Annotated in this window: 126 protein-coding genes (2 of these 126 cut by a window edge); 24 read left to right on the top strand and 102 right to left on the bottom strand. The window is 54.1% G+C overall.

Going from position 1 to position 110,793, the window contains the following annotated elements; all coding sequences use genetic code 11:
* Nucleotides 1-138 carry the 3' end of a site-specific integrase gene (locus tag KNP75_RS05890; protein WP_214711301.1) on the top strand. 873 nt of this gene lie to the left of the window's left edge, so only the last 138 of its 1,011 coding nucleotides appear in the window; its start codon lies off the left edge, out of view; it ends in the stop codon at nt 136-138.
* Nucleotides 139-157: 19 nt separating this feature from the next.
* On the opposite strand, the gene KNP75_RS05885 is transcribed toward KNP75_RS05890, so the two are convergent.
* The gene (locus tag KNP75_RS05885) at nt 158-706 is read right to left on the bottom strand and encodes a GNAT family N-acetyltransferase (protein ID WP_034777805.1); all 549 of its coding nucleotides are present in this window, start codon (nt 704-706) and stop codon (nt 158-160) included.
* Nucleotides 707-851: 145 nt separating this feature from the next.
* On the opposite strand from KNP75_RS05885, the gene KNP75_RS05880 reads away from it, so the two are divergent.
* Together KNP75_RS05880 and KNP75_RS05875 are read left to right on the top strand one after the other, a co-directional pair.
* Entirely contained in the window at nt 852-2,009 is a 1,158-nt protein-coding gene (locus tag KNP75_RS05880) for an MFS transporter (RefSeq protein WP_215190021.1), read from the top strand.
* Between the two features lie 104 nt (nt 2,010-2,113).
* Nucleotides 2,114-2,662: a DUF4256 domain-containing protein gene (locus KNP75_RS05875; RefSeq protein WP_215190020.1), complete on the top strand. Its 549-nt coding sequence runs from the start codon at nt 2,114-2,116 to the stop codon at nt 2,660-2,662.
* 388 nt (nt 2,663-3,050) lie between these two features.
* On the opposite strand, the gene KNP75_RS05870 is transcribed toward KNP75_RS05875, so the two are convergent.
* The 22 genes from KNP75_RS05870 to KNP75_RS05765 form a co-directional block, all read right to left on the bottom strand.
* Nucleotides 3,051-4,232 (bottom strand): glycine C-acetyltransferase, encoded by a 1,182-nt coding sequence (locus KNP75_RS05870; RefSeq protein WP_214707601.1) that lies wholly within the window; start codon nt 4,230-4,232, stop codon nt 3,051-3,053.
* A gap of 15 nt (nt 4,233-4,247) precedes the next feature.
* On the bottom strand, nt 4,248-5,324 hold the full coding sequence (tdh, locus tag KNP75_RS05865) for an L-threonine 3-dehydrogenase (RefSeq protein ID WP_138859327.1): 1,077 nt from the start codon (nt 5,322-5,324) through the stop codon (nt 4,248-4,250).
* 169 nt (nt 5,325-5,493) lie between these two features.
* Nucleotides 5,494-5,754 (bottom strand): stage V sporulation protein S, encoded by a 261-nt coding sequence (locus KNP75_RS05860; protein ID WP_012726477.1) that lies wholly within the window; start codon nt 5,752-5,754, stop codon nt 5,494-5,496.
* Nucleotides 5,755-5,780: 26 nt separating this feature from the next.
* Nucleotides 5,781-6,575 (bottom strand): TIGR00282 family metallophosphoesterase, encoded by a 795-nt coding sequence (locus KNP75_RS05855; RefSeq protein ID WP_034777819.1) that lies wholly within the window; start codon nt 6,573-6,575, stop codon nt 5,781-5,783.
* A 48-nt stretch (nt 6,576-6,623) separates the two neighbouring features.
* Complete coding sequence (gene rny, locus KNP75_RS05850; RefSeq protein ID WP_029595337.1) at nt 6,624-8,186, bottom strand: ribonuclease Y; 1,563 nt, start codon at nt 8,184-8,186, stop codon at nt 6,624-6,626.
* 187 nt (nt 8,187-8,373) lie between these two features.
* On the bottom strand, nt 8,374-9,423 hold the full coding sequence (recA, locus tag KNP75_RS05845) for a recombinase RecA (RefSeq protein ID WP_021067612.1): 1,050 nt from the start codon (nt 9,421-9,423) through the stop codon (nt 8,374-8,376).
* A 76-nt stretch (nt 9,424-9,499) separates the two neighbouring features.
* Nucleotides 9,500-10,726, bottom strand: a complete 1,227-nt coding sequence (locus KNP75_RS05840) for a competence/damage-inducible protein A (RefSeq protein ID WP_215190019.1) — start codon at nt 10,724-10,726, stop codon at nt 9,500-9,502.
* A 70-nt stretch (nt 10,727-10,796) separates the two neighbouring features.
* Entirely contained in the window at nt 10,797-11,375 is a 579-nt protein-coding gene (pgsA, locus tag KNP75_RS05835; RefSeq protein ID WP_021067614.1) for a CDP-diacylglycerol--glycerol-3-phosphate 3-phosphatidyltransferase, read from the bottom strand.
* Nucleotides 11,376-11,406: 31 nt separating this feature from the next.
* On the bottom strand, nt 11,407-12,279 hold the full coding sequence (locus tag KNP75_RS05830; RefSeq protein WP_034777825.1) for a helix-turn-helix domain-containing protein: 873 nt from the start codon (nt 12,277-12,279) through the stop codon (nt 11,407-11,409).
* A 27-nt stretch (nt 12,280-12,306) separates the two neighbouring features.
* Nucleotides 12,307-13,083, bottom strand: a complete 777-nt coding sequence (locus KNP75_RS05825; protein ID WP_034777827.1) for a YmfK family protein — start codon at nt 13,081-13,083, stop codon at nt 12,307-12,309.
* 97 nt (nt 13,084-13,180) lie between these two features.
* Entirely contained in the window at nt 13,181-13,876 is a 696-nt protein-coding gene (gene ymfI, locus KNP75_RS05820; protein ID WP_214791946.1) for an elongation factor P 5-aminopentanone reductase, read from the bottom strand.
* Nucleotides 13,873-15,132, bottom strand: coding sequence for an EF-P 5-aminopentanol modification-associated protein YfmH (gene yfmH / locus KNP75_RS05815; RefSeq protein WP_215190018.1), 1,260 nt, complete (start codon nt 15,130-15,132; stop codon nt 13,873-13,875). The genes ymfI and yfmH overlap by 4 nt, the downstream gene beginning before the upstream one ends.
* Nucleotides 15,129-16,367, bottom strand: a complete 1,239-nt coding sequence (gene yfmF, locus KNP75_RS05810) for an EF-P 5-aminopentanol modification-associated protein YfmF (protein ID WP_138859321.1) — start codon at nt 16,365-16,367, stop codon at nt 15,129-15,131. The genes yfmH and yfmF overlap by 4 nt, the downstream gene beginning before the upstream one ends.
* Before the next feature lie 8 nt (nt 16,368-16,375).
* Entirely contained in the window at nt 16,376-16,927 is a 552-nt protein-coding gene (locus tag KNP75_RS05805; RefSeq protein ID WP_215190017.1) for a cob(I)yrinic acid a,c-diamide adenosyltransferase, read from the bottom strand.
* 53 nt (nt 16,928-16,980) lie between these two features.
* Nucleotides 16,981-18,684 carry a sensor histidine kinase gene (locus tag KNP75_RS05800; RefSeq protein WP_215190016.1) on the bottom strand — a complete coding sequence of 568 codons (1,704 nt, stop codon included), beginning with the start codon at nt 18,682-18,684 and terminating at the stop codon, nt 16,981-16,983.
* Nucleotides 18,684-19,400 carry a response regulator transcription factor gene (locus KNP75_RS05795; RefSeq protein ID WP_034777838.1) on the bottom strand — a complete coding sequence of 239 codons (717 nt, stop codon included), beginning with the start codon at nt 19,398-19,400 and terminating at the stop codon, nt 18,684-18,686. The genes KNP75_RS05800 and KNP75_RS05795 overlap by 1 nt, the downstream gene beginning before the upstream one ends.
* A gap of 158 nt (nt 19,401-19,558) precedes the next feature.
* On the bottom strand, nt 19,559-20,743 hold the full coding sequence (ccsB, locus tag KNP75_RS05790) for a c-type cytochrome biogenesis protein CcsB (RefSeq protein ID WP_215190015.1): 1,185 nt from the start codon (nt 20,741-20,743) through the stop codon (nt 19,559-19,561).
* Nucleotides 20,743-22,290 (bottom strand): cytochrome c biogenesis protein ResB, encoded by a 1,548-nt coding sequence (gene resB, locus KNP75_RS05785; protein WP_233004336.1) that lies wholly within the window; start codon nt 22,288-22,290, stop codon nt 20,743-20,745. The genes ccsB and resB overlap by 1 nt, the downstream gene beginning before the upstream one ends.
* Nucleotides 22,291-22,309: 19 nt before the next feature.
* Nucleotides 22,310-22,891 (bottom strand): redoxin domain-containing protein, encoded by a 582-nt coding sequence (locus tag KNP75_RS05780; RefSeq protein WP_034777847.1) that lies wholly within the window; start codon nt 22,889-22,891, stop codon nt 22,310-22,312.
* 136 nt (nt 22,892-23,027) lie between these two features.
* A complete protein-coding gene (locus KNP75_RS05775) occupies nt 23,028-23,786 on the bottom strand; it encodes a pseudouridine synthase (protein ID WP_029595326.1) in 759 nt (252 codons plus the stop codon).
* Nucleotides 23,787-24,380, bottom strand: a complete 594-nt coding sequence (gene scpB / locus KNP75_RS05770; RefSeq protein WP_215190014.1) for an SMC-Scp complex subunit ScpB — start codon at nt 24,378-24,380, stop codon at nt 23,787-23,789.
* Complete coding sequence (locus KNP75_RS05765) at nt 24,358-25,125, bottom strand: segregation and condensation protein A (RefSeq protein WP_029595324.1); 768 nt, start codon at nt 25,123-25,125, stop codon at nt 24,358-24,360. The genes scpB and KNP75_RS05765 overlap by 23 nt, the downstream gene beginning before the upstream one ends.
* Before the next feature lie 78 nt (nt 25,126-25,203).
* Between KNP75_RS05765 and KNP75_RS05760 the strand changes: the two genes are divergently transcribed.
* Nucleotides 25,204-25,674 carry a DUF309 domain-containing protein gene (locus KNP75_RS05760; protein ID WP_214753186.1) on the top strand — a complete coding sequence of 157 codons (471 nt, stop codon included), beginning with the start codon at nt 25,204-25,206 and terminating at the stop codon, nt 25,672-25,674.
* A gap of 12 nt (nt 25,675-25,686) precedes the next feature.
* On the opposite strand, the gene KNP75_RS05755 is transcribed toward KNP75_RS05760, so the two are convergent.
* The 6 genes from KNP75_RS05755 to xerD all read right to left on the bottom strand — a co-directional run bounded on the left by KNP75_RS05755 (nt 25,687) and on the right by xerD (nt 30,915).
* Entirely contained in the window at nt 25,687-26,043 is a 357-nt protein-coding gene (locus KNP75_RS05755; protein WP_034777852.1) for a GNAT family N-acetyltransferase, read from the bottom strand.
* Between the two features lie 89 nt (nt 26,044-26,132).
* A complete protein-coding gene (locus KNP75_RS05750; protein WP_029334855.1) occupies nt 26,133-26,573 on the bottom strand; it encodes a peptidylprolyl isomerase in 441 nt (146 codons plus the stop codon).
* 114 nt (nt 26,574-26,687) lie between these two features.
* Complete coding sequence (locus KNP75_RS05745) at nt 26,688-27,989, bottom strand: pyrimidine-nucleoside phosphorylase (RefSeq protein WP_034777853.1); 1,302 nt, start codon at nt 27,987-27,989, stop codon at nt 26,688-26,690.
* Nucleotides 27,990-28,017: 28 nt separating this feature from the next.
* Nucleotides 28,018-28,827 (bottom strand): purine-nucleoside phosphorylase, encoded by an 810-nt coding sequence (locus KNP75_RS05740; protein WP_034777854.1) that lies wholly within the window; start codon nt 28,825-28,827, stop codon nt 28,018-28,020.
* 13 nt (nt 28,828-28,840) lie between these two features.
* Nucleotides 28,841-30,007: a phosphopentomutase gene (gene deoB, locus KNP75_RS05735; protein ID WP_215190013.1), complete on the bottom strand. Its 1,167-nt coding sequence runs from the start codon at nt 30,005-30,007 to the stop codon at nt 28,841-28,843.
* Nucleotides 30,008-30,030: 23 nt separating this feature from the next.
* A complete protein-coding gene (gene xerD / locus KNP75_RS05730; protein ID WP_034777856.1) occupies nt 30,031-30,915 on the bottom strand; it encodes a site-specific tyrosine recombinase XerD in 885 nt (294 codons plus the stop codon).
* 225 nt (nt 30,916-31,140) lie between these two features.
* On the opposite strand from xerD, the gene KNP75_RS05725 reads away from it, so the two are divergent.
* Genes KNP75_RS05725 through KNP75_RS05710 form a run of 4 tightly spaced genes read left to right on the top strand, consistent with a single transcriptional unit; the run spans nt 31,141 to nt 34,552 of the window.
* Nucleotides 31,141-32,133 (top strand): ROK family transcriptional regulator, encoded by a 993-nt coding sequence (locus KNP75_RS05725; RefSeq protein ID WP_215190012.1) that lies wholly within the window; start codon nt 31,141-31,143, stop codon nt 32,131-32,133.
* Nucleotides 32,134-32,144: 11 nt separating this feature from the next.
* A complete protein-coding gene (locus tag KNP75_RS05720; RefSeq protein ID WP_215190011.1) occupies nt 32,145-33,326 on the top strand; it encodes an MFS transporter in 1,182 nt (393 codons plus the stop codon).
* Nucleotides 33,323-33,703, top strand: coding sequence for a VOC family protein (locus KNP75_RS05715; RefSeq protein ID WP_214797221.1), 381 nt, complete (start codon nt 33,323-33,325; stop codon nt 33,701-33,703). Before KNP75_RS05720 ends, KNP75_RS05715 begins: the two co-directional genes overlap by 4 nt.
* A 12-nt stretch (nt 33,704-33,715) precedes the next feature.
* Entirely contained in the window at nt 33,716-34,552 is an 837-nt protein-coding gene (locus KNP75_RS05710) for a Cof-type HAD-IIB family hydrolase (protein WP_215190010.1), read from the top strand.
* A 46-nt stretch (nt 34,553-34,598) separates the two neighbouring features.
* Here the strand turns inward: KNP75_RS05710 and fur are convergent, their stop codons facing one another.
* On the bottom strand, nt 34,599-35,078 hold the full coding sequence (fur, locus tag KNP75_RS05705) for a ferric iron uptake transcriptional regulator (RefSeq protein ID WP_016509373.1): 480 nt from the start codon (nt 35,076-35,078) through the stop codon (nt 34,599-34,601).
* Nucleotides 35,079-35,190: 112 nt separating this feature from the next.
* Nucleotides 35,191-35,721 carry an NUDIX domain-containing protein gene (locus KNP75_RS05700; protein ID WP_214712625.1) on the bottom strand — a complete coding sequence of 177 codons (531 nt, stop codon included), beginning with the start codon at nt 35,719-35,721 and terminating at the stop codon, nt 35,191-35,193.
* Between the two features lie 76 nt (nt 35,722-35,797).
* Here KNP75_RS05700 and KNP75_RS05695 point away from each other — a divergent pair, with 76 nt between their 5' ends.
* Nucleotides 35,798-36,628 (top strand): aldo/keto reductase, encoded by an 831-nt coding sequence (locus KNP75_RS05695; RefSeq protein ID WP_251128198.1) that lies wholly within the window; start codon nt 35,798-35,800, stop codon nt 36,626-36,628.
* Between the two features lie 3 nt (nt 36,629-36,631).
* On the opposite strand, the gene KNP75_RS05690 is transcribed toward KNP75_RS05695, so the two are convergent.
* Nucleotides 36,632-37,171 carry a PadR family transcriptional regulator gene (locus tag KNP75_RS05690; RefSeq protein WP_034777872.1) on the bottom strand — a complete coding sequence of 180 codons (540 nt, stop codon included), beginning with the start codon at nt 37,169-37,171 and terminating at the stop codon, nt 36,632-36,634.
* Nucleotides 37,172-37,297: 126 nt separating this feature from the next.
* Here KNP75_RS05690 and KNP75_RS05685 point away from each other — a divergent pair, with 126 nt between their 5' ends.
* Nucleotides 37,298-37,612, top strand: coding sequence for a thioredoxin family protein (locus KNP75_RS05685; RefSeq protein ID WP_214707562.1), 315 nt, complete (start codon nt 37,298-37,300; stop codon nt 37,610-37,612).
* Nucleotides 37,613-37,647: 35 nt separating this feature from the next.
* On the opposite strand, the gene KNP75_RS05680 is transcribed toward KNP75_RS05685, so the two are convergent.
* From KNP75_RS05680 to KNP75_RS05640, 9 genes are all read right to left on the bottom strand, one after another.
* Nucleotides 37,648-38,580: an NAD(P)/FAD-dependent oxidoreductase gene (locus KNP75_RS05680; protein ID WP_215190008.1), complete on the bottom strand. Its 933-nt coding sequence runs from the start codon at nt 38,578-38,580 to the stop codon at nt 37,648-37,650.
* Nucleotides 38,577-39,158: a CDP-alcohol phosphatidyltransferase family protein gene (locus tag KNP75_RS05675; protein ID WP_034777878.1), complete on the bottom strand. Its 582-nt coding sequence runs from the start codon at nt 39,156-39,158 to the stop codon at nt 38,577-38,579. The genes KNP75_RS05680 and KNP75_RS05675 overlap by 4 nt, the downstream gene beginning before the upstream one ends.
* Entirely contained in the window at nt 39,158-40,045 is an 888-nt protein-coding gene (locus KNP75_RS05670) for an ABC transporter ATP-binding protein (protein WP_034777881.1), read from the bottom strand. Before KNP75_RS05670 ends, KNP75_RS05675 begins: the two co-directional genes overlap by 1 nt.
* Entirely contained in the window at nt 40,042-40,743 is a 702-nt protein-coding gene (locus tag KNP75_RS05665) for an ABC transporter permease (protein ID WP_215190007.1), read from the bottom strand. The genes KNP75_RS05670 and KNP75_RS05665 overlap by 4 nt, the downstream gene beginning before the upstream one ends.
* The gene (locus KNP75_RS05660; protein ID WP_215190006.1) at nt 40,740-41,513 is read right to left on the bottom strand and encodes an ABC transporter permease family protein; all 774 of its coding nucleotides are present in this window, start codon (nt 41,511-41,513) and stop codon (nt 40,740-40,742) included. The genes KNP75_RS05665 and KNP75_RS05660 overlap by 4 nt, the downstream gene beginning before the upstream one ends.
* Nucleotides 41,500-42,669, bottom strand: coding sequence for an ABC transporter substrate-binding protein (locus KNP75_RS05655; RefSeq protein WP_215190005.1), 1,170 nt, complete (start codon nt 42,667-42,669; stop codon nt 41,500-41,502). The genes KNP75_RS05660 and KNP75_RS05655 overlap by 14 nt, the downstream gene beginning before the upstream one ends.
* 34 nt (nt 42,670-42,703) lie before the next feature.
* Nucleotides 42,704-43,450, bottom strand: coding sequence for an SDR family NAD(P)-dependent oxidoreductase (locus tag KNP75_RS05650; RefSeq protein WP_215190004.1), 747 nt, complete (start codon nt 43,448-43,450; stop codon nt 42,704-42,706).
* The gene (locus tag KNP75_RS05645; RefSeq protein ID WP_215190003.1) at nt 43,447-44,424 is read right to left on the bottom strand and encodes an MBL fold metallo-hydrolase; all 978 of its coding nucleotides are present in this window, start codon (nt 44,422-44,424) and stop codon (nt 43,447-43,449) included. The genes KNP75_RS05650 and KNP75_RS05645 overlap by 4 nt, the downstream gene beginning before the upstream one ends.
* Before the next feature lie 101 nt (nt 44,425-44,525).
* Nucleotides 44,526-45,962, bottom strand: coding sequence for an NADP-dependent glyceraldehyde-3-phosphate dehydrogenase (locus KNP75_RS05640; protein ID WP_138860294.1), 1,437 nt, complete (start codon nt 45,960-45,962; stop codon nt 44,526-44,528).
* Between the two features lie 227 nt (nt 45,963-46,189).
* On the opposite strand from KNP75_RS05640, the gene KNP75_RS05635 reads away from it, so the two are divergent.
* Complete coding sequence (locus KNP75_RS05635) at nt 46,190-47,065, top strand: chemotaxis protein CheV (RefSeq protein ID WP_215190399.1); 876 nt, start codon at nt 46,190-46,192, stop codon at nt 47,063-47,065.
* A 43-nt stretch (nt 47,066-47,108) separates the two neighbouring features.
* On the opposite strand, the gene KNP75_RS05630 is transcribed toward KNP75_RS05635, so the two are convergent.
* On the bottom strand, nt 47,109-47,486 hold the full coding sequence (locus tag KNP75_RS05630; RefSeq protein ID WP_214753164.1) for an Hpt domain-containing protein: 378 nt from the start codon (nt 47,484-47,486) through the stop codon (nt 47,109-47,111).
* Nucleotides 47,487-47,627: 141 nt separating this feature from the next.
* Here KNP75_RS05630 and KNP75_RS05625 point away from each other — a divergent pair, with 141 nt between their 5' ends.
* Nucleotides 47,628-48,563, top strand: a complete 936-nt coding sequence (locus KNP75_RS05625; RefSeq protein WP_034777898.1) for a magnesium transporter CorA family protein — start codon at nt 47,628-47,630, stop codon at nt 48,561-48,563.
* A gap of 41 nt (nt 48,564-48,604) precedes the next feature.
* Here the strand turns inward: KNP75_RS05625 and KNP75_RS05620 are convergent, their stop codons facing one another.
* Nucleotides 48,605-49,717 carry a PP2C family protein-serine/threonine phosphatase gene (locus KNP75_RS05620; protein WP_034777900.1) on the bottom strand — a complete coding sequence of 371 codons (1,113 nt, stop codon included), beginning with the start codon at nt 49,715-49,717 and terminating at the stop codon, nt 48,605-48,607.
* A gap of 161 nt (nt 49,718-49,878) precedes the next feature.
* Here KNP75_RS05620 and ytzI point away from each other — a divergent pair, with 161 nt between their 5' ends.
* Nucleotides 49,879-50,046, top strand: a complete 168-nt coding sequence (gene ytzI / locus KNP75_RS05615; RefSeq protein WP_131436521.1) for a YtzI protein — start codon at nt 49,879-49,881, stop codon at nt 50,044-50,046.
* Nucleotides 50,047-50,076: 30 nt separating this feature from the next.
* Here the strand turns inward: ytzI and KNP75_RS05610 are convergent, their stop codons facing one another.
* Complete coding sequence (locus KNP75_RS05610; protein ID WP_215190002.1) at nt 50,077-52,203, bottom strand: DNA topoisomerase III; 2,127 nt, start codon at nt 52,201-52,203, stop codon at nt 50,077-50,079.
* A gap of 126 nt (nt 52,204-52,329) precedes the next feature.
* Between KNP75_RS05610 and KNP75_RS05605 the strand changes: the two genes are divergently transcribed.
* Nucleotides 52,330-53,199, top strand: a complete 870-nt coding sequence (locus KNP75_RS05605) for a DMT family transporter (RefSeq protein ID WP_214712636.1) — start codon at nt 52,330-52,332, stop codon at nt 53,197-53,199.
* Here KNP75_RS05605 and KNP75_RS05600 read toward each other — a convergent pair.
* From KNP75_RS05600 to KNP75_RS05590, 3 genes are all read right to left on the bottom strand, one after another.
* Nucleotides 53,194-54,579: an MATE family efflux transporter gene (locus tag KNP75_RS05600; protein WP_034777906.1), complete on the bottom strand. Its 1,386-nt coding sequence runs from the start codon at nt 54,577-54,579 to the stop codon at nt 53,194-53,196. The two genes, KNP75_RS05605 and KNP75_RS05600, sit on opposite strands and share 6 nt — an antisense overlap.
* An 81-nt stretch (nt 54,580-54,660) precedes the next feature.
* Nucleotides 54,661-55,914 carry a peptidase U32 family protein gene (locus KNP75_RS05595; RefSeq protein WP_034777908.1) on the bottom strand — a complete coding sequence of 418 codons (1,254 nt, stop codon included), beginning with the start codon at nt 55,912-55,914 and terminating at the stop codon, nt 54,661-54,663.
* Nucleotides 55,915-55,924: 10 nt separating this feature from the next.
* Entirely contained in the window at nt 55,925-56,827 is a 903-nt protein-coding gene (locus tag KNP75_RS05590) for a peptidase U32 family protein (RefSeq protein WP_084592826.1), read from the bottom strand.
* Between the two features lie 150 nt (nt 56,828-56,977).
* Between KNP75_RS05590 and KNP75_RS05585 the strand changes: the two genes are divergently transcribed.
* Nucleotides 56,978-57,772, top strand: coding sequence for an SDR family NAD(P)-dependent oxidoreductase (locus KNP75_RS05585; RefSeq protein ID WP_235420203.1), 795 nt, complete (start codon nt 56,978-56,980; stop codon nt 57,770-57,772).
* A 68-nt stretch (nt 57,773-57,840) separates the two neighbouring features.
* Here the strand turns inward: KNP75_RS05585 and KNP75_RS05580 are convergent, their stop codons facing one another.
* Genes KNP75_RS05580 through rnz form a run of 7 tightly spaced genes read right to left on the bottom strand, consistent with a single transcriptional unit; the run spans nt 57,841 to nt 62,496 of the window.
* A complete protein-coding gene (locus KNP75_RS05580) occupies nt 57,841-58,161 on the bottom strand; it encodes a hypothetical protein (RefSeq protein ID WP_034777912.1) in 321 nt (106 codons plus the stop codon).
* Between the two features lie 35 nt (nt 58,162-58,196).
* Complete coding sequence (locus KNP75_RS05575) at nt 58,197-58,742, bottom strand: hypothetical protein (RefSeq protein ID WP_034777914.1); 546 nt, start codon at nt 58,740-58,742, stop codon at nt 58,197-58,199.
* Nucleotides 58,715-59,677, bottom strand: coding sequence for an ATP-binding cassette domain-containing protein (locus KNP75_RS05570; RefSeq protein WP_215190001.1), 963 nt, complete (start codon nt 59,675-59,677; stop codon nt 58,715-58,717). Before KNP75_RS05570 ends, KNP75_RS05575 begins: the two co-directional genes overlap by 28 nt.
* Nucleotides 59,646-60,314, bottom strand: coding sequence for a hypothetical protein (locus KNP75_RS05565; protein ID WP_215190000.1), 669 nt, complete (start codon nt 60,312-60,314; stop codon nt 59,646-59,648). Before KNP75_RS05565 ends, KNP75_RS05570 begins: the two co-directional genes overlap by 32 nt.
* Entirely contained in the window at nt 60,292-60,702 is a 411-nt protein-coding gene (locus tag KNP75_RS05560; protein ID WP_138859296.1) for a DUF4430 domain-containing protein, read from the bottom strand. The genes KNP75_RS05565 and KNP75_RS05560 overlap by 23 nt, the downstream gene beginning before the upstream one ends.
* A complete protein-coding gene (locus KNP75_RS05555) occupies nt 60,699-61,589 on the bottom strand; it encodes a hypothetical protein (RefSeq protein WP_138859295.1) in 891 nt (296 codons plus the stop codon). Before KNP75_RS05555 ends, KNP75_RS05560 begins: the two co-directional genes overlap by 4 nt.
* A 1-nt stretch (nt 61,590) precedes the next feature.
* Complete coding sequence (rnz, locus tag KNP75_RS05550) at nt 61,591-62,496, bottom strand: ribonuclease Z (RefSeq protein WP_215189999.1); 906 nt, start codon at nt 62,494-62,496, stop codon at nt 61,591-61,593.
* Nucleotides 62,497-62,571: 75 nt separating this feature from the next.
* On the opposite strand from rnz, the gene KNP75_RS05545 reads away from it, so the two are divergent.
* Complete coding sequence (locus KNP75_RS05545; protein WP_167491781.1) at nt 62,572-62,745, top strand: hypothetical protein; 174 nt, start codon at nt 62,572-62,574, stop codon at nt 62,743-62,745.
* A 44-nt stretch (nt 62,746-62,789) separates the two neighbouring features.
* Here KNP75_RS05545 and KNP75_RS05540 read toward each other — a convergent pair whose 3' ends face one another.
* Together KNP75_RS05540 and KNP75_RS05535 are read right to left on the bottom strand one after the other, a co-directional pair.
* Entirely contained in the window at nt 62,790-63,920 is a 1,131-nt protein-coding gene (locus KNP75_RS05540) for a M20/M25/M40 family metallo-hydrolase (RefSeq protein ID WP_214753147.1), read from the bottom strand.
* A gap of 179 nt (nt 63,921-64,099) precedes the next feature.
* Nucleotides 64,100-65,089, bottom strand: coding sequence for an aromatic acid exporter family protein (locus KNP75_RS05535; RefSeq protein WP_034777929.1), 990 nt, complete (start codon nt 65,087-65,089; stop codon nt 64,100-64,102).
* Nucleotides 65,090-65,156: 67 nt separating this feature from the next.
* Between KNP75_RS05535 and KNP75_RS05530 the strand changes: the two genes are divergently transcribed.
* On the top strand, nt 65,157-66,236 hold the full coding sequence (locus tag KNP75_RS05530; protein WP_353049032.1) for an N-acetylglucosaminidase: 1,080 nt from the start codon (nt 65,157-65,159) through the stop codon (nt 66,234-66,236).
* A gap of 93 nt (nt 66,237-66,329) precedes the next feature.
* Entirely contained in the window at nt 66,330-67,094 is a 765-nt protein-coding gene (gene fadH, locus KNP75_RS05525) for a 2,4-dienoyl-CoA reductase (RefSeq protein WP_034777934.1), read from the top strand.
* Nucleotides 67,095-67,126: 32 nt separating this feature from the next.
* Here the strand turns inward: fadH and KNP75_RS05520 are convergent, their stop codons facing one another.
* The 8 genes from KNP75_RS05520 to KNP75_RS05485 all read right to left on the bottom strand — a co-directional run bounded on the left by KNP75_RS05520 (nt 67,127) and on the right by KNP75_RS05485 (nt 72,881).
* Nucleotides 67,127-67,714: an HD domain-containing protein gene (locus KNP75_RS05520; protein ID WP_214797242.1), complete on the bottom strand. Its 588-nt coding sequence runs from the start codon at nt 67,712-67,714 to the stop codon at nt 67,127-67,129.
* The gene (locus KNP75_RS05515; RefSeq protein WP_215189997.1) at nt 67,714-68,388 is read right to left on the bottom strand and encodes a metal-dependent hydrolase; all 675 of its coding nucleotides are present in this window, start codon (nt 68,386-68,388) and stop codon (nt 67,714-67,716) included. Before KNP75_RS05515 ends, KNP75_RS05520 begins: the two co-directional genes overlap by 1 nt.
* Nucleotides 68,389-68,427: 39 nt before the next feature.
* Entirely contained in the window at nt 68,428-69,150 is a 723-nt protein-coding gene (locus KNP75_RS05510) for an amino acid ABC transporter ATP-binding protein (RefSeq protein WP_214797244.1), read from the bottom strand.
* On the bottom strand, nt 69,147-69,806 hold the full coding sequence (locus KNP75_RS05505; protein ID WP_138859287.1) for an amino acid ABC transporter permease: 660 nt from the start codon (nt 69,804-69,806) through the stop codon (nt 69,147-69,149). The genes KNP75_RS05510 and KNP75_RS05505 overlap by 4 nt, the downstream gene beginning before the upstream one ends.
* A gap of 57 nt (nt 69,807-69,863) precedes the next feature.
* The gene (locus tag KNP75_RS05500; RefSeq protein WP_215189996.1) at nt 69,864-70,652 is read right to left on the bottom strand and encodes a transporter substrate-binding domain-containing protein; all 789 of its coding nucleotides are present in this window, start codon (nt 70,650-70,652) and stop codon (nt 69,864-69,866) included.
* Nucleotides 70,653-70,836: 184 nt separating this feature from the next.
* Nucleotides 70,837-71,178 carry a DUF952 domain-containing protein gene (locus tag KNP75_RS05495; RefSeq protein WP_021067681.1) on the bottom strand — a complete coding sequence of 114 codons (342 nt, stop codon included), beginning with the start codon at nt 71,176-71,178 and terminating at the stop codon, nt 70,837-70,839.
* A gap of 55 nt (nt 71,179-71,233) precedes the next feature.
* Entirely contained in the window at nt 71,234-71,662 is a 429-nt protein-coding gene (locus tag KNP75_RS05490; protein WP_034777946.1) for a BrxA/BrxB family bacilliredoxin, read from the bottom strand.
* A gap of 34 nt (nt 71,663-71,696) precedes the next feature.
* Entirely contained in the window at nt 71,697-72,881 is a 1,185-nt protein-coding gene (locus KNP75_RS05485) for a class I SAM-dependent methyltransferase (RefSeq protein ID WP_034777948.1), read from the bottom strand.
* 99 nt (nt 72,882-72,980) lie between these two features.
* Here KNP75_RS05485 and KNP75_RS05480 point away from each other — a divergent pair, with 99 nt between their 5' ends.
* A complete protein-coding gene (locus tag KNP75_RS05480; protein WP_034777950.1) occupies nt 72,981-73,757 on the top strand; it encodes a sporulation protein in 777 nt (258 codons plus the stop codon).
* A gap of 83 nt (nt 73,758-73,840) precedes the next feature.
* Here the strand turns inward: KNP75_RS05480 and KNP75_RS05475 are convergent, their stop codons facing one another.
* The 8 genes from KNP75_RS05475 to KNP75_RS05440 all read right to left on the bottom strand — a co-directional run bounded on the left by KNP75_RS05475 (nt 73,841) and on the right by KNP75_RS05440 (nt 83,460).
* Complete coding sequence (locus tag KNP75_RS05475; protein ID WP_215189995.1) at nt 73,841-75,163, bottom strand: dihydrolipoamide acetyltransferase family protein; 1,323 nt, start codon at nt 75,161-75,163, stop codon at nt 73,841-73,843.
* Between the two features lie 11 nt (nt 75,164-75,174).
* The gene (locus KNP75_RS05470) at nt 75,175-76,152 is read right to left on the bottom strand and encodes an alpha-ketoacid dehydrogenase subunit beta (RefSeq protein WP_215189994.1); all 978 of its coding nucleotides are present in this window, start codon (nt 76,150-76,152) and stop codon (nt 75,175-75,177) included.
* Nucleotides 76,152-77,150 (bottom strand): thiamine pyrophosphate-dependent dehydrogenase E1 component subunit alpha, encoded by a 999-nt coding sequence (locus tag KNP75_RS05465; protein WP_215190398.1) that lies wholly within the window; start codon nt 77,148-77,150, stop codon nt 76,152-76,154. Before KNP75_RS05465 ends, KNP75_RS05470 begins: the two co-directional genes overlap by 1 nt.
* Nucleotides 77,151-77,171: 21 nt before the next feature.
* Nucleotides 77,172-78,581, bottom strand: a complete 1,410-nt coding sequence (lpdA, locus tag KNP75_RS05460; RefSeq protein ID WP_215189993.1) for a dihydrolipoyl dehydrogenase — start codon at nt 78,579-78,581, stop codon at nt 77,172-77,174.
* On the bottom strand, nt 78,565-79,656 hold the full coding sequence (gene buk, locus KNP75_RS05455; RefSeq protein ID WP_215189992.1) for a butyrate kinase: 1,092 nt from the start codon (nt 79,654-79,656) through the stop codon (nt 78,565-78,567). Before buk ends, lpdA begins: the two co-directional genes overlap by 17 nt.
* A gap of 1 nt (nt 79,657) precedes the next feature.
* A complete protein-coding gene (locus KNP75_RS05450; protein ID WP_214753129.1) occupies nt 79,658-80,779 on the bottom strand; it encodes a Glu/Leu/Phe/Val family dehydrogenase in 1,122 nt (373 codons plus the stop codon).
* 24 nt (nt 80,780-80,803) lie between these two features.
* The gene (yqiS, locus tag KNP75_RS05445; RefSeq protein WP_215189991.1) at nt 80,804-81,700 is read right to left on the bottom strand and encodes a phosphate butyryltransferase; all 897 of its coding nucleotides are present in this window, start codon (nt 81,698-81,700) and stop codon (nt 80,804-80,806) included.
* A gap of 122 nt (nt 81,701-81,822) precedes the next feature.
* On the bottom strand, nt 81,823-83,460 hold the full coding sequence (locus KNP75_RS05440) for a sigma 54-interacting transcriptional regulator (RefSeq protein WP_215189990.1): 1,638 nt from the start codon (nt 83,458-83,460) through the stop codon (nt 81,823-81,825).
* A gap of 130 nt (nt 83,461-83,590) precedes the next feature.
* On the opposite strand from KNP75_RS05440, the gene KNP75_RS05435 reads away from it, so the two are divergent.
* Nucleotides 83,591-83,839: a DUF2627 family protein gene (locus tag KNP75_RS05435; protein ID WP_034777970.1), complete on the top strand. Its 249-nt coding sequence runs from the start codon at nt 83,591-83,593 to the stop codon at nt 83,837-83,839.
* A gap of 613 nt (nt 83,840-84,452) precedes the next feature.
* Here the strand turns inward: KNP75_RS05435 and spo0A are convergent.
* The 15 genes from spo0A to aroQ form a co-directional block, all read right to left on the bottom strand.
* A complete protein-coding gene (spo0A, locus tag KNP75_RS05430) occupies nt 84,453-85,184 on the bottom strand; it encodes a sporulation transcription factor Spo0A (RefSeq protein ID WP_034777972.1) in 732 nt (243 codons plus the stop codon).
* Complete coding sequence (gene recN, locus KNP75_RS05425) at nt 85,185-86,882, bottom strand: DNA repair protein RecN (protein ID WP_214797248.1); 1,698 nt, start codon at nt 86,880-86,882, stop codon at nt 85,185-85,187.
* Between the two features lie 13 nt (nt 86,883-86,895).
* A complete protein-coding gene (gene ahrC / locus KNP75_RS05420; protein ID WP_021067696.1) occupies nt 86,896-87,345 on the bottom strand; it encodes a transcriptional regulator AhrC/ArgR in 450 nt (149 codons plus the stop codon).
* Nucleotides 87,346-87,484: 139 nt separating this feature from the next.
* Nucleotides 87,485-88,306, bottom strand: a complete 822-nt coding sequence (locus KNP75_RS05415) for a TlyA family RNA methyltransferase (protein WP_034777976.1) — start codon at nt 88,304-88,306, stop codon at nt 87,485-87,487.
* A gap of 6 nt (nt 88,307-88,312) precedes the next feature.
* The gene (gene dxs / locus KNP75_RS05410) at nt 88,313-90,205 is read right to left on the bottom strand and encodes a 1-deoxy-D-xylulose-5-phosphate synthase (protein WP_214720373.1); all 1,893 of its coding nucleotides are present in this window, start codon (nt 90,203-90,205) and stop codon (nt 88,313-88,315) included.
* Between the two features lie 123 nt (nt 90,206-90,328).
* A complete protein-coding gene (locus tag KNP75_RS05405) occupies nt 90,329-91,207 on the bottom strand; it encodes a polyprenyl synthetase family protein (protein ID WP_215189989.1) in 879 nt (292 codons plus the stop codon).
* Nucleotides 91,204-91,434 carry an exodeoxyribonuclease VII small subunit gene (xseB, locus tag KNP75_RS05400; protein ID WP_034777980.1) on the bottom strand — a complete coding sequence of 77 codons (231 nt, stop codon included), beginning with the start codon at nt 91,432-91,434 and terminating at the stop codon, nt 91,204-91,206. The genes KNP75_RS05405 and xseB overlap by 4 nt, the downstream gene beginning before the upstream one ends.
* Entirely contained in the window at nt 91,403-92,752 is a 1,350-nt protein-coding gene (gene xseA, locus KNP75_RS05395) for an exodeoxyribonuclease VII large subunit (protein ID WP_214763215.1), read from the bottom strand. Before xseA ends, xseB begins: the two co-directional genes overlap by 32 nt.
* Entirely contained in the window at nt 92,745-93,581 is an 837-nt protein-coding gene (locus KNP75_RS05390; protein ID WP_034777984.1) for a bifunctional 5,10-methylenetetrahydrofolate dehydrogenase/5,10-methenyltetrahydrofolate cyclohydrolase, read from the bottom strand. The genes xseA and KNP75_RS05390 overlap by 8 nt, the downstream gene beginning before the upstream one ends.
* A gap of 84 nt (nt 93,582-93,665) precedes the next feature.
* Nucleotides 93,666-94,049 carry a transcription antitermination factor NusB gene (gene nusB / locus KNP75_RS05385; RefSeq protein ID WP_034777985.1) on the bottom strand — a complete coding sequence of 128 codons (384 nt, stop codon included), beginning with the start codon at nt 94,047-94,049 and terminating at the stop codon, nt 93,666-93,668.
* Between the two features lie 112 nt (nt 94,050-94,161).
* Nucleotides 94,162-95,505, bottom strand: coding sequence for an acetyl-CoA carboxylase biotin carboxylase subunit (gene accC, locus KNP75_RS05380; protein ID WP_034777987.1), 1,344 nt, complete (start codon nt 95,503-95,505; stop codon nt 94,162-94,164).
* Nucleotides 95,506-95,512: 7 nt separating this feature from the next.
* Nucleotides 95,513-95,968 carry an acetyl-CoA carboxylase biotin carboxyl carrier protein gene (gene accB / locus KNP75_RS05375; protein WP_214706139.1) on the bottom strand — a complete coding sequence of 152 codons (456 nt, stop codon included), beginning with the start codon at nt 95,966-95,968 and terminating at the stop codon, nt 95,513-95,515.
* A 113-nt stretch (nt 95,969-96,081) separates the two neighbouring features.
* The gene (gene efp, locus KNP75_RS05370; RefSeq protein WP_021067706.1) at nt 96,082-96,648 is read right to left on the bottom strand and encodes an elongation factor P; all 567 of its coding nucleotides are present in this window, start codon (nt 96,646-96,648) and stop codon (nt 96,082-96,084) included.
* A 29-nt stretch (nt 96,649-96,677) separates the two neighbouring features.
* The gene (locus tag KNP75_RS05365; RefSeq protein WP_138860291.1) at nt 96,678-97,745 is read right to left on the bottom strand and encodes a M24 family metallopeptidase; all 1,068 of its coding nucleotides are present in this window, start codon (nt 97,743-97,745) and stop codon (nt 96,678-96,680) included.
* Nucleotides 97,741-98,178 (bottom strand): type II 3-dehydroquinate dehydratase, encoded by a 438-nt coding sequence (gene aroQ / locus KNP75_RS05360; protein ID WP_214753120.1) that lies wholly within the window; start codon nt 98,176-98,178, stop codon nt 97,741-97,743. The genes KNP75_RS05365 and aroQ overlap by 5 nt, the downstream gene beginning before the upstream one ends.
* A gap of 142 nt (nt 98,179-98,320) precedes the next feature.
* On the opposite strand from aroQ, the gene KNP75_RS05355 reads away from it, so the two are divergent.
* Entirely contained in the window at nt 98,321-99,265 is a 945-nt protein-coding gene (locus tag KNP75_RS05355; protein WP_214711441.1) for a DUF1385 domain-containing protein, read from the top strand.
* A gap of 16 nt (nt 99,266-99,281) precedes the next feature.
* Nucleotides 99,282-99,695, top strand: a complete 414-nt coding sequence (locus tag KNP75_RS05350; RefSeq protein ID WP_034777995.1) for an SA1362 family protein — start codon at nt 99,282-99,284, stop codon at nt 99,693-99,695.
* Nucleotides 99,696-99,750: 55 nt separating this feature from the next.
* Here KNP75_RS05350 and hpt read toward each other — a convergent pair whose 3' ends face one another.
* Together hpt and mntR are read right to left on the bottom strand one after the other, a co-directional pair.
* Entirely contained in the window at nt 99,751-100,278 is a 528-nt protein-coding gene (gene hpt / locus KNP75_RS05345; protein WP_034777998.1) for a hypoxanthine phosphoribosyltransferase, read from the bottom strand.
* 179 nt (nt 100,279-100,457) lie between these two features.
* A complete protein-coding gene (gene mntR / locus KNP75_RS05340) occupies nt 100,458-100,886 on the bottom strand; it encodes a transcriptional regulator MntR (RefSeq protein WP_034778001.1) in 429 nt (142 codons plus the stop codon).
* Between the two features lie 164 nt (nt 100,887-101,050).
* Here mntR and KNP75_RS05335 point away from each other — a divergent pair, with 164 nt between their 5' ends.
* Nucleotides 101,051-101,431, top strand: coding sequence for a rhodanese-like domain-containing protein (locus KNP75_RS05335; RefSeq protein WP_034778003.1), 381 nt, complete (start codon nt 101,051-101,053; stop codon nt 101,429-101,431).
* A gap of 90 nt (nt 101,432-101,521) precedes the next feature.
* Here KNP75_RS05335 and gcvPB read toward each other — a convergent pair whose 3' ends face one another.
* From gcvPB to KNP75_RS05270, 13 genes are all read right to left on the bottom strand, one after another.
* On the bottom strand, nt 101,522-102,997 hold the full coding sequence (gene gcvPB, locus KNP75_RS05330; protein ID WP_214753118.1) for an aminomethyl-transferring glycine dehydrogenase subunit GcvPB: 1,476 nt from the start codon (nt 102,995-102,997) through the stop codon (nt 101,522-101,524).
* Nucleotides 102,997-104,334 (bottom strand): aminomethyl-transferring glycine dehydrogenase subunit GcvPA, encoded by a 1,338-nt coding sequence (gene gcvPA / locus KNP75_RS05325; protein ID WP_215190397.1) that lies wholly within the window; start codon nt 104,332-104,334, stop codon nt 102,997-102,999. Before gcvPA ends, gcvPB begins: the two co-directional genes overlap by 1 nt.
* Before the next feature lie 25 nt (nt 104,335-104,359).
* Nucleotides 104,360-105,433 carry a glycine cleavage system aminomethyltransferase GcvT gene (gene gcvT, locus KNP75_RS05320; RefSeq protein WP_215189988.1) on the bottom strand — a complete coding sequence of 358 codons (1,074 nt, stop codon included), beginning with the start codon at nt 105,431-105,433 and terminating at the stop codon, nt 104,360-104,362.
* A 147-nt stretch (nt 105,434-105,580) separates the two neighbouring features.
* Nucleotides 105,581-105,919 (bottom strand): hypothetical protein, encoded by a 339-nt coding sequence (locus KNP75_RS05315; RefSeq protein WP_034778008.1) that lies wholly within the window; start codon nt 105,917-105,919, stop codon nt 105,581-105,583.
* A complete protein-coding gene (locus KNP75_RS05310) occupies nt 105,916-106,401 on the bottom strand; it encodes a shikimate kinase (RefSeq protein ID WP_034778010.1) in 486 nt (161 codons plus the stop codon). Before KNP75_RS05310 ends, KNP75_RS05315 begins: the two co-directional genes overlap by 4 nt.
* Nucleotides 106,394-106,672 carry a hypothetical protein gene (locus KNP75_RS05305; RefSeq protein ID WP_215189987.1) on the bottom strand — a complete coding sequence of 93 codons (279 nt, stop codon included), beginning with the start codon at nt 106,670-106,672 and terminating at the stop codon, nt 106,394-106,396. The genes KNP75_RS05310 and KNP75_RS05305 overlap by 8 nt, the downstream gene beginning before the upstream one ends.
* A complete protein-coding gene (locus tag KNP75_RS05300) occupies nt 106,672-107,154 on the bottom strand; it encodes a prepilin-type N-terminal cleavage/methylation domain-containing protein (protein ID WP_215189986.1) in 483 nt (160 codons plus the stop codon). The genes KNP75_RS05305 and KNP75_RS05300 overlap by 1 nt, the downstream gene beginning before the upstream one ends.
* On the bottom strand, nt 107,090-107,326 hold the full coding sequence (locus KNP75_RS05295; RefSeq protein WP_152567771.1) for a hypothetical protein: 237 nt from the start codon (nt 107,324-107,326) through the stop codon (nt 107,090-107,092). Before KNP75_RS05295 ends, KNP75_RS05300 begins: the two co-directional genes overlap by 65 nt.
* A complete protein-coding gene (locus tag KNP75_RS05290; protein WP_138859259.1) occupies nt 107,313-107,750 on the bottom strand; it encodes a prepilin-type N-terminal cleavage/methylation domain-containing protein in 438 nt (145 codons plus the stop codon). The genes KNP75_RS05295 and KNP75_RS05290 overlap by 14 nt, the downstream gene beginning before the upstream one ends.
* On the bottom strand, nt 107,747-108,058 hold the full coding sequence (locus tag KNP75_RS05285; RefSeq protein ID WP_034778021.1) for a prepilin-type N-terminal cleavage/methylation domain-containing protein: 312 nt from the start codon (nt 108,056-108,058) through the stop codon (nt 107,747-107,749). The genes KNP75_RS05290 and KNP75_RS05285 overlap by 4 nt, the downstream gene beginning before the upstream one ends.
* A 17-nt stretch (nt 108,059-108,075) precedes the next feature.
* Nucleotides 108,076-109,053, bottom strand: coding sequence for a type II secretion system F family protein (locus tag KNP75_RS05280; RefSeq protein WP_214788418.1), 978 nt, complete (start codon nt 109,051-109,053; stop codon nt 108,076-108,078).
* On the bottom strand, nt 109,035-109,841 hold the full coding sequence (locus KNP75_RS05275) for an ATPase, T2SS/T4P/T4SS family (protein WP_215189985.1): 807 nt from the start codon (nt 109,839-109,841) through the stop codon (nt 109,035-109,037). The genes KNP75_RS05280 and KNP75_RS05275 overlap by 19 nt, the downstream gene beginning before the upstream one ends.
* A gap of 58 nt (nt 109,842-109,899) precedes the next feature.
* Nucleotides 109,900-110,286 carry a Spx/MgsR family RNA polymerase-binding regulatory protein gene (locus tag KNP75_RS05270; RefSeq protein WP_052090134.1) on the bottom strand — a complete coding sequence of 129 codons (387 nt, stop codon included), beginning with the start codon at nt 110,284-110,286 and terminating at the stop codon, nt 109,900-109,902.
* A gap of 249 nt (nt 110,287-110,535) precedes the next feature.
* Here KNP75_RS05270 and KNP75_RS05265 point away from each other — a divergent pair, with 249 nt between their 5' ends.
* Nucleotides 110,536-110,793 carry the 5' portion of a DUF2626 domain-containing protein gene (locus tag KNP75_RS05265; RefSeq protein WP_021067727.1) on the top strand. The gene runs 6 nt beyond the window's last position, so only the first 258 of its 264 coding nucleotides appear in the window; its start codon is at nt 110,536-110,538; the stop codon falls past the right edge of the window.

The following is a 110,793-nucleotide window of genomic DNA, read 5'->3' as shown; positions in this document are numbered from 1 at the left end:
GACATGACGTCACTCGAGCGGATGAATGTGACATGTATGCATAAAGAGTCATCACTCCGGCGCTACGAACAGGCGTACGCGGAGTTCGGTAGCGAACTCTACGGCGAACAAATCCCAAACGAAAACCCCGCCTTGTAACAGGACGGGGTTTTGTATGTTAATGGGCCCATTCATTTCGCAACAGCCCGTACACGACGTGGTCGACGTAGCGGTCATAGAGCCACTCCGCATTCCGGAGCACCCCTTCTTCGAGGAAGCCGAATCGCTCGGGTAGCGCCCGGCTCTTCACGTTCCCAGTTGCGACCCGAATCTCGATTTTATCGAGTTTCAAATCACGGAACCCATAATCGATGACTGTCTCGAGCGCTTGACTCATGATGCCCTTGCCTTGAAAGTCTTGGCCGAGCCAATAGCCGATCGTCCCGCATTTGATGCCCCGGTCGATGTCATTGAAGCCGATCGTCCCGGCGAGCTCGTCCTGATACACAATCGCGAACGATTTCGGATAGCCGCCCGTCTCCATCAATCCCTTGATTCGTCCTTCGATGTTTTGCCGCGAATCTTCGACCGTCTCGGTGTAATCGAGCCACCCGAGCCACTCGCGAAGGTATGGCTTCGATGCCATCGTCAATTGGAACAACGCCTCCGCGTCGTCAATGGTGAACATTCGTAGTTGAAGCTGATCATTGATGTCATAGCGTAACATGTCATTTCCCCCGTTAAGTTACCAATTATTGTGTTCTTCATCATTTCATCGTAAACTATTTGTAAATAATTTGAAAGCGGTGAAAGTATGTAATTCGATTTCATGTCATCCACCCAAAATTGAATAGTTCCGGAGGAGAGTCATGATGAAGTCGTTTTACCTGCTGCTGGTCAGTCAATGGCTGGCCAATATCGGCGACGTGCTTTATATCGTCGCCTTGATTGCTTTGTTATATCAACAGACCGGTTCCGCCCTGGCTGCGGCCAGTTTCCCGATTGCCGTCACGCTCGGCATGACCGTGAGCGGTCTGTTCTTTGCCCGCGTCTTGTCTCGGTTCACCCTCGGTCAGACGTTGTTCGTCACACAACTGTTGAAGACAGTCTTGCTCGGGGCCGTCATTTGGTCGGAGTCGATTCTCGTCCTCGGCCTCGTCGTGCTCATCGCCTTCTTGGATGGGTTCGCCCGTCCGGTCCAGGCGTCGTTCATCCCCCGGCTGACGACGAATCGCCAACAAGCGAACAGTCTCGTCCAAGTGTCGAACCAGTTCATCCAGCTGGCGATGTGGCCTCTCGGCACGATGGTCGTCGCTTCCTTCTCAAGCGAACTCGCTCTGATGATCGCGTTGATGTTATTCATGCTCTCGACGCTCGTCACGCTTCGCTTCGTCGGTTCACTCGACCGCGACGTGACGGTAGAAGATGGCGAATCAGACATATCGCTTAAGGACAGCCTCGCCTTCGTGCGCACTGCTCCTTTCGCCAGGTTAATCACGGTGTTCGTCACGTTCGAGTCGTTCGTCAGCACACTCTGGATCTCGGCGCTCTTGCTCGTCTATCTGGAACGCCACCTCCACATCGATACGGGCTGGTGGGGAACGATGAACGCGAGCTTCTTGATTAGCATGATTCTGGCCAGCGCTTACCTGTATCGCGCAAAGCGCAACAGCTCGCTCGCCGTCAGCTCCATCTTGTCTGTCTTAGCGGCCCTATTGTTCGGCATGACATCTCATATCGCGTTCGCGCTCATCGCGCTCGCGGTTCAAGGATACGCCACCCAGCTCCGCATCATCCAGACGAACACGGTGCTCCAAGAAATGACACCTGCCTCGCAACTTCCGTACGTATATAGCGTCCAACAGACGGCCTACACCCTCGCCTTCAGCATCGGCAGCCTGACGTTCGGACTACTAGCGGACGGATTGCCGATTGCCATCGTCTATTTGATTGGCGCAGCGTTGACCGTCCCGCTCGTCTGGGTCGGTCGACAAATCGACCAGATGGGAGATGTGGTCCAATCTTCATAACAAAAAGGCGCCCCCTTATATGATTTACAATTCCTTTGGTTACAACAGATTCATTCCGCATCACGTATACTAAAATGAAAATACTAGTTAGGAGGAATCTAAATATGAACACGTTATCAAACCAGGAAAAGGACGAGATATTGCAAACTCTACATGTACGATTTAACGCCCATCCCGAACGACATCCTGATCTCACTTGGCCCGACGTCTTGACTCGCCTTCAAGAGGACGACCGGAAACTCGTCGTGCTTGCCGAGATGGAACGAACCGGCGGCGAACCTGATGTGATTCGACTTCCGAATGGCGCCTTAGCTTTTTGCGACTGCTCTCCAGAAAGTCCGAGTGGTCGACGCAGCCTATGCTATGACGCTTCGGCGTTGGCGGCACGGAAGAAGAACAAACCGGATGGGAGCGCCGTCGCATTGGCTGAGGAGATGGGAATCGAGCTACTCGACGAAGCAACGTATCGTCATCTACAGACGCTCGGTTCGTTCGATTTGAAAACATCGAGCTGGATTGTCACTCCAGAAACGATTCGTCAAAAAGGCGGCGCCTTATTCTGCGACCGCCGCTACGACCATATCTTCCTCTATCATAATGGTGCCGATTCGTATTATGCGGCCCGTGGATTCCGCGGGATGTTGATTCTTTGAGCAGGGCCACGGGCCTTGCTTTTTGATGTGGATAGCCAAAAGAAAATGACTGGGAACTATATCACCCATCAGCGTTGGCTCCTCTAAATCTTGAAACAATATTTGTTCCCCAGATGCACACGGACCCCAGCCAAGAAAAAAATATGTTCAGACAATCAAAAGAAGGTTAGCCTACTCCTAATATCTTTCTTAAGATTTTTTGATCAAAATACGGTGTTTGAAATAAACGATAACCATTCATCATGTCTTAACTGTTCAAATTTTAAAGCCTACCTCCTATATGCCTACCAAAAATTTCAAATGAATGAACGGATGGGCATGATGGTTTATCTCACGTCCACATCACCCCACCAAAAAAAACTGCAGACGGTTCGTCTGCAGTTCAACCTTACGCGTGGAGCGTGACGTTCAATTCTTCTGCGACCGCCTTGAAGGCAGCGAGCGCACGTTCGAGGTCGTCACGGGTATGTTCCGCCGTCACGATCGTCCGAATCCGGGCCTTGCCTTTCTCGACCGTCGGGAAGGCGATGCTCTGTGCGAACACGCCGTGGTCTTTCAGTTTGTCCGAGAACGTGTGTGCGAGCGTCTCTTCACCGAGCATGACCGGCGTGATCGGCGTCGTCGCATGCCCGATATCGAAGCCGAGGTCGCGAAGTCCTGTCTTAAAGAACTCGGTGTTCGCCCATAACTTGTCGAACAATTCCTCTTCTTCCTTCATGACACGGATCGCTTCACGGTTCGCCGCAACGACCGCTGGCGGGTGTGACGTCGAGAACAAGAACGGACGTCCTTTTTGAATCAAGAAGTCACGCACGTCGTTCGAGCAGGCGACGTATCCGCCGAGGACGCCGATCGCTTTCGATAGCGTCCCGACTTGGAGCGCGACCCGTCCGTCGAGACCGAAGTGGTTGACCGTACCGCGACCATTCTTCCCGAGCACGCCCGAAGCGTGGGCGTCGTCGACCATGACCGCCGCGTCATACTTCTCGGCGAGCTCGACGATTTCCGGGAGCGGCGCGATATTGCCGTCCATCGAGAAGACGCCGTCCGTGACGATGAGACGTGTCCGGTAATCTTGCGTCTCTTTCAAGGCCGCTTCTAAGTCCTCGAGATCGACGTGTTTATAGATGCGGCGGGCCGCTTTCGTCAACCGGATGCCGTCGATGATCGAGGCGTGGTTGAGCGCGTCGCTGATGACGACGTCCTCTGGGCCGAGTAGCGCCGACAAGACGCCGAGGTTCGTCGCGAAGCCCGACTGGAACACGAGCGCCGCTTCCGTATGCTTGAACTCGGCGAGCTCGCGTTCGAACGCCTCATGCATCTCGAACGTCCCGGCGATCGTCCGCACCGACCCAGTGCCGGCACCGAACTGTTCGACCGCTTCGATTGCCGCTTGCTTCAAGCGCGGATGGTTGGCGAGACCGAGATAGTTGTTCGACGATAGCTGGACGAGCGACTTGCCACCGATCGTGACCTCGTTCCCTTGTGCTGATTCGAGCGGCACGAGCGAACGGAACGTGCCCGCTTGTTTCATTTCATTGACTGCTTCTGTAATATGTTCAAATGCCATATTGATTCCCCCTGTTTATGGTAATAAGACGACCTTTCCACATTTCCCGGCCCGCATGAGCTCGAAACCTTGCTCGAACTCCTCGAGCTTGAACACGTGCGTGATAATCGGTTCGACGTTCAGCTGACCCGTCGCGAGAAGCGTCGACACTTGGCCCCACGTCTCATACATCTTGCGTCCGGTGATGCCTTGGACGCGTACCCCTTTAAAGACGACGTCACGTGTCAGGTCGATCGCGACCGGTTTGGCCGGGAGTGACAACACGTTGACATCGCCGCCGGCCGTGACCATCTTGAACGCCTGGTCGATGGCGACCGGATGCCCGCTCATCTCACAAACGACATCGATGCCGTCCCCCTCCGTCTGATCCATGATCAGCTCGAGCGGATTTTGCTCAAGGCTATTGATGACGACGTCCGCCCCCATGTCTTCGGCGAGCTTCAACCGATACGGGTTGACATCGATCGCATAGACCCGGCTCGCGCCCGCTGCTTTGGCGACACCGACGGCCATGAGTCCGATCGGCCCACAACCGACGATGGCGACCGACTTGGCCGACACGTCACTGGCGAGCACCGTATGGACAGCGTTACCGAGCGGTTCTTGAATCGAGGCGAGCTTCGACGGCATCGACTCGGGGTTGACCCACAAGTTCTCTTCCGGCATGACGACGTACTCGGCGAAACAGCCTTGCGTGTCGACACCGATGATTTTCGTGTTCTTACAGATGTGATATTGCCCGCGCAAACATTGTTTGCATTGATGACAAACGATATGCGTCTCGGCCGATACGGTCTGTCCGATTTGGATGCGTTTCGTACCTTCCCCGAGCGCCACGACTTCCCCCGCGAACTCGTGACCGAACACGTATGGCGGTTTGACTCGGCTCTTTGCCCAGTCGTCCCACTCATAGATGTGGACATCGGTCCCGCAAATCGATGTCGCCTTCACTTTGATCAACACTTGCCCGGCTCCTGGTGTCGGGATTGGCACTTCGACCAACTTCGCCCCGAATCCGGCCGTATGTTTTTGAATCGCTTTCATCACAGGTGTCGTTGCTTCCTTCTCTGTCATAGACACGAGCTGTTCCATTGAAAACGTCCCCCTCTTCATCTCTTGATCGAACTTCACGTTCCCTTTCATCTTGTCATAAAATGACGAACCTGAGAAGATAGAACGTCATATTTTCAGACAAAAAAGAGAAGCCATCCGCGCCGATGGCTTCTCTTACAAGAATAGGACCTATGTCCCGACCGCAAGCTCATCGTGGTTCGATGATGAGCTTGATTGCCGTTCGTTCTTCTCCGTCAATCATAATATCGGTGAACGCAGGGATGCAAATCAAATCCAGTCCGCTCGGCGCGACGAAACCACGCGCGATCGCGACCGCTTTAATGGATTGATTGAGCGCCCCGGCGCCGATTGCTTGAATCTCACACGTTCCTTTTTCACGAAGTACGCCAGCGAGTGCACCCGCCACGGAGTTAGGATTCGATTTTGCCGAAACTTTGAGTACGTCCATTCTTGTTTCCCCCTCGGGTAGGTTGTTCAATCAAACCATACGGTCTGATCATCTAGGTGTATGCGTTCGATTTTTGTGGCTCGTTTCGATTGGTCATCGATAGTGATTAAAACTCCATTAAGTTGTTCCCGTCCCTCGGCAACTTCAAACCGGACCGGGAGTTGTGTCATGAATTTTCTCAAGACGACCTCGGCATCCATGCCGAGCACCCCATCGAGCGGTCCCGTCATCCCGACGTCGGTGATGTATGCCGTGCCGTTGTTCAATACGCGGTTGTCAGCGGTCTGGACGTGCGTATGGGTCCCGACGACGGCTTGAACGCGTCCATCGAGATGATAGCCCATCGCAATCTTCTCACTCGTCGCCTCAGCGTGCATATCGACGAAGATGGCATCGACCTCACCACGGATTTCTTCGACGAGGGCATCGACCGTGCGGAACGGACAGTCGAGCGATGGCAGGAACACCGTCCCCATCGCATTGATGACGGCGAGCTTCTTCCCACCTTGTTTCAACACCATCATGCCGACACCAGGTGTGCCTTCCGGATAGTTGGCCGGGCGGACGATGCGGTCGGCATCATCGATCCAGTCGAAGATGTCACGGTTGTCCCAAGTATGATTCCCCATCGTCACGCCATGGAACCCAAGCTCAAGGAACTGTTGGTAGATTTTTTTTGTGATACCGCGTCCGTTGGCTGCGTTTTCACCGTTGACGAGCATGAACGTCGGGCTGTACTTGCTTTTCAAGCGTCCGATTTGGGCACTCAGGATGTCGCGACCCGGTTTTCCGACCACGTCGCCGATAAATAAGATTTTCATAGTTTTGTCCTCCTCCAATAGAAAAAGCGGAGAATGTCTCCGCTCTTGTTACTTCGCATAATCGACGGCACGCGTTTCGCGAATGACCGTCACTTTGATTTGGCCTGGATAATCAAGCTCATCTTCGATCCGTTTACAGATGTCGCGGGCCATCTTGTTCGCCACGACGTCGTCGACGACGTCTGGGCGGACGATGATCCGGACTTCACGTCCCGCTTGGATGGCATATGATTTCTCGACTCCTTCGAACGACTCACAAATCGCTTCGAGGCGCTCAAGGCGTCGGATATAGCTTTCGAGCGTCTCTTGACGGGCTCCTGGACGCGCCGCTGACAAGGCGTCAGCCGCTGCGACGAGAACCGCGATCGTCGAGGTCGCTTCGACGTCCCCGTGGTGCGAGGCGATCGAGTTGATGACGACCGGATGCTCTTTGTACTTCGTGGCGAGCTCGACACCGATCTCGACGTGGCTGCCTTCGACTTCATGGTCGATGGCTTTCCCGATATCGTGGAGGAGACCCGCTCGTTTGGCGAGCGTGACGTCTTCCCCGAGCTCGGCGGCCATCATGCCGGCGAGATGGGCCACTTCGACCGAGTGAGCGAGCACGTTTTGACCGTAACTCGTCCGGTAACGCATTCGACCGAGCGTCTTGACGAGGTCCGGGTGGACACCGTGGATGCCGGCTGAGAATGTCGCTTCTTCTCCGTATTCACGGATGCGCTCATCGACTTCTCGACGCGACTTCTCGACCATCTCTTCGATGCGGGCCGGGTGAATCCGACCGTCTTGAACGAGTTTCTCGAGCGTCATCTTGGCGATTTCACGACGGACCGGGTCGAATCCAGACAGGATGACCGCTTCCGGCGTGTCATCGATGATGAGGTCGATGCCGGTGAGCGTCTCGAGCGTGCGGATGTTACGTCCTTCACGTCCGATGATGCGTCCTTTCATCTCATCACTCGGCAAGTTGACGACTGATACGGTCGTCTCGGCGACGTGTTCGGCCGCGTAACGTTGCATCGTGAGAGACAAGAGGTGTTTCGCTTTTTTATCAGCTTCTAATTTTGCTTTTTGCTCGATTTCTTTTTGAAGGAGAGCAGCATCGTGAAGCGCTTCCTGCTTCGCTTCGTCCATGATGATGGTCCGTGCTTCTTCTTTCGACAAGGCTGCCACGCGTACTAGTTCTTGGCGTGCCTCCTCATATAATTCCTCCACTTTGCTCTCGAGCGTTTCCGCTTCACGCTTCCGTTTCGCGAGTGCAGCCTCACGTTCATCCAAGGCGTCTTCTTTCCGTTCAAGCATGTCTGCTTTCCGGTCGAGAAGCTCTTCCTTTTGGACGAAACGATTTTCTTTCACTTTCTGCTCTTCACGTCGTTCGCGCAATTCTTGTTCGGTTTCATTGCGAAGTTGAATCATCTCTTCTTTTACTTCAAGCCGTGCTTCTTTTTGCATCGCTTCCGATTGTTGGCGCGCTTGCTCCACAATCTTGGTCGCTTCCGTCTCGGCACCTTGAATCTTCGCTTCGGCGATCGATTTACGCACAAAAAAACCTGCAACAAAAGCTATCGGCAAAAGGAGGATCAGAATAAGCTCTAATAGCCATTCCATCATGTTCACCTCCCTTTCGCAAGGTTATTTTATTTTTTCATGAATGAAAACGCGAGCGAGCCCGCGTATAGCTTTATTGTACTTATTTACCTGTTAGAATGCAATGCACGGACAGGATAGAACTACCAATTCATCAAAAAAATTATACTAAAAAAATCTCGCCTGAACCGTGTCAGGCGAGAAACGTTGCTTATTCTTCGTCTAGAAGCGAGAGGACGTCATCGTTGTCAGCTTCGACTGTGACCGTCTTTTCACCGTTGAGACCGTAGTGGTCGCGGATTCGTTCTTCGACCGATGCGGCCACCGACGGGTTCTCTTTCATATACTGCTTCGCGTTCTCACGGCCTTGACCGAGACGCTCTTCGTTGTACGAGTACCACGCGCCGCTCTTTTGAACGATATCGAGGTCGGCCCCGATGTCGATGAGCTCGCCTTCACGCGAGATGCCTTCGCCGTACATGATATCGACTTCCGCCGTCTTGAACGGAGGCGCAATCTTGTTTTTGACGACTTTGATTTTCGTCCGGTTCCCGACCATGTCTTGGCCTTGTTTGAGCGTTTCAGCACGACGGACTTCGAGACGGACCGACGAGTAGAACTTGAGGGCACGACCACCAGGTGTCGTTTCCGGGTTACCGAACATGATTCCGATTTTCTCACGGATTTGGTTGATGAAGATGACGATCGTCTTCGACTTGTTCGTCGCACCAGACAATTTACGGAGCGCTTGGCTCATGAGGCGGGCTTGAAGACCGACGTGTGAGTCTCCCATCTCCCCTTCAATCTCGGCTTTCGGAACGAGTGCCGCAACCGAGTCGACGACGAGGATATCGACCGCACCAGAGCGGACGAGGGCTTCCGCGATCTCAAGGGCTTGTTCCCCTGTATCCGGTTGTGATAAGAGCAACTCATCGATGTTGACGCCAAGGTTTTGGGCGTATTTCGGGTCGAGCGCGTGCTCGGCGTCGACGAAGGCTGCTTGCCCGCCGCGCTTTTGAACTTCAGCGATGGCATGAAGCGCCACCGTCGTCTTACCTGACGATTCAGGTCCGTACACTTCGATGACACGACCACGTGGGTAGCCACCGGCACCGAGGGCGATGTCAAGGGCGATTGAGCCTGATGGGGTAACGGAAACTTGCTGATCTGTATTTTCACCAAGGCGCATGATTGAGCCTTTACCGAATTGTTTCTCAATTTGGCGTAATGCCATTTCTAACGCTTGTTTACGATCACTCATAGATTAATGAGCCTCCTTTGATTGATACTTTCATTATAAGCGAACCGAGAACGATACACAAGTTTTTTGCGAACGTTTATTCGCCTTTTTTCATTTGTTGAAGGAGCGCCCATATTCCGTCTTTTGTCGCTCGGGCTTGAATGACGTGCCGCTCTTGATGTGGATAGTTACGTTCAATCACGTCAATCCCGGCCGGTGACCGGATACCGATAAACACTTTGCCGACCGGTTGACCCGAACTTGACGTGGGTCCGGCTTCTCCAGTGAACGCCAGTCCATAATCCGTCCCGGTCTGACGAATCAAACCGAGGATCATTTCAAAGGCGACTTCTTTTGAGACGACCGAGTGTGACTCAATTGTATCAAGGGACACCCCTAAAAACCTATTTTTTAGCTCGTCCGAGTACGTGACGACTCCACCTTTGAACACCGAGGATGCCCCCGGCACGGCCGTGAGCATCGCTTGGGCCTGACCGCCGGTGAGCGACTCGGCAATCGACAGTGTGGCATTGCGCGCTTGCAACTCTCGAATCAAATGGGTAGCGAGCGTCTCCTCATCGGAACCAAAGTAATACCGGCCGACCCGATTTAAAATGTCCCGTTTGACCCGGTCGACCATTTGCCGCGCCTCGGATTCCGTTTCGGCCCGAGCACTGATTCGAAGCCGTGACTCGCCCGACTCGGCATATGGGGCGACCGTCGGATTGGCACCGGTCGTTAAATCGACCACCGCCTCATCTAACGCGGACTCGCCGATTTCATAAAACCGAAGTGACTCGGAATGAATCGTCGCACCCGTGAACTTGTTCGGGAACGCGGACTCGACAATCGCTTTCATTTCCCACGGTACGCCAGGCAGTAAGAGCCATGTTGTCTCCCCTTCAATCCACATGCCGGGCGCAAGACCGACCGGGTTGTCAAGTACTTCGGACCCGGATAAGACGTCGGCCTGACGAGCGTCTCCTTCGTTCATCGTCCGTCCGCGCGAGGCGACAAAACGACGAATCGTCTCGAGCGAGGGCTCGTCGCGGACGAGTGGGCGGCCGAGCACGTCGGCAAGCGTCGTCTTCGTGATATCATCGGCCGTCGGGCCAAGTCCGCCAGTGACGATAACGAGTTCGCTCCGGGCCTTCGCTTCTTCGAGCGTTGCTTTCAGACGCTCCCGGTTATCCCCGACGACTACATGATACAGGACGGACAGTCCGTATTTCGACAGCTGTTCTGACAAGTAACGGGCGTTCGTGTTGGTGATTTCCCCTAAGAGCAGTTCAGAGCCTACCGCAATGATTTCGGTCCGTTTCATCTGAATTCCTCCCCCCAAATAAAAAAAACGAGCTGTTCGGCCAAGCTGAACAACTCGTCTGTGCCGACGGTTACATCGACTTTACAATGATCTTGTAATTTTGTGCAAAATATTCGGCCCCTGAGTAAATCGTCAAGACGAGCGCGAGCCACATCGCCCATTCACCGAACGGGATGCCGACATAGCTGAAAATCGGATTACCGAACAACAGGAAGATGATGGCAAAGAGTTGGACCCATGTCTTCGCTTTGCCCGACTTTCCGGCCGCGACCACGATTCCTTCATCGGCAGCCACGAGACGTAGCCCCGTCACCGCGAATTCACGCGATAGGATGACGACGACGACCCAAGCCGCGACGAGGTCCATCTCGACGAGCAGGACGAGTGCCGCCGTGACGAGTAGTTTGTCAGCGAGCGGATCCATGAACTTTCCGAAGTTGGTGACCAAGTTGTGCTTGCGGGCGAGATGTCCGTCAAGCCAGTCAGTAATAGCGGCGATCGTAAAGATGACCGCGGCGATGAATTGATGGAGCGGTACGTCCGCCCCGAGGAAAGCGATGTCTCCCCAATCAAAATCTACGGCGAGTAAGACGACGAACACGGGGATGAGCAACACCCGTAACATCGTCAAACGGTTAGGTAGGTTCATCGAGAACTCCTCCTCTAGAAGGAGAGTCAACTTATTCTGCGTCGACTCTCTTTACAAATATATTTTGTGTGACCGGCGAGTCGGCTAATTCAAGCTCCCGGCCATTGACAACAATTTTCTCGACCCCACCGATCAAGCCGATTCGGATGCGAAGCGTATCCGTCTCCGCGTCCTCGATGACAATCGGGTTTTGTTTCGATTGGTTCGGATATTCCGGAGCGAGGAACGGTCCTTCGAGTGATGTGTCTCGGACGCCGACATACGTCGCCGGCGACTCTTTCACATGGATCTCCGTCGTCAACTTATCGGCTGTCGCAATCTCGTACGTGAGATCAGCTCCGCTCGTCGACGCGACCGCAATCGGCCCCGTCTCTTCAGCAGGCTCTTCTTCGACCGGCTCTTCCTCGACCGGTTCTTCTTCAACCGGTTCCTCTTTCGGGACGTCCTTATTTTGGTCAATCGTCACACCCGAGTTCGACGGCTCGGCCGGTGACGCGTTTTGATCACCAAAATCAAGGTTTCGGACGACGTAATAGACGGCCGTCATCAACAGGAACGCGACGAGCACGAGCATGACTTTCGGTACCCAACGCGAGACACGGCTCGACGTTTCCGAGGCTTTCGAGTAGGTTTGTTTTCGCGACAATTGAACGGTCGGCTGCGGCTCGATTTTCGGCAAGTCTTTCGCATACGTCTCGTACAGTTCATCGACATCAAGCCCTAACGATTCCGCGTACGTTTTGATGAACGCCCGTGCATAGAACGAGCCAGGGAGATTTTTGTAATCACCTTCCTCGATCGCGATGATATAGCGTTTTTGAATCTTCGTCGTCTGCTGGATTTGGTCGAGCGTCAAACCGCTCGCCTCACGCCTTTGTTTCAAAAAAGTCCCTAGTTCTGTCACAGGGGTCCACACCTTCCATTCAAGTAGTTATTCAAACCATTCTGCCTCACGATGTGTCTCTTGAGGAATAATGATCTCCTCATCTTGTGAGTTCCGTAGTTCGATGATGTAATCAAAGTCCTCGAACACACAGTCGGTGTTGCGCACATAAAGATCTGGGTGCTCGATGACTTTGACAGACGGAAGTCGCATGACTTCGCGAATCAATTGCCGATGGCGTTCATCCATCGTCCGCGTCGAGACGGCACCGTCGATGATGTAGACGTGGTCTCCTTCGCGTTCTTCCTCGAACAGCGAAGTCCGCACCGTCTGCTTCATGAGCGTCGAGGACAGGAATAGCCAGCGCTTGTTCGCACAGACGCTCGCTGCCACAATCGACTCGGTCTTTCCGACACGCGGGTTGCCGCGCACGCCGATCAACAAATGCCGCTCTTCTTTCATCAGTTCGGCGACGAAATCGACGAGGACACCCAGGTCCTCACGCACGAAACGAAACGTCTTCTTGTCATCGTTATCGTGCTCGATGTAACGTCCGTGTCGAATTGCGATCCGGTCCCGGAGTTTCGGGCGCCGGAGCTTGATGACGACGATGGCTTCCATCTTGCGCAAAATATGTTCCAGACGATGGACGTGATCGGCCGCCGGTGCCTTTAACAGCATGCCGCGGCGTTGTAGATCGACGCCGTTGATCGTCACGATTGAGATTTGAAGCATCCCCATCAGTGAGGCGATATCCCCGAGGATACCGGGTCGATTTTGGCAAAGTTCATATTCGAGATACCATTCTTCGAACTTATGATCCATCTCGTCCATCCTTTCTGATGTGTGCTCGCTACCTTGTTCATTCTAAATTATTTTAGAAGAATTGAAAAGAACTCGTTTCAACCGAGCCAACAAAGTTTCACACCCAACCGCCGTCGATCCGAAGCACGGTGCCGGTCATATATGCGGCTGCCGGAGAGCAGAGGAAGCGGATTGTCTCCGCTACTTCCCCTGGGCCTCCTAACCGGCCGAGCGGAATCTCATCCCGAACGTCTTGTTTCGTCTCTTCTACCGTATCATTCATCGGGGTGTCAATCCACCCCGGCGTGACCGCGTTGATGCGGACGTGAAACGGTCCGGCCTCACGCGCGAACGCCTTGACGAATCCAAGCTGGGCGGCCTTGACCGTTGAATAGAGGACTTCTCCGGCCGCACCGACCTCGCCCCAGACACTCGAGACGACGACGATGTCGAGCGGGCGGTCATACGGTTTCTGCCCGACGACGTGCTGGACGAGACGGACCATCGAGCGGACATGGATGCGATACAGCCGATCGAGTTCGAGGAGCGACTGATCGACGAGCAGACCGTAGGCATGATTACCGGCGACATGGATGAGGCGGTCGACCGGTCCGAGCGTCTCGAGCCAAGCTTCGAGTCCGGCTTCATCGTCGAGGTCACACGTGACGACGTCGGCCGTCAACTGTTCGTGTGAAACGAACGCACGAAGCGACTCCGTTTGCGAATGCGCCTGCAAAATGAGTGCATCGTCTCGAAACGCTAGCGCGACGGCACGGCCAATCGCTCCGCTCGCTCCCGTGATGAGCGTCGTCACGGTTTCTTGACGACACAGACTGTCCGATGATCGGCTTGGAACAGACGGTCGTACGCCGCATACAGGTCGTCGAGTGAAATCGCATCGAGCAGATCAGGGATGTCGAACATATTGCCGCCACTGAGCGCATAGCGTGAGAACTGGTTAGCGATGAACTCAGGTGAGTTGAGCGCCTTCAAAAACTGCCCTTTCATCATGCGCTTCTTGCGATCGAGTGTCTCGACGCCGAGTTCGAGCGGACGCTCGAGAGCGGACGTGATCCGGTCGACGAACGTCTCGACGTGCGGCGTCTCCATTGACAGGACGGCGAAGGCGAACGTCTCTTCTGACGTATAGTCGAACGAGAACGCGTCATCAATCAATCCTTCGGCGTACAGTTCCGCATAGAGCGGTGCCGTCGTGTCGAACAAGGCGTGCATGAGGAGCTCGACGATGAGCTCTTGCTTCATGCCCTCTTTGCCGGGGCGTGGCGTATCTTTATAGCCGATCATCACTTTCGGGACCGAGACGTCCATCTCGATGACCCGTTCCGTCATATGGACCGTCTCGGGCTCCTCGACCATCTCACGCGCCGTCAATAGCGGCGCATCAAACGTCTTCGCCGCCTGATTGGCGGTAATCTCGGCAAGGACAGCGTCAGGGTCGATATTGCCGACGACGAACAGCACCATATTGCTCGGATGATAAAACGCCTCGTGACAGCGATATAAATCGTCGGCCGTGATGGCGCTAATCGATTCGATCGTACCGGCGATGTCGATTTTGACCGGATGTTCGGCATACATCGCTTCAATCAAACCGAAGTAGAGGCGCCAGCCCGGATTGTCCTGATACATTTGAATCTCTTGGCCGATGATGCCTTTCTCTTTCTCGACCGAGGCCTCCGTGAAGTACGGCGCTTGGACGAAGTCGATCAACGTCTTCAAGTTCTCGCCGACGTTCGACGTCGCGCCGAACAAGTACGCCGTCCGGGTGAACGACGTGAACGCGTTCGCGGACGCGCCGAGGCGTCCGAACTGTTGGAACACGTCGCCGTCTTCTTTCTCGAACATCTTATGCTCAAGGAAATGGGCAATCCCGTCTGGCACGTCGACCCAATCTTCCGTTTTAAAGCGACGGTCGATCGAACCATATTTCGTCGTGAACGTGGCATACGTCTTCTCATAACCGCTCTTCTTCAATAAATAGACCGTCAATCCGTTCTCGAGGACGGTGTGATGGAGCGTTTCTCCGACGTTTGGAAAATCGAGTTTCATACAGTTCCCCCCTTTAAACAATAGACAGCCTGTAAATCCAGGCCCTTGGCGAGCGCGGCCACATCATCCCGCGAGGTCCGCTCGATGATGGCCATCTCTTCCTCGAGCGAGAACGGACGGATGTCCGAGCCGCTCATCCAAGCGATCAATTGGCGCGGGTTATCCCCGAGTTGACGACGTTGATGGTACAGCATCGCTTTCGTCTGTTCGAGTGTCTCGTCCTCGAACGTCCCGGCCTGGAGGTCGGCGAGTTGGTCGGCGATGATCGCCTCGGTCTTCGCCTGGTTCGAGGCATCGATCCCGGCATAGACGAATAACATCCGGCTGAGTGAGCTGTACTGCGAGGCGGCATAGTAGGCCAAACTCTCTTTCTCCCGGACGTTCATGAACAGTTTCGAGTGCGGGAAGCCGCCGAACAGTCCATTGACGACTTGCATCCGGACAGCGTCTTCACTGCGCGGGTCGACGTCGACTTGATAGGCGAGGTGCAATTTGCTCTGATTGATCGTTTGATGTTCCTCGAGGCGCTGAAACTCACGGTCGACCGGCTGTGGATACTCACGGACGAGTCGTTCCCCGAGCCCTTCGAGCGGCGCGAACGCGGCAGTCACTTGCTCACGACTCACGTCGCCGACGACGTAGACGTCGACACGATCGTGACGGATCATCGAGGTATAGGCATCAAAGAGCGTCTTAGGCGTCACGTGCTCCAACTGTTCGAGTGTACCGAGCGACTGGATGGCGAGTTCGCCGCCGAGCAGTTCTTGAAGACGTTGCTGGGCGAAGCGCATCTTGTCATCGTATACCGATTCGATGCGCTGACGCTGGAGACGGGCCTCCTGTTCGACGATGAGCGGTTGGAACGCCCCGTCATAGGCGTTCGGACGAAGGAGTACTTCTTCGAGCAGCTTGATCGCCTCACTGAGCACCGGTTCGCCGACGAGCGCATCGCTCACGACTTCGAGCTGGAACTGGATGACATGTTCTTTGCCGACTTTCGACGCTCCGGCGTAAAGGCTCGCGTCATATAATTGTTCGAGCGGCGTATGAAACAATTCGATCGACGGATAGGCTTCGGTCGCTTTCTCCATCACATACGGCAGTAAAGCCCGGTCGGCAATCGTCTCAGCCGACAGTGGGGCCGCAAATGAGACGAGGCATGTCGTCGTTTTAAATTTTTGGGTCGGGTAGACCGAATAATGCAGACGTTGTTGGAATTGTTCGATTCCTTTCATATGTTGATCTACTCCTTTTTCTTTTTCGTTTTGAACACGTCCGCACCGCGGGCGTATTCTTGATCGGGAACTCCGGCCACGACATTGGCGTAACGGGCCGCGGTGAACAAATAGTCGCTCAGCCGGTTATAGTACGGGAGCTGACGAGCGGCGGCGTCGACGTTGACGAGTTCCCGTTCGACACGGCGACAGACGGTACGTGCCACGTGCAGGCTCGCCGCACCGACACTGCCACCCGGCAAGATGAAGCGGACGAGCTCCGGACATTTCGGTTCAAGTTCGTCAATCCACGTCTCGAGCTCGGTGACGATTGTCAAATCGACTTGTTGTGGCGGCATCTCAGTATACATGAGCTCGGAACCGAGATCGAATAGATCATGTTGAATCTTCGTCAGCTGGGACCGGAGCGTCTCGTCTGTCTGATGGGCGAGCGCGAGCCCAATCTGACTGTTCAATTCATCTAACAGCCCCATCGCCTGGATGTGCGGATGAACCTTTAAGACACGTCCGCCGATAAGTGATGTTTCCCCTTTGTCCCCGCCTCGTGTGTACAGTTTCATGTCATTTCCTCCTTGATGCCACAAATGGTGACCCATAGGAGTCACCATTGTCGTTATGCGTGCGGTTGTGTGTACGGAAGATGAATCGTGAACGTTGTCCCTTCCCCGTGCGTGCTCGAGACGTCGACCGTGCCGTGATGGGCATCGATGACGTTTTTGACGATGGCGAGACCGATGCCGGTACCCGTCTTGCCGCCGCTCGTCCGCGCTTTATCCGCTTTGTAGAACCGTTCGAACACGAACGGCAAATCTTCTTTCGGGATGCCGCTGCCCGTATCCGACAAACGGATCACGAAGCCGGCCTCCTCTTCACTCGCCTCGAGCCGGATTGATCCCGACTCGGTATGGGCGATGGCATTGCCGACCAAGTTCGTGAACACTTGTTCCAATCGGTCCCCGTCCGCCTCGATGGCGTGACGCGGGGCCTCCGTTGACAGCGTGATGCCTTTTTCGTTCGCCATTTGGTTGAATTTGCGCATGACGCGCGGAAGAAATTCACCGAGGTCGAACGTCGTGAACTGCATCGTCTCTTTGCCTGACTCGATTCGTGCCAGGTCGAGCAAATCGTTGACGAGACGGGCCAATCGAAGCGATTCATCGTAGATGATGGAAGCGAACTCTTTCGTCGCGTCATCACTTTCGGTCATGCCGTCGATAATCGCCTCGGAATACCCTTGAAGCGTCACGAGCGGTGTCCGTAGCTCGTGGCTGACGTTGGCAACAAAATCGGTTCGCATCTTGTCAAGACGATGGCTCTCGGTCGTGTCACGGATGACGACGACCGCGCCTTCAAAATCATCCTCGCCGAGAAGCGGTGTCACCGTCAACGTATAATAATGATTGTCTTGTTTCACTTCGATCGTCTTCTCCGGTGCCCCGGCAACGACGTCCTCATAGAGAGACAGGACGACTTCATGCGGCTGTTCGTCGATGAGGAGCGGTTGGGCTTGCGGGTTCGTGACGATGACGTTCGCATGACGATCGAGCGTGATGACCCCATCGGCCATCGACCGTAAAATCGAGGCGAGTTGGAGACGTTCTCGATCGAGCGCATTCACGTATGTCGACAGTTGGCTGCTCATCGCATTGAACGACCCGGCCAACTCCCCGATCTCATCGTTCGACTTCTGGACGAGACGGAGGTCGAACTGCCCTTCTCCCGTCTTATTGACCGCGTCACGCATCTCGCGGAGCGGTGCCGTGATCCGGGTCGATAAGAAGAAGGCAAATACGGTCGTGACGATGATGGCCGACGCGACCGTCCAAAAGATGATTGTCCGAGCCCCTTCGTTCGCACTCGAGATCGCGTCGAGTGGTTCGATCAAATAGAGCGTGTATTCGCCTGTCTCGAGTGAGAATGTCGTCCGATACGCGAGTGCCGCCTGATCGTCAAATGACGAAAAGTTTCCAATCGCCGTCTCCCCGACCGCCTGATACGTTTCCCAATCCTGACGGCCGAGCTCCGTCATGAGACCGTCGACTTCCGTTCCAAAGTTCGAACGGACCGTCCCGTTCTCTAATATATAGTTCGCGCCGTACACTTCAATGATTTGGTCGACCGTCCGTGACGCATCCCCTTCTTGAAGCAACACCGACTGGACCTGTCCGCCGAGCTTGGCCAAGTGACCGCGCTCCTGGTCGATATGGAACGAGTTGAAAAACTCGAGCATCAACACAGAGACGATGAACAAGATGAGACTGACCAATACGAGAATCGTCAACCATAGTTTTGTGACGATGCTATTCCGGCGAATCATCACTCACTGACGACTTCGAACTTGTACCCGACACCCCATACCGTCGTGATCATTTGCGCGGCTTCTGGAGAGACACGGTTCAACTTCTCCCGGAGTCGTTTCACGTGTGTGTCGACCGTTCGAAGGTCTCCAAAGAATTCATAGTTCCAAACTTCTTTCAAGAGCTGCTCTCGTGAAAACACTTTGTCGACTTGTTTGGCCAAGAAGAACAAGAGCTCATACTCTTTCGGCGTGAGCGCGATTTCTTCTCCGTCGACCGTGACGCGGTGCGCATCGTTGTCGATCGTCAAATGAGCGAAGACGATCAAGTCTTTTGATTTTTCGGCCGTACGCAAATATTTCGTCGAGCCCGAGCGGCGAAGGAGTGCCTTGACGCGCAAGACGACTTCGCGTGGACTGAACGGTTTGACGATATAGTCGTCCGCTCCGACTTCGAAACCTTGGACACGATCGACTTCTTCGCCTTTCGCCGTCAGCATGATGACCGGTGTCGCCTTCGATTTCCGGAGCTCGGTACATACTTCGACCCCGTCCATTTTCGGCATCATCAAATCAAGCAGGATGACATCAAAATTGTGCTCAAGGGCGAGCTGAAGCGCCTCTTCCCCGTTCGTCGCTTCGACGATCACATATTGTTCCCGTTCCAAATACATTTTTAATAGGCGGCGAATTCTTTCCTCGTCGTCGACCACTAAAATTTTTGTTTTATTAGCCATCCACTAAACCTCCTAAAGAACCATTACAAGATGTAGCGAATGTTGCACAATTGTGAACATTTCGCTCTCTTTCATAACTATACCACTCTATTATTTGGCTTCACAACGGTCAGTTGACAGCGGCGTAAAAAAAGAAGCCACCGAAGTGACTTCTTTTTTTACGCATATGAGTGCAAACCTGCGATGACGAGGTTGACGAACACCAAGTTGAACATGATGACGGCGAAGCCGCCGACACATAACCAAGCGGCTTTTGTTCCCGTCCAACCACGTTGGATGCGCATATGCAAATAGTAGATATAGATGAGCATCGTGATGAGCGCCCACACTTCTTTCGGGTCCCAGCCCCAGAAACGGTTCCAGGCGATTTGCGCCCAAATCATCGCGAAGATGAGTCCACCGAGGATGAACACCGGCAAGCCAATGGCGATCGACCGGTAACTGATCTCGTCGGCGAGATCGAGGTCGACTTTTTTCGCAAGCGGTTGAAGCGCCTCGGCAATCCGTTTTCGCAAGATGACGAAACGAAGCAGTACATAAATCACGACGCCGGCGATGACCGACCAAATGAGCGTGTTCAACTTCAATGTATTGATGAACGTCGGTAACTCAAGTGACAGTCCGCTCGAACCAGAGAGAAGCTGAGCCCCTTCCGGCACGAACAACATCGGCATGAAGTATTCATACGACTCTTGTGTCCCGCGGTCGTTCGTGAACTCGACCACGCCACCGGCACCGATTGCCTTGAAGAGCATCGAGACGAGAATGAAGCCGAGCGTGCACATGAGGACGAACATCGTAATCTCAAGCCACGTTCGTGACTTCGACTGTTCTCGCATCGACGTCTCATTCAATAAGAAAATGAGACCTGAGGCGAAGCTGATGGCGAGAATTCCTTGGCCGAGCGCGGCCGTCGTGACGTGAATTTTCAACCAGACACTGTTCAAGGCCGGGATAAGCGGTGCCACTTCGCTCGAGAACATCGAAGCGAAAGCGATGACGAGAAGCGCCACCGGCATGGCGAACAAGCCAAGCACGTCATTTTTATAAATCCCGTACACGACGAGGAACCCGAGCACCATCATCATGCCGAAGAACGTCGTGTATTCGTACAGGTTCGATACCGGTGCATAACCGACCCCGACCCAACGTAAAATAAAATATGTCATTTGAGCGATGAAGCCGATGACGGCCGAAATGAACGCATATTTGCCGTAGGCGATACGGTTGACGTTTCGGCCTTTGCGCATCCCGCTGACCGCGATCGTGAATAACACGGTCGCGACAGCGTAAAGGATGAACGCGATAAAGAGCAAACGACTGCTCCACTGAATCCACTCCATTATGATTCCCCTCTTTCATTGGTTGAGTTGTCGTCCGTCTTTTTTTCAAACCGTGCCTGATCTTCCCAGATCGGCAGGCCATTTTTCTCTAGGAGCGGTGTAATTTCGCGATTGAGCGAGGACGGATTCTTGTTGGTGAAACCAGCGACGAGCACGTCCGTCTCATTGTGTCGGCGAATCCAGATACGACGGTGCGGCCAATACATCCCCATGACAATTCCAATCATGAAGATGACTCCACCGACAATCAAGATCGGATACGTCGAGTCACTCTTGACGCGTAGACCACTCGTACTTGCCATCTCCGTACCAGCGAACTGGAACGCATAGCGATTATCTTCATCGGCCACGTTTAAACGAATTCCAATCAAATTCGATTCCGTCGTGCCGTCTGGTGTGTCAATCGCCATGAAGAAGGCCGGGTTAAGCGCCCGTGGCGATTTCGTGTTCGGTTGACCGTCCTTGACCTCAAAGTCCGGATACAGGTCGTTCAGTTTGACCGTGACGTCTCCGAGGTCATACGTCGTCTCCGGGTTCGTCAAATCGACCGTGAACGGTCCATACACATCACCTGTCTCTTTATCGGCAACGTTAAAGGACATCGACAAGAATTCCGGGCGACTTGAATACTGTTCTTGATACACTTCGTACTTTTCAAACTTGAACGGATGGTTCACTTTCGTCGAACCGGTATCGACTTCCTCGAGTTGCGGCGATCCGTCCTCGTTCGTTCCGGTCTTCTTGAACAGCGTCAATTCCGTCTCATAGTTTTTTGGGACTGCGCCCGCTTTCTCGATTGCCTCGGCAAATTTCGCATCTTCCGCGTTATTTTCCGGATCATACATCTCTAAGATGAATTGATCGTTGCGAAGATAATATTCATCATCCGTCGCTTCGAGCGGAACTGTATCGCCTTCGCGCACCCATTCGAGCGTATCCGTATGGAATGCCGGGAAAACGCGAAGCATCGCCCCGATGAAGAAGATGACGAGCCCGATGTGATTGACGTATGGACCCCAGCGCCCGAACCGATATTTCTCGGCGAGTAAGGCATCCCCGTCACGCTTCACTTGATAACGCTTGGCTTTTAAAGCCTCTCCGAACGCATCGATTTGTTCGTCCGTCCCTTTTCCCTCACCAATCAAACGTTGACCGCGCATGAAGCGATCGGTTCGTCGGACCGGTTGAAATTTCAACGCTTTATACAGCGGGAAAAATCGATCAATCGATACAACGATGAGCGATAACGTCAGCATCACGATCAACGTGATGTACCACCACGATGTATAGAGGTTGTGGAATCCTAGCGTATAGTAAATCGTACCCGGTGTCCCGTACTCGTCCGTGTAATACTGGCTCGCCGGCAACTGTTGCGGAATATACATCTCTTGCGGGAAAATCGTTCCGATCGCCGACCCGACGATGATGAGCCCGATGAGCCATAGACCGACCTTGACCGATGCAAAAAAGCTCCACACCCGGTCAATCCATGACCGTGGACGGCGCTTCGATCGTAAATCGGCGCCGTCGTATTTCATATCTAGCATTTGTGCGCCCCCCGTTCGCTTACAATGACTTCTCGGCCAACTCCATCAGTTTCTCTTTCGTGAGTTCACCTTCGTACTTTTCAATCACTTTGCCGTCGGCATCGATGACGAACGTGACCGGCAAGTTATAAATCCCGTACGCCTTCTCGACTTCGCTGCGCGTGTCCATCAAAATCGGATAGTCGAGCTTGACGCCTAGGTCGTTCACGAAATTATCGACTCGAAGCGGTGTCTCGCCGACGTTAACCGCCCAAAAATCGACGCCCATGTCTTGGAGTGCGGCATAGTTGTCCTGGACGACCGGCATCTCTTTCTCACACGGTTCACAGAATGTGCCCCAGAAGTTCAAGAGCAACCCTTTACCGTCGTATGTGTCACGCTCGACCATCGTCGTCCCGTCAAGACTGACGAGCTTGAAGTTCGGCGCATCGTCACCGGCCTCGACACGTCCGTCGTTGCCGGCTTGTTCAAATAATTGCATGATAACGACCGCTCCTGCGAACAGGACCATCGTCATGATCATGAGCCGCCAAAATGACCGTTTTTTCTTATGGGCCATCGCCTGGTTCATGCGATCACCCGACTTTGTTTCTTTCGTCATGAGTTCACACCATCCTTCAGTTGTTATTGTACTGAAAAAACACCAAAAACGCACATTAACAGACTTTTTTCATCTTTTTGTCACACAATCTCCACAAAATAAAAAATCATCCTATCTCAGGACGATTTTTTAGTTGTTATTTTTTCTTTTTCTTGCCTCGTTGTACGGGTGGTACCGTCGGGTTGGCAAGCTCACGTAGCTTCGATACTTCCTTGCGTGACAGTTCACGCCATTCGCCCGTCGTGAGACCGTCGAGCGTCAAGAAACCGAACTGTTCGCGTTTCAGTTTGATGACTTCTGAACCGACTGCTTCGAGCATGCGGCGGATTTGACGGTTATGGCCTTCCGAGATGACGATTTCTAAGATGGCCGAGTTTTTCTTATGGTCGACCGTCTTCATCTTCACTTGGGCGCTACCCGTCTTGTAGCCGTCATCGAGTTCGACACCCGACTCGAGTTGTTTGATCGCGATATACGAAGGAATGTTCTTCACTTTCGCGACATAACGTTTTGGGATCTTGAACTTCGGGTGGGTCATCATGTTCGAGAACTCACCGTCATTCGTTAAAATGATGAGTCCCGTCGTGTTATAGTCGAGACGTCCGACCGGGAAGACACGCGATCCAGGCGGTACGAGATCGGTGATGACTTTCCGTCCTTTATCGTCTTCGACCGTCGAGACGTAACCGCTCGGCTTATAGAGCACATAATAAACATGCTCTTCTTGTTCGATTTTCACACCGTCGACCTCGACTTCAGACTTTGGACCGACTTTCGTACCGAGTTCGCGCACGACTTTCCCGTTGACGCGCACCCGTCCATCTAAAATCATTTCTTCGGCTTTACGCCGTGAGGCGACACCTGCTTGGGCAATCACTTTTTGTAAACGTTCCATTTATTCATTCTCCAATCTATCTTGCGTAATCGCAGACGGCTGGCCGAAGAACAAATCGCCTTCGTCCGAGAGCTCGTCTTCAAACGTTAATGGGGGCAATTCATCGAGTGAATTGAATCCAAAATGGTCCAGGAAATGTTCGGTCGTCCGGTATAACTTAGCCCGGCCGATCGTCTTGGCCCGGCCGGCCGCTTCAATCAATCCTTTAGACAACAGCGTATGGATGACACGTTCGACTTTGACGCCCCGGACTTCCTCGATATCGGCCCGGGTGACCGGTTGCTTGTACGCGATGATGACGAGCGTCTCCATCGCGGCACGTGATAACGCCTGTTCGGCCATCGTGCCGACGTAGCGTTGAATGTACTCCGACACTTCAGGAATCGTCACGAGCTTATACACGCCCGCGGATTCAATCAGTTGGAACGGACGACCCGAATCTTTGAACGATGTTTCTAGTTTGCTCAACTGTTCGCGGGCAGCGGCTTCCGAAATGTCGAGCGTGTCCGCGAGGGCCCGCACTTCCATTCCTTCTTCGCCGACGACGAACAATAGACTCTCAATAATCGTTTCATAAGACAGCAACGGCTTCATCCCTTTCCTTTGACGATTCGACGAACGAGATTTGAATGTCTCGCTCTTCCTGTTTGGTCGTAACAACGCGCAACTTGATCAATTCGAGTAGCGCCATGAACGTGACGACAAGGTCCGACACATCGGGACGTTCCTCAAAAAACGAGAAGAACGATGTTGTCCGCTTTGCCGAGACGTGATCGTGCAACCGTGTCATCTGTTCTTCAAGCGTCCGTTCTTCACGTTTGATCGTCTTTTTGCGACGCTCTTTCCACCGCTTGCGTTCGACCATTTTCGAATAGGCGTGCAATAAGTCCGCAAAGTTGAGTGGACCGTCATACGGCTGGACGAGGTCGGACATGTAGCGCGTCAAATCCTCACCGGGACGGCTATACAGTTCGAGGCGAGACTCTTCTTGCTCGCGCATGAATACGACCGCTTCTTTATACGCCTTATATTCAATCAACTGTCGAATCAACCCTTCTCGGGTCGGTTCTTCCCCAAAGTCGGGAATGTCATCTTCTTCAACTGGAACCGGTGGCAACAGTTGCTTGCTCTTCAATTGGAGCAACGTCGCCGCCATGACCAAATATTCACTGGCCACATCGAGTTCAAATTTTTGCATCGTCCGGATATAGGCGACATACTGATCCGTGACCTCGGAGACAGAGATGTCTGCGATGTCGAGCTCCATTTTTCCGATCAAGTGGAGCAACAGGTCAAGCGGGCCTTCGAACGTATCGATTTTGACGTTGTACGCTTCCATAGAGACACCTGCCATTTACATTTTTGCGCTTTAGTATAACATGTTTTGTAGTACCGTGACCACGAAAGGAGAAATTTGATGTCGACGCCTTTTATCCAGTATACGCTCTTATTTGAATGTCATGCCGATTATTTCGAGTGCCATGAAGTGCTTGAAGAAGCATGGCAGGACGGGGGGCGAGAGGATCTCGGTTACGCCGCCTTGATTCAATACGCCGTTGCCCACTACCATGCCCGTCGCGGTAACACGCCCGGTGCAAAAAAGAGTATCGCAGCGTTACAGCAGAAGCTCACGTTGGCCGTGACCGAACTCGAAGCCCTCGGGATCGATACCGCGACGTTTGCCCGTGACTTGCAGCGTTGGCCGCTCCCGGAGGCGCTTCCGCTCAATGAAGCGACACGACAACGCATCGAGCGTTTGAAGCCCGCCTTCGAACCGACCACTTTGACGTTTGACGAGCTCGTCCATAAACATATGTATCGAGACCGGACACCCGTCGTCACCGAACGGCTCCGGGCGCTCGAGGCACGTAAAAAAGCTAGGCGCTGAGCCTAGCTTTTTTTAAATGACGACTTGGTTCCATTTATCGAGCAGGTCACCGGTTTTGCCTTGACCGACAAGCGTCAAGTCGAGTGGCAATAAGTTCCGGGTCTCATCGAGCAATTCGTAAGAACGCTTCTCGCCGCGGAACGACGGAGACAGCGCGATATGATGGATGAACATCGTCGTCTCTTGTTGCTCCATCCCGATGATCCCGACGAAGTCTTCCCCGACTCTCCACAGATAGAGGAATTTGGCAGGGTCTTCTTCGTAGGATCGGACGAGTTCGAGCAAGGCGAGCGGAGATTTGTCGCTACATGAGAACGCGAGCAAGCCCATCGCCGTCTTTTCGTACGATTGTTTGTATTTCACCAGCATTGCTGGTTTCACCACCTTTAGTCATTCATGTTTCACTAAGTGAACACGTGAGAGACATGGCTCATTGTGCCATAACGTTCAGGCAGAAATCAATTCTCGTCCCAAACTTTAACTTCGGCCATCTTCGTGCCTTGACGAAGTTTGACCGCGTGCTCAAGGCCAGACGTCACTTTTCCGAAGACCGTGTGGACACCGTCGAGATGTGGTTGTGGCTCATGGACGATGAAGAACTGTGACGAGCCCGTGTTGCGTCCGGCGTGTGCCATTGAAAGCGAACCCGCTTCATGTTTGTATGGGAACGATGTCGATGTCTCACATGGGATCGTCTTGCCTGAACCACCCATGCCTGTCCCGTCTGGGCAGCCGCCTTGGCTGACGAAACCTGGGATGACCCGGTGGAACGTCAAACCGTTATAGAAGCCGCTGTTCGCGAGCTCCTCGAAGTTGTCGACCGTGATTGGTGCCGCATCGTGGAACAAGTCGAATTCGATCATTTCGCCGTTCTCTAATTTCATAGATCCTTTTTTCATGAAAAGTTACCCCTTTATGTTCATATTGTCATTCTCACTCACACATTGCCCATTCTATCAAAAAAAACCGTCTGTCTCCACTATTTTGTGGAAACAGACGTTCTGACTTGCCGCTTACTGGATGACGGCGTGGACGAGTGGACGCGCTGTCGGCTCTGTCGCACCGATCGTGTACGCGTGGTCCATCCGCTCGAGCGCAGATGTCATGTCTTCTTTATTCGAACGGAGCACGGCGATCACGTCACCGGCCTCGACCTTGTCACCGACTTTCTTCTCGAGCGTGATACCGGCCGCGAAGTCGAGCTGATCATCTTTTGTCGCCCGACCTGCGCCGAGGAGCATCGCTGCCACACCGACTTCGTCAGCGATAATCGACTCGACGTAACCCGCTTGTTTCGCGACGAACGTCGTCTCATACTTCGCTTGCGGAAGTTTCGACAAGTCATCGACGAGCGACGCGTCGCCACCTTGTGCCGCTACGAACTGACGGAACACTTCGAGGGCATGACCGTCGGCCATCCGTTTCTCAAGGTCAGCATACGCCTCCTCGAACGTCTGATAGAACTCGCCGAGTACTGCCATATGGCCGGCAATCGTGAGGGCAATCGTCTTCAAGTCGGTCACGTCTTTGCCCGAGAGGACTTCAATCGCTTCTTTCACTTCATTGGCGTTCCCGATTTCGAAACCAAGCGGCTGGTCCATATCCGTGATGACGGCGACCGTCTTACGGCCGACGTTCTTACCGATGGCGACCATCTCTTCAGCGAGCGCTTTCGCGTCGTCGAACGACTTCATGAACGCGCCTGAACCCGTCTTGACGTCAAGGACGATGCTGTCGGCACCGGCCGCGATCTTCTTCGACATGATCGAGCTCGCGATGAGCGGGATTGAATCGACCGTCGCTGTCACGTCACGGAGTGCGTAAAGACGTTTGTCGGCAGGCGTCAAGTTGCCTGTCTGACCGATGATTGACATCTTGATGTCGTTTACTTGCTTCGTGAACTGTTCTTCCGTCAACTCGACGTTGAAGCCAGGGAACGATTCGAGCTTATCGATCGTCCCGCCCGTGTGGCCGAGACCACGACCACTCATCTTCGCGACCGGAATACCGATTGACGCGACGAGCGGAGCGACGATTAAGCTGATTTTGTCACCGACGCCGCCAGTCGAGTGTTTATCGACTTTTTTACCTTGGATGTTCGACAAATCGATGACGTCACCAGACTTGACCATCTCCATCGTCAGGGCCGCCGTCTCTTTCTCTGTCATGCCGTTAAAGTAAATCGCCATCGAAAGGGCTGACATCTGATAATCAGGAATCGTCTCGTTCGTGAAGCCTTCGACGATGAAACGAATCTCCTCTTCGTTCAATTCGCCACCGTTACGTTTTTTCAAAATCAAATCGACCATGCGCATAAGTTTCGTCCTCCTAGTTGGGTAGTGGTTACATGCTTTGAATCGTGCCGCGTACGAGTGAAAGGAAGTCTTGGCGGACGCGTTCTGTCGTCTCGATGACTTCTTCATGGTTGAGCGGTTGATCTAAAATTCCGGCTGCCATGTTCGACACGCACGAGATGCCGAGCACTCGCATATCTGAGTGACGGGCCACGATGACTTCAGGCACCGTCGACATGCCGACGACGTCGCCTCCGAGCAGGCGAGCCATCTTGACTTCGGCCGGTGTCTCGTATGTCGGACCCGTGTTCCCGAAGTAGACGCCTTTTTGAACAGAAAGTCCAAGTTTTGTGGCGACGCCTTCCGTCAATGTGACGAGCTCTTTATCGTACGCTTCTGACATGTCCGGGAAACGTGTTCCGAAGTCGCTCGCGTTCTTACCGATGAGAGGGCTCGTACCGAAGAAGTTGATGTGATCCGTAATGATCATCAAGTCCCCTGGGTTGAACGACTCGTTGCAAGCACCGGCCGCATTCGTGACGATGAGCGTCTCGACACCAATCAATTTGAGGACGCGGACCGGGAACGTCACTTGTTCCATTGAGTAGCCTTCATAGAAGTGGAACCGTCCTTGCATCGCGACGACGCGTTTTCCTTCGAGGTCCCCGAAGACGAGTTGGCCGGCGTGACCTTCGACGGTCGATACCGGGAAGTGCGGGATGTCCTCATAAGGGATTTTCACCGCGTTCTCGATTTCATCCGCGAGGACGCCGAGACCTGAGCCAAGAATGAGTCCGATTTCTGGTGTTCCGTTCATGCGTTCCTGTAAAAATGCCTTTGTTTCGTTCCAATTTACCATGAGTAATGCCTCCTCAAATTTCGTTTAAGAAACTCTTTCCATGTGCTGGTGCATCGACGTCGAAGTTATCGGCCACTGTGGCGCCGATATCGGCGAACGTTCCGCGGATGCCGAGGTCGACCGCTGTCGAACCGTGATGATGGACGATGAGCGGCACATATTCACGCGTATGGTCCGTTCCTGGTGCCGTCGGGTCGTTCCCGTGGTCGGCCGTGATGATGAGCAAGTCGTCTTCACGCAACTTCTCCATCACTTCCGGCAGACGGGCGTCGTACTCTTCAAGCGCGATCGCATAGCCTTCTGGGTCACGGCGGTGACCGAAGAGTGCGTCAAAGTCGACGAGGTTCAAGAAGCAGAGTCCTTCGAAGTCTTCATCGAGCGATTCGACGAGTTTGTCCATCCCATCCATGTTCGATTTCGTCCGAATCGCTTTCGTGACGCCTTCGCCGTCATAAATGTCGCTGATTTTCCCGAGGGCGATGACATCTTTCCCAGCTGTCTCAAGCGTGTTCATGACCGTCTTGCCGAACGGCTTGAGCGCGTAGTCGTGGCGGTTCGATGTCCGGACCCAAGCGCCAGGTGTTCCGAGGAACGGACGGGCGATAATGCGACCGAGCATGTACGGGTCTTCGCGCGTGATTTCACGGGCGTATTCGCAGATGCGGTACAACTCGTCGAGCGGGACGACTTCTTCGTGCGCCGCGATTTGGAGTACCGAGTCAGCTGATGTATAGACGATCAAGGCACCTGTCTTGACGTGCTCTTCGCCGAGTTCATCCAAGATCTCTGTCCCTGATGCCGGTTTATTGCCGATGATGTCACGTCCACTGAACTCTTTGAGACGATTGATTAGGTCATCCGGGAACTCCTCAAACACGCGGAAAGGCGTATCGATATGAAGGCCCATGATCTCCCAGTGGCCCGTCATCGTGTCTTTCCCAGCCGAGATTTCTTCCATGCGACCGTAGGCGCTCGGTGTCGTCGACACTTCGATGCCGTCGATCGGCTTGATGTTCGACAGCCCGAGGCGGCCCATATTCGGCATGTTCAACCCACCGTGTTCACGAGCGATATGCCCGAGCGTGTCTGAACCGACGTCTCCGAACTGGTCGGCATCTGGGGCTTCCCCAATCCCGACCGAGTCCATGACGACCAAGAAAATACGTTTAAATTTCTTCACAAAAAGTTCCTCCTTTAGTGTCTTTACGCACGCGGATGATGTTTTCGATAGACATCGTGGAGTCGTGCCTTATTGACATGTGTGTAGATTTGAGTCGTGGAGAGGTCAGCATGCCCGAGCATCTGTTGGATGGCCCGAAGATCGGCCCCGTTCTCGAGCAAGTGTGTCGCAAACGAATGACGGAGCACGTGTGGCGTGATCTCTTTTTGGATACCGGCCTCTTTGGCCCGTCGTTTGATCATCTTCCAGAACCCTTGACGGCTGAGCCTTCCGCCGCGCCCGTTCAAGAACAACGCCTCGGTCTCCCGACCGCCGAGCCCGTTGCGGGCCTGTTGGATATAGCGTTCGACAAAACCTTGGGCGACCGATGACACCGGGATGATCCGGGCGCTCTCGCCTTTGCCTTCACACTGTAGATACCCCAATTCGAACTGTAAATCATCCAAATCGAGCCCAAGAAGTTCGCTGACGCGCATCCCCGTGCCGTAGAGCAGTTCGAGCATGGCCCGATCACGGAGCGCGAGCGGGTCTGACGTCGGCACACTGTCGAGCAACCGTTCAACTTCATCTTGAGACCACGTGTCCGGCAGATGCCGTTCCGCTTTCGGCGTCTCCAAATAAAGTGCCGGGTCAGTGGTTGCACCACCTGTCATCTTCAAATGATGATGGAACGTCCGAATCGAACTGACGGCCCGTCGGAGTGATGAAGCAGCCCGACCGGCTTGCGATAACTCTTCCATATGTTTGACGATGTGTGCCCGTGTGACTTCATTCCATTCTGTCACCCCGAGTTGGGTGAGTGTCGATAAGTACTGGGTCAAATCGCTCGCATAGGCTTGTCTCGTGTTCGTGGACATTCGTTTTTCAACCGTCATGTACTGCAAAAATGACTCGACTTGCGAACGCATGACATCCCCCTCCTTCCTCGCTACACCTGAATACGCTTACATCATATCACTTATGTAAACCGTTGTGAAGACGTCTGACCTCATTTTTTTTAAAGCTTTTTTGTGACAGGAATTGGTGAGGTTTTCACGCATATATTTCGATTGAGGGCTTACAAATCTCATCATGATTTGGTACACTCAAGTCGACTTATTAAAATGATTTAAAAAGTTTGAAAGGAGTCGTCCATGGACCAGACCATTACTAATCTGACGGTCGCCGTCAGACGTCAACTCGTCTTATCCGGTCATTCGACCATCGCCGCCATCTCAGAAGCGACCCGGCTCAGTTTTCCGACCGTCAAGAAGCAGTTGGAGCAGTTGATGGAGGCCGGTGAAGTGTTTGAACAAGGTTTTGAGGATTCACGCGGTGGTCGCCCAGCCAAACGTTACATCTATAATGAGCGGTTCACGCACGGATTGACGCTATACGTCGAGAAGTCGGTCGTCCGCTATCGTGTCATCGATAGCATCGGTTCGACGATCGACGACGGGACGCAGGAGATTCTAAACGGGGACCACCTCGGTGCGCTCGGCTCGGTGCTCGACCGACAGTTGGACCGAACCCCCGATATGAGCGCGATCTCCATCGGTGTCGCAGCGGCCGTCGCAGATGGGACGGTCATCTTCGCCCCGGACTATCCGACGTTCGCACACCTCGACTTGAAAAGTTGGGTCGAGTCGCGTTCCAATCGCCCTGCCGTCATCGAGAACGATATGAACGCTGCCGTCTATGGATACGGACACACGCACGAACTCGCCGGTGACCAATCTATCGTCTACATCTATTTAGGAAAGAACGGACCCGGTGCCGGGATTCTCATCAACGGACAGCTCATCCGCGGCAAGACGGGATTCAGCGGGGAAATCTCGTTTTTACCCCTTTACGACGACTCGACGTTTCATAATCGGATGGAGAGCGAGCGAGCGGCCCCGCTTTCGGATTCCGCTTTCGATGCGCTCGGTCGGCTTGTCGCGACGTTCACCGCGACGCTGAATCCGAACGCCATCATTTTTTCGGATGTCGATCTCGTCGATCCTGAGTTGGAGGCAATCAGGCATGCTTGCCAGCGTCACATTCCGGTGGCTCACATGCCAGATCTATTGATTGGCAACTGGGAGGAAGATTATTTTGCAGGCTTGGCTCGACGTTGCGTCGGGTTGATGCTTGAATCAATTTGAAGAGGTGTACCATGACAGGATTTTTATTATTGGCCGTGATTTACATCGCTTTTATCAGTCTCGGTCTGCCCGACGCCTTGCTCGGTGTCGGTTGGCCGTTGATGCACGTCGAGTTCAACGCCCCGATTTCGATGGCCGGATGGATTTTTATGACCATCGCCGCGGGGACGATTTTATCGAGCCTGCTCAGTGGCCGATTGCTCGAACGGTTCGATACGAAACAAGTCACATTCGGCTCCGGGCTCGTGACGGCTCTGTGCCTGCTCGGTTTTTACGCGGCCCCGTCCTTGATTTGGCTGTTTGTCCTATCGATTCCGCTCGGACTTGGCGCCGGCGCGGTCGATGCCGCGCTCAACCATTACGTCGCGGAAAACTATAAGGCGCACCATATGAACTGGCTCCATTGTTTTTGGGGCGTCGGAGCGACGGGCGGACCGCTCGTCATGGCCGGCGTCTTGACGGAGAACGGTTGGCGCGATGGCTATTTGATTGTCGCGTTGATTCAGTTCGCGCTCGCCTTCATCTTGCTCCTGTCGTTCCCGCTCTGGAAGCGCGAAGTCAAAACGGAACCCTCCTCGCTCGAACGACAAGAGACGGCCGTGACCGCGCTCGATCGAAAACTGCCGAAAGGCGTCTCGTATGCACTAGCCACGTTCCTGCTTTATTGCGGCATTGAAGCGCTCATCGGACTGTGGGCCAGCAGTTACCTCGTCCAGATGAAACAGTTTTCGGTCGCGACGGCCGCGACGTGGGTATCGATCTATTACGGCAGCATCACGCTCGGGCGTTTCTTGAGCGGGTTCCTGTCATTCCGCTTCACGAATCGACAGATGATCCGACTCGGGCAAACCCTCGCCTTAATCGGTAGCCTCGTATTTCTCATTCCGACGACTGAAACCATGTTGATCGGCTTAATTTGTATCGGTCTCGGGCTAGCTCCGATTTATCCGAGCATGCTCCATGAGACGCCGCAGCGGTTCGGTGCGGAACGGGCCAAACGCTTGATGGGCTTCCAGATGGCGTTCGCCTACACGGGCAGCACGTTCCTGCCACCGCTATTCGGTCTCGTCGTGTCCCAGACATCGCTCGGTCTATTTCCGCTCGTGGCCGTTTTGATCATGGTCGGGATGCTCTTGAACACGGAACGCTTGAATGTCATCATGCAGCAACAATCAAAGGAGGAACCCACATGAAGATCGAACACGTCGCCCTCTGGGTGAACGAGCTTGAACAGATGCGCCGTTTTTATGAGACGTATCTCGGGGCAACGGCGAACGACAAGTATACGAACGAACAGAAACAGTTCGAATCGTATTTCCTGACGTTCCCTGATTCGACGTGCCGACTCGAGTTGATGCGCCGCCCGGACATCCAAGGCACACCTCGTGAAACGGTTGGCTACGCACATATCGCGTTCGCGCTTGGCAGCAAAGCAGCGGTCGACACGTTGACGCGACGGCTCGAGGCCGACGGCTACCCACTCGTCGATGGTCCGCGGACGACCGGGGACGGCTATTACGAGAGCGTCTTCCTCGATCCAGAACAAAACAAACTCGAATTGACCATATAAGGAGACGACACCATGATCAAAGCCATCTTATTAGACCTCGACGGAACGCTATTGAACGATCAAAAACTCATCTCACCCCAAACGAAACAGACGCTCCTCGATTTGCAGGACGAGGGTGTCAAAGTCGTCCTCGCCTCGGGCCGACCGAAACGGGGCATCGAACCGTTCGCCGACGAGCTCCGACTCCACGAGTATGGCGGTCTCCTCGTGTCCTCGAACGGGGCATGTGTGACCGATGCCAGAACGAACGAGACGCTGTTCGAACAGGCCATCGATCAGGACGACGCGATTGCCATCTTGGATCATTTGACCGGATTCGACGTCATCCCGATGATCAATGACGAGACGTATATGTACGTCAATGACGTCTTCAGCGGCATGCTCGAGTTAAATGGTAAGCCGTTCAATATCATCGAATATGAGTCGCGCGGCGGACGGTTCCAATTGCGGGAAGAGCCGCGACTCGCCGACGCCATCACCTTCCCGATCTATAAAATCCTCGTCGCCGGACAGCCGGACTATCTACAGGCCCATGCCGACTTGCTCGCCGGACCGTTCACGGACCGCGTGACGGGCATGTTCACGGCAGCCATGTACTATGAGTTCACGGATCTCGGCATCGACAAGGCCCGGGCACTCGATCACGTGTTCCGGGAGATTGGGATTGACCGCGAGCACGTCATCGCGTTCGGGGACGGCCATAACGACCGCTCCATCATCGAGTATGCCGGCATCGGGGTCGCGATGGACAACGCCGTCAAAGACATCAAGGCTATTGCGAACGAAATCACGCTGTCGAACAATCACGATGGCATCGCCACCGTCTTGTCCCGTTATTTGACGACGTGACGACATACAAAAGACAGGCAGCCTTTAAGAGGCTGCCTGTCTTGCTTTATCCGTTGATGACTGCTTTATGACCCTCAAGCGTGACGCCTTTGGCTTGGCACACTTTACAGATGCCGTGAAACGTCAAGCGATGGTCTTTGATTAAAAATTCGTATTTGCTTTCGACTTTCTTCTCAACGTCGACGAGCAAGTCTTCCATGATTTCTTCGACTGAACCGCACTCGACACAGACGAGATGATGGTGCGAATGGTTCGCGCCTTCTGGTCTGAGGTCGAAACGTGCGACGCCGTCACCGAAGTTGACTTTGTCGACGACACCGAGCTCGGTCAATAGCTCGAGCGTCCGATAGACGGTCGCGAGCCCGATTTCCGGTGCGATGCTTTTGACGAGCATGAACACGTTCTCCGCACTCAAATGGTCCGTTTCATTCTCAAGTAGAATTCGGACAGTTGATTCTCGTTGCGGTGTCAATTTATATCCTTTGGCGCTCAATTGCTGTTTGATCCGTTCAATTCGCGTTTCCATAAGGCGCCCCCTCTTAGCATAATTCACTATTCAAAGCATACCGAAGTTCGTCCGGTTTTTCAAATTAAAATGATTCCTATGTAAGTGTAACATATGTCACTCTAGTTTAGAATCATTTCAATTTAGATAATTGCCACCACTGAATCGCCATGATCGTCTTCGCGTCGGTGATGCGTCCGCTCGCTAACAAGTCGACCGCCTCCTCGAACGTAAAGCGTTGGACTTGTAAAAATTCGTCTTCATCGAGGTTCATCACACCGGCCGTCAAGCCGTGTGCGACGTAGACGTCGACCCGTTCGCTACAAAAGCCGGGTGCCCCATAAAACGAGAAGATTTTTTCAAGGTTCTCGGCCGTATAACCGGTCTCTTCTTCGAGCTCGCGCTTCGCGCTCGCAAGCGGCTCCTCACCAACTTCCAATTTTCCGGCCGGAATTTCGAGCGACATCGATTCGAACGCTTTCCGGTACTGCTCGACGAGGACGATGCGGTCATCTTCATCGACGACGAGGACGGCGACGGCCCCGTTGTGATAGACGAGCTCGCGGACCGACGTCCCTCCGTTCGGGAGTGACACGACGTGCTTCTCCACGTTAAAGATCTTTCCTTCGTAAATGACTTCCCGTTCAATCGTTTTCTCTTCCATTGTATGTACCCCTCACCTTTTCCTATATACTGTAATTATGATTCATATTGACAGACGGAACAAGGAGGAATTATCAATGGCAGAGTTAGGATTAGGAACTATGTCGATTTTGAAACATGGCGAGGCGGAAGCGCGACAGATTTTAGAGGCCGCCTATGCGGTTGGCATCCGCCACTTTGATACGGCCGACGTCTATGACCACTTCGAAGTCGAAAAACTCGTCGGATCGACGTTCGCCGGACGTCGGAACGAACTGTTTTTGACCAGTAAAGGCGGGAATCAATGGACAGGGGACGGAATGCGTTGGAATCCAGCCCCCTCCTATTTAGAACAGGCCCTACACGATTCTCTCGAACGCTTACAGACGGATTACTTGGACTTATATTACGTTCATGGCGGCACGATGGAAGACGACCTGGACGCGACAATCGATTTCATGCGTCGACAGAAACAAGCTGGCGCCATCCGCCAAATCGGACTGTCCTCGATTCGCCCGAACGTCATCCGCTACTGGCTCGAACACGGAGAACTCGATGTCTTGATGACCCCGTACTCCCTGCTCGACCGCCGCATCGAAACGCTCGAACTCGACTTCCCGATCGTCGGGCGCGGTCCGCTCGCCAAAGGCATACTGACCGACGGATGGTCTGCCCGCTTGTCGGAGAAGGGCTTTGAATCGTGGACTGAAGCGGAGTTGCGCGACTTGATGCCGACGATTCCCGAACCGATTCAAGCGTACGCCCTCGCAGCCGCGGAGCGGACATGTGCCGTCGTCCTACCGGGCGCGTCCTCGGTCGACCAATTGAACGATTTGATCGCCGCTCATCAATGCGGCGTCGATTCGCGCAAACTCGACGATCTGTTGGCCCGGCTGCCGGTCCAACCCTACACAAAACATGCGACCTGAACGTCAGGTCGCATGTTTGTCTCGCTGTTTCATCTGTTCGATGGCCCAATCAGCCCAACCGGCGTAATTTTCCATCATCCGGATGGCGTACTCGCTCGTCAGTAAATAACCGAGCGTGTCAGCCTCGGACTGGTGCGCCGCTTGAAACGCCCGAATCTGATGAGCGACTTGTTCATGATGCGCTTTCGTCTCCTCGACGTAACGGATCGCCTCGTCGAGCGGGAGTAGTTGCAGGAGGCTGACCCGCAGCAAGTTCTCATCTTTCATCTTCGGTTGGTACGAGGTCGGTTGCCGGAGCCAGTCGATTAGCTCTTGACGTCCCGCCTCGGTGATTGAATAAATCTTTTTATCCGGTAAGTCATGTTGAGCGACGTGCTCAGAGGAGACGAGTGACTCGTCTTCCATCTTTAACAGTTCGCGATAAATCTGTGTATGATGGGCGTGCCAAAAATGAATCATTTGTGCTTTGAACGTCGCGTTCAAGGCATAGCCGGTAGCGGGTTGATGGGTCAATAACCCGAGTAGTGCATGACGTAACGCCATAACCATCACCTATCCCTTGCGGTTCTATTTTTATAAGTGTATCACATATTGCCATGCGACCGAGAATGCCAATCGGTTGACGCCCGTTGCGAATACACAGACAATATATGTGAAGGGAGAGATTTTATGAAACCGATCCAATCTGATCAACAATTCCAAGAGGCCATCCAAGATAAAGGTATGGTCATCTTTACGACATCATGGTGTCCCGACTGCCGTCGTCTTGATATGTACGTCGACGAACTAGTCAAAGATTATCCGCAGTTCAACTGGTACGTCGTCGACCGCGACGAGTTGCCTGAACTGTCGGACGCGCAAGAAGTCCGAGGCATCCCCTCACTTCTTTTCTATCAAGAAGGCGTCAAACAAGAACACCTCCACTCGGCGAACGCCAAGACGGAGATGCAAATCCGCTCGTTCCTCGATACGTTGAACGCGTAAACAAAAAGACGGCCGTCGTGGTCGTCTTTTTTTGTTCACTTGAAGCGCTCGAGATAACGCCGGTCGATGCGCCGCTTTAGCCAAAACGGCAGACGACCGTGCCATGTCAGCTTCCCGAACGTCAAGAGTGCCCGTCCTGGGGTTGTCAACAAAATATTGAGCGACGTCCGCGATTTGAACCGGCGTGGCGTACCGAGCAGTTGACGGGCGACATGCCGACCCGAACGGACGGCATCGACACCACCGTTCAATCGGGCCGCCATATCCCCGGTGATATAAATCTCGCGGTAGACCGGGTGTCGCAAATCGTCTTCCGTGTCGATGAACGCCCCATCGTCCGCAAGTCCAGCCTCAGACCAAAAATCATCAGGAACGACACCGGTCGCGTCTAAGACGAGTCCCTCTGTCTGCGTCCCTGGTTGGAACGACGTCAGAATGAGCATCACGCCGCTGCGGACGAGACGCCGCGCCATCTGTCGCCCGACATGATGGGGAAGTTCGGGTAAGATGTCACGAGCATAGAGCGTCACGCGTTGCTTCTGTCTGATGCAAGCGAAGGCGAGTTCGACTCCGGCTTTGCCCCCGCCGACGATCGTGATCGCGTCACTCTGTAAAATCTCGTCCAGCATGTTTGTCGTCATCGGTTTTAACCGGTTCCCGATCCCACGACTCTTCGCACCGGTCGCGAGCACGAGGATGTCATATGCGACGTGGCCGCGATCGGTCTCGACGAGGCGCGCATCCGGATCGAGACCGATCAGGCGCTCGGCGACGGGAGAGACGTCACGACGCAACCGCGTCGTCGCCGATTCCATCTCGCCAGCGATCACTTGAGGGAACGCACCCGTATAAATCGCCTCTCGTCCACCGATATACGACACTTCGTAGTTTTTGTTAAGCGCATCGAGATGTTCGAGAATCTCGAGCTGCCCATGACCGAGCCCGACCAAGACAAGGCGCGGCTTCATCTTAGAATCCGCCTTGCTTCAAACAAACGTTGGAAGATCGTGAACACTTCAAGGACGAGGAAAATCGTCGCGATGACGCCGATCCATGTCGGGAAAAGAATCATGAGCGTGAACAAGATGAAACATTCCGTCCGCTCCAAGATACCAGGCTGATAATAAAATGATTTCTCTGAACGGCGTGAGCTGCTCGCCCCGACTGCGAGGAACAACGTCATCGCCACGACGAACGACCCGAGCAAGAGCAGGAAGATCGGCATATGTTCAGGATGTCGTAGCGCGAGCGCGATGACGACGGCAATCTCGACGATGCGGTCGAAGACGAGGTCGAGCACCGTGCCGAACCCCGTCTTTTGGGAGCGCCGGGCCATCGTCCCATCGAGGACGTCGAAGAGACCCGACACCCATAACAGCAACACGGCCGTCCACAACATATCGTTATAAATGAACAGACCGACCGAGACACCGATGATGCCTCCGAGGATCGTCACTTCGTTCGGGGTAAAGTTCCATTTCAAAAGCCGATCGGCCCCGCGCTCGATGACGGGTCGGACGAAGCGGCTACCGTATGTGTCTAACATCAAATTCCTCCTTGTTTCTGTCGCAAATAATACGTCTCGCCGACTTTGAACGATTTGCTCCGCGGTAAGATGACATATTCCCCGGTCGGGCGTCGATACTCGCCGAAATGATGCCCGAAGCGAATGAACGTCCGGACGAGCACGATCGAATCGGACGTCGGCTCTGTCGACACGTCGATATCGGTCGACGGAAGCAGCGTACCGCTCACTTCGACAAAGTCACCGAACGTCGACTCCGTCTCGGATAAACGTCCCGGCGTACCGGTCACTAGAACCTGGCCCGTCGCGAGCAATGTCACCCGGTCGGCGACGAGCATCGCTTCTTCCCGGTCGTGGGTCACAAGGAGCGCCGTCAACTCGAGTTCACGGACGAGGTCACGAATCAGTCGTTGCAACTCGGATTTGAGACCGGGGTCGAGGTTCGTGAACGGCTCATCGAGCAGAATGAGTCGAGGCGCGGCCGCGAGCGCCCGGGCGAAGCTCGCGCGTTGCTGTTCCCCTCCAGACAATTCATGAATTTCAGCGTCGTATCGGCCGGGAAGCTTGACCCGGGTGAGCCACGCTTCCGCTTCTTCCCGTGACCGGTTCGGCGTGGCGAGCGTCACGTTCTCCCCGACTGTCAGATGCGGGAACAAGAGCGGGGATTGGGACAACATCGTAATCCGGCGCAAGTGAGGCGGTACCCCATCGAGCGGCATCTCCTCCCACGTCACCGACCCGGCATCAAGCGTCTCAAGTCCGGCGACGATGCGGAGCAGTGTCGACTTCCCGGAACCGCTCACACCCACGAGGGCATGGATTTCTCCGTTCGGGATGGTGAGATCGATGCCGCACAACACGTCGCGGTCTTTAAAACGTTTTCGTATTCCTGACAATACCAAGCTCATTGCAAACGCCCCTTCACCAATCTAATCCAGATGCCAAACATCGCACCGAGCCCGATATAAAATAAGACCGGCAACGAGACGAGCACCCATGTATTTTGTAACGCCAATGAGACGTCATTGCCTCCGTAGGCCTGATATAGCTTCGTTGTGACCGTCGGGACGAGTCCGGCCCCGATCAATTGGACGAGCACGAATTGACTCAACACGATGACGGTCGAGAACAAGACGATCGTCCGGACCGACTCTTTCATGAGCGGGAATAGGACGAACCCAATCCGGGTGAGCGGCGCGAGCGTCAGTGACTGTTCGAGGAGCGGTCTCCCGATCACGTACATGGCGTTGTATGCCAATCGAATCGAATACGGCAACGTCGTGACGAGCAGGACGAGCCCGACCCCCGTGTACGTCCCGATGAGTCCGACTTGGGCGAGGGCGATATACATGCCGAACATGCTCGCCAAGACGGGGATAAACAATGGCAGAAACGTGAGCCATTCGACCCACGCCTTCCATTTCGACTCGGTGAACAAGAGCCACCAGGCCGTCCCGATGCCGAGCCAAACGTTGATGAGCGCCACGGCGACCACGTAGGCGACCGTATTCAAAATCGCCTCGTCCCACGTGGGCGACGTCGGGAACGTCAAAAACAACCCGGCGAACGGAAAGACGACGAAACAAGCGACGAGAAGTCGACTCATCGTCTCACCCCCCGTTCGATTCGGCGTCTCCGCTTGGCCGTCAAAGCGTAGGATGCGATGACGCCGCTGAAGATGAACAATGTCCAAGCGAGCGCGACCGCATACGACTCGAATGCATTTAAAAACAGACCAGTCGTCAATCGCTCGTAGGCGAGTACCCCGAGCAGCTCGGGGTACGTGACACCTAGCAAAGCCGGCACTTCATAGGCGAACGAGATGAACGCCACGAGCACCCAGAACGAGTCGAGGAGCGGTTTGATGAGAAATGGCCATTCGGCCACTCTGAACTGTTCGAGCGGTTTGAGCTGGAGCGTCTTAGCCATATCCAAATACCCTGGATTCAGTTGGCCGTATGTGCCGACCACCATCAAAAAAACGAACGGTACTTCTTTCCAGACGTACGTCAAGATGACGACGAGATGATGGCGCTCATTTGCCTCAATGAGGCCATATACCGGAAAGCCACCTGAGAACAACAGATAAAACAAATAGGCTGCCGCGACGTGCGGCACGAACATCGGCCATTTGAGGAGTGATGCCAGCCACATCGAACGCCTCATATAGATCGTCCGGGCAAGCCACGTCCCAATCACGAGTGAGAGGAACGTCGATGTGAGCGTCACGTACAACGTCACCGCCAGGCTCGCACGCCACGCCGCCTCGTTCAACTCAGACCAGTCAAATCCGACGGTCTCATAGAGCAGGAAGGCGACGCCGGTGAATGGCAATGCCAAAACGATTAAACTAAGCCATAGACTACTTCGCGACACGATCCCACTCCTCACGAATCGCATCAATCACGGCCGGCCCATAGTCGGGAATCGATCGTTCGGCGAGACGTTCCGGATCAGGATAGGTGACACCGTCATCGAGCTTCAAGAAGGCGTCACGGTCGGCCGCATCGAGTTTCGTCAAATCGAGCGATGTCCCGTCCCCCCAATACGTCGCGTCTTGTTTGGCGAGCTGGGCTTCCGGTGACAGTAACTCATTGATGACGACGAGCGCACCGTTCGGATTTTTGGCGTTAAACGGAACGGCGAGAAAATGCGTCGAGGCGATTGAATGCTCGAGCACGAGTGCCCGTGTCCCCTTCGGGAACACGCCGTCGTTGCGTTCCGCCTCGGCCCGTCGCTCATTGAAGCCCATCGTCATCCAGACGTCACCCGCGGCGTACAACTGGTCGAGTTGGGCGATTGACTTCGGATATGTTGACCCTTGTTTCCATAGGGTCGGCGACCACGTCGCAAGCTTCTCCCAGAACGCGTCTGGAATCTCACCGTCACCGGCCGCAGCCCCATACTCGGCGTAGAGCAGATGGCGCACGAACGCGTTGCCCGTGAAGTCTGTGACTTCAGGATACGTGAAACGGCCCGGATTTTCTTCGGTCCAACGATGTAATTCGTCGAACGTCGTCGGCGGATTTTTCACTTTGTCCGCATCATAGTGCATGACGAACTGCACGTTCCCCCAGGCGACCTCGAGCCCGTCGGTCGGGGTGCCCGCATCAGTTGCCTGGGCTTCTTCGTTCAACAGCGCGGCGTTCGGGATTTTGTCGAGCAGGTCGCCTTGGAGCAACTCCGCCTCGGCGGCGTTACGGAAATTGTCTCCGTTGATCCACATGAGGTCGATTGTCCCTTCTTCTCGATTTGCCCGCTTGTCGAGCGACAATTGGCGCACGAACTCGGCCGTGTCCATGGGGACGCGGTTCAACTCCACGTCATACGTCTGTTTCAGGCGGGGCGCGACATACTCATCGATGTAGCGATTGATGCCGTCATCGCCTCCCCACATATAAAAATTGACCGTCGACTGTTTCGCTTCTTCGGCTGCCTGTTCGAACGTCGGTGCGATCTCGGCGCGCGTCGTCCCGCAGGCAGCGAGGAAGATGAGTGACAGCATCAAGCCAAATTGTTTCAATCGGCGCATCGTGTCTCCCCCTTTTTTCTCTATGTTGGCGCATTTACTTTCTGTCAAATCCCCGTTTTGCGAGCCGTTCGAACATGACCGGGCACATTGCGTACAGTTTCGCGCCAAGTTCCATCCACCACGGGGCATTCACTTCACGTTTCGACGCCTCACACGCCGCGACGACACGTTTCGCGAGATGATCGGGATTGAGCATAATCGATTTCACGCTCGCCTCGTAACGTCCGCTCTTGTCGGCCCGGAGAAAAAACGGTGTCGCGATCGGACCCGGATTGACCGTCAACACATGAATCCCTTCCGGCTTCAGTTCCAACCGAAGCGCGTTCGAGAACTGAAGTAACGCCGCCTTTGAACCGGCATAGACGGCCGACTTCGGCGTCGGTACTTTCGCCGCTTGCGAGCAGACGTTGATGATCGTGCTGCCGCGGCGCATCGACCGGGCACAGTCACGTGCGAGCATCATCGGTGCGGTCGCGTTCAAGCGCATCGTCTCCTCGATGACGTCGGTCGATTGATCGACGACCCGGTCGAACTCACCGATACCGGCATTGTTCACCCAAACGTCGATTGGCCCGTATGTTCGTTCGACGTTTGCCACGAGCGTCTCATATTCGGTACAGACGTCGGCGACGAGCCAATCGGCCGATAGTTTCGTGCCGAGTTCACGCAAACGGTCCTCACTTCGTGCAATCAATGTCAAGCGGGCACCCGCCTCATAAAAAGAATGCGCCAGCGCGGCCCCAAAGCCGCTCGACGCACCCGTGATCACAATATGTCTCATTCCACAAATTCCTCCGCTCTCATATAAATCCATTTCCCGTCCGTCAACCGTTTGACGACGCGGCCACGTTCCTCGAGCAACGTCAAGCGCGCGAACACTTCACTGAAGACGAGCGGCATCGCTCGACGCATCTTGCGGCCATAGAGGCGCATCGACCAATCGAACACGCTCAACCCGTCCACCCAGTCGTTCAGGAGCAGTTCACTTCGCTCATAGCGCTGGGCGATGCGTGCCTCGATCAACGGTCGCGGTTTTTGAATCGGTTCCCCGTGCCCGCTCACGACGAGCTTCAAATCGACGTCTTGAAGTTTTCGGAGCGAATCGAGATACAGGACGACCGGTGAGGCAAACCCTTCCTCCTCGTACGGTTGTTCAATGAGCGGGTTCGGTTCGACCGTATCGATCAAATGATCACCCGCGATCAAGACACCGCCAGGACCAAGGAGACCGAGCTGGTCACTCGCATGACCAGGCAGATGGATCGTCTTCCATGCCCCATCGCTCGTCACATCTTGACCGTCCTCGAACGTCATCGTGACGGTCGTCGGACCAATCCAACGCAGCGCTTCCCGATAATCAGGCAGTTTGTTCACAATCGACTCGGGTGTACCAAACCAGTACGCCAAGTCGTGTAAGAACTGATTGCCCCGTTTGATGAAGTTCGGTGTCTGTTCCAAATAGCGAACGAGCTTCTCGTGTCCATATACAGGAATCGAGGCGTCACGCAAACGCCAAGCCTGCCCCGCATGGTCGGCATGATGGTGCGTCAAAAATAAAAAATCAATATCCGCGAGATTCAGTTCGAGCTCGGCCAATTGTGTCGTCAATGAAGTCCACGCCTCTTCCGTGTCTGGTCCACAATCGACCATGAAGAAACGGTTCATATGTTCGACGACATAGACGTTCACGTTGCCGACCTCGAACGGCGTCGGTATATCGAGTCTTGCCAGTTGGCTTGAAATCCAGTTCGCCACGTCCCCACAACCCCTTCCACCTATCTTCACTCATTATACCTGTCGATCAGAACGGATTTCAATCACACAAAAAAAGGAGAGGATTTCTCCTCTCCAATCACTTATAAGTTGATGACGGTAACTTTATCGCGTGTCATCGTCTCGAGGCTGCGTCCAATCCCTTGGACCCCGAGGCCTGATTGCTTCACGCCGATGAACGGGAAGTGGTCAGGGCCACGTTCTGTGCGACCGTTCACTTGGACTGTACCGACTTCGAGCTTGTCGGCGACCGTGAAGGCGTTATTCACGTTTTGTGTGAACACGCTCGCTTGGAGACCGAACTCTGATTCGTTCGTGAGTTCAATCATCTCGTCGAGCGACTTGACGCGGATGACCGGCAACACCGGTCCGAACGGCTCTTCCCAAGCGACGCGCATCTCACGCGTGACGTGGTCGAGGAGCGTCGGATGAAGAAGGTTGCCGTCGCGCTCGTTTCCGTGGACGACCGTCGCTTGTTTGTTGACGGCGTCGTCAATCAAGCCTTGGACGTAATCTGCCGACTTCTTGTCGATGAGTGGGACGATAAAGCTGTTATCGACCGGTGAGCCGACCGTGAGCTTCTCGACACGTTCTTTCAACATACCGACGAGTTCGTCCGCTTGGTGCTCGAGCACGAATACGCGCTTGATCGCCGTACAGCGTTGTCCTGAATACGAGAACGCCCCGCTGATAATTTGATCGGCCGCGAGGGTGAGGTCCGCATCTTCGAGGACGAGGGCCGGATCTTTTCCGCCGAGTTCGAGCACGACAGGTACCATCGATGCCTGTTGTGACAAGTGTTGACCTGTCCCGGTACCACCTGTGAACGTGATCATGTCGATGCCAGGGTGTGACGTCAAGTAATCACCGATGACCGAACCTCGTCCTGTGACGAGGTTCAATAGACCGCTCGGAAGACCTGCATCTTGAAGCGCCTCGACCATTTTCACACCGCTGATAGCGCCTTGTGTCGCTGGTTTAAACACGACCGCGTTACCAGTGATAAGAGCCGGTGCGATTTTGGCTGCTGCCAAGTTGACCGGATAGTTGAACGGCGAGATTGCGAGGACGACACCGAGTGCTTCTTTCTTGATGATCGCCATCTTGTTCTTCGAACCGCCCGGGAATGAGTCGCCTTGCATGAATCCGCCTGTGAAGCGAAGTCCTTCTTCCGCCGTATAGCGAATGATTTCTGCTGTCCGGACGACTTCTTTCTTCGCATCGCTCAAGTTTTTCCCGACTTCGCGCATGATGATTTGACCGATCTCATCTACGCGCTCTTCGAGTTTGTCCGCCCAAGCGTACAATAGTTCGGCACGCTTGTTGACCGGAAGCGCCGCCCATTCCTGTTGTGCGCTTTTCGCGCCGTGAATTGCCTCATCGACTTCATCACGAGACATCGCCTGGACATGTCCGACGACTTCTTCTGTATAAGGTGAAACGAGTTCGATTGTTTCGTTCGTTGTTGATTCCTGCCATTGTCCATTAATTAAATATGGATACGTGTTCATACTCATAATCTCTATCTGCCTCCTGAGTAAGCTTTGATATCTCGTTGCCACCCCCATTGTATGCAAAATCAAATCGGTAGAACAACTATAAAGATTCAGTTTATGTAATGTAAACGGTTACTCGTCAATTTTTTGTCAATTCCGCCTCGACTTTGCCACTTTCAACTGTAGATGTTGATCAAATCGACCGATAGAAAGGAAGAGAGTACGTGAACTAGGAGGGACTACCAGTGAGCATGGATCATAACATTTTACTTGAGGCAGGCACGAACGAATTAGAAATCGTCATTTTTCAATCTGGCCCGTTCATTTTCGGGATCAACGTCATGAAAGTACGTGAAATCATCACGATGCTTCCCCTCACCCCGCTACCGGGTACCCCGGAAGCGATCATGGGGCTCATCGAGCTTCGCGGCGAGGTCATGACCGTCATCGATTTACCAATGGTCATCGGTCACCCGCGTGACGTTGGAGAGAACGACCGCTTGATCGTCTGTGAGTTCAACGGAGAAAAATCGGTGCTCCGCGTCGACCAAGTGACCGAAATTAAACGGATCTCATGGGAACAGATCGACACGCCGTCCGATCTCGCGCGCGGCATGCAAGGCATCACGAACGGGGTCGTCAAAACGGGAGACCAGATGATTATCCTTCTCGATTACGAGCGGATTGCGCTCGAATTGTCACGAAAGGATATCATGGCCCGCGAATCGGTCAAACGACTCGGTGCCCGGGAACGGTCGAACAAACAAGTGTGGATCGCGGAAGATTCAGAGATGTTACGGACGCTCATCATCGACACGCTCGACGATGCCGGCTACTTCAACACGACGATCTTCAACAACGGAAAGGAAGCGCTCGATGCGTTCGAACAGAGCGACGTTCATTGCGATCTGCTCATCACCGACATCGAGATGCCGCAAATGGACGGTTTGCATTTGACGAAACGACTCCGTGAGATGAACCAATTCGCCGACCTGCCAATCGTCATCTTCTCTTCACTCATCTCGGATGATTTGAAGCATAAAGGCGACGCGGTCGGGGCGAACGCCCAGATCACAAAACCAGAGATTGGCATGCTGATCGCCACACTCGACGAATTTTTAGCTTGATTTGAAAAACGGGATTTCGCCTCGCGGCGGAATCCCGTTTTTCCTATGGCAACTCGTTCAAGTGGGCGTCCCATTCTTGATCGAAGCGATGCATATCGGCTTCAATCTCATCGAGAATCGGTTCGAGGTTCGACGTCTCGTTCGTCTCCCCAGCCATTTCAAGCTGATGGAATCGAGCGGCCGTCTCGTCGAGCCCGACAGAATAAGAGGCCCCTTTCAACAAGTGGGCAAGTTGTTCGATTTGTTCGTGATTTCGTTCATGCACCATCTGTTTCAATTCAGGGAACTTCGCCTCGAATTGACGCACGTACGTATCGGCAATCTTTTTCAAGAATTCTTTATTTCCGCTAGCGATTTGATGGAGCTCCGCCAACTTTTCTTCGTTAAACAGAGCATTTTGGGGCGTTTGTGACAACTCCATCCCTCCTTTGACTCAATCCTACTGCCATTCTTTCCCACTGTAGCATGTTTTCGAGAAAAAACAAAAAAACTCCTCCTTTTCCGATTGCACTCTCTCAATCGCCTACCTATAATTAGGTTGAGCTAAGGTAGGAGGAACATTATGCTAACGATTTACCGTACCGACGCATCTGGGCGTGTCGACGAAATCGACGACTTTGATAAAGGAAGCTGGATCCAACTCGTCAATCCGACGAAAGACGAGGCTGATCAAGTCATCGCCGCCTCCGGCATTCCTGAAGACTTCGTCTACGACCCGCTTGATATTGAAGAAAAACCACGATTTGAAAAAGATGATGAGGGGCTCCTCATGATCATCGACGTCCCGTACGTGGAAGAAGATGATACGGGACGCGCCTACAACACGATTCCACTCGGTATCATCGTCACCGGCCGCCATTTCATCACCGTCTGCTCACGAGACCTCGACGTGCTCAACCTGTTCGCCAACGGAAAAGCCCGGCTGTTCCGAACGAACTATCGGAGCCGGTTCGTCTTCCAGATTTTGCACCGAGTCAGCATGACGTACTTGCGTTTCCTTCGCCAAATCGACCGGCGCATGGACGAGCTCGAGCAAGAGTTGCAACGTTCGATGCGAAATCAGGAAATCTTTCAATTGATGAACTTACAGAAGTCGCTCGTCTATTTCATGACCTCACTTAAAGCGAACGACAGCGTCCTCGACCGCATCGTCAAGACACCGAGCCTCGAGAAGCACGAGGAAGACGAGGAATTGCTCGAAGACGTCTTCGTCGAGCACCGCCAGGCGATGGAGATGGCGTCGATCTATAACGACATCATCAGCATTAAAATGGACGCCTTCGGTTCGATCATCTCGAACAACGTCAACTTCGTCATGAAATTCTTGGCCTCGATCACAATCGTGCTGAGCATCCCGACGATGATCTCTGGGATATTCGGGATGAACGTTCAAGTCCCATGGGAAGGCCAATCGATCGGTTTCGTGTTCGCGCTCGCGATGATGGTCGGCTTCTCAAGCCTCGCCTTTTATATTTTGTGGCGTAAGCGTTATTTCTAAAGAAAAGGAGGGTGTCGCCGGCTACGGTGACACCCTCTTATTTACATCAATTTGACCGTGACGAGACAGAGGTCATCGTCGATCTCGATTTTAGGAACGAGCTGTTCGGCGACATGGCGCGCGTAGTCAAGCCCGTAGGACGCGATGTCCTTCTCGAGCCAACGGATGCCGTCATCAATGTCTTTGCTATAACATTCCATCAGCCCATCCGTATACATATGCATCGTCATACCCGGCTCGATGTCAATCACGTTTGACTCATAGTTCGGCTCCTCGAACATACCGACCGGCACTCCGGTCGTCTCGAGGCGAGTGACGCCTGTATCAGACGTCACGATGACCGGCGGATGTCCGGCGTTGACGTACTCGATTTGACGCTTCGTCGTATCGATATAGCAGTATACGGCCGTGAAGTAGCTCTGCATGTCCTCTCCCGAGAACAAGAACGTCATCTGGCGGTTCAACTCGCTCATCACATCGACCGGATATTGGACATTGCCGACGAGGCCCGGTAAAATCGAACGAATGCCCATCGTAATCAACGCCGACGACACGCCATGCCCCATCACATCAAAGATGATGACGCCGTAGCGATCAGGTGCGACCTGGAACCAGGCATACATGTCACCGGCCAGTTTTTTAGACGGCAAATACAAGGCCCGGACGTCAATCTCATCGTTACTGATCGGTGGGGTCAAGGCACTCTGTTGAATCTTTTGCGCGAGATCGAGGTCATATTGAAGACGTGCCTCATATTTCTTCCGTTCATCCACGGCTGCTTTATAGCGAAGCGCCGAACGGATCCGTGCGAGCAGTTCCGTGATTTTAATCGGTTTCGTCGTATAATCGGACGCCTCAGCGTCAAGTCCTTCCGCAATCTGCTTTTCTTCGGTGCGGCCCGAGACCATGATCACGGGCAATTCCTCGTAACCGGTCATCTGTCGAATCCGTTTGCATGTCTCAATCCCAGAAATCCCTGGCATCTCGACATCAAGCAGGACAAGGTCGTATAGCGACGGGGCTTGCGGATCCATCAGGAGCGCGAGCGCATCTTCACCACTTGAGACCGAAATCGTCTCATAATCATGTTGATGCAATAATTGTTCGAGAACCATCGTATTGACCGGTTCGTCGTCCACAATCAAAATCGCCATAGTCATCCCTACTTTCTCTGTCAGTGTTCTTCTGCATATTATTGTATCATATCTAATCGCCTCATTAGGTATTTCAATGCTGTGACAGTTCGAAGTACCCGAAAGATGGAGAATCTCTTTCGTTTTTGGCATACTAGAAGTACGAAAGCGAGGAATGGCCCATGGGATGGATTTTTGCAGTGAGCGGTTTGATTATCTTGCTCGTCTTGATTGCCTCGATCGTCGTCATTCAAAAAGGATACGCCTACAAGGACAACAAAGATGACATCGTGCTCGATTACGAGGAGATTAACCGCCGCATCACCGAAGATGAGCAGCAGAAAAAATAAGAGCCATCCACGACGGATGGCTCTTATTTTTTATTTAAATTCGAATCGGAGCGCCCCTTTTTCAAGATAGAGCGCAGCGTCGAACGTCTTGTCCCCTTTTTTGAACGTATGCACGTTCGACTGACCGCCGTTGATCATCTGTTTCAGCTCATCCTTGGCAATCCCGACGCCGAGCACTTGTTTCGACATCGTGAACTTGCACCCTTCGCGATAACCGCTGCAGCCGATAAACTTCGGATGCTCGACGAGCCCCTTGCCGCAGCTCGGACAGACGCCGAACGACGCTTTTGGCCGTGCCGCAGATTTTTTTCCGAAACGTCTTGCTTCGATCGTGTAGCCTTCCGGGTTCGCCGACTCGACACGCGCCTTCGCCTCCTCGACGAGATGGATCGACATCTTTTTCGCCTGTTCGATAAACTCGGCGGCGGATGCCGATGCCTGTCCAATCTCATGGAGCCGCTTCTCCCACTTCGCCGTCATGGCCGGCGAGGCGAGGATGCTGTCGCCGAGCACATCGATTAAGAGACGACCCTTGTCGGTCGGGACGAGCTCTTTCTTTTGCAGGTCGACATAACCCCGTTTTTTCAATCCGTCGATAATATTGGCCCGCGTAGCCTCGGTGCCGAGCCCTTCGACTTCTTTCATGATGTGAATCAGTTCCTCATCATCGAGTTGCTTGCCGGCCACTTTCATCGCCATGATGAGTGCCCCTTCCGTATACCGTTTCGGTGGCTCCGTCTGTTTCGATAATACTTCGACTTTTTTTTCGGTCAACGGTTCACCGACCGTAAGTGCCGGGAGCTCCACGTCTTTAGACTTCATCTCGACGACTTGCCGGTACCCGGGGCTGACGACGACCGTCCCTTTCGCCCGGTATAGGTCGTCCCCGTCCATGAGGTCGACCGTCGTCTTCTCAAGCTTCGCCGGAGGGGCGAACGCCGCAAGAAAGCGACGGTTAATCAAATCGTATAGTTTTGCCTCGTCCCCACTGAGCCGAGCCACATCGCCACACGCCTCGGTCGGGATGATCGCATAGTGATCACTGACCTTTTTCGCATTGACGTAGCGACTGTTTCGCGAGGGATTCTCGGTCAACACGTCCTGAAGTCCGGCATAGGCCGCGGACTTCAACAGCCGGGCTTTCGTCTGCGGGAATAGTGTCGCTTCGTCCGGTGTGACGAAGCTCGAGTCGGTTCGCGGATAACTGATCCATCCTTTTGTATACAACTTTTGAGCGATATCGAGCGTCTTCTTCGCCCCAAAGCCGAACCGCTTGCCGGCCTCGGCCTGCAAACCCGATAAACTGAACCAAAACGGCGGGTATTCCGTCTTGTCCTCTTTGTCGATCGAACGGACAATTGCCGTCCCGGTCGCCCGGTTGACGACCGCATCGGCTTGTTCGCGTGTCTTCAGTTTCGTCGTCTTCCCGAGCGTGTATTTCGCTTTGAACGTGCGACGTCCTTTTTGAACTGTCGCCTCGACCTCGAAGTACGGCTCTGGGACGAACTGTTTAATCTCACGTTCGCGATTGACGATCAAAGCGAGCGTCGGCGTCTGGACACGACCGAGCGAGAACACGTCCTCGATGCCGATTGTCTTCAACAGCGTCGTATACGCCCTTGAGGCGTTCATGCCGACGAGCCAGTCGGCACAAGCACGACTCATCGCCTCATGATAATAAGGGACGGTCTGGTCGCCGGGCAGCAGTTCGGCGAAACCACGGTCGACCGCCTGTTCGGTCAAACTTGAGATCCAAAGGCGTGACAGCGGTTTTTTATTGCCAGCGAGTCGTAAAATGAGCCGGACAATCGCTTCTCCTTCTCGCTCGGCATCGGACGCGATGATGATATCGGTGATGGAGCGATCGTGCAGCCATTTTTTGATCGTCTGAAACGGTTTCGATTTACCTTTCGAGATGCGATAGTCGAATCGGTCCGGCACGATCGGGAGCGACTCATATTTCCACGACTTCCATTCCGGTTTATAGTGGGACGGCTCTTGAAGCTCGCATAAGTGACCGACCGCCCACACGACGATGGCACCTTCTGGGAAACGGGCGCAAGAAGCGATCTCAATCTCGTCTTTTTTCTTTTTTGATGGATACGGCGCAGCCAGTTTTTGGGCCTGCGACGGTTTCTCCGCGATGATTAGTCTCATAGGATCCCTACTTTCAAAGTCATCCGAAATATCTCGTCGGAACGACACTTTCGAGAAAGAATGTATTTTCTTATCTATTCTATAATATCATTAGAAGAGTATGTACAACATAAAGGGGGATGTCGATTGTCTTATCTCATTTTATTCGCCGCTGTATTTTTCTTGTCGACGAGCGTATTATTCGTCAAATGGACGTCCGCACCGGCCGAGACGGCCGCGTTTTACCGAATGCTGATCACGTGTCTGATGTTGTTGCCGTTTGTCGACTTCAAATCACTCATCGGGACGCGTCTCATGACGAGATATGCCTTGTTGCTCAGCGGGACGTTGCTGGCGTTCCACTTTTGGCTCTGGTTTTTATCGCTCGATTATACGACCGTCGCGAGTTCAACGTTATTCGTGACGTCGAGTCCGATTTTCGTTTTAATCGGGAACGCCTTGATCTTTAAAAAGAATCCGACCCGAAAAGGTTTAGCCTTCGCACTAATCGCCGTCCTTGGGGGCATGCTTGTCGCGGCGGGTGACATCCAACTTGGACGCGAAGCGCTCTTCGGGGACCTGCTCGCCTTAATCGCCGCCCTTCTTATCGCCGGCTATTGGCTCGTCGGTCAACACGTCCGGACCGAGATGAACACGAATACTTACTCGTTCAGCGTCTATCTCGTCGCGACGGTCGTCCTCTGCTTCATGCTCCTCGTGCGGGGGACGACGTTCACCGCGTTCGAATCGGTCAACTGGTGGTATTTCCTCGCCCTCGCCTTCTTCCCGACGATTTTAGGGCATAACTTGTTCAACTATGCGCTCGCCCGGGTCAGTGCCACCGTCGTCAGCATCACCATCCTTGGCGAGGCACTGTGGGGCATGCTGTTCGGGTTCGTCTTCTTCGACGAACGTCTCGGCGTGATGCAATGGATTGGCGCGGCCGTCCTGCTCGGCGGAATCTATTTGTTCCTAAAAGAAGACGCCCGTTCCACCAGAACGGACGTCGCTTCATAAATTGGTCGCTTTCGCTTCGACTTCTTCCTCAGACGGGCGGAACAATAACTTGCGGTCCCATACCGCCATGCCGACCGCCGTCAAGAAGGTCATGGCATCGGCGATTGGAAACGCGAGCCACACCCCGAACACGCCGAAGAAGTTCGGCAAGATGAAGACGAGCGGAATCGTATAGAGCGTTTGGCGCGACAGTGACAAGAACATCGCGACCCGGGCCTTTCCGAGCGATTGATAAATGCCGTTGATGAGCATTTGCACGCTCGGGAGAAACGAGACGGCGAACAACACATGGATGGCCGTCACCCCGCCGGCAATCAAGTTCGCGTCGGTCGTGAACATGCGCATGAGCTGTTCCGGAATCAACTGGAGCGTCAGCCAGATGATGACCGCGATGGCAATCCCGACCCGCAACGCCGTCCAGATCGTCTCGCGCATCCGATCGAATTGTCTGGCCCCGAAATTGTACCCGACGATCGGCTGCATGCCTTGAACGATGCCCATGATTGGCATCCCGACGAGCGCCATGAATTTATTGATGATCGCGAAGATGGCAAGCTCCTCGGTGCCACCATACGTTCCGAGCATGACGTTGACGCCGACGAATAGAATCGATTGCGACACCATCATGATGAATGAGGACGACCCAATCGCCATAATCTCTTTTAATTCGCCGAACCGTAGTCGAAACTTCCGCCATTGGAAGTCGAGCTCGGTCCGGCGATTTTTTTTCGCGAAGAAGAACCGAAGCATGAGGACCGATCCGACGACTTGGGCGAGCGCCGTCGACCAGGCCGCCCCGTATATGCCCCAGTCGAACGTGAAGATGAATAGCGGTGTCGTCACCAAATTGACGACAACGGTCGTGAGCATCACTTTCATCTGATAAGGCGCTTGCCCTTCAGCCCGTACCATCGCGCTCGCCGCGAGTGTGAACATGAAGAACGGCGAGCTGATCAGCACGACGGATAAGTATTGACGGCTCAGTTCCATGATGGCCGACGTCGCTCCAAACACTGTCAAAATGTCATCTAACATGAAAAAGGCGGAACTGACTGCGAAGGCCGCGAACACCCCGACGAGGACGAGCACGTTCAAAAACGTGACGGCGGCACCGGCATCGTCGCCTTTGCCTAGTTTCCGTGAACTGATCGATGCGCCGCCCAACCCGACCGCGCTCGAGACGGCCATGAGAATCATCTGGATCGGGAAAGCGATCCCGATGGCGGCCACGGCGGTCGCCCCGATGCCGCGGGCGACGAAGATCGTATCGATGATATTGTAGAGCGCCGTCACCAGCATGCCGATCATCGCAGGTAGCGACAGCTTGAATAGCAGGCGTCCGATCGGGTCGGTCCGGAGCTGCTCCGTATTTTGATTCATGCTTCCATCCCCTTTTTCGTCTATGTTAATAGGGTAGCAAGATTGGATGGAACGGTCGACTATGTTGTCTTACCGGATGTGTCAGACCGGGCTCGGCACTGGAGGGCTCACGACGCCGGCTTTTCGTTTGCGCATAATGAAATCGGTCACGACCGGCTGCTCGACTTTGACGCGCACCGTCATCATCGCCTGGTTCGCCGTCTCAAGTCTTTCTCCCGACTCATCGTACAGCTCATCGATTCGCTGGGAGAAACGGACGAAGCCGGGGCCGAAGAACTCGACTTCTTCCCCGCGTCGGAAATGGTTCCGCTGCTCGAGTGTTGCCATCTGTGTCGTCGGATCATAGGAGATGACGCGTGCCGCGAATGCATATTGCGGGATGGCGCGCGGCTTGCCGAACAGTTGCTCGTTCTCGGTCGGGACGCCGTAATAGAATCCGGTCGCGAGTTCTCGTTGTGCCGCTTTCCAAATTTCTTCTTCCCACGCCGGGTCGAACTCGAACCCTTCAGGATCGGCGCAGTAGGCGTCGATGACTTGACGGTAGACGTTACAGACGGTCGCCACATAGTGAATCGATTTCATCCGTCCCTCAATTTTCAAGCTGTCGACGCCAGCATCGACCAAGTCCGGGATGTGGCGTACCATCGCCAAATCGACCGAGCTCATCGAGAACGGTTCCTCGTCGCGTGCCGCCATCTCGTCGGTCAACAGCTCGTCCGCCTCGAAGAAACCATATTTCCAACGACAAGATTGGGCACAGCCACCCCGGTTCGCATCGCGGAGCGCCATATGATTCGATAACGTGCAACGGCCCGAGTACGAGATGCACATCGCCCCATGGACGAACGTCTCGATTTCGACATCGACTTGCCGTTTCATTTCTTTGATTTCCTCCATCGAAACTTCGCGGGCGAGGACGATTCGCTCCAACCCTTCCTCTTGCCAGAAACGGAGTGTCTCATAGTTTGTTGCTGACGCTTGCGTCGACAAATGGACCGGAAGTCCCGGTGCATCCGTGAGGCATACCTCGATCATGGCCGGGTCGGACACGATGACGGCATCGATGCCGATATCGCGAAGCTTGCAAAAGAACTCGCCAGCACCGTCGATATCCCCTTCATGCGTCACCATGTTGGCCGCGACATACACTTTTGCGCCACGCGCATGGGCGAACGCGACTCCTTCGGCCATCTCTTCGTAGCCGAAGTTACCCGCCCGGGAACGGAGCCCGAACTGTTGCCCCCCGATAAAGACCGCATCGGCCCCGTACAAAATCGCCATCTTCAATTTTTCTAAGTTCCCAGCTGGTGCTAATAGTTCTGGACGTTTTTTCATCTCGGTTCCCTCACTTGATCTCTTCTGGATTTCGTAACAACAGTCCGGTCCCGAGCCGGAATTGTTCAGGTTGGAGTTCGGCGAGACGCCGTTCCATGCCATGACGGTCGAACCGCCCGTTCAATAGATCCGACCGGGCTTTATCGAACAGACGGACGATGTCGACGAACGCATCGCCCGCATGCCAGCCTTCGAGTTTCCACGTGTGCAACCCGCCCTTCAAGAGCGTGGGCAATTGTCCCATGAGTGTCAAATCTTCAGAGAAGACGTGCGTACCGTTGTCGTCTTGATAGACGGGATAGCGACTGTCCGCATCCGACGGTTCGCTCACATAATACTCTCGTGCTTCTGCCAATGTGTTCGACCGGCCGATCTCGTTGAAGTAGTTCGTCAAGAGCGGACGTTTCGAATGATGGATGCACGTCGGGCCATACACTTGCACTTCGACCGGCAAACCGATCTGTTGTTGGATCATCCCGAGTTCGGTCAACGTCACTTCACGGGCTGCGATCGCCCCGATGGCGTCACGCTTCCCCCAAAACTGAATGTGTCTCGCCGACGTGACGAGCGTTTGAGCATCATACCAATAGGGGATATTGGCATTACGGATCAGGCGGATGGCGCCAGGGTCGCCTGCCGTCACACTGTCGATCCCGATCGCTTTGAGTTCCTGCAAATATTCAGGGAGCGTCTCGATTTGCTCGTTATGCATCAAGTTATTGACGGCGACCGTCACTTCTTTGCCGTATCGGTGGGCGACTGCTGTGACTTCTCGCACAGCCGGAAGTGACCAGTCACCTTTGTGGCGTAACCCGTATTTTGAATCTCCGATATAGATGCGGTCGGAGCCCGCCATGATTAGCGCCTCTGCTTGCTCGACGCTTTGTGCCGTAGTCACTAGCTGAATCATCATTTGCTTTCTTCTCCTCACTTTGTGAGTCTAATCACATATTCTTGCTATACTCTAGCACACGTTTTGATGTGGTGGCCGTGCAGGAATTTAACAACTCGTGAAGAAATCAGTAACAATGTATGACTTTTTACATCGAAGGAGTGGACGATTTTGACAAAAACCGCCTTAATTACTGGAGCCTCGACCGGAATTGGCCTCGATCTTGCCGTTTTAGCGGCCCGGGACGGGTTTGACTGTATCCTCGTGTCTCGCAACGAGCCCCGTTTGCACGAATTGAAAAAAGTACTTGAGAAGCGGTACCGTGTCCACGTGCACGTATTCGCCCTCGACTTGTCTGAACATCAGGCCGCAAAACGGCTGACAAACGCGATTGAAGACGCCGGACTGACGGTCGACTTTTTAATCAACAATGCCGGTTTCGGGACGGCCGGCGAGTTCATCGACCTCGACGCCGAGATCGAGGCCGAAGAGGTCCGCTTGAACGTCAACGCCTTGACTGAACTGACGAAAGCCTACTTACCTGGCATGGTCGAGCGAAATCATGGTTATGTCTTAAATGTCGCCTCGGTCGCCGCCTTCCAACCCGGCCCTTACATGGCGGTCTATTATGCGACGAAAGCGTACGTGTTATCACTCACCGAGGCGCTCCATGCCGAAGTGAAAGGGACAGGTGTGAACGTGAGCGTCCTGTGCCCGGGACCGACCGATACCGGTTTCTTCAATCGTGCCGGCAGCGAAATGATGGTGTCGAAAATGCCGTCCCACCTCGTCGCCTTCTTCGGCTATAAAGGCGTCATGAACAACAAACGCGTGGTCGTTCCCGGCGTCTCGAACCAGTTGCTCGTGGCCGCGGCCAAACTCATGCCTAGGGCGGTCAGCCTCGAGATCTTGCGCCGGTTCCAAAAACCGTCAGATGCCGGAACGGAAGATGTGCCGATGACCTGACAATCATAATCAATAAAAAGGAGGAGGTTCCCGTTGTGGGACCTCCTCCTTTTACGTATAGTGATTGTTCAATGTCGAGCCAACTGCACCATGCGCCGAATCAGTGAAACACCCGGAATACACACCATCAGAGCCGTCGCCACGACGACTGCCCAGGCCAACACGCTCTCGAGCGTGACCGCTCGCTCGGCCAGTCCGTCAAGGACGCGTCCCCCTTGTACAGACAGGACGATCATTAGTGCAGGCCATACACTCGCGCCGAGAATACTGAGCATCCCATAGCGCGTTCGAATGAGACGACGAGACATCAACAATAAATTGAGTCCCATAAACAACAGTCCAATGAAAAGAAACCAACCGATTTCAACTAGATTGACGTATCCGCTCATGCACGCGTCACCTCACTCGGTGTGATATCTACTTGTTACCCGTCTTCTCGTACAAATATGCGAACGAACAGATCGTGCAATAAGACGAGAAAGACGGCATTCCCGATACCATGGGCCATATCGAACGGCAAACTGAGCACGAGCAATTTGACGAAGTCGACCCCGATCACCTCGGCGAAGGACAGGTTGGCCGTCCATCCGAATAAAAAGCCGGCCCCGAGACCGACGGCGGCAAGGAACAACCGGGAGCGACGGAGCAATGGCTTCAAGAACGAGACGACGGCGACGACAAGGAGCCACCCTAAAAATTGAAACAGAACGAACGGGCCGATCCCGAGCAACAGGCCTGATAAAATCGGAACGAACAATGCCAACATGGCCCCACTCGTGAATCCAAAATAAAGGGTCGTCAGCATGAGCAGCGCTGTCGAAGGTTGGACATTCGGGATGGCCACGAACAGCCAACGTCCGATGACCGCGAGAGCGAGAATTTGCGTCAAGACGGCAATCGGGGCGTCACTCCGTTCGAACCTCGACATGACCCCCGCTGCAATCAAGAGGATGAGGACATATGTGACCATAGCGCACTCCGTTTCATATAGTCGCTGCGATCCCCATCAAAGACGAGCATCCCGTTCGACAGGCAAATGATGCGGTCTGCCGCCTGAATCAGTTGCTCGTCATGGGTGGCACACATGATGTGCGCCGTCCCGGCCTTCTCGATTAACGCCCGTTCAAACTGAGAGCGCTCTTGCTCGGTCAAGCCCACGCTTGGCTCGTCCAACAAGAACAGAGATGCCTCAGAATCGAATATGGCTTGCAGTTGAGCGAGGCGACGATTCGTCGCATGCGGGAACGGACCATACTCTTGCTCGGCCGGTAAATAAACCGGCCGCTTGGTCCATTTGACCTTCCCATACAACGGGCGCACGCTTTTGGCAATCAATTCGAGCAACGTCGACTTCCCGCTGCCATTCGTACCGATACAGACGGTCAGACCCGGGCCCTTCATTTCGTAAGACACATGCTCGACCGCATAGGACGCCTGTAACGGGTGGCGATAGGACACGTCCGTAACGACAAGTTGAGGCTGATTCATGGTCGGATTGACGTGAAACGCGCCGGACGGACTATGTTCGCGCGCCCTATCCGTGTAAGCAATCCGAACGCCAAGCCCGGTCAGTCTGCTGAGCAACATCGTTAAATGCTCGACCCGAAACCGATCCAAATGTCGAAACGGTTCAATCAAGACGAGCGCCTCGGCTGAATCGGCGAGGGCGTGAGCGATGCGGACGAGTTGACGTTCTCCGCTTGAGCACTCATCGAATCGCTTATGAAATAGATGATCGATTTGAAGAATGGCAGCCAGTTCGGCTCCTCGCAGGGCGTCACTCCCAGAAATGAGCGATGAAACCTTCCCGGCAAGCGGGGTATCAAGGCGGATGACTCGCGCTCGTTCTTCCCTCACCCACTCATCGAATTCATCATGTCCGTCTGCCAAGGATAACCAACGCATCGCGCAACCCTCCTTTCGTCAAATATGGATACAGTAACCACACGACCGGCACTCCCATCGAGGCGATCGCCACGAAACCGAGCAAGACGAGGCATTGAACGGTGTCATGCCGTTCGAAACGTCGCATTTGATTCGTCACATACACCGGTTCAAGGCGTTGACTGTCGATACCGACCACGATCGCCTCTTGCCACTCGCGCCTCGGATGGCTCGCAATGGATAATCGCACCGCCCGCTCCATCGACGGGACGAGGGCCCATCCCCCATAGAGCAACCGGGTCGAACGCGGCCATCTGTTCAAGAACGGAAGCAATCGTTCGAGTCGCATGAACCGGTTCATCCAGATCATACCGAACAAAAATGTAGCTAATGGAATCAATTGATTCGTGATGCCCATGAGAGAGACGTTCCACCCAAAAACAATCGGTGCAAACGAGATCAGCATGAACGCGGCCAAAACACCGAGCATCGCCAGCGGAAACCGTCGTTCGAGGAGCAACAGGCCGACAAGTCCAAGAAGGAGCCAGACCGAGTCATTTAAATAAGTCAGGATGAACAAATGGGCCACTAAGAAGAAAAGGAGCGTGACCGGATGTCTGCGCTCCCAATCTGCCTCATTCGAAGAAAGAAATCGCATCTTCTTCGAAACGCCATTGAATAATATCGGTCGATTCGACTTCTTTGGCCCCAGCGCCTTCGTCGCCTGGGCTTCCATTAAAGGCGTAGACCCAGCCCGACGATTGACCGGCCGACTTCTCTTGAATGCCGTCGATCGCCGTCACGTATGTCATCTCTCCGCTACCGACCGATTCGATGTCGAGTTCAGTCGCTTCAAGGGCATCGAGCACTGTCGCCCCGTCCTCTAAACAGACGCTCTTCTCATGGAACAACGTCTCCTCGGTCGCAGCATCATAAACGGAAATCGTCGGTTCGACGTCACAGGCCGCATCTCCGTTCGTCGTTTCTTCCCCGCCGCATGCGGTCAAAAGTGGGACGAGTAAACTCATCAGGAGCAGTTTTTTCATTGGTCGGTCAAATCCTCTCGTTGATGGATAGAATAATTGTATAGAATCGTATATTTTTCACCAGTCGTCCGGCCTTCTTGACTGAGCCCAGACAATTGGATGCTGTTGGCGAGCACAGGTTCTCGTTGCAACCAGAACTTGACGAGCCGGCGATCACGATTGATCATGAGCATCGACTCGTTCTCGAACGTGTACATGTCGTACAGGCCGTCAAACGAGAACTGGAGAAGCGGCGCGTCGACTCGGTCCGCAAATTCAGACCAAGGCGTGTCGCGTACGGCATCGAGCATATGTTCAAAGTCGACGAGCTTCTCGAAAAATGCACTTCCCGAATCCATGTTCAGTTCGTCGACTTGGCGATACGACAACTCACCGGACTCGTCATAGTTGATTCGAATCTGTTGAAACGAGTTCGAGCGCTCGACCATGAGCAAATATTCGAGCGAGCGGAGTTCCCCGTCCTCGGTGAACACCATCTTGCTTCGGTCGAGTTTAATCGAGTCACTATTGATGCGACGTAAGATATTGTCCGTCATCCGGTCAAATGTCTCGTCTTGAATCGACACCGCCCCGATTTGTTGCGACTCGGCCCGGAACTCAGATTGATCAAACAACGGGACGAACAACAAGACGATGAAGAAAAAGAAGCCGACGAGCGCACCGTACCATTTATAGCGGCTATTTCGTTTCGGAAAAAACAAGAATGACATGAGAAAACCGATGGGGATATGGAACCCGCCAATCGGGAACGACACGATTCCGAGCAAAGAGAAAAATAAAAATTTAAAGAAAAAGTTCGGTTCGGGTTCTTTCAGTTGATTCAAGCGTAAACCTAGCAACGTACTGATGACAAAAAATCCAAGCCATACGTATAGTTGTACTGTCACGTTAATCCCCCACTGTAAACTCGAAGAAGTCGCTGGCGACAAAACTGTCTTTGAAGACGGCTCGGACTTCGTCTAAAAATTCATCATCTCGACCTTGATAGCGGGCCGAGATATGGGTGACAATCAAGCGTCCGGCTTGAACCGTCTTCGCGAGCGTCGCCGCCTCGACCGTCGTCGAGTGACCATATTGACGGGCGAGCTTTGCCTCTTCGTCCATGAACGTCGCCTCGTGGACGAGCACATCGACGCCTTCGGCGAGGACGACCGCGTTCGGACAAGGAATCGTATCCCCCAGAATCGCCACGATCGGTCCACGGACCGCGTCAGTGACGTATTCTTTAGAGAGATAGGTTTCTCCTTCAAACTCGAACGTCTCCTCTTGCTTGATCGTCCGATAAATTGGCCCGCTCGGAATCCCGAGCGCCTTCACTTTATCAACGAGGAGCGCACCGGGCTTTTCGGGTGCCTCAATTCGAAATCCGTACGATGGAAAACGATGATCCAATCGTTTGACCGTGACGAGATGGCCGTCCTGTTCGAACGTATCCCCGTCCTCATACTCGACAATCGTCAAGTCATAACCGAGAAATGATCCAGTCACTTTCATCGTCAACTCGAGCCATTTCTTGATGCCTTTCGGTCCGTAAAGCGTAAGCGGACTCGACCCATCGAGCGCTGAACGCGTCGACAAGAAACCGGGCAGGCCGAACACGTGGTCACCGTGCAGGTGGGTCACCCAGACGGCCGAGACTTTACGCGGTTTGACTTTCGTATGAAGCATTTGGTGCTGGGTCGCTTCACCGCAATCGATGAGCCACGTCTGTTTCGAAAGCGTGAGCGCCAGACCGGAAACGTTCCGTTGTTTCGAGGGCATGCCGGAGCCAGTTCCTAAAAATTGTAACTTCATAAATAATTTTGTCCTTTCTTCTAGTGCATTCCATGCTATACTGTAGGCAATCGTTGATAAAGGATGTGATCCGTGATGAATAAAGTTGAACATTCCGACTCGATTTATGAACTGATTCGGGAACGGGCGACTTCAATGAATCGCAAACACCAACAAGAACTAGGCACCTCAATCCACATTCACGACATAGCGATGGAACTTCACTGTTCAGACGAACTCGTCTTGGAATCATTGGAATTCGCCGCATAATCTCTCGAACACATAGGAAGAGCCGACATCGCGTCGGCTCTTTTTCACTTCGTTTTCGGTGTCGCGACGTGCTCGACAATTTGAACGACATATTCAACCAACTTGTATAGCTCGACGAGCGGCATGCGCTCGTTCGTCGTATGAATCTCTTCATAACCGACAGCGAGGTTAACGGTCGGAATCCCGCCCCCAGCGATGACGTTCGCATCTGACCCTCCACCTGAATGTAAGATTCGTGTCGGGCGTCCGATGGCCGCTGCCGCCGCTTTCGCGACTTCGACGACTTCGTCGCCTTCTTCGAACTTGAAGCCCGGGTACATGATGTCGATGTCGACTTCGGCTCGGCCACCATGTGCCGCTGCCGCCTCGACATAAGCTTGTTTCATCGACTCGGCTTGGGCTTCCATCTTCTCGTGGATGAGCGAGCGCGCTTCGGCGAGCACCTCGACGTAATCGCAGACGATGTTCGTGGCACGTCCGCCTTCGAACCGTCCGATATTCGCTGTCGTCTCGTCATCGATTCGTCCAAGCTTCATCTTCGCGATCGCTTTCGCCGCGATTTGAATGGCCGAGACCCCTTTCTCAGGCGCGACACCGGCATGCGCCGTCTTACCGTAAATTCTAGCGTTCACTTTCGCTTGTGTCGGGGCAGCGACGATGATATCGCCGACCGGGCCGTCCGAGTCGAGCGCGAAACCGAACTTCGCATCAATTTTCGACAAGTCGAGTACTTTCGCCCCGACGAGACCTGACTCTTCGCCGACCGTGATGACGAATTGGATTTGACCGTGCGGAATCGCTTGTTCCGTCAAAACACGGACCAGCTCAATCATCGCCGTCAAACCAGTTTTATCATCAGCGCCGAGGATGGTCGTCCCATCCGTCACGACATAGCCATCTTGAATACTTGTCTTGATCGCTTTACCTGGTGTGACCGTATCCATATGCGCCGTGAAATAAATCGGGTCGACGCCTTGTTTCGTCGCAGGTAGCGTGATGATGAGGTTGTTACCTGAATGAGCCGTTTTCGTCGATGCGTCGTCCTCGTAGACGTCACATCCGAGCTCAGTGAAGACCGCCTTTAAATGCTCACAGATGACTGCCTCTTCTTTCGTCTCCGAATCGATGCCGACCAACTGTAAAAATGTGTCAAGCACCCGTTTCTCGTTTACCATGAAAACATCCCTCCATCCAAACATTTCTAGGTTATTATAACAAACTCGTGCCGTTTGCACGAACCTTTTCCATTCTGTACAATGAGGACAAACACATTTGGAGGAACGTCATGAGTAAGAAACAGAAAAAGCGGCAACGCATCATTCAAATCGGTGTCGTCGTCATCGTATCCATCTTTTTATTGAGCACGTTTTTGTCGGGGATGGCCATGTTCCTGTAACAATAGGATATAGCGCTCTTTCAAAATCAAGTAGCTCTTCACATCAGACAAAATATTGAGCAACGATGAACGTACCTCAAATTCCTCACGTGACGTGGGGAGGGGTACGTTTTTTCGATAATGCTCAATCGTCTCCTCGAGCTCCCGCAAGAACGTCGAGGCGTCGGCTTGTTGGTTGACGTTGTCGCCGACGAGTCGAAGGAATGTCGCGACCGGTTTGGCTTCATTGACGACGAGTGTGATTTCCCGTGAGTTCTCGGCGATGCGTTTCAAGATGTCATATTGCCGCTCCCGCATTCGGAAGTACAAGTAATCCATGTCCTCGTTCCGCTTCCCGATCGAATTCCCCATCCGGCGGAGCGCAAGATCTTTTCCTTGCTTCAAATAATCGCGTGTCTTCAACAGCATCATCGAATGGTCGTTATAGACGCCGGTCTCGACACATGCGGCCACATCATAAAAATGTACGGCGAGCGCCCGGTCGATATTGTCCTTGATGCGTTCGATCTCTTTATCGAGCGTCGGCATATACATGTTGACGACGAGCCCGACCCCGACCCCGATGGCGATCAACAACAACTCGTTCACGAACAAGTCGAGTGAGAACTGTCCTTCCGTATACAGATGGGTCAGGATGACGACACTTGTGATCATGCCATCTTGCAGTTTGAGCTGTTGTACGAGCGGGATGAACATGACAAAATAAAGTGTGAGCGTCGCCGGCGAATAGCCGAGCAAGGTGAACATCAACGCACCCATGCCGATGGCAATCAAGCTGGCCATGACCCGTTCATAGGAGGCCCGAAACGACTTTTTCCGCGTCTCCTGAATACTGAGGATGGCGATGATGGCCGCGAAGACGTAATAGTCGAGATGGATCGTCTCCGAGATGAGCATGGCAATCCCGGCGGCTGCCGCCGTCTTGAGCGTACGTGATCCGATTTTCATAATATCTCCTCCTCTCTCACAAAATTGTTCACTAGTTTCTTCCGTTTGGCAATCCATATGTTTGGAAGTGATCGTATTGAAAAGAAAGAAACGCGGCGTGATCCCGACGATTCTCACGCTCGCTCTCGCCATATCCGGTTTCCTTTGGCTCCAAGATCGTCCGAGCGGGTCGTATACCGTTCAGACCTATGACAACGGGGACGTCTCGACCCGGGCGTTCGAGTCGCTCGATGAGGCGCGCGCCTACATGGAACGCGGGGGCAATCGCGCCCTACTCGATGCGTCGGGAGACGTCATCGATTTCACAGGTACTGGAATCGCGGTCACCCCGACCGACCGAATCACAAACCTATATCAGGACGCCGAGTTTAAGAAACGGCAGTCCTATGTCGCCGGTGGAACACGTCTCCGTCTCATGCAAACGGGCGACAAGCATTTGTTGGTAAATATCTCTGGGGCCGATGTCTACGTGAAGCCGGCCGACATGACGCTTTACCCGGACGCCGTCGTCGAGCGGCGCGGCTTCTATCAGATGCGGGACGGACAAGTGTTCCATACCGTCGAGGCTAACGGCAATTTGGCCGGGACGTTTCTCGTCGGACCGGCGCCGCAACAGTCGTCCGACCGCTATTACACGGAGGACGTACGCGACGTGTTCGATTCGCCCTACCAATTCGCTTCAATCGCGTCGAAGGCACCGTATTCGGCTCGCGAGCTCGACGCATTCCTCGAATCACTCGACGATAGCCCGCTCGCTGGGAAAGGCGACGCCTTTAAGGACGCCGAGGCCGAATTCGGCATCAACGCCTTGTTCCTCATGGCTGTAGCCGGACACGAGTCCGGTTTCGGTACGTCTGCCATCGCCCGTGAAAAAAATAACTTGTTCGGCTTCCAAGCGACCGACAACGATCCGAGCGGAAATGCGGCCTCTTATCCATCCGTCGAGGCGAGCATCGATGCGGCGGCTCGTTTATTCGCCGAGAAGTACGTGACCGGAGATTACGACCGCGGTCCGTTTCCGGGCAATAAACAAGAAGGCGTCAACGTCTTTTACGCCTCGGACCCATATTGGGGCGAGAAAGTCGCCGGGACGATGTATCGCATCGATCGTGAACTCGGATTGACCTATTTCAAACAGCTAAAATGACGGCCACGGCGGCCGTCATTTTTTTTGCAGGAATCCCCCCTTCGCTGAGCGAATACCTAAATGAACGACCATTCATTCCAAAGGGGGATTTGTATGAAAACGATTTGGATCACAGGTGGCTCATCGGGGATGGGCAAGGCGATGGCGCTAAAATTCAAAACCGAGGGTTGGAACGTCGCCATCAGCGGCCGCAACGAAGAGCGGCTACAAGAAGCGATGGGCGAACTGGAGGCCATCGGGGCCGGAGCAGCGATGGCCGTGCAACACGATGTGCGTGACTACGAGGCGTGTTCACAAGCACTCGATCAAATCAGCGAACGGTTCGGACCGGTGCATGCGCTCGTCAATAACGCAGCCGGCAACTTCGTCTGTCCGACGCTCGACTTGACGCCGAACGGCTGGACGAGCGTCATCGACATCGTCTTGAACGGGACGTTCAATTGTACCCACGTCCTCGGCAAACATTGGGAACGGGAGCAACTGCGGGACGGCTCCATCATCAACATGGTCGCCTCCTACGCCTGGCAAGCGGGCGCCGGTGTCGCCCCGAGCGCCGCCGCCAAGGCCGGGGTGCTCAATTTGACGCGGACGCTCGCCGTCGAATGGGGGTATCAGTTCGGGGCACGCGTGAACGCGATCAGCCCGGGCCCAATCGAGCGGACCGGTGGTGCCGACAAACTCGCCGTCCACGTCAAAGAAGTCGAGCGCATCCGTCGTAACGTGCCGCTCGGACGGTTCGGCACACCCGAAGAGATTGCCGACCTCGCCTATTGGATGGCGTCGGACGAGATGCGCTATTTGAACGGAGAATGTATCTCGCTCGACGGCGGCCATTGGCTCAATAAACATCCGTTCTAACCGAAAACGGCCGAGGAGATTCCTCGGCCGTTTCATATGTCTTGTCCCGTCCATTCCGCTTCGAACCTGTCCAAAAATGAGACCATGAATGCGTGGCGTTCCCGGGCAATCTGTCGTGCCCGTTCCGTATGCATCCCATCCGCGAGCCGGAGCAACTTATCATCGAAGTGGGCGACCGCACTTGTCGCATCGTTCGGGTCATATAAAGCCGTTCCGCGTGACCCCGCGAATTGGAACGTGCGGGCGATGCCGATCGCCCCAATCGCGTCGAGTCGATCCGCATCTTGCAGGATGGCACTTTCCAACGTCGATGGACTTCTATGTTTCGAGAACGATGTCTCGCCGATGATCGTCAGGACGTGCGCCCGTCGATTCGGATCGAGCGCTAACGTGTCCAAGTGACGCGCGACGAGCCCCGCCTCGCGACCGAGCTTCTCATCCTCGACGTCGTGCAAGAGCGCCGCAAGCGTCAAGACAAGCCGATCGACGTCTCCCCCTTCGGCGAGATGCATGGCTAAGCGGCGCACCCGCTCGAGGTGGGCCATGTCATGACCGGTACAGTCCCCGGAATGCAGCGCCGCCACGTACCGTTCGGTCTCGAGTACTGCTGGTTGCGTCATCAAATCTCGATTGTCGTGTTCGGCTCGATCAAGAGCCCGCGTTGGTGCAGTTGATCGCAGAAAGCCTGTGCGTCTTGTTTGATGGGTGGGAACGTGTCGAAGTGAATCGGTACGACCCGTTTCGCTTGGAGCCAGTGCGCCGCATCGAGTGCGTCGACCGGTCCCATCGTGAAGTTGTCACCGATCGGGAGGAACGCGACGTCGATATCGAACCGCTCCCCGTACAGTTTCATGTCCGAGAACAGGGCCGTGTCCCCGGCGTGATACACCGTGAGCGCCTCTGTCTCGATGATGAACCCGCCCGGCATACCCATGTAGATCGGGGCGTCCCCCATATCAAGACTCGAGCTATGGAAAGCCTGCGTCATCGTGACGCGACCGAACGAAAACGAATGGCCGCCCCCGATGTTCATCCCGTGGACCGAATAGCCTTTTTTCTCATAATATGTCGCCAGTTCGTGCGTCGCGACGATTGTCGCGCCCGTCTGTTTCGCGATCAGTTCCACGTCTTCGATATGGTCGAAATGAGCGTGGGTGAGCAGGATATAGTCTGCTTTGACGCTCGCCGGGTCGACGTCCGTATGCGGGTTGCTCGTCAGGAACGGGTCGATCAAGACGGATGTCCCGTCGATATCGAGTTGTACGGTCGCATGGCCATAGTAGGTGATCTTCATAGAAATCCTCCCTTTCTGTTATCAGATGGAATCTTTCACTTATAATACTTTTTCTAAGAAGCGTTTTGCGCGGTCGGTCTGCGGGTTGAGGAGCAGGTCGGCCGGTTTGCCTTCCTCCATCAAGATGCCTTCGTCGAGGAAGAGGACACGGTCCGCCACTTCACGGGCAAAGCCCATCTCGTGCGTGACGACGACCATCGTCATCCCAGACTCGGCGAGCCCTTTCATGACATCGAGCACTTCGTTGACCATCTCTGGGTCGAGCGCTGACGTCGGCTCATCGAACAACATGACGTTCGGCTCCATGGCGAGCGCCCGGGCGATCGCGACCCGTTGCTTCTGTCCACCTGACAGTTGACTCGGGTAAGCGTCAATCTTCTCCGACAATCCGACCCGTTCGAGGAGCTTTTTCGCCCGTTCGATCGCTTCGGCCTTGCTCACTTTCAAGACGTTGATCGGCGCGTACGTCAAATTGTCGAGCACGCTCATATGCGGGAACAAGTTGAACTGTTGGAACACCATGCCGATGTTTTGACGAGCCTTCGAGACGTTCGCCCCTTTTTTCGTGAGCTCATAGCCGGCGACGCTGACCGTGCCGGACGTCGGCACTTCAAGCATGTTCAAGCAACGGAGGAACGTCGATTTCCCGGAACCGGACGGACCGATGACGGCGACGACTTCCCCTTTCTCAATCGATGTCGTAATGCCTTTGAGGACCTCGAGGTCACCAAATTGTTTGTATAAATCCTTTACTTGTATCATCTGCCATCACTCTTTCTAAGCCGTTTTTCTAGACGTTGACCAAGATACGTCAACACCATCACTATTGTAAAGTATATCACACCGGCAAACAGGAGCGGTTCAAAGTAGATCGCCTTTTGCCCACCGACGATTTGCGCCCGACGCATGATGTCGAGCACACCGACCGTCGAGACGAGCGCCGATTCTTTCGTGAGCGTGATCATCTCATTGACGAGGGCCGGCAAGATGTTTTTGAACGCCTGCGGCAAGATGATTGACCGCAGTTGTTTGACGTACGGGACGCCGAGGGCATCCGACGCTTCCCACTGGCCTTTATCGACCGCTTGAATCCCGGCCCGAATGATTTCCGAGATATACGCCGCCGAGTTGAGTGAGAAGGCGATGACGGCCGATTGGTACGGCGTCGTGATATAACCGGTCAATTGCGGCAACCCGAAGTGGATGATCGCGAGTTGCAAGATGAGCGGTGTCCCGCGGAACACGGCCGTGTAGGCGTGCCCGATGAAGTTGATGAGACGGTTTGGGACGATCTTGAATGTGGCGACGACGACCCCGAGCGTGATCCCGAGCAAGGCCGAGACGAGCACGACTTGAAACATGACCGGGATCCCTTCGAGAATATACGGGATAGAATCATAAATCCGACTAAAATCCATTGTGAGTTCCTCCTAAAAAAAGGCTGACTGATATTTTCAGTCAGCCTTCTTCAATCTTTATTCAGCTGGTGCTGCTTCTTGTTCGAACCATTTTTGTGCCAACTTCTCGATTTCTCCTGAATCAATCATCTTGTTCAATTCTTCATTGAATTGATCGCGGAGCTCATCGTCCTTACGGAAGGCGGCGGCAGAACCGGCCTCTTCCTCGTCGACGATTTCAAACGTTGAAAGTTCGCTGTCTTGGTCGAGGTATTTCTTCGCGACCGTGTCCTCGATGACCATTGCATCGATGCGACCAGTCTTGATTTCCTGGATGATCTCCGGGATCTTGTTCAAGGCGACAATTTCAGCGCCCGGGATTTGTTCTTTAGCGATTCCTTCTTGAATCGAACCAAGTTGGACCCCGACTTGTTTCCCGTCTAAATCTTCAAGCGACTGGATGGCATCCCCTTTTGACAAGATCAAGTTCTTCGCAGTGAAGTAGATGTCTGAGAAATCAGCGTTCTCTTTTCGTTCTTCTGTCGGTGTCATACCTGCCATGACGAAATCGACACGGCCAGCGTTCAGCGCCCCGAGTAGGCTACCGAAATCCATGTCTTCAATTTTCAATTCATAGCCCATGTTCTCGGCCACTTGCTTGGCGATGTCGATATCGAAACCGACGATCTCGTCGCCGTTCGCCGTATCGACGAACTCATATGGGAAGTAGTCCGCACTCGTCCCCATGACGATGACTTTATCCTCCTCATCGGTCGACGTCGAACCTCCTTCGTTCACGTCTGCCCCACAAGCTACCGTGAAAGCGGCAAGACTTGCGATACATAATGCTAGAAAACCTTTTTTCATATTCATCGTCCCTTTCTTCATATAGGATGAAATTATCAGAACTTTAACAAAATTATGACATATATGTGAATAGTGCTCAACTGTTCTTCAACTCATCATATGTCCGACTTGTTCTTCAACCACTATATACACATAATTATTACTTGTAAAGTATATTCATGCATAAAATATAAAAAAAATACGGTCACATTCGCTCGTAAGCAAAATAAGTGACCGTACCGTTGTCGCGAGAGCCGTAGGGCTGCACCCGTTTGACCGACGCGATCGGGATGGCGCTATACACGTGGGGATAGCGTTCCCCGTCCTCGTCAAACTCGTAGTGGAGCAGGCTGCCGAGACGTCCGACATGGAACGAGACGAGCACGACTCGCTCCCCATGATAATGTCGACGCACGAATTTGCCGATCTGTTGCGGGGTGCAACAACGAATATAACCTTCCGTCTGGAGGGTCGGCTCGTTGATCTCGCCGCGCGACAAAGCAATCGTATATTCGGCCTCGCTCATGATTTTGACGACTGGTTCCATCTCATCGATCCCTTCTTAAGGAAAAGCGCAAAGGCAATGCCTCTGCGCTCACTTCTTAGGCGTAGTAAATATCGAACAACGTCTGTAACTGCTCGACAAGCTCTTCGGCCGTCGATGACTCGATCGTGCTCCGTTCGACCATCGTGACGATATTGCCGTCTTCTAACAGCGCGATCGATGGTGACGACGGGGCGTAACCTTCGAAGTATTCACGGGCCCGGTCCGTCGCTTCACGGTCTTGACCCGCGAACACAGTCACGAACTGGTCCGGTTTGACGCCTTCCATCTTGTTCACGTACGCTGCTGCCGGACGAGCGATGCCACCAGCACAGCCACATACCGAGTTGACGAGCACGAGCGTTTTGCCTTCTTTTGTTAACGCCGCGTCGACTTCTTCCGGTGTCGTGAGTTCTGTGTACCCTGCAGCGCGTACCTCATTGCGAGCTTGTTCGACTACATCTTGAAAGTATAATTGAAAATCCATATTGTTTCCCCTTTCGACTTGCGTCTGTTCTTTCTTATTTTACGTCTAGTGGATCGGTTAGGACAAGTCTATCGCTCAATTGTCCTTCGAGGAACGGTGTCGCGTTCAACAGCGTCTTGAAGGCCACATAGCGGGCCCGCGCTTCAGCGGTCGCTTCCCGGTTCGTGAGATACGCCCGAATCAGGATGTTTTTCGGCGTGTGCTCCATATCGATGAACTCGAGCAGTTGCGCCTCATAGCCGACGAGTCCAAGTAATTCGGCCCGAATCGAATCGGTGGCGAGCGCCGCGAACCGTTCTTTGACGAGTCCATGCTGCAGCATGACGTCGAGGCTCGGCGCCTCGAGTTGACGATTCAATTCTTTTTGACAACAAGGGACGCTCAAGATGACTTTAGCTCCCCAGCGAACGGCCCGGGCGAGCGCCATGTCCGTCGCGACGTCACAGGCATGAAGCGTGACGACCATATCGACCGCCGTCTCGCCTTCGAACTCGTTGATGTCCCCGACGAGAAACTCGAGGCGCTCATAGCCGAGGTCACGGGCAATCCCGGCACATTCTTCGATGACTTCTTTCTTCAAATCGAGCCCTGTGATATGGACGTCATAGCCTTTCATTTCATGCAAGAAGTGATAGAGGGCGAACGTCAAATATGACTTCCCTGAGCCGAAATCGAGAATCCGGACGGTCCGGTCGGTCGGTAAATGTTTGATTGAGTCTTCGATAAACTCGAGGAAGCGGTTGATTTGTTTGAACTTGTCGTATTTTTGACGCTTCACTTTTCCGTCCTCGGACTGGACGCCGAGGCGGATGAGGAACGGTACCGGTTCATCGAGCGGTAACAAATACTGCTTCTCGCGGTTATGGCTCAGCTTCACTTGTTTGACGGCCGTCTCACGTTCCTTGAACGTCACTTTGAACTTTTTAGACAGTTGAAAGTGGACCTCGGACGCCGTCAACTGGAACTGACCTTGGCGGAACGTCTCGAGCAATTCATCGAGCTCGATGACCGCCTCGTCCGGTGTGAGATTTTTATGTTTCATCACCCGTTCAAATTGGTATTCGAACTGTATATGGTACTCGCCTTTCAACAGGACCGGCTTCAATTTGACCCGGCGCAAATCGTTCGACTTTTGACGCGGTTGGCTGACTGTCGCCGTCACGAGCTCGTTCTGGCGAATCACATCAGCGAGTCGCTGTTTTAACTCTGTATATTCCACTGCGTTCATCCTTTTTTCAATAGTTTCGAAACTTTTGTTCACGTGTATTCGTACATACTATTACACGAACACGTGCAAACGTCAAAGGAGGATTATTGTATGTTCAAAAAGTTATTATCATCGATTGGGATCGGTGCCGCGACGGTCGATACACGGCTCGCGGAGAGTGCCTGTGTGCCAGGCGGGACGCTCGATGGTGTTGTCCATATCAAGGGCGGCAGCACCGAGCAATCGGTCGACCGGATTTACATCTTCTTCAACACGCTCTATAAGCATGAGGTGAACGACAAGACAACGTACTCGACGTTCACGATTGAGAAGATTTTGTTGAACGAGGCGCCGTTCATGATTGGTCCCGACGAAGTGAAAGAAATCCCGTTCACGATCGACGTGCCGTTCAACACGCCGATTTCGGTCAGCCAATCGAAATCGTGGATTGAGACCGGTCTCGATATCGCCCAGGCCGTCGACCCGAAAGACGAGGACTCGATTCTCGTCAAACCGAACCACGCTCAACAGGTCGTCCTCGACGTGCTCGACGACATCGGCTTCCGCTTGAAAAAAGCTGATACGGAGATGCTCCCGGCCCGCCATCGTTCCGGCCGTCTCCCGATTGCCCAAGAACTCGAATATTCACCGAACGGCACGAGCTATGGACGCAAACTCGATGAGCTTGAAGTCGTCATGCTCCAAACGGAGTCGTCTCTAGACTTATTGATTCAAGTCGACAAGAGCGTCCATAATCTAGGCAGCCTGTTCGCCGACTTGACGGGGACCGACGAGTCGACGCACCGACTCAGCTATACGAACACCGAGCTCGCCTCGCCCGAACGGATTCGCCGCGATCTCGAGGCATTGATTGAACGTTCCATCTGAACCATGCAGCCACGGACAATTCCCGTGGCTTTTTTTATTTTTCATATAAAAAGTCCTGCCTTCGACTGAAGGCAGGACGTGAATCAATAGAGCGTATACGTGTCTGGATCGATCGATTCGAGCGATTGCTTGATCGCCTGCAAGAATTGACCGGCGACGAGACCGTCGAGGACACGGTGGTCGACCGACATACACAAGTTGACCATGTCACGCGCCGCGAACATCCCATTCACCCAAACCGGACGTTTCACGATCGACTCGACCGACAGGATGGCCGCTTGCGGATAGTTCAAGATCGGTGCCGATTGAATCGAACCGAACGCACCCGTGTTGTTGATCGTGAACGTGCCGCCGCGCATCTCGTCCGCTTTCAAACGGTTGCCGCGGGCACGGGCCGCCACGTCTTGAAGGGCGACAGCGAGCCCTTTGATGTTCTTCTCGTCCGCATGTTTGATGACCGGGACGTAGAGGGCGTCGTTCGCTGCGACGGCGACCGACAGATGGATATCTTGATGGACTTTGATGTGATCGCCCGCCCATTCCGAGTTCATCATCGGATGTTTTTTCAACGCCTCGATCGCCGCCTTCATGAAGAACGGCATGAATGTCAGTTTGACACCTTCCCGCTTGAAGAACTCGTCTTTCAACTTGGCCCGCGCTGAGACGAGGTTCGTCACATCGACCTCGATCATGAGCCACGCATGCGGGGCCTCATGTTTCGAGCGGACCATGTTGTTGGCAATCGCTTGACGGACACCGGCCGTCGGAATCAATTCGACGCGGTCCGTTGAGACGTCAGCAGAAGTCGTAGCAACTGGCGTTACAGCCGGGGCAGCAACTGTTTCAGGCACTTCGAGCTTCACTTGGGTCATCGTCTCTTGGACTGGCGCCTGCGTCGCTGCTTTCGGTTTGACCGGACGACCTTCTGACAAGTAGCGGAGGACATCTTTGCGCGTGATGCGACCACCGAGGCCGCTGCCGTCGAGCTCGTTCAAGTCGATCGCATTCTCATTGGCGAGTCGGATGACCGCCGGCGAGAAACGTCCATTATTCTGTTTTCTCGGGGCGGCCGACGCGGTAGTGACCGCTTGTTTCGTCTCGACCGGGGCCGATTCGACTTGTGTCGGTTCTGCTTTCGGTTCTGCTTTTGCCGGTGTAGACTCGGCACCTTCGACTTCCATGATGAGGACTGGCGTGCCGACGGCGACCGTGTCCCCTTCACTGATTAACATTTCTTTCACGACGCCGGCACTCGTCGCCGGGATCTCAGCCGTCACTTTATCGGTCATGACCTCGGCGAGCGGCTCATACTCCTCGACGCGGTCACCTGGTTTGACGAGAAACGTCGTGATCGTCCCCTCGGTGACACTTTCCCCGAGCTGTGGCATTTTAATTGTCTGTTCCATATGACCCCTCCTTAAAAGGCGGCGAGCTGACGTGCCCGCTCCGCAATTTTTTCAGGGGATACGATGAAGAACTTCTCCATCGGTGGTGCATACGGCATCGACGGAACGTCCGGTCCCGCCAGACGTTCGATTGGCGCATCGAGTTCAAATAGTGCTTTCTCAGCGATGATGGCCGCGACTTCCCCGATGATGCTGCCTTCTTTATTGTCCTCGGTGACGAGGAGCACTTTCCCGGTTTTCTTGACGGCTTCAACGATGGCGTCTTGGTCGAGCGGATAAATTGTGCGCAAATCGAGGATGTGCGTGCTGACCCCTTCGGTTTCAAGCGTCTTCGCCGCTTCCTGGGCCATGTGGACGCACAGACCGTACGTGATGATCGTGATATCGTCACCTTCCCGCTTGACGGCGGCCTTGCCAATCTCGACCGTATACTCTTCGGTCGGGAGTTCCGACTTCAATAGACGATACGCCCGTTTGTGCTCAAAGAAGAGGACCGGGTCGTTCGAACGAATGGCTGCCTTGAGCAACCCTTTCGCATCGACCGGATCGGACGGGATGACGACCTTGAGTCCAGGCGTCGAGTTGAACATCGCCTCGACCGATTGAGAGTGATAGAGCGCACCATGGATCCCGCCGCCGAACGGTGCACGGATGACCATCGGGCACGTCCAATCGTTATTTGAACGATAGCGGATTTTCGCCGCTTCCGAGACGATTTGGTTGACCGCCGGCATGATGAAGTCGGCGAATTGCATTTCGGCGATCGGACGCATGCCATACATGGCCGCCCCGATCCCGACACCTGCGATTGCGCTCTCGGCGAGCGGCGCATCGATGACGCGGTCCTCGCCGTACTTCTCAATCAAGCCTTGCGTCGCGCGGAATACACCGCCTCGGACGCCGACATCTTCCCCGAGCACGAAGACGTTCTCATCGCGTTCCATTTCTTCATGGATCGCTTCATTGATCGCTTCAATAAACGTTTTCATCACATTTCCCCCTCGTACACATGGTCCATCGTCGATTCAGGAGACGCATATGGTGCCTTATCGGCGTAAGCAGTCGCCTCATTGACTTCACGATCGACGTTTGCCTCGATCTCTGCGAGTTCTTCCTCGGTCATGACGCCATCCTCGATCAAACGCTTCCGGAACAATTGATTCCCGTCGCGATTTTTAAGGTCAGCCAACTCTTCGACCGAGCGGTACGCTTTGTCATCGTCATCCGACGAGTGCGGTACGAGACGTTCGACTTCGGCTTCGATGAGCGTCGGGCCTTCGCCGCGAAGAGCGCGGGCGCGGGCTTCTTTCACGGCGGCATAGACGGCAATCGGATCCGTCCCATCGACCGTGACGCCCGGCATCCCGTAACCTTTGGCGCGGTCCGATACGCGCTCACAAGCGAGTTGCTTCGAGAGCGGTACCGAGATGGCGTATTTGTTGTTCTCACAGAACAAGATGACCGGCAGCTTGTGGACACCGGCGAAGTTCGCACCTTCGTGGAAGTCACCTTGGTTCGATGAGCCTTCTCCGAACGAGACAAACGTGACGAGTTCTTCTTTTTTCAGTTTGGCGGCGAGCGCCACACCGACCGCATGCGGTACTTGCGTCGTCACCGGAGACGAGCCCGTCACGATGCGGTGCTGTTTTGAACCGAAATGACCTGGCATCTGACGACCGCCCGAGTTCGGGTCTTCCGCCTTGGCGAACGCCGACAACATCAAGTCGCGAGCCGTCTGTCCGAAGTGGAGGACAACGGCGACATCGCGGTAATACGGGAGAATATAATCCGTCCCTTTTTCGAGCGCGAACGCTGCCCCGACTTGGGCCGCCTCTTGTCCTTGACACGAGACGACGAACGGGATTTTTCCGGCACGGTTCAATTTCCACATGCGCTCATCGATTTTACGGGCGCGGACCATCGTCTCGTACATCGCACCGAGGTCTTGTTTCGTCAATCCTAGTTCCTCATATGAATTCACAGTCATCTGTTCCATTCTGTTTCCTCCTTAGGCGTGAATCGGTAATCCGTCAACGGCCAGTGCCGCTTCTTGGAACGCTTCGCTCAGCGCCGGGTGAGGATGGACGAGTTGGCCCATTTCCCATGCCGTGGCGTTCAAGACGAGAGCGAGTCCGCCTTCTGTGATCAATTCTGTCGCTTTTGGCCCGACGATATGCACACCGAGCAGGTCGTCGGTCGACTTGTCGGACACGAGCTTGACGAATCCGTCCGCCTGTCCTTCGATGCGGGCCTTGCCGAGACCGTTGAAACGATACGTGCCCGTTTTGACTTCATGCCCGGCTGCTTTGGCACCTTCCTCGGTCATGCCGACTGATGCGACTTCCGGCACCCCGTAGACGCAACGCGGGATCAACGCATAATCGAGCGGAGTCGGCTCGTGACCGAGAATCGTCTCGACCGCCTTGACACCTTCCGCTGAGGCGACATGGGCGAGCTGGAGCTTGCCGATGCAGTCCCCGATGGCAAAGATGTGACGTTCTTTCGTCCGATACTGCTCATCGACTTGGATGACACCGTTCTCGACGACAATCGATGTGTTCTGTAACCCGAGATGTTCCGTATTGGCGACCCGTCCGACCGAGACGAGCACACACTCGACCGAGATCATCTCTTCGCCGACCGCGAGTGCGACGGCGTCCGGGGTTACTTCAGTCCGCTCGGGGTCGACCGTCACGTTCTTTTTCACTTTGACGCCGCGCTTTTTGAGCAGCCGTTCGACTTCCCGTGACACCGCCTTGTCTTCGAGCGGCAACAGTCGCTCTCCGACTTCGATCAAGGTGACGTCGACGTCTAGGTCGATGAGCATCGAGGCCCATTCGACACCGATGACCCCACCGCCAACGATGGCGATCGATGCCGGCAACTGTTCGAATTGGAGCAGGTCGTCCGAGTTTAAAATCCGTGTATGGTCAAACGGCAGACCAGGCAGTTCGCGCGGAATCGACCCCGTCGCGATGATGAGCTGGTTCGGCAAGATGAGCTCAGACTCGCCCGAGCTGTCCTCGACCGCGACCGTTCCCGGCTGCGGCGAGAAGATGCTCGGCCCTAAAATCGAGGCCTTGCCGCGGAATACCTCGATCTTGCCTTGTTTCATCAAGTGCTCGATGCCTTTCTCAAGCCCTGCGACCAAATCGCGTTTGAACGACTGGGCGCGTTCCATGTTGAACGTGACCGTTCCCGTCTCGACGCCGTAGGCGCTCCCATGTTTCGCCGTCTGATAGACGTGGGCCGCTTTCAACAACGCCTTCGTCGGGATGCAGCCTTTATGTAGACATGTCCCGCCGAGTTTCTCGGCCTCCACGATTGCGACAGTTTTACCGGCTTGGGCCGCCTTGATGGCCGCGACATATCCGCCAGGACCGCCGCCGATGACGACGATCTCAAATTCTCGTGCCATGTGTATCCCCCTCATATTCTCGAACTGCTTCTTCTTGTCGGATGGCCCGGAGTGCGCCTTCGGCGAGGGCCTTCAACTCATCTTCACCAGGATAGATGTGGACCGGCGCCAAATAGCCGACGCGCGCACTGATTTGCTCGGTCAGCCAAGTCGAATAGGCGATGCCGCCCGTCAACAGAATCGCGTCGACGTCACCAAATAAGGTGGCGCCATGTTTGGCGATCTCTTGGGCGACCCGGTACGCCATCGTCTCGTAAAGGAGTGTGGCTTGCTCATCACCGTCTGCCATCCGCTGTTCGATCTCGATCGCGTCGAACGTCCCGAGGTGGGCAAACAGACCTCCGCGTCCGACGATTTTTTGTTTCATTTCCGACTCTTTATACCTGGTACTATAACATAGTTCTACTACCTGTCCAACAGGAATCGAACCGGCTCGTTCCGGCGCGAGCGGTCCGTCGCCATCGAGTCCGTTGTTCACATCGATGACCGTCCCTTTGGCATGGGCGCCGACCGTGATGCCGCCTCCGAGGTGAGCGATGATCAGGTTGAGCTCTTTGTAATCGCTTCCATTTTCGGCGGCAAAACGCTTCGCGACCGCCTTTTGGTTCAAGGCGTGGAAGATGCTGCGTCGGTTGATTTCAGGCATTCCCGTTGGTCGCGCGAGCGGTCCGAGCTCGTCGACGACTACTGGATCAACGATAAAATTCGGTACTTGAAATAACTCGCCGAGCTTGTGGGCGAGCAAACCGCCTAAGTTCGAGGCGTGCATGCCGAAACGTCCGCTCGCCAAGTCTTCCCGCATGAGCGGATTGACGGCGTACGTCCCCGACGTCATCGGGGCAAGCAAGCCACCGCGACCGACGATCGCGGACAAGTCCTCGCCCGCGATGCCCGTCTCGGCCAACAAGGCCCGTACTTCCCGTTCCCGATGCGACAGTTGCTCCGGAATTGACAATCCTGTGACGTCGGCCCCATGACGGACGGTCCGAGACATGATCTCGACCGCTCCGTCAAACAAGCCGACCTTCGTCGAAGTCGAACCAGGGTTGATGGCAAGAATGAGCTGTCTTGTCATTTCAACGACCACCTAACAGACTCTTTTCGACTTTCAAGAACTGGCTGCGTGAACGTGCCATCATCTGAATGCGCTCTTCAGCCATCTTCTCGGCCGCGACGTGGGTCGGTACACCGTCCCGTTCGGCAATCTCGAAGACGCGCTGCATGTTGTCGTAAATGAGCTCGACTTTCTTCATCGCCCGCTCGCGATTATAGCCTTCGAGCTCGTCGGCCACGTTGATGACACCGCCCGCGTTGATGACGAAGTCTGGGGCGTAAAGGATACCGCGCTCCTCGAGCACGTCCCCGTGACGATCCTCAGCGAGCTGGTTGTTCGCCGCTCCGGCGACGATTTGGGCTTTGAGCATCGGAATCGTCTTATCATTGATGACCGCACCGAGCGCACACGGGGCGAAGATGTCACAATCGACCGCATAAATCTCGTCCGGCTTGACGACCGTCGCACCGAAGTCCGTCTCGGCCCGTTTGAGCGCCTCTTCGTTGATGTCGGTGACGACCAGGTGTGCCCCTTCCTCGTGCAAGTGGCGGCACAAGTTATAGGCGACGTTCCCGACCCCTTGGACGGCGACCGTCTTGCCAGCAAGTGAGTCCGAGCCGAATTTCCATTTGGCTGCCGCCTTCATGCCGCGGTATACGCCATACGCCGTCACCGGTGACGGGTTGCCGCTCGATCCGAACGCCGGGCTGACACCGGTCACGTAATCCGTTTCCATGTGAATGAAGTCCATATCGGCGACCGTCGTATTGACGTCCTCGGCCGTGATATAACGGCCGCTGAGCGATTGCACGTAACGGCCGAACGCCCGGAACAACGCCTCGGACTTATCCGTCTTCGCATTGCCGATGATGACGGCCTTGCCGCCACCAAGGTTGAGTCCCGCTGCCGCGTTCTTATACGTCATCCCTTTGGCGAGACGGAGAACGTCCGTGAGCGCCTCTTCTTCTGAAGCGTAGTTCCACATCCGCAGCCCCCCGAGAGCCGGTCCGAGCGTCGTATCATGAATCGCGATAATCGCCTTCAATCCCGACGCCTGATCTTGACAGAAGACGATCTGCTCATAGTCTTCAGCCTGTAAGACGTCGAAAATGCGAAAGCGTGGTTCCATGTTAGTTTCCATCATTGATGATTCCTCCATATGCGTAGTTTATTTTTTGGCGTGCAGTAATGCGAACGCGAGTGAGTACAGCTTGGCCTCGGCCGTATCGGCCCGACTCGTCAAGACGACCGGGGCGGCCGCGCCGACGACGATGGCCGCCACACTTGCTCCGGCAAAGTACATCATCGACTTATAAAGGACGTTGCCGATCTCTATGTATGGGACGAGCAATAGGTCGGCTTGTCCGGCGACGTCGCTGGCGATGCCTTTCTGTTTGGCCGCGACCATGTCGACGGCGTTATCGAGCGCGAGCGGTCCGTCGACGATACAACCTTTGATTTGTCCGCGCCGGTTCATCTGACTGAGCAGTGCGGCGTCCAGTGTCGCCGTCATCTGCGGATTGACGACTTCGACCGCCGCGATGGCGGCCACTTTCGGCGACGCGTAACCGATGTCATGCATCGCCGCCACGGCGTTATGAATGATGTCGACTTTTTCATCGAGTGTCGGCGCGATATGGATCGCCGCGTCGGTCACCCCGATCAGCCGGTCCCGATTCGGGATTTGGAACAGGGCGATATGGCTGAGCGTCCGGTTCGTCCTCAGCCCCGTCTCCCGGCTGAGCACGGCTTTCATGAACGTCGACGTCGCGACCATTCCTTTCATGAGCACATCGGCTTCCCCCGTTTTGACGGCGAGTGTGGCCCGTTTGGCAATCTCTTTGTCGCCTTTGACGTGGATGATGTCGACCGCGTCCTCGTCGATGCCGTGATCATCACACAATCGTTTAATCTCTCGGGCCTCCCCGATCAGTTTGAACCGAGATAATCCGTGATTGGTCGCGAGCTTGACGGCGCGGATGACTTCTACGTCGGCCGCCCCGGCGATCGAGACGGTGCGCCCGTTCAGTTGTTTCGCTTGTTCGAGCATCCGTTCAAAATTCATGCGTGTCCCCCCTTGCCTGTCTTCACTTACTATCATGCAAGATTGTTTCCATTTTTGAAAGCGCTTTAATCGGTTGCGTATTACGCACATTATTGCATGGTATGAAAAAAAGTGCAGGTAATTTATTGCAGACGTTCAAGTTTATTATATAGCGTTCGGATCGAGATGTGTAATCGACGAGCCGCTTCCGACTTGTTGCCGTCCGCTTCCTCGATCGCCCGTTCAATCAAATCTCGTTCGTAACGTGCGACGGCGTCTTGCAAGGAGAGCGCGTCGGTCGGTCGTGTCGACGGGACACGGGCCGAGAGTTGAAGATGGTGCGGGGCGATCCACTGTTCGCTGCTCGCCATATAGATCATCGCCCGACCGAGCACGTTCTCGAGTTCTCGGACGTTGCCTTTCCAGTATTGGCTCTTCAGCAGTTCGGTCGCCTCACGGTTCACACCGCGCACACTGCGGCCGTACTCTTGATTCAATTTACGGACGATGCGCTCACAGAGCGGCTCGACTTCTTCAAGCCGGTCCCGGAGCGGCGGGATATGAATCGGCATCCGATTGATCCGATAGTACAAGTCTTCACGGAACGTGCCGTCCGCCACTTTCTGTTCGAGGTCGGCGTTCGTCGCCGCGATGATGCGGACGTCGACCGGAATCGCATTCGTGCCCCCGACCCGGACGATCTCATGTTCCTGCAGGACACGGAGGAGTTTGACTTGGACGTCGACCGGCAGTTCGCCAATTTCGTCTAAGAAGAGTGAGCCGCCATCGGCCTCTTCGAAATAGCCGACCTTCCCACCACGTTTCGCCCCACTGAAGGCACCGTCCTCATAACCGAACAACTCACTCTCGAGGAGCGTCGGGGAGATGGCCGCGCAATTGACGCGGACGAATTTCTTATATTTACGCGGGGACTCACCGTGGATGGCGTGGGCGAACAGTTCCTTGCCCGTCCCCGACTCCCCGCGAATGAGGACGGTGACCGGCGTGACAGCGGCGAGACGGGCCTGTTCGATGACGAACCGCATCTTATCGCTCGTCGCGATGATATCGGCGAACTGATATTTCGCCTCGAGGTTTCGGATTCGTGTCTTTGCTTCTTGCAACTCGTCCCGGAGCGCCCGAATTTGGGAGACGTCGCGAATGACGCCGACCGAGCCGCGCAGTTTCCCTTCAACGATGATCGGCTCGGCGTTGACGAGAATGTCACGCCGCGTCGCGCCGATTTGCATCCGGATGTCACGGACACCTTGGCCTGTCGAGAGCACTTTCAAATGGACGCTCTCCTGCATGCCGATATCGGCCGTCGCCGGCTTATCGACCACGTCTTCTTTTTTGAATCCCGTCAATCGGGTATAAGAAGGGTTGATTAAAATCGTATTCCCGTTATGGTCGGCGACGGAGATCGCCTCGCTCGTACAGTCGATGATTGCCTCGAGCATCTGTTGGTTCTGTTTCAAGCGTTCGACGACGATACGGATGAACTCCCCGGGCAAGACGACCGCATCCGCAAAATGTTCTTTCAACTCATCAAACGTCTCAGAGCGTCCGGTCGTCTCAATCACGAAATCGAGACGTGTTGCAGCACATACCCGCCAATCCCCCGCCGTCATAATCCCGTGGTTGCGCGCAAGCTGCACGCCTTCGGCCATCGCTTCCGGGTCGATGACGGCGACGACGGTGACGAGCGGCGAGTCGAGCAACATCTTCAACACCTCGGTCCCGCCTTTCCCCGCACCGACAATCATCAATCGTTTATTCATTCTAATATCCCCCATTTTACCGTTCTGCATCCATGCTACTGAACCTGAACTGATTTCGCAACCTCACAAAAAAGGCCGTGTCGAGCTATGTATTTTCTGTTAAAATAATGAGTGTTAAGGAGGAGATCCTATGCGTATCATCGCACTGCTGATCTTGATCATCCCTGGCCTACTTGGTGTCTATGGCATCAAGTTGCTTCGCGACAGTTTCTTCCTCAAAACGAGCGTCCCATTCTCTTGGATCGAGTCGGTGGCAGCCGCCTCCATGCTCCAAGGAACGTTCGGGCTGTTGATCGCGATGGGCGGGATCGGTTTTGTGGCAGGTTATATCTTCAATCGTGACAAGAAAACAGGCAAAGTCCCGCGAATAGATTCTTGAACACAAAAAAAGGTTCCCTAACTTGACTTCATTTCAAGTGCGGAACCTTTTTATTCGTATTGAATTGTGATCACTACGGATGATCTCCTCTCCTACTTGCTACAATCTTGTGACATGAGGTCCAATGGTCTTCTTAATGAAGAAGTTTGAAAGAAATTAGTAACTGCCGTCTTGCGTGAACGGAAACGTACCCATTCGAGTTACTAACAAATAGTCATCGGGTCATGTCGAACCATCCATCGTGAAGTCGAACGCTTGCCATAAACTGTTCAACGGTTGACAACACTCCTTTTGGTCAACTGAACGATTCGTTTTCCCCGAACACGGTCCCTAGCTTCGAACCGATGCCGGAATCGCCTCGCGAATGAGCGTACGTCGCGACCTCTCGTCGGGACGATGACGATTTGAGATGTCGTTCCCACCTCTGAGCTATTGACGGATAGCGGTCCGAGATGATTTCTTGCTCTAACCTGTTCCGGAACACGTTAGAAAGCGTTCATCTGACGCTCGTCCAAGTAACTTGGTACACCTTTATTATAACAAGTTCCGGCAATTTTGCAAGCGCTTTCTTTCACAATATTAAAGAAAATCAGGAGGAGAACCCCCTGATCGGTCATTGCTGTTTAAACGATTGATACGTGACGAAATATGAAATGAATTCAGAGTTTTTCGGACTGCGCTCGCGCTCAGGCCGGCCATCGAACATCTCATGGTCGCGCATCCCGTTCTCCCATGCCGTCTTGATGGCATGGCGCATCGCTCGCTCGACACGGGACGACGTCGTCTCATGCTCTTTCGCGATCATCGGATACAGTTCCTTCGTGATCAATCCGAGCAGCTCTTGGCGCTCCCGGACGTAGACGACGGCTTGACGAATATATTTGAACCCTTTGATGCGCGGTGAAATCCCGAGTTGTTGCAACAACAGCGAGATATCGAGTTCTTCCGGCGACATCGCCTCGAATTCTCGGCTCGAACCAGCGGCGAGTTCGCGGATTTTCGTGATCAATTGTTGAATGTTGAACGGCTTGACCAAAAAGTAAGAAGCGCCGAGTTGAACGGCCTGTTTCGTCACTTCATCTTTCCCGAACGCGCTGAGCATGATCACTTCCGGTTTGGCGTGAGCCAATTCCGTCTGTAACCGTTCGAGGACGCCGATGCCGTCCAGGTGCGGCATGATGATGTCGAGTAGCAGCACGTCCGGCTGGTGTGTCTTGACGACGTCTAAGCATGCCTCGCCGTCGTAGGCGGTCCCGACGACTTTTAAGTCGTCCTCGGACTCGAGTTGGCGGGTCAACAAGTCGACGATTTCTCGATTGTCGTCCGCGATGCATAATGTGATCAATTAAGACACCCCTTCGATAAACTTCCGTTTTAATTGGAGAGACATAGTGAGCAGTTCCTCCACATGTTGTTTCGTCAAATCCGTCATCTGCGCCCCGGCGATCATGCGCCCGAGCTCATCGACTCGTTCGGCATGACCGAGCGTGGAGACGTTCGTCTTCGTGCGATCATCCGTCTCCGTCTTCGTGATGTACAAGTGCTGATCCGCCATGGCGGCCACTTGAGCCAAATGGGTGATACAGAGCACTTGTGAGCCGACCGACAGACGGAAGATCTTCTCACCCATCGCTTGGGCGACCCGTCCTGAGACACCCGTGTCCACTTCATCGAAAATGATCGACGCGACGCCAACCGTTCGCGAGAAAATCGACTTCAAGGCGAGCATGACGCGGGACAATTCTCCGCCGGAGGCCACTTTGGCGAGCGGCTTGAAAGGCTCCCCGACGTTCGTCATCATATAGAATTCGACTTGATCGAGCCCGTCCGCCTTGAACGGCCCTTCTTTGAACCGAACTTCGAACTGGGTCTTCTCCATATACAATTCTTTCAATTCACGCTGAATCGCCTTCTCGAGCTCGGTAGCCGCTTGTTTACGGGCCGCCGATAGCGCCAGCCCGGACGTACGTACTTTTTGTTCGAGCTGGGCGAGCCGGTCCGATAGTTCTTGCAAATGTTCTTCCCGATTCGTCATCGATTTTAACTCATCAGCAATTTTTTCCCCGTACGTGATGACCTCGTCGATCGTGGCCCCGTATTTCCGCTTCAACTGTTGGAACAAAGCGAGCCTCGTCTCGATCTCATCGAGCCGGATCGGGTCGAATTCGAGCGAGTCGAGCTGGTCACGCAACTGAAATTTCGCATCTTCGAGCAAGAAGTAAGCGTTCGAGATCGTCTCGGCCATCGGCGCGAGCGATGTCGACAATGCGGAAGCTTCCTCCATCTCGCGCATGGCGATGCCGATCTGGTCGAGCCCTTTCGCCTCATCCGCGACCGCCTCATACGATAACCGGACGTGCTGATGAATCCGCTCGAAGTTGGCGAGCTCGTTCCGTTCCTCCGTGAGCGCCTGTTCTTCACCGACTTTCAGCTCGGCCGCCTCGATCTCATTCGTCTGGAACGCGAGCAAGTCCATGCGTTGGGCCAACTCTTGTTCACTTTGACTCAACCGTTTCAACTCATCGGCGACGTTTTTCCAATCGACGTAAGCCTCGCGATATCGCTCGAGGAGCGGGGCGAGCTCGGCTTCGGCAAAGCTGTCTAAAATGCCGAGATGGTACTCGGCATCCATCAAGTGCTGATGCTCGTGCTGGCCATGGATATCGACGAGCAGTCGGCCGAGTTCGCGTAGCGTCGATAGTGGCATCATCTTGCCGTTGACACGACAGACGCTCTTTCCGCTGCTATGTAAGTCGCGGCGTAAAATGACGGTCCCTTCTTCGATCTCGATCCCGTATTGGGTCGCCGCCTCGAGGATCGGGTGGTCCGGTTCGACGATGAACAGCCCTTCGATCTCCGCCTTGTCTTGACCGTAACGGACGAACTCGCTCGAGCCGCGTCCCCCGACGAGCAAACCGATGGCGTCGAGCAAGATTGACTTCCCGGCCCCGGTCTCCCCTGTCAATACGGTCATCCCACGTTTGAACGTGATATTCAGTTCATCGATGATCGCAAATTGTTTGATCGATAGTTCTGCTAACATACGATAATTCACCTCATAACATTCCGAGTAGTCGTTCGATGATTCGTTTCGCCTGGTCTTCGTCACGGGCGATCATCAAAATCGTGTCGTCTCCACATACCGTTCCGATCAGCTCGTCCCATGACAAATGATCGATCAAGACACCGATCGCATCCGCATTGCCCGGCAACACTTTCATGACGACCAAGTTTTGAGCCGAGTCGACCGAGACGAAGCTGTCACCGAGGATCCGCTTCATCTTGCCGTACGGATTGAAGCGTTGATCGGCCGGGAGACTATACTTATAGCGACCGTCGTTGAGCGGCACTTTCACGAGATGAAGTTCTTTGATATCCCGCGAAACTGTCGCTTGCGTCACCGGATAGCCGGAGCGGTGGAGCTCATCGACGAGCTCGTCTTGTGTCTCGATTTCACGATTGGTCACGATTTCTCGAATTTTAATCAAGCGCTGTCCTTTGTTCATACTCGCTGACACCTCATTTTATGTTTCGCATACTCAGTATCATTCTAAAGTATTGTCGAAAAAAGGTCTAGCTTTCGCGGGATGAATTCCCTGGATCGGCGAGCGGACACAAAAAAACTGCAGACAGGACGTCTGCAGCTCAAGCGTTCTTCTTCAATTGCGCGTGGGCGGCGTCGATGACCGCGTCCACGTCGATGGCTGGGTCGACACTGCCGACGCCGGTGAAACGGGCGAACAATAAGAATTCGATATTCCCATCCCCACCGGTGATCGGCGAGAAGTCGAGTCCTGCAACTTCGAATCCTTCCGAGGCGAAGTAACGGACCATGTCGTCGACGACCCGTTCATGGATGGCACGGTCCCGGACGATGCCTTTCTTGCCGACATCGGCCTTCCCGGCCTCAAATTGCGGTTTGACGAGCGCCATGACGATGCCGTTAGGCTTCAAAATCGTCTTCAACGGCGGAATCATGAGCCGAAGCGAGATAAATGAGACATCAATCGTCGCAAAGTCCGGCGCCACCGGAAACTGGTCCGCGGTCGCATGGCGGAAGTTCATCCGCTCCATGACGACGACACGGTCATCGCTCCGCAGCTTCCATGCCAATTGGTTATAACCGACGTCGACGGCATACATCTGCGCAGCTCCGTTTTGAAGCGCGCAATCAGTAAACCCGCCTGTCGATGAACCGATATCGATGCCGATGTTACCAGCCACATCGAACGGGAAGACTTGGAGCGCTTTTTCAAGCTTCAGTCCCCCCCGTCCGACGTATGGCAACACTTGGCCTTTCACTTCGAGCGGGATGTCGTCAAACACTTTGTCCCCCGCCTTATCAAGCCGTTCGGTCCCACTATAGACGAGACCGGCCATGACGGCCCGTTTCGCTTTCTCTCTCGTCTCCGCTAACCCGCGGTCGACGAGGAGTACATCTAATCTAGTTTTCTTTCGTTTTTCCATAGTTCCTCACACATTCTGTCGATTTGTCACTTGAACGAACTGCTGAACCGAGTCAGCGATTTGCGTCGGACGGAGCCCGATTTCTTCGAGCAATTGATTGACGCCGCCGTGTTCGATATAGCGGTCCGGAATGCCAAGTCGGAGCACACGCGGGAACTGCCCGGCATCGCTCGCATGTTCGAGCACACTGCTGCCGAAACCTCCGGCGAGCGCCGCTTCCTCTAACGTGACGAGCGGGATGCCTTCCGCGTATAAAGCGGAGAGCATGACGTCGTCGAGCGGTTTGATCGTCCGAGCGTTGATGACACGGACGCTCACTTGTCCTTCAAGCAGTGCACGCACTTCAAGCGCGTCTTGCACTTGTGGACCGAACGTCAAGATGGCGACATCCGTTCCGTCCGCGACCGTCTCCCAGACGTCGAGCGGCAATTCGCGGAGCGTCTCGCTCATCGGTGTCCCGATTCCTTCGCCGCGCGGGAAACGGACGGCGATTGGACCGTCATCATACTTCAGCGCCGAATAGACGAGATGTTGCAATTCCTCTTCGTCTTTCGCCATCAAGATGCGAATGTTCGGCACGTGGCGCATAAAGGCGATATCGAACACGCCTTGGTGCGTCTCCCCGTCCGCTCCGACGAGACCAGAACGATCGATCGTGAAGACGACGTTCAAGTTTTGACGGCAAATGTCGTGCACGAGCTGATCATAGGCGCGTTGGAAGAACGTCGAATAAATCGAGACGACCGGCTTCAAGCCTTGTGTCGCCTGTCCTCCGGCCAATGTGACCGCATGTTGCTCGGCGATGCCGACGTCAAACATCCGCTCCGGGAATTGCTTGTTGAAGCAATCGAGTTTCGAGCCGACGCTCATCGCTGGTGTGATGAGTGTCACGCGCTCGTCCGTCTCGGCGACTTTCGTGATCGTCTCAGCGACGACCTTCGAATAGCTCGGTCCTTTGACCTTGCCTTTGATGACTTCTCCCGACTCGATTTTATACGGTCCGAGACCGTGCCACGTGCCGACACCATCGAGTTCGGCCGGACGATAGCCCTTGCCTTTTTTCGTGATGACGTGAACGATGACCGGTCCATCGATTTTCTTGGCGTACTCGAGCGTCTCGAGCAGGTCGCGTAAATCGTGCCCGTCCGTCGGTCCGAAGTACGTGAACCCGAGCTCTTCGAAGAACGTCCCTGGGATGAGCGCTGATTTCAGCATATCCTTCACGCGTTCCCCGCTCCGTTCGAGCGAGTTGCCGACAATCGGGATATGTTTGATGAGCGTCTCGACTTCCTCACGGGCGTGTTTCAGTTTACGTGACGACCGCATCCGACCGAGCATATTGTGCATCGCGCCGACGTTCGGCGCGATCGACATCTCGTTATCGTTCAAGATGACGATGACGTTTTGTTTCTCGGCGCCAATATGGTTGAGCGCTTCGAGCGCCATTCCCCCAGTGAGCGCCCCGTCCCCGATGATGGCGATGGCCCGGTCGTTCGAGCGTCCTTTCAACTCGTTCGCGATGGCGATTCCCATCGCGGCCGATAAGGACGTCGAGCTGTGCCCCGTCTCCCAGACGTCATGATCGCTCTCACAACGTTTCGGGAATCCGCATAAGCCGTTGTATTGACGGAGCGTATCGAACTGACTCGTTCGTCCTGTCAAGATTTTGTGGACGTACGCTTGATGCCCCACGTCCCATACGAGTTGGTCTTTCGGACTGTCAAATACACGGTGCAAGGCAAGCGTCAATTCGACAACCCCTAGGTTTGGTCCCAAGTGCCCTCCCGTTTCAGCCAATTTTTCAATCAAAAACCGTCTGATGTCTGCGCCGAGCGCTTCTAACTCGGGTACCGACATCTTTTTTAAGAATGACGGGTCTTGAATGGATGTCAAGTCCATGATGACCATCCTTTCTCCTGTCTTATTACTGATTCGTACCTTACATTTTACAAGAATGTGTCCATAGATGCTATACATTCACAAAAACAAAGGTGACACGATGTGCTCATCGTGTCACCGAGATTAATGATTGCGTCGTACGACGAAGTCGAGAAGCTCCCGTAAAAGCGGGGCCTCGACCGAAAGTTCGGCCAGTGCGGCCTCACTTTCCGTGACTTCTTGTTCCAGCGCTTTTTTCGCTCCATCGAGACCGAGCAGTTTCGGATACGTCGCTTTATCGTTTCCTTCGTCCGAACCGACTCGTTTCCCGATGAGCGCCTCGTCTCCTTCGACGTCTAAAATATCATCTTGGATTTGGAAGGCGACCCCGAGATGTTTTCCGAACCGTGCGAGCGCCTGACGATCCGTCTCGGAAGCGTCCGAAAGGATGGCCCCCGCTTCAAGGGCATACACGAGAAGCGCCCCAGTCTTCCGCTCATGGATTGATTGCAGAGTCGACAGTGTCACACCGCTCCGTTTTTCAGCGAGCATGTCATCGAGCTGACCGCCGACCATGCCGGCGCTGCCTGCCGCTTCACTGAACCGTGTCATGAGGGCGACGACTTTCGTCGCTTCCAAATCGGCCCGTGCGATGAGATGAAACGCATCCGTCAGCAAGGCGTCGCCTGCGAGAATCGCGGTCGCCTCATCGAACTGACGATGGTTCGTCGGACGACCGCGACGGACGTCATCGTCATCCATCGCCGGAAGGTCATCATGGATGAGCGAGTAGGTGTGAACCATCTCGAGGGCGACGGCCGCTTCATGCCCGAGCGTCCGCGGACGGCCATATGTATCGAGGACGGCATAAAGAAGGGCCGGACGAATCCGTTTCCCCCCCGCCTCGAGGGAGTATGTCATCGATTGAAATAAGCGCTCCGGCATCAAAGACGAATCGAGCAGGCGACGCGTCGCCTGTTCGACCTCTTCTTTCCATGCCTGTAGATGGACCTGCACGCTCATACGGTCCCTCCTTTTTCGCGGAGCGTCCCGTCGAGTTCAAGAATTTCATCCATTTTTTGTTCCGCCGCCGTCAATTTGGTCTGACAGAGGGCAGACAATCGCACGCCTTCCTCGTAAAGGGTCATCGCTTCTTCAAGGGCGACTTCTCCCGTCTCGAGTTGTGTCACGATTTCCTCGAGCCGGGCGAGCGCCGCTTCAAACGTCAGTTCTTCTTGTTTCTTCGCCATCGTGTCTCTCCTTCACTTCCGCGACGGCATGGCCATCCCGAAATCGGATCGTCACCAGGCCGTCATGTAGTTGTTTGACATCTTTCACGTACGTCCCGTCCTGTTCGACGAACGTGTATCCTCTCGCGAGCACGGCGAGCGGGCTGACAGATTGCAATCGTCCTGCCAACTGTGCGAATTGACCCGCCGGTCTCTCGAGAGGGCGAATGCGTTCTAACCGTCCTTCATATTGCCGGAAACGGTCGTCTTGCGTTCGGAACACTTGCATCAGATTGCGGACGTCGAGGCGTTGGGACGACGCTGCGAAACGGTGCCGCGCGTGCGTCACTTGTTTCGTGGCACTCTGTTCGAGCCGAATCTCGGCCTGGGCGAACCGCTCTCGCTTTTGAATGATCGTATAGCGGGGCGACTTGAGGCCGTAACTGTTTTTCATGCGCTCGACACGTTCGCGAAGCGAGGCCATTTGCGTCGTCACGACCCGCGTGAGTGCGCGACTTAAGCGCTCCACATCTTTTCGTTGCGCTTCGATCGTTGCCGTCGCGAGCTCCGCCGCCGCTGTCGGAGTGGCAGCCCGTACGTCGGCGACGAAATCAGCCAACGTAAAATCTGTCTCGTGACCGACGGCCGAAATGACAGGAATCTCGGAGTGGTAAATCGCTTCGACCACGACATCCTCGTTGAACGCCCACAATTCCTCGATCGATCCACCTCCGCGTCCGACAATCAATACATCGCAGTCGGTGCGTTCATTCATCCACCGAATCGCACTCGCCACTTGTGGAGCGGCTTGTTCACCTTGGACTGCGACAGGAGCGAACGTGATGGCCACGTGCGGTGCCCGCCGTCTAAGCGTCGTCGCGATATCGTGCAAGGCTGCGCCTTTCGGAGACGTGATGATCCCGATGCGCTCAGGGAAAGCCGGTAGCGGACGTTTCCGTTCCGCCGCGAACCAGCCTTTCGCCTCGAGCTCACGTTTCCTTGCCTCATAGCGTTCGAACAAGATGCCGATGCCGTCTTGCCGCATGAGCTCGACGTACAATTGAACATCACCGGTCGACTCATACATCGTCACTCGAGCGACGACGACCACGTTCATCCCGTCCGTAGGTTCAAAGTTGAGCGTGCGGGCATCTCGTGAGAACATGACCGCCTTCATGCGGGACGATTCGTCTTTCAGTGTGAAATAGCAGTGCCCTGAGGCGTACCGTTTAAAGTTCGAGATTTCGCCGATGACGGCGACTTGTTGCAACACCGGGTCACCGTCGAGTTGACGTTTCACATAACGGACGACTTCAGAGACTTGAATCGGATTAGCCACGTGAGGCGACCTCGACCGTATTGTGCATGAGCATCGTGATCGTCATCGGACCGACACCACCCGGAACCGGGGTGATGGCACCAGCGACGTCGCGGACACCATCAAAGTCAACATCTCCGACGAGACGGCCGTCGACGCGGTTGACACCGACATCGATGACGATCGCTCCCGGTTTGACCATCTCGTTCGTGACGAGACCGGCCCGACCGACGGCGACGATCAAAATGTCGGCTTGACGCGTCATCGCACCGAGGTCGACCGTTTTCGAGTGACAATATGTCACCGTGGCCGACTCGTTCAAAAACAGCATCCCGACAGGTTTCCCGACGATTTGGCTGCGACCGACGACGACGACGTGTTTACCGACGAGGTCAGTCTGTGTCTTGACGAGATGGAGAATTCCGTGCGGCGTGCACGGCAACAGTGTCTCGAGACCGAGCATCATCTTCCCGACGTTGGTCGGATGGAACCCATCCACATCCTTGTCTGGCGAGATGCGCATGATGACACGGTTCTCATCGATATGCTTCGGTAGCGGCAATTGAACGAGGATGCCATGGAGCTCGTCGTCCTCGTTCATCGAATCAATCAGTTCGAGCACTTCACGTTCCGAGATCGTCTCATCGAAACGAATCACTTGTGAATCGATCCCGATCTCAGCTGCTGCCCGTTCTTTACCCCGGACGTAGCTGTGGCTCGCCGGATCATCCCCGATTAAAATGACTTTCAGTTTCGGAACGATGCCGCGCGCACGAAGCGCACTGACCCGTTCTTTCAACGTTTCCCGATATGATGCTGCGATTTGTTTCCCGTCGATCACTACTGCCATCTCTCTCATCCCCCGTTGTTTTAGGTTTCTCTGTAGTTGGTGTGGTGTCTTCTCTATTTGTATGACGCGTTTCTCTCTCTTCGTTTACGCTTTGATAATGTTGCCGAGGACGCCGTTGACGAGCTTGGCCGCTTCTTCGTCGGCGAACGACTTGGCGAGTTCGACCGCCTCGTTGATCGTCACTTTGTCCGGAATCGTCTCGACATAGAGCAACTCGTACGTCGCCATGCGGAGAATCGTCCGCTCGACGTTGCCGAGGCGATCGAGTCTCCAGTTTTTCAAGTTTTCGACGAGCAGTTCGTCAATTTCGTCTTTCTTTTCTAACGTCTCAACGACGAGTTGTTCGTAGAATGGATCCGAATCCATACCGTCGAGGGCGAATTCGATGGCCTCGTCCACCTCAAGTTTTGATACTTCGATTTGAAAAAGCGTTTGAATCGCTTTTTCTCGTGCTTCATGACGTTTCATTCAGATACTCTCCTTTTGCATGCTTTCATTGTGATAGTTTAGCATAAAGCCTCCATAAATTCAGTACAAAAAACCAGGAAGCCCAAATAATGTTCGGGCTTCCTGGTACGGTTCATTTTGTGAGCGTCATTTCTTTTTCGACAAATTTCGTGTCGAACGCGCCCGCTCGGAAACGTTCGTGCGCCATGACTTGTTGATGGAATGGAATCGTCGTATGAATGCCCGATACCGTGAACTCATCGAGCGCACGAAGCATCTTCGCGATCGCCTCTTCTCGCGTCGGGGCATGGACGATCAACTTCGCCACCATCGAATCATAGAACGGCGGGATGACCGCACCTGCGAACAGACCGCTGTCGACCCGGACACCCATACCGCCCGGCACGATGTACTGATCAATTTTCCCAGCCATCGGACGGAAGTCGGCAAACGGGTCCTCGGCGTTGATGCGGCACTCGATCGAGTGTCCGCTGAACGTGATGTCGGCTTGACTGATCGCGAGCGGATGACCGAGCGCGACCTCGAGTTGTGCTTGGACGAGGTCGAAGCCGGTGATCATCTCGGTGACCGGATGTTCGACTTGGATTCGCGTGTTCATTTCCATGAAATAGAACTCGTTCGACTCCGGGACGTAGATGAACTCGATCGTACCGGCACCAGAATAACGGATCGCTTTGGCCGCTTTCACGGCCGCATCTCCCATCGCTTGGCGCGTCGCCTCATCGATCGCCGGCGACGGTGCCTCCTCGATCAGCTTCTGCATCCGGCGCTGAATCGTGCAATCACGTTCTCCGAGATGGATGACGTTGCCGTACTGGTCGGCGAGCACTTGCACCTCGACGTGGCGGAACGACTCGATGTACTTCTCGAGATAGACGTCGCCGTTGCCGAACGCCTGCTTCGCTTCTTTACGAGTGTCCGTGAGCCCTTTGACAAGCTCTGTCTCATCATAGGCGACACGGATTCCGCGTCCGCCGCCTCCGGCCGTCGCTTTGATGATGACCGGATAACCGATTTCACGGGCGAGTTCGACCGCTTCCTCGTCGGTCACGACCCCGCTCGATCCCGGGACGACCGGAACGCCCGACTCGATCATCGTTCGCTTCGCTTCGTCTTTAATGCCCATCTTCCGAATCGCATAACTGCTCGGTCCGACGAATTGGATGCCGCACGCCTCGCTCATCTCGGCGAATTCGGCGTTTTCGGCCAAAAAACCGTACCCCGGATGAATCATCGTCGCATCGACCGCACAAGCGACCGATAGGATGTTCGGGATATTCAAGTATGAGTCTTTGGACGGGTTCGGTCCGATGCAGTACGCCTCGTCGGCGAGACGGACGTGCAACGCTTCACGGTCGGCCTCGGAGAAGACGGCGACCGTCGGAATGTTCAACTCTTTCGCGGCCCGGATGATCCGGACCGCAATTTCTCCACGGTTTGCAATGAGTAGTTTCATAGACACCTCACTTCACGCTGAAGAGCGCTTGACCATATTCGACTAAATCGCCGTCAGCGACGAGCATCTCGACGATTTCTCCGCTGATTTCCGCCTCGACGTCATTGAACAGCTTCATCGCTTCTAAAATACAGACCACTTGTCCAGCTTCGACGCGATCGCCGACTTGGACGTAGGCATCCTTGTCCGGTGCCGGGCGCGAATAGAACGTCCCGACCATCGGCGACGTGATCGTCCGTAGGTTGCTCGGGGCCGCTTCCGGTGTGACTGCTTGCTCCGTCTGAGCGGCCGGTGTAGGTGCAGCGACCGGCGCCGCTTGGGCGACTGGTGTATGATGGGCGGCGAGTTGCGGGGCCGCTTCTTTTTTCAATGATAGTTTAAATTCAGACGTCTCGAGCTCCAGCTCGTGGACGGACGTCTGATCGAGCATTGTGATCAGCTCTTTAATATGTTCGATTTGCATGAAATAACCCCCTGTTTATACCTGGTACTAATCTCTACTCTACTATAACTGGTCAGACCAGTGAATGCAACGACAAAAAAAGGGCCCATTCCGAAGAATGGACACCCTTTGCCTTACCCGTTATAGCGGCCCGTGAACTCGCCTGTGCGCGTGTCGACCGTTACTTTTTCGCCTGGCTCGATGAAGAGCGGCACTTGAATGATGTGGCCCGTTTCGACCGTCGCGTTTTTCTTCACGTTCGATGCCGTGTCACCTTTGACGCCTGGATCGGCCTCGACAATCGTCAAGACGACCGTCGTCGGGAGCTCGATGCCGAGAATCTCGCCATCGTAGTCAGCGATGCTCACTTCCATGTTTTCAAGCATGTACGGGAGCGCCGCTTTCACTTGCTCGCCCGTGAGTTCGAGCTGCTCATACGACTCTGTGTCCATGAACACGTACGTGTCGCCCATCGGGTAGAGGTACTGCATACGCTTACGTTCGATGTGGGCACGCTCGATGCGCTCGCCGCCACGGAACGTCGTCTCTTGAATCGCCCCCGTGCGCAAGTTACGCATCTTCGTACGAACGAAAGCCGCGCCTTTACCCGGCTTGACGTGTTGGAATTCGATGACTTGCCAAATCGATCCGTCCGACGTTTTGACCGTTAAGCCTGTTTTTAAATCGTTAACTGATACCATGTTGATTTCCTCCTAAGATGAGCTGAGACTCAAGCCTCAATCGTAATTAACTCTTTTGGCGACTGCGTGAGACGGAAATTGCCAGTCTCAGTGATGACGATATCGTCCTCGATGCGACATCCGCCGATTCCGGCGATGTAGATGCCTGGTTCGACCGTGACGACCATCCCCGGTTCGAGCACCGTCTCCGAACGGAATGACAACCCTGGCGCCTCATGGACTTCCATGCCGAGACCGTGTCCCGTCGAATGCCCAAAGTACTCACCATAACCGGCTTCTTTGATCACATCACGCGTCAACGCGTCCGCCTCGATTCCCGTGATCCCGGCTTTCGTGCCTTCGACACCCGCGAGTTGTGCGCGGAGTACCGTATCATAGATGTTGCGCAACTCGTCTGAGATCTCTCCGACGGCGAGCGTGCGCGTGATGTCCGAGCAGTACCCCTGATAGTAAGCCCCGAAGTCGAGTGTCACGAGTTCGCCTGCCTCGATGACCTTATCACTGGCCACACCGTGCGGCAATGCCGAGCGATGGCCCGATGCAACGATCATATCAAACGACGACGAGTCGGCTCCTTGAGCACGCATGAACATCTCGAGTTCATTCGCGACCTCTTTCTCTGTCCGGCCCGGGCGGATAAACGACTGGATATGGGTGAACGCCGCATCCGCAATCGCCGCAGCTTCCTTCATTATCTTAATCTCTGACTCATCCTTAATCAAGCGTAGCTTTTCGACGATGCCTGATGTCTCGACGAGTTCGGCGTTGACGTCTTTTTCATACGTCCGGAATTGCCCGACCGTCATGTCATCTTGCTCGATACCGAGGCGTGCGACCGCTTCCCGGTCCACGACTTCTGCGACCGACTTGATGAGCGATGTCTTGTGTTCAATGATGTCGAACCCTTTCACTTGGCTCGCGGCCTGTTCCGTGTAGCGGAAGTCGGTGATGAAGCTCGCCGACTTTGGCGTGATCACAAGGACGCCACTCGACCCGGTGAACCCCGACAAGTAGCGGATATTCTCCCGTTTCGTCACGAGCAATCCGTCAATTCCGTTCGCTTCTAGCTGAGCTTGCAGTTTGTTGACCCGTTCAATCATGTCGATTCCTCCAATGTTCGATCAGCGCCTGCAACGCGAGCGTGTAACTCGTCAACCCGAAGCCGCTGATGACGCCGAGACAGACGCCGGCGAGCTTGGATTCATGACGAAACGACTCTCGTGCATGCACGTTCGAGATATGTACTTCGACGACCGGGGCCTTGATGGCGGCGATGGCATCTCGGAGCGCGATTGACGTATGTGTATACGCCCCGGCGTTGAAGATGACCCCCGCATAATCGTACGCTTCGTGTAGCGCGTCGATCAGTTCGCCTTCATGGTTGGATTGGACGAACGTCAACTCGACGTCATCTGGTGCGGCGAGCAACAGCTCCGCTGTCAGTCCCTTCAACGAGACGTCACCATATACGTCCGGTTCACGTCTCCCGAGTAGATTCAAATTCGGCCCATTCAAGACGAGTATGTGCACAAGTCTTCCCCCCTGTTCGTCAAGTCGCCTCTATTGTAACAAATTTAACGGTTGTAGCGACAATTGACGTTCATGTGGTTTCGTTTTTTAGGTGAATCACGGTATAATTCAACTATATAACTGTAGGAATCGAGGAAATGTCATGAAAACTAAACCACTGATCCCCGTTGGAGGCCAAGCGCTTGTGGAAGGCGTCATGTTTCAAGGACGCGCCGAGAGTGCCTCGGCAATCCGCCGGAAGGACGGATCCATCGAGACGTTCGAGCAACCTCGCATCCTCGTCCCCTGGGTCCAATCGTTAAAGAAAGTCCCGTTCCTGCGCGGCGTGGTCGCCTTATACGAATCGCTCAAAAACGGTTCCGCCCACATGAACTTCGCCAGTGACCGCTATGACGTCGATCCGAGCGAGGACGAGGCGACGAAACCGGATGAGAAGAAACAGAACATCTTGATGGTCATCATGATCGCGGTCGTCGGGATCATCTCGTACGTGTTCGGCAAGCTCATTTTTAACGTCACACCGGCCCTGCTCGCCGCCATGTTCCAAAGCGTGCCCGCATTGTCCGGTCACGTGATTCAAAACCTCCTCGAAGGGGGAATAAAATTAGTATTGCTGCTCAGTTACCTCTATTTGATTTCCTTGACACCGCTCATTCGACGCGTGTTTCAATATCACGGCGCTGAACACAAGGTCATCAACTGTTATGAGTCCGGACGACCGATCACCGTCGACAACGTCCGCTCGAGCTCACGCCTCCACTATCGCTGTGGGTCAAGCTTCATCCTGTTCACCGTTTTCGTTGGCATCGGCGTCTATATGGTCGTCCCGATCGACCCGCTCTGGGTCCGACTCGTCAGCCGCATCGCCTTGTTACCGGTGGTCATCGGCATCTCGTTCGAGGTGCTCCAATTCACAAACCGTTTTCGTGAACATCGCTTCCTATCCGTCCTCGGCAAGCCGGGACTATCGCTACAGCTGTTGACGACGCGTGAACCAAACGATGAGCAAATCCGCGTCGCCATCGAGGCTTTCGAAACATGGGAACGTTCAGAACTAGGTCAACCGGCCGCGCAAAGAGAGGGATAAAGAGGAGGAAAGCACCATGATCAGACAAAGAATCGGTACGACCGCTGCCACGATCGTGTTCATCTTAGGCTTCATCGGAGTCGGACATATGCTCGCGACCGACCCCGGTCGCTTGTTCAGACAGTTGCTCTTCATCGGTATTTTCGGGTTAATCTTCTATGTGATTTACCGTGTGTTCATGGCTCCTAAAATCTCAGCCGAGGATATGCGGTACCGGAAGACCGCTCAGGCTTCCAAAAAACGGATGCAACGTCCCGGTGCGAACCCTAAAGTGAAACCGTCCGCGACGACGAAAAAGAAAGCGAAACCTGGTTCAAACGTGACGAAACTCTCGAAGCGCCCGGCTCGTTCGACGCATCGTAGCGACGCCCCTCACCTCACCGTCATCGAGGGGAAGAAAGGCAAGAAGAAAAAGAAAGCGAACATGTGAAAACGAACCAGATCGCCACGGGCGACCTGGTTCGTTTTTTGTCGTGATTCGGAAGTCAGTCCGTTTCAACGAAACCGATATACGGTAGATTGCGATACTGTTCGGCGTAGTCGATGCCGTACCCGATGACGAACTCATCCGGGATCTCGAAGCCGACGTAATCGGCGTCGAGCGTGACGAGTCGGCGGGCTGGCTTGTCGAGAAGTGTACAAATCTTTAATTGCCCAGGTTGATGTAACGTCATATGCTGACACAAGAATTTGAGCGTCTGTCCCGTGTCGATGATGTCTTCGATGATGACGACGTACTTCCCTTCGACATCGAGGTCTAAATCTTTCCGGAGTTGGACGTTCCCGCTCGAAGTCGATTTCTTCCCATAAGAAGACGTCGCCACCGTATCAAGTTGGACACTGCCCGTCATCTGTCTCATCAAATCAGCCGCAAAGACGAGCGACCCTTTCAAGACGGCCACGAGGACGATTGGTGTCCCGGCCGCATCCCGTTCGATTTGTTCAGCGAGTTCCGCCACGCGCTGTTTGATTTGTGCTTCGTCAAACAGTTTCCCTTTGATTTGAATATCCATCATGTCGGCGATTGTTCGCCGTCACCCCCTTATCATTCTTACCAGCACCCATTCTATCACAAAAACAAACCAAAAACAGACTAAAATTCAATTAAAACGTTTCATTGTTCGGTTCTAGAGGCGTTTTGATAAAAAAAAGACCGCTCCCGAATCGATTCATCGGTCGCGGTCATCTAGACTCACTCATCGTCGTTCGTATTCAGTTCTTGAAACGCGCGAAACTGGGCCATCAGTTCGGGCTTATCTTCAAAAAATTCGACGAACTGGGTCATGCAATCAAGCGTGTTCGAGCTCAAATGGTGCTCGATCCCTTCGACGTCTTCGTAGACATGGGCCTCGTCGACACCGATCAAACGTAAAAATGATTCGAGCATCGCATGACGCTCGACGAGTCGTTTCCCGATTTTTTGACCTTTTTTCGTCAACATGAGTCCTCTATATTTCTCATAAATCAAATAGTCTTCCCGGTCGAGCTTTTGCACCATTTTCGTGACAGAGGAGGGATGCACCCCTAAATGTTCGGCGATATCGGACACGCGGGCGTATCCTTTCTCGACCATTAGCAAATAAATTCGTTCTAAGTAATCTTCCATACTCGGTGTCGGCATGGGCGTAGCCTCCCCTTATGTTCCGTTCTGCAACCTCTATTTTAACGCAACCACCTAGAAACCGAAAGCAGAACGGGTAAATCCATCAGTCAATCATTGTCTCATGACCTTAAATTCTTTATAATGGATGTTGGTGAAACTTAATAGAGAAAGGGAGAACATCAATGGGAATCGAAACTATCCTCGTCATCATCCTATGGGCTGCGCTCATCGCATACATCGTCTGGCGTTTCTTGCCGGCACGCGGTTTGAAGAAAATGAAACAAGAAGAGTTTCGTGCGTCGCTCCGTAAAGGACAATTGATCGACGTCCGTGAACCGAACGAGTATAAGGGAGGCCACATCGTCGGCGCCCGTAACATCCCGGTCGGCCAATTGAAACTACGCATGAAAGAACTTCGCAAAGATCAGCCGATCCTCATGTATTGCCAAGGCAAGTCGCGTTCGAACCAGGCGGCCAAATTGCTTATGAAAAATGGTTATACCGACATTTATATGCTCGATGGCGGTTTCAAAAACTGGAAAGGGAAAGTCAAGAAAGACTGACCTGCCCACCACGTCCACTCCTCACTCCGAGGAGGGACGTTTTTTTATTTCCAGAAAAAACCCGCTCACGAATAGCGAGCGGGTTCGGATTCAATTGATTGACGACGGTTGGCGTCGTTCGTATTTGAGCACTGGTTTCCGAGCCGCAAGCGTCTCGTCCAAGCGTTTGACGACCGTCGTATGCGGGGCCGTCTGAACGATTTCCGGATTCTCTTCCGCCTCTTTGACAATTTGGAGCATCGCATCGCAGAAGGCATCGAGCGTCTCTTTCGACTCCGTCTCCGTCGGTTCGACCATGATGCACTCCTCAACGTTGAGCGGGAAGTAAATCGTCGGTGGGTGATAACCGAAATCGAGCAAGCGTTTGGCGATATCGAGCGTCCGAACGCCGAGTGCTTTCTGACGTTTTCCAGACAAGACGAACTCATGCTTGCAGAACGTGTCATACGGCACATCGAACGCATCTTTCAAGCGGGCGAACATATAGTTGGCGTTCAATACCGCTTCGCGTGAGACGCGCGTCAACCCTTCTGCACCCATCGTCTTGATGTAGCTATAAGCCCGGACGTTGATCCCGAAGTTGCCATAGAACGGTTTGATGCGACCGATCGATTGCGGACGATCATAATCGAGCGTGAAGCCAGACTCAGAGCGGCGCGCGATCGGCGTCGGCAAGTACGGAATCAAATCGCGTTTCACCCCGACCGGACCAGAACCCGGACCGCCACCGCCGTGCGGCCCTGTGAACGTTTTGTGCAAGTTCAAGTGGACGACGTCGAAGCCCATATCCCCAGGACGGGCGATGCCTAGAATCGCGTTCGAGTTAGCGCCGTCGTAATACAGTTTGCCGCCGGCCTCGTGCACGACTTTGGCGATCTCTAAAATATCAGCCTCGAACAAACCGAGCGTGTTCGGGTTCGTCAGCATGAGCGCTGCCGTATCCGTCCCGACTTTCGCTTTCAAATCCTCCAAATCGACGAGCCCGCGCTCATCCGACTTGACCGTCACCGTCTCGAAACCGGCGACGACGGCCGAGGCCGGGTTCGTTCCGTGTGCCGAATCAGGTACGAGTACTTTCGTCCGTTCCATATCACCGTTGTGATGGTGGAACGCCTTGATGAGCATGAGACCGGTCCATTCCCCATGAGCCCCGGCTGCCGGTTGTAGGGTCACTTCATCCATGCCGGTGATCTCAGCAAGTTGTTCTTGCAGATCGACCATGAGCTCAAGCGCCCCTTGAATCGACTCGACCGGCTGCAACGGGTGAATATGGGCGAAGCCAGGAAGTCGGGCCATGTCTTCATTCACTTTCGGGTTATACTTCATCGTGCACGAACCGAGCGGATAGAAACCGGAGTCGACTCCGTGGTTACGTGTCGAGAGCGACGTGTAATGGCGTACGACATCGAGTTCAGACACTTCTGGCAGTTCGGCCGCCTCTTGTCGAACCATCGAAGCCGGCAAGAGCGTCTCCAAATCGACTTCCGGTACCGTCGGCGTCGGCAAATTGTAGCCAGTCCGCCCCTCACGTGACACCTCAAAGATAAGCGTTTGTTCGTGTTGCATCAGTTCATCCCCCCAACCACTTCAACAAATAAATCGATTTCTTCTTTCGTCCGCAGCTCCGTCGCGCAGAGCAACATCTGGGTCTGACGGTCCGTTTCATACGTCCCGAGCGGCAAACCGCCGATGATACCATTGTCGAGCAGATGACGCGATACTTGCTCCGCATCGATTCCGAAGTCGACGACGAACTCGTTGAACATCGGTCCTTCATCGACTACTGTGTACCCAGCAGTCTTGAGTGCTTCTTTCATGTAATGGGCCGTTTGAATGTTACGGACGGCCATGTCACGAATCCCGTACTTCCCGAGTGCGGACATCGTGATCGATGCTGCGAGCGCATTGAGCGCCTGGTTCGAGCAAATGTTCGACGTCGCCTTGTCACGACGGATGTGCTGCTCTCGGGCCTGAAGCGTCAAGACGAAGCCGCGCTTGCCATCCTCATCGACCGTCTGTCCGACGAGACGACCCGGAAGTTTGCGCATGAGCGCTTTTTTGACGGCGAAGTATCCACATGACGGGCCGCCGAAGCTTTGCGGAATCCCGAACGGTTGGGCGTCACCGACCGTGATGTCGGCCCCGAGCGCACCCGGCGACTCCAAAATCCCGAGCGCGAGCGGATTGCTCGACACGACGAACAAGGCGCCGGCGTCGTGCGCTGCTTTCGCGAGGGCTGACAAGTCCTCGACGCGTCCATAAAAGTTCGGATATTGGACGACGAGACACGAGGCGTCCGTCAAATCGATGTCTGTCACGTCGGTCAATCCGGCGTTAACGTCCGTATACTCGACCGTGAGCCCTGGCCCACCGGCATACGTCCGGATGACGTCCTTCGCTTCCGGATGGACCGCTCCCGAGACGACGACACGTTTTTTCTTCGTATGGGCACTCGCGAGATACGTTGCTTCAGCGAGGGCTGTGATGCCGTCGTACATCGACGAGTTGGCCACGTCCATGCCCGTCAATTCGCAAATCATCGTCTGGAACTCGAACATCGCTTGGAGTTCACCTTGCGAGATTTCCGGCTGGTACGGCGTATAGGCTGTATAGAACTCGGAACGGAGAAGCATGTGGTTCATGACGCTCGGAGAGAGGTGATCGTACATGCCGGCCCCGAGGAAACTCGGAGTCGATTTCGTGTGCACGTTCTTCTCGGCGAGCTTCGTCATATGACGAACGAGGTCAACTTCCGGAAGCGGCGCACCGATGGCCGCTAAAGAAGCCGTCTCCCGGAGCGATGCTGGAATATCCTCGAGTAGGTTTTCAATCGACTCGACGCCGATTGTCTGCAACATGTCACGCTCATCTTGCTCTGTCATCGGTAAATAACGAAACTCCATTCTGTTCATTCTGAATCCCCCTGTATCATTTACGTTTATAGAACGGTGTAGGCACTCGTTCGGCTTCTATTTTTTTGCCCCGAACTTCAACGATAAAGTGTGTCGCCTCCGCGAAACGGCGGTCGACGCGCGCCCAGGCAATCGATTCGTTCACCGTCGGCGGCATCGTGCCGGTCGTGACGACACCGATCGTCTCCCCGTCAACTTCGACCGTCGCCCCTTGACGGGCGATGCCACGCCCAAGCAAGCGTAAGCCGATCAATCGGCGCGGGATATCTTCTTTTTGCTTCACGAGGGCATCCTTACCGACGAAATCGGTATCGAGTTTGACGGCAAAGTTCAAGTTCGCCTCGAACGGCGTGACCGTCTCATCGAGCTCATGCCCGTATAATGGCAAACATGCCTCGAAACGGAGCGTATCGCGGGCCCCGAGTCCGCATGGAGTGACGTTTTCTGCTTCTAACGCCGACCAGATTGCGGCCACGTCCTCGGCCCGGGCGTAGAGTTCGAACCCGTCCTCTCCCGTATAGCCACTGCGTGAGACGATGGTCGACACGCCGGCCACGTCGCCGGTCATGAACCGGAAAAATTTGATGTCTGCTAGCGGCAAGTCCGTCAAGCGGGCCAGCACGTGTTCGGCCATCGGTCCTTGAATCGCGATTTGACCATAGGCGTCGGACTCATCGGTCACCGTGACGTCACCAATCACATACTGACGAACGTGGGTCACGTCTTTTTCGATGTTCGAGGCGTTGACGACGAGCCAAAACGCATCTTCATCGAGTCGATAGACGAGCAAATCATCGACGACACCGCCGTCAGGCAAACAGAACAAGTTGTATTGGGCCTGACCAATCTGTAATTTCGAGACGTCATTCGTGACGAGACGTTGCACGCTCTCGAGCGCATCCGGACCTTCGACCCGAATCTCCCCCATATGCGACACATCGAACATGCCGACCTCGTTACGCACCGCCTGATGTTCTTCTTTAATCGATGAGAACATGATCGGCATCTCAAACCCCGCAAAATCCACCATCTTCGCCTTTACGGAAATCAAATCATACAAAGGCGTACGTTTTAACGATACTTTCTCCATATTATCCCCCAATCCCGAACGTAAATAATGTAATGCGTGAAATATTTCGTTTTCTATTCCACTTTATCAATTTTTTATGGCTATGCCTAGCTAAAATGGGCAAAAATAAAGAGGATGGAAAACGAAAACGTTTTCATCCTCATTATTTCATATTTTGGTCTCAGTGGAAACGTCTGGGCGTTCGATTCCAGCTGTCCGCTTAATTTCTTTTGTCAGTCCGATCGTCGCTTGCTTAAGCTCCATCGTCTCGTCTTTCACGTTAACGGAATAGGCCTTCATCTGCTTCACAGAGGCGTTGACCGTATCGACGTGTTGCTTGATTTCATTGACGAGACCTTGGATGACGTTCGCACGAATCTGGAAACGTTCCGTCAAACGGGTGACCCGCCGCACGTCCGTCTTCATCTTGTTACGGTACAATAAGAACCCATACAAACCGAGCCCGACTAGTGCGAGCACAATGATGCCGAGATTGATCCAAATCATGTATCTTCCTCCTTCAACCGATATAAGGTATGCGCGATTGCTTCTGTGCTGAGCGAGGCGTCAAGCACGTGATCGGCACGCGCGTAGAGCGGCCGCCGACGTTCGTACAACGCTTCGACGGCCGCCTTGCCGTGGCGCACGAGAGGCCGGTCCGAGTCTTTGATTCGGTCCCAACACATCTCATACGGTAGATCAAGTGCGATGACGACACCGTTTTCGCGCATCCAATCGAGATTTTCGTCTCGTTCGACGATTCCGCCGCCTGTCACGATATAGGCAGCGCTCGCCTGTCGCAAAATCTCACTTTCTTGCAGGCGAAACGCTTCCTCCCCGTAACGGTCAAAATATGCGGGGATGTCCATTTGGACGTCCATTTCGAACAGCTCATCCAAATCAACGACGTGATTCGATTTTTCAAGATATCGTTTTAAGCTTGATTTACCTGTACCCATAAACCCGATGATGTAAAACGGTTTAGTCATCGAAATAAATCACCTCTTTATGTCGTTCTCCGGTCTCAAGGCGAATCTCGACCTCGACCATCCCGCTGCCGAGCGGTCGACAGTTAATCGTCCCGGTCGGTTTTGTCACCGTGACGGCGGACGGACCACAGGACCGTTTGGCGACCATGACGTGTGATTCGAAGCGGATCGCCAAAATATCGAGCGCCAGTCGGTCGGTCGTTCGTTCCATATCAGTATACCAAAACATCGCTCCGCCGAGTAACCACGTCAACACGATTAACGTCGACATCACAAAGTATCCGCGCGCATGCACATCACGCTCTTCTCGCGGGGGCCGGTCGCGTCGGTCCACCGGATGCGAAAACCCTCTCCTACCGGTTCGACCTGATACGTCTCGATTCCTCTTAAAAATAGTAAATTCCCTCCCTCGTCTCCGACCATGACCAAATTACGATTGATCTGTTTGAGCGTCCACGACCACGTTGTGTCGTCCGGGCGCACGTATGTGCCGACAAGACGTCCCGATTCGACAACGCAATCCCGGCTATCGAAAAGTTTTCGCACGATCAGTTGGGGCGTCGTCGGCACCATTTCACGTGGTTGCTCATAAAACGCCTGGCCGAGTGCCAACAAGTGAACCGTGAGTCCAACGAACAGCGGGATCAAGAGCAACGTGAAGCTCACTTCAAGTAACGTGAACCCCCGCTCAAAGCGTCGGGAGACATAGGTCGCCATCACAGATTTCCGTACGTCCGCTCGGTTCGACCGCATCGTGCAACACCTCCCCTTGAAGCCGCTCATAACGCCGAACGGTCGTTTCGAGACGGTCGACCCGTTCCGTCGCGCCCTCGACAAAAGGTGCCACGACCCCGACCCACGCCAGGAGGAGCGCCAGGCTAAGGCAGATTTCCCAAAACGTGATACCTTGCTCATCGCCCTTCAACGCGAAGCACCTCCGGCTCATACGTCCCCATTCTAAACTTCAACGTCACCATCGTCGGTCCCGTATAAAACTTCCACTGCCCTGCATACGTCGCCGCTGTACGTGAGAAGACGATCTCACTTGTGGCCGGGAGGCTCATCTCGACCCCATCGGGTACAACACGCGATGCGATCGGCGTCATCCCACAGGCGATTTGATAGCGCCGTTCTTTTATGTACCACCGTAGACGCGGCACACATGATTCATCGGCGGCAACGTATGGATATTGGCCAACCTCGTTGATATCGCTCACAAGCGCCTCGGTGAAATCAAACAAGGCCAATCGATCCATCGAACGGACGACCGGGGTCGTCATCAACAGCAAGAGCGACAAGATGACGAGGACGGATGCCATCTCGACGAACGTATATCCGTCTTGCCTCATTGTTTTGTCAACGTACCGGTCGTCGGGGCGTACGTGTAGACCATCGATTGACAACTATACTCGAGCGGACTCTCCGTCGAGGCCCGTTCGATGACCGCCAACGTCTCCGGATAGGATTTGTGTTCCGCATAATACAAGTTGATTTCCGACTCGACAATGCGCACACTCCCTTCACAACTGACACTATCTGCCCGGGATTTCCCGTCTGACATCGAGGGAACGAGCAGTAACAGTAAGACCGAGATGATGAGTAAGACGGCAGCCATTTCGACGAGCGTGAACCCTTGTTCTGATTTGAATCGTGTCATGTTGTTGTTCCTCCTTGTTATAGTTGGGCCATGATCAATTTGACCGGCAAATAAATCGTGTAAAAAATCATCGTCACCATCATCGTCAAAAATCCGTATAATACCGGCTCGGCCTTGGTGATTAGTTGTTTCCAATACAATTCCATCTCTTCAAACACGAGATCACGATGCAACGTCATGATCGATCCCAGCTCACCACTCACCGTACCGACGCCGAAGAGACTGACGACCTCATGCTCGAGCAACCGTTCTTGCCGGGCCGCCTCTTCGAGTTCAAGACCGTCCGACATACGCTCATGGATCCGTCTCGCGATGGCCGCGACTTCCCCGTCACCCCGAGACAAACGCTCGATGATATGACGGACCGAACCTTGCCCTTCACTTAAGAGCGAGAGCTCACTGACGAACAAATACGTGACGTACAGCCGCCTGCCTCGTTCGACGACACGTAGCGGCACGAGCCGGCCGCGTCTCCCGTTCCAGTAGAGGGCCGCTCCGGTCACGAGCAAGCCGATGAATAGACCCGGGAAAAACCAACGGGACAACAGAATTGCGTTTATCCCATCTAGCGCCTCGACGTCCACCATCGACAGCAACTTTGGGAAAATATAGAGCGCATAAATCGCCCCGAGTCCGAGCAGCATCGTCAAAATCACGAGCGGATACCGCGCTAGCTGCTTGAGCTCTTGTTGCAGGTTTCGGCGCATCGTCGACAAGACGAGCACTTGCTCGAGCCCTTCTAAAAAGTGATGGCCTCGCTCCGCCGTGACGAGCATCTCACGCATTCTTGGGTCGGTGACGAGTCCCGAGAACACTTCGGCGAGCGGCCGCCCTTGCTCGAGTTGAAGCCGCATGTCCCGAATCACTTGTTTTGCTCTCCCTCGTTCATGAAGCTCAAGTGTTTCGAACGTCTTTTTCAATCCGACACCACGGGCCTGCAGCCTGAGAAAGCGACGGATTGTGAACAAGTCTTTACTCATCTGATCTCGGACCATGAACAGCTCACCTCCTCTTCGCGGTGCAGGATGCACCAATGACGGGCGACCTCCATCTTGCCGACGAGCTGTTCGAGCCGATGTTCGCCGTCCTCGACACTCGCCGTATGGAACGTCGCGATCGTCAAATGGCCACTGAGCGCCGCGTCGTGTGCCACCCGCAACTCCTCGCTCGTCCGGATCTCTCCGATGACGATGACGTCTGGGTCGGCCCGAAGTGTCTCTTTCAATAGACTGCGATGGTCAAGTCCCGCTTTCGGGTTGACCTCGAGTTGAATCACTCCCGGCACCTGCTTCTCCGGAGGGTTCTCGATCGTCACGATTCGGCGGCCGCCCAAACTTTGCAAAAATGCGTAGAGGACCGTCGTCTTACCTGCCCCCGTCGCGCCGCCAATCAATAACAATCCTTGCCGGAGCATAGCCAACTTCAAAAAGCGGTTCACATCCTCATCGTCTAGCAACTCGGACAACTGAAACGAGGCGTTCGGGAGGCGCCACGACATAAGCGTATGGTCGAATGAAGGTAAAAACGTGACCCGGATCGCGTCCTCCGTCCCGACGTACATACCAGACTGAGGCACGCGATGATCCGTTTCCGTTAGCGAGCACCAATATTTCATATGTAACGTCAACCGTTCGTAGTCAAACCGTGTCATCGATTCCAGTCGATGCAAGAGCGTCCCGTGGCGAACTTGAATCATCACCTCGTCTCCGTATGGTATAAAATGGACATCGCTCGCATTCAAATTTCGCGCCGCTCCCACGACACGCTCGATCACTCGTTTCATCTCCACCACCTCAATAAGAGCATAAAAAAAAGCCCACTCCTTGGAAAGTGGACTTGTGTCAGGATACGTTTGCAGTTGTTGATTCGAAACGGCGGGCATACGCCTCGATTGTCGCTTTGTCATAGCCGACAATGACTTCGTTGCCATCCGTCAAGATTGGACGTTTCAATAGTTTCGGGTTGTCGCTCATCAATTTGAGCAGTTCACTTAGCTTCAAATCTTCGACGTCGATGTCGAGTTGTTTGAACGCCTGACTTCTCGTCGCAAGAAGCGAGTCGACACCGTTTTCACTGAGTGCTAACAGCGTCATCAACTCATCTACCGTCGGGGCGTTCCGGAAGATATGGCGCTCACTCACCTCGAGGTGTTGCTCTTGTAAAAACGCTTTCGTCTTACGGCATGAGGTACAGCTCGGATACGTATAGAACATCAATTCATTTGCCATTTTAATACCTCCTTTGAAGTTGAGAACCAATTCGTTCGATGTGTGTAAATCGATTATACAACCTTATACCCGTTTTGTACATAGTTTGTACAAGTTTTTTTATTTTTTTGTACAAGTTTGTACAACCTAATTATTTCACATATTTTTCACGATTATTTTGCTCAATTCACACGTTTCCATAGCATTTTTCTGAATGTGTTGGTAAAATAGTGAATGAGAATGGAATAATGCACGTATGGGGGGATTAACATGGCGAGAATGTTCCGTGTCCTAGGCTTTTGGACTGGGTTGATCGCGGCGCTTGCTTTCGTAGGCGCACTCGGTGGAGATCAAAGCAGTAGCGAACATAGTGGTGACTTCGTCGTAATGGGTCTTGTCTTTTTAGCTCAAACTATTTTCTTCGTCGCACTAGGCTACTTGAAACTCACTGAAAAAACGTATGTATACGTGTTCGGCGCGTATTTGACTGTCTTCTTCGTCGTCTTCACGTATTGGAGTAACTTCCAA

This window comes from Exiguobacterium sp. s6 (genome assembly GCF_018618155.1).
Taxonomy (GTDB): Bacteria; Bacillota; Bacilli; order Exiguobacteriales; family Exiguobacteriaceae; genus Exiguobacterium; species Exiguobacterium mexicanum_A.
The sequence above is the reverse complement of the archived record's forward strand: the minus strand, read 5'-3'. Positions and strand labels throughout refer to the sequence as shown.

What these genes read in the sequence shown, in the direction of transcription:
- KNP75_RS05765 (WP_029595324.1), bottom strand. Translation starts at nt 25,125, where the DNA reads ATGGAAGCGTACAACGTCAAAATCGATACGTTCGAAGGCCCGCTTGAC.
- KNP75_RS05280 (WP_214788418.1), bottom strand. Translation starts at nt 109,053, where the DNA reads ATGGTCCGAGATCAGATGAGTAAAGACTTGTTCACAATCCGTCGCTTT.
- xseB (WP_034777980.1), bottom strand. Translation starts at nt 91,434, where the DNA reads ATGGCGAAGAAACAAGAAGAACTGACGTTTGAAGCGGCGCTCGCCCGG.
- KNP75_RS05540 (WP_214753147.1), bottom strand. Translation starts at nt 63,920, where the DNA reads ATGGTAAACGAGAAACGGGTGCTTGACACATTTTTACAGTTGGTCGGC.
- yfmF (WP_138859321.1), bottom strand. Translation starts at nt 16,367, where the DNA reads ATGAAAGGAATCGAACAATTCCAACAACGTCTGCATTATTCGGTCTAC.
- yqiS (WP_215189991.1), bottom strand. Translation starts at nt 81,700, where the DNA reads ATGAATTTTGAACGGATGCTCGAACAAGCGAAACAACTGAACGGGCGC.
- KNP75_RS05860 (WP_012726477.1), bottom strand. Translation starts at nt 5,754, where the DNA reads ATGGACGTACTCAAAGTTTCGGCAAAATCGAATCCTAACTCCGTGGCG.
- gcvT (WP_215189988.1), bottom strand. Translation starts at nt 105,433, where the DNA reads ATGGAGAAAGTATCGTTAAAACGTACGCCTTTGTATGATTTGATTTCC.
- KNP75_RS05840 (WP_215190019.1), bottom strand. Translation starts at nt 10,726, where the DNA reads ATGAAACGGACCGAAATCATTGCGGTAGGCTCTGAACTGCTCTTAGGG.
- rny (WP_029595337.1), bottom strand. Translation starts at nt 8,186, where the DNA reads ATGATGGAATGGCTATTAGAGCTTATTCTGATCCTCCTTTTGCCGATA.
- mntR (WP_034778001.1), bottom strand. Translation starts at nt 100,886, where the DNA reads ATGCCGACACCGAGTATGGAAGATTACTTAGAACGAATTTATTTGCTA.
- KNP75_RS05690 (WP_034777872.1), bottom strand. Translation starts at nt 37,171, where the DNA reads ATGGCGTTACGTCATGCACTACTCGGGTTATTGACCCATCAACCCGCT.
- KNP75_RS05560 (WP_138859296.1), bottom strand. Translation starts at nt 60,702, where the DNA reads ATGAAAAAACTGCTCCTGATGAGTTTACTCGTCCCACTTTTGACCGCA.
- dxs (WP_214720373.1), bottom strand. Translation starts at nt 90,205, where the DNA reads ATGGACTTGACATCCATTCAAGACCCGTCATTCTTAAAAAAGATGTCG.
- gcvPB (WP_214753118.1), bottom strand. Translation starts at nt 102,997, where the DNA reads ATGCAACACGAACAAACGCTTATCTTTGAGGTGTCACGTGAGGGGCGG.
- KNP75_RS05490 (WP_034777946.1), bottom strand. Translation starts at nt 71,662, where the DNA reads ATGGATTTTCAATTATACTTTCAAGATGTAGTCGAACAAGCTCGCAAT.
- KNP75_RS05885 (WP_034777805.1), bottom strand. Translation starts at nt 706, where the DNA reads ATGTTACGCTATGACATCAATGATCAGCTTCAACTACGAATGTTCACC.
- KNP75_RS05305 (WP_215189987.1), bottom strand. Translation starts at nt 106,672, where the DNA reads ATGTCGACGTTAATCGTGTTGACGTGGTTACTCGGCGGAGCGATGTTT.
- accC (WP_034777987.1), bottom strand. Translation starts at nt 95,505, where the DNA reads ATGAAACTACTCATTGCAAACCGTGGAGAAATTGCGGTCCGGATCATC.
- fadH (WP_034777934.1), top strand. Translation starts at nt 66,330, where the DNA reads ATGAAAACGATTTGGATCACAGGTGGCTCATCGGGGATGGGCAAGGCG.
- KNP75_RS05650 (WP_215190004.1), bottom strand. Translation starts at nt 43,450, where the DNA reads ATGAGACATATTGTGATCACGGGTGCGTCGAGCGGCTTTGGGGCCGCG.
- KNP75_RS05470 (WP_215189994.1), bottom strand. Translation starts at nt 76,152, where the DNA reads ATGAAAACGTTTATTGAAGCGATCAATGAAGCGATCCATGAAGAAATG.
- KNP75_RS05300 (WP_215189986.1), bottom strand. Translation starts at nt 107,154, where the DNA reads ATGCGGTCGAACCGAGCGGACGTACGGAAATCTGTGATGGCGACCTAT.
- KNP75_RS05610 (WP_215190002.1), bottom strand. Translation starts at nt 52,203, where the DNA reads ATGAGACTAATCATCGCGGAGAAACCGTCGCAGGCCCAAAAACTGGCT.
- accB (WP_214706139.1), bottom strand. Translation starts at nt 95,968, where the DNA reads ATGCAAATCGAACATATTAAAGAGCTGATCACAATGCTCGATCAGACG.
- KNP75_RS05580 (WP_034777912.1), bottom strand. Translation starts at nt 58,161, where the DNA reads ATGAGCGGATACGTCAATCTAGTTGAAATCGGTTGGTTTCTTTTCATT.
- KNP75_RS05630 (WP_214753164.1), bottom strand. Translation starts at nt 47,486, where the DNA reads ATGGAGTTGTCACAAACGCCCCAAAATGCTCTGTTTAACGAAGAAAAG.
- KNP75_RS05855 (WP_034777819.1), bottom strand. Translation starts at nt 6,575, where the DNA reads ATGAAAATCTTATTTATCGGCGACGTGGTCGGAAAACCGGGTCGCGAC.
- buk (WP_215189992.1), bottom strand. Translation starts at nt 79,656, where the DNA reads ATGACAAGACAGCTCATTCTTGCCATCAACCCTGGTTCGACTTCGACG.
- KNP75_RS05775 (WP_029595326.1), bottom strand. Translation starts at nt 23,786, where the DNA reads ATGGAACGTTTACAAAAAGTGATTGCCCAAGCAGGTGTCGCCTCACGG.
- KNP75_RS05725 (WP_215190012.1), top strand. Translation starts at nt 31,141, where the DNA reads ATGGACCAGACCATTACTAATCTGACGGTCGCCGTCAGACGTCAACTC.
- KNP75_RS05570 (WP_215190001.1), bottom strand. Translation starts at nt 59,677, where the DNA reads ATGCGTTGGTTATCCTTGGCAGACGGACATGATGAATTCGATGAGTGG.
- KNP75_RS05275 (WP_215189985.1), bottom strand. Translation starts at nt 109,841, where the DNA reads ATGAAACGAGTGATCGAGCGTGTCGTGGGAGCGGCGCGAAATTTGAAT.
- KNP75_RS05825 (WP_034777827.1), bottom strand. Translation starts at nt 13,083, where the DNA reads ATGGATCATAAGTTCGAAGAATGGTATCTCGAATATGAACTTTGCCAA.
- KNP75_RS05600 (WP_034777906.1), bottom strand. Translation starts at nt 54,579, where the DNA reads ATGAATCAAAATACGGAGCAGCTCCGGACCGACCCGATCGGACGCCTG.
- KNP75_RS05720 (WP_215190011.1), top strand. Translation starts at nt 32,145, where the DNA reads ATGACAGGATTTTTATTATTGGCCGTGATTTACATCGCTTTTATCAGT.
- KNP75_RS05870 (WP_214707601.1), bottom strand. Translation starts at nt 4,232, where the DNA reads ATGGCATTTGAACATATTACAGAAGCAGTCAATGAAATGAAACAAGCG.
- KNP75_RS05620 (WP_034777900.1), bottom strand. Translation starts at nt 49,717, where the DNA reads ATGGCGATTTTGATTGTGGACGACGAACCGGTCAATACGATGGTTCTC.
- KNP75_RS05680 (WP_215190008.1), bottom strand. Translation starts at nt 38,580, where the DNA reads ATGAAGCCGCGCCTTGTCTTGGTCGGGCTCGGTCATGGGCAGCTCGAG.
- KNP75_RS05745 (WP_034777853.1), bottom strand. Translation starts at nt 27,989, where the DNA reads ATGCGCATGGTCGATTTGATTTTGAAAAAACGTAACGGTGGCGAATTG.
- KNP75_RS05710 (WP_215190010.1), top strand. Translation starts at nt 33,716, where the DNA reads ATGATCAAAGCCATCTTATTAGACCTCGACGGAACGCTATTGAACGAT.
- KNP75_RS05515 (WP_215189997.1), bottom strand. Translation starts at nt 68,388, where the DNA reads ATGAAGATCACCTACTATGGCCATGCGACCGTACAACTCGATATCGAC.
- KNP75_RS05755 (WP_034777852.1), bottom strand. Translation starts at nt 26,043, where the DNA reads ATGCTGGTGAAATACAAACAATCGTACGAAAAGACGGCGATGGGCTTG.
- KNP75_RS05390 (WP_034777984.1), bottom strand. Translation starts at nt 93,581, where the DNA reads ATGGCAGTAGTGATCGACGGGAAACAAATCGCAGCATCATATCGGGAA.
- gcvPA (WP_215190397.1), bottom strand. Translation starts at nt 104,334, where the DNA reads ATGGAGTTTCGTTATTTACCGATGACAGAGCAAGATGAGCGTGACATG.
- yfmH (WP_215190018.1), bottom strand. Translation starts at nt 15,132, where the DNA reads ATGAAACTCGATTTTCCAAACGTCGGAGAAACGCTCCATCACACCGTC.
- KNP75_RS05435 (WP_034777970.1), top strand. Translation starts at nt 83,591, where the DNA reads ATGCGTATCATCGCACTGCTGATCTTGATCATCCCTGGCCTACTTGGT.
- nusB (WP_034777985.1), bottom strand. Translation starts at nt 94,049, where the DNA reads ATGAAACGTCATGAAGCACGAGAAAAAGCGATTCAAACGCTTTTTCAA.
- KNP75_RS05565 (WP_215190000.1), bottom strand. Translation starts at nt 60,314, where the DNA reads ATGCGATTTCTTTCTTCGAATGAGGCAGATTGGGAGCGCAGACATCCG.
- ahrC (WP_021067696.1), bottom strand. Translation starts at nt 87,345, where the DNA reads ATGAACAAAGGACAGCGCTTGATTAAAATTCGAGAAATCGTGACCAAT.
- KNP75_RS05670 (WP_034777881.1), bottom strand. Translation starts at nt 40,045, where the DNA reads ATGAGCTTGGTATTGTCAGGAATACGAAAACGTTTTAAAGACCGCGAC.
- KNP75_RS05500 (WP_215189996.1), bottom strand. Translation starts at nt 70,652, where the DNA reads ATGAAAAAAGGTTTTCTAGCATTATGTATCGCAAGTCTTGCCGCTTTC.
- rnz (WP_215189999.1), bottom strand. Translation starts at nt 62,496, where the DNA reads ATGAAGTTACAATTTTTAGGAACTGGCTCCGGCATGCCCTCGAAACAA.
- hpt (WP_034777998.1), bottom strand. Translation starts at nt 100,278, where the DNA reads ATGGATATTCAAATCAAAGGGAAACTGTTTGACGAAGCACAAATCAAA.
- KNP75_RS05800 (WP_215190016.1), bottom strand. Translation starts at nt 18,684, where the DNA reads ATGATTCGCCGGAATAGCATCGTCACAAAACTATGGTTGACGATTCTC.
- KNP75_RS05695 (WP_251128198.1), top strand. Translation starts at nt 35,798, where the DNA reads ATGGCAGAGTTAGGATTAGGAACTATGTCGATTTTGAAACATGGCGAG.
- ytzI (WP_131436521.1), top strand. Translation starts at nt 49,879, where the DNA reads ATGGGATGGATTTTTGCAGTGAGCGGTTTGATTATCTTGCTCGTCTTG.
- KNP75_RS05475 (WP_215189995.1), bottom strand. Translation starts at nt 75,163, where the DNA reads ATGGAACAGACAATTAAAATGCCACAGCTCGGGGAAAGTGTCACCGAG.
- KNP75_RS05415 (WP_034777976.1), bottom strand. Translation starts at nt 88,306, where the DNA reads ATGGAAAAACGAAAGAAAACTAGATTAGATGTACTCCTCGTCGACCGC.
- KNP75_RS05795 (WP_034777838.1), bottom strand. Translation starts at nt 19,400, where the DNA reads ATGGCTAATAAAACAAAAATTTTAGTGGTCGACGACGAGGAAAGAATT.
- KNP75_RS05440 (WP_215189990.1), bottom strand. Translation starts at nt 83,460, where the DNA reads ATGAATAAACGATTGATGATTGTCGGTGCGGGGAAAGGCGGGACCGAG.
- efp (WP_021067706.1), bottom strand. Translation starts at nt 96,648, where the DNA reads ATGGTATCAGTTAACGATTTAAAAACAGGCTTAACGGTCAAAACGTCG.
- KNP75_RS05545 (WP_167491781.1), top strand. Translation starts at nt 62,572, where the DNA reads ATGAATAAAGTTGAACATTCCGACTCGATTTATGAACTGATTCGGGAA.
- KNP75_RS05635 (WP_215190399.1), top strand. Translation starts at nt 46,190, where the DNA reads ATGGATCATAACATTTTACTTGAGGCAGGCACGAACGAATTAGAAATC.
- KNP75_RS05315 (WP_034778008.1), bottom strand. Translation starts at nt 105,919, where the DNA reads ATGATTTGGATCAATCTCGGCATCATTGTGCTCGCACTAGTCGGGCTC.
- KNP75_RS05780 (WP_034777847.1), bottom strand. Translation starts at nt 22,891, where the DNA reads ATGACGAAAGAAACAAAGTCGGGTGATCGCATGAACCAGGCGATGGCC.
- KNP75_RS05450 (WP_214753129.1), bottom strand. Translation starts at nt 80,779, where the DNA reads ATGATGGAAACTAACATGGAACCACGCTTTCGCATTTTCGACGTCTTA.
- KNP75_RS05350 (WP_034777995.1), top strand. Translation starts at nt 99,282, where the DNA reads ATGATCAGACAAAGAATCGGTACGACCGCTGCCACGATCGTGTTCATC.
- KNP75_RS05595 (WP_034777908.1), bottom strand. Translation starts at nt 55,914, where the DNA reads ATGAAAAAACGTCCAGAACTATTAGCACCAGCTGGGAACTTAGAAAAA.
- KNP75_RS05805 (WP_215190017.1), bottom strand. Translation starts at nt 16,927, where the DNA reads ATGAAACTGTACACACGAGGCGGGGACAAAGGGGAAACATCACTTATC.
- KNP75_RS05740 (WP_034777854.1), bottom strand. Translation starts at nt 28,827, where the DNA reads ATGGTAAATTGGAACGAAACAAAGGCATTTTTACAGGAACGCATGAAC.
- KNP75_RS05760 (WP_214753186.1), top strand. Translation starts at nt 25,204, where the DNA reads ATGTCGACGCCTTTTATCCAGTATACGCTCTTATTTGAATGTCATGCC.
- KNP75_RS05510 (WP_214797244.1), bottom strand. Translation starts at nt 69,150, where the DNA reads ATGATACAAGTAAAGGATTTATACAAACAATTTGGTGACCTCGAGGTC.
- pgsA (WP_021067614.1), bottom strand. Translation starts at nt 11,375, where the DNA reads ATGAACCTACCTAACCGTTTGACGATGTTACGGGTGTTGCTCATCCCC.
- tdh (WP_138859327.1), bottom strand. Translation starts at nt 5,324, where the DNA reads ATGGAACAGCTCGTGTCTATGACAGAGAAGGAAGCAACGACACCTGTG.
- KNP75_RS05700 (WP_214712625.1), bottom strand. Translation starts at nt 35,721, where the DNA reads ATGGAAGAGAAAACGATTGAACGGGAAGTCATTTACGAAGGAAAGATC.
- KNP75_RS05655 (WP_215190005.1), bottom strand. Translation starts at nt 42,669, where the DNA reads ATGCGCCGATTGAAACAATTTGGCTTGATGCTGTCACTCATCTTCCTC.
- recA (WP_021067612.1), bottom strand. Translation starts at nt 9,423, where the DNA reads ATGAGTGATCGTAAACAAGCGTTAGAAATGGCATTACGCCAAATTGAG.
- lpdA (WP_215189993.1), bottom strand. Translation starts at nt 78,581, where the DNA reads ATGGCACGAGAATTTGAGATCGTCGTCATCGGCGGCGGTCCTGGCGGA.
- KNP75_RS05575 (WP_034777914.1), bottom strand. Translation starts at nt 58,742, where the DNA reads ATGGTCACATATGTCCTCATCCTCTTGATTGCAGCGGGGGTCATGTCG.
- KNP75_RS05285 (WP_034778021.1), bottom strand. Translation starts at nt 108,058, where the DNA reads ATGACACGATTCAAATCAGAACAAGGGTTCACGCTCGTCGAAATGGCT.
- KNP75_RS05520 (WP_214797242.1), bottom strand. Translation starts at nt 67,714, where the DNA reads ATGACGCAACCAGCAGTACTCGAGACCGAACGGTACGTGGCGGCGCTG.
- KNP75_RS05880 (WP_215190021.1), top strand. Translation starts at nt 852, where the DNA reads ATGAAGTCGTTTTACCTGCTGCTGGTCAGTCAATGGCTGGCCAATATC.
- KNP75_RS05270 (WP_052090134.1), bottom strand. Translation starts at nt 110,286, where the DNA reads ATGGCAAATGAATTGATGTTCTATACGTATCCGAGCTGTACCTCATGC.
- KNP75_RS05405 (WP_215189989.1), bottom strand. Translation starts at nt 91,207, where the DNA reads ATGAGCGTGCAGGTCCATCTACAGGCATGGAAAGAAGAGGTCGAACAG.
- KNP75_RS05535 (WP_034777929.1), bottom strand. Translation starts at nt 65,089, where the DNA reads ATGAAAATCGGATCACGTACGCTCAAGACGGCGGCAGCCGCCGGGATT.
- KNP75_RS05505 (WP_138859287.1), bottom strand. Translation starts at nt 69,806, where the DNA reads ATGGATTTTAGTCGGATTTATGATTCTATCCCGTATATTCTCGAAGGG.
- ccsB (WP_215190015.1), bottom strand. Translation starts at nt 20,743, where the DNA reads ATGGAGTGGATTCAGTGGAGCAGTCGTTTGCTCTTTATCGCGTTCATC.
- KNP75_RS05685 (WP_214707562.1), top strand. Translation starts at nt 37,298, where the DNA reads ATGAAACCGATCCAATCTGATCAACAATTCCAAGAGGCCATCCAAGAT.
- KNP75_RS05335 (WP_034778003.1), top strand. Translation starts at nt 101,051, where the DNA reads ATGGGAATCGAAACTATCCTCGTCATCATCCTATGGGCTGCGCTCATC.
- KNP75_RS05875 (WP_215190020.1), top strand. Translation starts at nt 2,114, where the DNA reads ATGAACACGTTATCAAACCAGGAAAAGGACGAGATATTGCAAACTCTA.
- KNP75_RS05310 (WP_034778010.1), bottom strand. Translation starts at nt 106,401, where the DNA reads ATGACTAAACCGTTTTACATCATCGGGTTTATGGGTACAGGTAAATCA.
- KNP75_RS05480 (WP_034777950.1), top strand. Translation starts at nt 72,981, where the DNA reads ATGTTCAAAAAGTTATTATCATCGATTGGGATCGGTGCCGCGACGGTC.
- KNP75_RS05465 (WP_215190398.1), bottom strand. Translation starts at nt 77,150, where the DNA reads ATGACTGTGAATTCATATGAGGAACTAGGATTGACGAAACAAGACCTC.
- KNP75_RS05675 (WP_034777878.1), bottom strand. Translation starts at nt 39,158, where the DNA reads ATGTTAGACACATACGGTAGCCGCTTCGTCCGACCCGTCATCGAGCGC.
- xerD (WP_034777856.1), bottom strand. Translation starts at nt 30,915, where the DNA reads ATGCGTTCGCAAGTCGAGTCATTTTTGCAGTACATGACGGTTGAAAAA.
- KNP75_RS05665 (WP_215190007.1), bottom strand. Translation starts at nt 40,743, where the DNA reads ATGAGTCGACTTCTCGTCGCTTGTTTCGTCGTCTTTCCGTTCGCCGGG.
- KNP75_RS05290 (WP_138859259.1), bottom strand. Translation starts at nt 107,750, where the DNA reads ATGAGGCAAGACGGATATACGTTCGTCGAGATGGCATCCGTCCTCGTC.
- KNP75_RS05750 (WP_029334855.1), bottom strand. Translation starts at nt 26,573, where the DNA reads ATGAAAAAAGGATCTATGAAATTAGAGAACGGCGAAATGATCGAATTC.
- KNP75_RS05355 (WP_214711441.1), top strand. Translation starts at nt 98,321, where the DNA reads ATGAAAACTAAACCACTGATCCCCGTTGGAGGCCAAGCGCTTGTGGAA.
- recN (WP_214797248.1), bottom strand. Translation starts at nt 86,882, where the DNA reads ATGTTAGCAGAACTATCGATCAAACAATTTGCGATCATCGATGAACTG.
- KNP75_RS05495 (WP_021067681.1), bottom strand. Translation starts at nt 71,178, where the DNA reads ATGGAACCAGTCGTCAAAATCATGAGCGAGGCCGAATATACGATTGCT.
- KNP75_RS05590 (WP_084592826.1), bottom strand. Translation starts at nt 56,827, where the DNA reads ATGATGATTCAGCTAGTGACTACGGCACAAAGCGTCGAGCAAGCAGAG.
- fur (WP_016509373.1), bottom strand. Translation starts at nt 35,078, where the DNA reads ATGGAAACGCGAATTGAACGGATCAAACAGCAATTGAGCGCCAAAGGA.
- KNP75_RS05715 (WP_214797221.1), top strand. Translation starts at nt 33,323, where the DNA reads ATGAAGATCGAACACGTCGCCCTCTGGGTGAACGAGCTTGAACAGATG.
- KNP75_RS05625 (WP_034777898.1), top strand. Translation starts at nt 47,628, where the DNA reads ATGCTAACGATTTACCGTACCGACGCATCTGGGCGTGTCGACGAAATC.
- resB (WP_233004336.1), bottom strand. Translation starts at nt 22,290, where the DNA reads ATGCTAGATATGAAATACGACGGCGCCGATTTACGATCGAAGCGCCGT.
- scpB (WP_215190014.1), bottom strand. Translation starts at nt 24,380, where the DNA reads ATGAAGCCGTTGCTGTCTTATGAAACGATTATTGAGAGTCTATTGTTC.